Annotated in this window: 72 protein-coding genes, 1 tRNA gene and 1 pseudogene (1 of these 74 cut by a window edge); 48 read left to right on the top strand and 26 right to left on the bottom strand. The window is 53.7% G+C overall.

Going from position 1 to position 105,299, the window contains the following annotated elements; genetic code table 11:
• The 19 genes from VMF88_01290 to VMF88_01200 form a co-directional block, all read left to right on the top strand.
• Nucleotides 1-910, top strand: a 910-nt coding sequence (locus tag VMF88_01290) for a FlgD immunoglobulin-like domain containing protein (GenBank protein HTY09679.1), incomplete at its 5' end; no start/stop codon positions are given.
• 82 nt (nucleotides 911-992) lie between these two features.
• Nucleotides 993-3,671 carry a TonB-dependent receptor gene (locus tag VMF88_01285; protein HTY09678.1) on the top strand — a complete coding sequence of 893 codons (2,679 nt, stop codon included), beginning with the start codon at nucleotides 993-995 and terminating at the stop codon, nucleotides 3,669-3,671.
• Between the two features lie 51 nt (nucleotides 3,672-3,722).
• Complete coding sequence (locus VMF88_01280; protein ID HTY09677.1) at nucleotides 3,723-6,950, top strand: hypothetical protein; 3,228 nt, start codon at nucleotides 3,723-3,725, stop codon at nucleotides 6,948-6,950.
• Between the two features lie 20 nt (nucleotides 6,951-6,970).
• Nucleotides 6,971-8,002 (top strand): PorV/PorQ family protein, encoded by a 1,032-nt coding sequence (locus VMF88_01275; GenBank protein HTY09676.1) that lies wholly within the window; start codon nucleotides 6,971-6,973, stop codon nucleotides 8,000-8,002.
• 8 nt (nucleotides 8,003-8,010) lie between these two features.
• Nucleotides 8,011-9,618, top strand: a complete 1,608-nt coding sequence (locus VMF88_01270; protein ID HTY09675.1) for a hypothetical protein — start codon at nucleotides 8,011-8,013, stop codon at nucleotides 9,616-9,618.
• Nucleotides 9,619-9,624: 6 nt separating this feature from the next.
• Entirely contained in the window at nucleotides 9,625-10,938 is a 1,314-nt protein-coding gene (locus VMF88_01265) for an extracellular solute-binding protein (GenBank protein HTY09674.1), read from the top strand.
• The gene (locus VMF88_01260) at nucleotides 10,935-11,825 is read left to right on the top strand and encodes a sugar ABC transporter permease (protein ID HTY09673.1); all 891 of its coding nucleotides are present in this window, start codon (nucleotides 10,935-10,937) and stop codon (nucleotides 11,823-11,825) included. The genes VMF88_01265 and VMF88_01260 overlap by 4 nt, the downstream gene beginning before the upstream one ends.
• Nucleotides 11,822-12,634, top strand: a complete 813-nt coding sequence (locus VMF88_01255) for a carbohydrate ABC transporter permease (protein ID HTY09672.1) — start codon at nucleotides 11,822-11,824, stop codon at nucleotides 12,632-12,634. Before VMF88_01260 ends, VMF88_01255 begins: the two co-directional genes overlap by 4 nt.
• 7 nt (nucleotides 12,635-12,641) lie before the next feature.
• On the top strand, nucleotides 12,642-15,203 hold the full coding sequence (locus VMF88_01250) for an amylo-alpha-1,6-glucosidase (GenBank protein ID HTY09671.1): 2,562 nt from the start codon (nucleotides 12,642-12,644) through the stop codon (nucleotides 15,201-15,203).
• Between the two features lie 8 nt (nucleotides 15,204-15,211).
• Entirely contained in the window at nucleotides 15,212-16,228 is a 1,017-nt protein-coding gene (locus tag VMF88_01245; GenBank protein ID HTY09670.1) for a zinc-dependent alcohol dehydrogenase family protein, read from the top strand.
• Nucleotides 16,225-17,211, top strand: a complete 987-nt coding sequence (locus VMF88_01240) for a carbohydrate kinase (GenBank protein ID HTY09669.1) — start codon at nucleotides 16,225-16,227, stop codon at nucleotides 17,209-17,211. The genes VMF88_01245 and VMF88_01240 overlap by 4 nt, the downstream gene beginning before the upstream one ends.
• The gene (locus VMF88_01235) at nucleotides 17,208-18,596 is read left to right on the top strand and encodes a hypothetical protein (protein ID HTY09668.1); all 1,389 of its coding nucleotides are present in this window, start codon (nucleotides 17,208-17,210) and stop codon (nucleotides 18,594-18,596) included. The genes VMF88_01240 and VMF88_01235 overlap by 4 nt, the downstream gene beginning before the upstream one ends.
• Before the next feature lie 101 nt (nucleotides 18,597-18,697).
• Nucleotides 18,698-21,745: a LamG-like jellyroll fold domain-containing protein gene (locus tag VMF88_01230; GenBank protein ID HTY09667.1), complete on the top strand. Its 3,048-nt coding sequence runs from the start codon at nucleotides 18,698-18,700 to the stop codon at nucleotides 21,743-21,745.
• 10 nt (nucleotides 21,746-21,755) lie between these two features.
• Nucleotides 21,756-24,203 carry a glycoside hydrolase family 2 protein gene (locus VMF88_01225; protein ID HTY09666.1) on the top strand — a complete coding sequence of 816 codons (2,448 nt, stop codon included), beginning with the start codon at nucleotides 21,756-21,758 and terminating at the stop codon, nucleotides 24,201-24,203.
• Nucleotides 24,204-24,259: 56 nt separating this feature from the next.
• Nucleotides 24,260-25,744, top strand: a complete 1,485-nt coding sequence (locus VMF88_01220) for a glycoside hydrolase family 130 protein (protein HTY09665.1) — start codon at nucleotides 24,260-24,262, stop codon at nucleotides 25,742-25,744.
• Nucleotides 25,745-25,903: 159 nt separating this feature from the next.
• Nucleotides 25,904-26,887: a class I SAM-dependent methyltransferase gene (locus VMF88_01215; protein ID HTY09664.1), complete on the top strand. Its 984-nt coding sequence runs from the start codon at nucleotides 25,904-25,906 to the stop codon at nucleotides 26,885-26,887.
• A gap of 616 nt (nucleotides 26,888-27,503) precedes the next feature.
• Nucleotides 27,504-29,510 carry a TonB-dependent receptor gene (locus VMF88_01210; protein HTY09663.1) on the top strand — a complete coding sequence of 669 codons (2,007 nt, stop codon included), beginning with the start codon at nucleotides 27,504-27,506 and terminating at the stop codon, nucleotides 29,508-29,510.
• A 111-nt stretch (nucleotides 29,511-29,621) separates the two neighbouring features.
• Complete coding sequence (locus tag VMF88_01205) at nucleotides 29,622-29,909, top strand: YHS domain-containing protein (protein ID HTY09662.1); 288 nt, start codon at nucleotides 29,622-29,624, stop codon at nucleotides 29,907-29,909.
• A 353-nt stretch (nucleotides 29,910-30,262) separates the two neighbouring features.
• Nucleotides 30,263-30,994 carry a sulfite exporter TauE/SafE family protein gene (locus VMF88_01200; protein HTY09661.1) on the top strand — a complete coding sequence of 244 codons (732 nt, stop codon included), beginning with the start codon at nucleotides 30,263-30,265 and terminating at the stop codon, nucleotides 30,992-30,994.
• Nucleotides 30,995-31,006: 12 nt separating this feature from the next.
• On the opposite strand, the gene VMF88_01195 is transcribed toward VMF88_01200, so the two are convergent.
• Entirely contained in the window at nucleotides 31,007-33,010 is a 2,004-nt protein-coding gene (locus VMF88_01195; protein HTY09660.1) for an oligopeptide transporter, OPT family, read from the bottom strand.
• A gap of 58 nt (nucleotides 33,011-33,068) precedes the next feature.
• Entirely contained in the window at nucleotides 33,069-34,319 is a 1,251-nt protein-coding gene (gene pepT / locus VMF88_01190; protein ID HTY09659.1) for a peptidase T, read from the bottom strand.
• Between the two features lie 409 nt (nucleotides 34,320-34,728).
• Between pepT and gdhA the strand changes: the two genes are divergently transcribed.
• Together gdhA and VMF88_01180 are read left to right on the top strand one after the other, a co-directional pair.
• Nucleotides 34,729-36,090, top strand: coding sequence for an NADP-specific glutamate dehydrogenase (gene gdhA, locus VMF88_01185; protein ID HTY09658.1), 1,362 nt, complete (start codon nucleotides 34,729-34,731; stop codon nucleotides 36,088-36,090).
• 77 nt (nucleotides 36,091-36,167) lie between these two features.
• Nucleotides 36,168-39,146 (top strand): PEP/pyruvate-binding domain-containing protein, encoded by a 2,979-nt coding sequence (locus VMF88_01180; protein ID HTY09657.1) that lies wholly within the window; start codon nucleotides 36,168-36,170, stop codon nucleotides 39,144-39,146.
• A gap of 50 nt (nucleotides 39,147-39,196) precedes the next feature.
• Here the strand turns inward: VMF88_01180 and VMF88_01175 are convergent, their stop codons facing one another.
• The gene (locus VMF88_01175) at nucleotides 39,197-41,113 is read right to left on the bottom strand and encodes a hypothetical protein (GenBank protein HTY09656.1); all 1,917 of its coding nucleotides are present in this window, start codon (nucleotides 41,111-41,113) and stop codon (nucleotides 39,197-39,199) included.
• 449 nt (nucleotides 41,114-41,562) lie between these two features.
• On the opposite strand from VMF88_01175, the gene VMF88_01170 reads away from it, so the two are divergent.
• Genes VMF88_01170 through VMF88_01160 form a run of 3 tightly spaced genes read left to right on the top strand, consistent with a single transcriptional unit; the run spans nucleotide 41,563 to nucleotide 46,648 of the window.
• Nucleotides 41,563-43,971: a caspase family protein gene (locus VMF88_01170; protein ID HTY09655.1), complete on the top strand. Its 2,409-nt coding sequence runs from the start codon at nucleotides 41,563-41,565 to the stop codon at nucleotides 43,969-43,971.
• A 57-nt stretch (nucleotides 43,972-44,028) separates the two neighbouring features.
• Nucleotides 44,029-44,712, top strand: coding sequence for a DUF4384 domain-containing protein (locus tag VMF88_01165; GenBank protein ID HTY09654.1), 684 nt, complete (start codon nucleotides 44,029-44,031; stop codon nucleotides 44,710-44,712).
• Complete coding sequence (locus tag VMF88_01160; protein HTY09653.1) at nucleotides 44,699-46,648, top strand: adenylate/guanylate cyclase domain-containing protein; 1,950 nt, start codon at nucleotides 44,699-44,701, stop codon at nucleotides 46,646-46,648. Before VMF88_01165 ends, VMF88_01160 begins: the two co-directional genes overlap by 14 nt.
• 4 nt (nucleotides 46,649-46,652) lie before the next feature.
• Here the strand turns inward: VMF88_01160 and VMF88_01155 are convergent, their stop codons facing one another.
• Nucleotides 46,653-47,378, bottom strand: coding sequence for a DUF2279 domain-containing protein (locus VMF88_01155; GenBank protein HTY09652.1), 726 nt, complete (start codon nucleotides 47,376-47,378; stop codon nucleotides 46,653-46,655).
• A gap of 531 nt (nucleotides 47,379-47,909) precedes the next feature.
• Between VMF88_01155 and VMF88_01150 the strand changes: the two genes are divergently transcribed.
• The 21 genes from VMF88_01150 to VMF88_01050 all read left to right on the top strand — a co-directional run bounded on the left by VMF88_01150 (nucleotide 47,910) and on the right by VMF88_01050 (nucleotide 71,717).
• Nucleotides 47,910-48,569 (top strand): polysaccharide deacetylase family protein, encoded by a 660-nt coding sequence (locus VMF88_01150; protein ID HTY09651.1) that lies wholly within the window; start codon nucleotides 47,910-47,912, stop codon nucleotides 48,567-48,569.
• Between the two features lie 21 nt (nucleotides 48,570-48,590).
• On the top strand, nucleotides 48,591-49,805 hold the full coding sequence (locus tag VMF88_01145) for a glycosyltransferase family 4 protein (GenBank protein HTY09650.1): 1,215 nt from the start codon (nucleotides 48,591-48,593) through the stop codon (nucleotides 49,803-49,805).
• Between the two features lie 2 nt (nucleotides 49,806-49,807).
• The gene (locus tag VMF88_01140; protein HTY09649.1) at nucleotides 49,808-50,572 is read left to right on the top strand and encodes a WecB/TagA/CpsF family glycosyltransferase; all 765 of its coding nucleotides are present in this window, start codon (nucleotides 49,808-49,810) and stop codon (nucleotides 50,570-50,572) included.
• A 35-nt stretch (nucleotides 50,573-50,607) separates the two neighbouring features.
• The gene (locus VMF88_01135; GenBank protein ID HTY09648.1) at nucleotides 50,608-51,981 is read left to right on the top strand and encodes a sugar transferase; all 1,374 of its coding nucleotides are present in this window, start codon (nucleotides 50,608-50,610) and stop codon (nucleotides 51,979-51,981) included.
• Nucleotides 51,982-52,033: 52 nt separating this feature from the next.
• A complete protein-coding gene (locus VMF88_01130; GenBank protein ID HTY09647.1) occupies nucleotides 52,034-54,424 on the top strand; it encodes a polysaccharide biosynthesis tyrosine autokinase in 2,391 nt (796 codons plus the stop codon).
• Between the two features lie 188 nt (nucleotides 54,425-54,612).
• Nucleotides 54,613-55,119: an SLBB domain-containing protein gene (locus VMF88_01125; protein HTY09646.1), complete on the top strand. Its 507-nt coding sequence runs from the start codon at nucleotides 54,613-54,615 to the stop codon at nucleotides 55,117-55,119.
• 159 nt (nucleotides 55,120-55,278) lie between these two features.
• Nucleotides 55,279-56,100, top strand: coding sequence for an ABC transporter permease (locus tag VMF88_01120; protein ID HTY09645.1), 822 nt, complete (start codon nucleotides 55,279-55,281; stop codon nucleotides 56,098-56,100).
• Between the two features lie 10 nt (nucleotides 56,101-56,110).
• Complete coding sequence (locus tag VMF88_01115) at nucleotides 56,111-57,382, top strand: ABC transporter ATP-binding protein (GenBank protein ID HTY09644.1); 1,272 nt, start codon at nucleotides 56,111-56,113, stop codon at nucleotides 57,380-57,382.
• Nucleotides 57,383-57,440: 58 nt separating this feature from the next.
• The gene (locus tag VMF88_01110; GenBank protein HTY09643.1) at nucleotides 57,441-58,112 is read left to right on the top strand and encodes a methyltransferase domain-containing protein; all 672 of its coding nucleotides are present in this window, start codon (nucleotides 57,441-57,443) and stop codon (nucleotides 58,110-58,112) included.
• 18 nt (nucleotides 58,113-58,130) lie between these two features.
• Nucleotides 58,131-59,117, top strand: a complete 987-nt coding sequence (locus tag VMF88_01105; protein ID HTY09642.1) for a glycosyltransferase family 9 protein — start codon at nucleotides 58,131-58,133, stop codon at nucleotides 59,115-59,117.
• On the top strand, nucleotides 59,114-60,454 hold the full coding sequence (locus tag VMF88_01100) for a glycosyltransferase (protein ID HTY09641.1): 1,341 nt from the start codon (nucleotides 59,114-59,116) through the stop codon (nucleotides 60,452-60,454). Before VMF88_01105 ends, VMF88_01100 begins: the two co-directional genes overlap by 4 nt.
• A gap of 16 nt (nucleotides 60,455-60,470) precedes the next feature.
• Nucleotides 60,471-61,742 (top strand): glycosyltransferase family 9 protein, encoded by a 1,272-nt coding sequence (locus VMF88_01095; GenBank protein HTY09640.1) that lies wholly within the window; start codon nucleotides 60,471-60,473, stop codon nucleotides 61,740-61,742.
• Nucleotides 61,743-61,772: 30 nt separating this feature from the next.
• Nucleotides 61,773-62,624, top strand: a complete 852-nt coding sequence (locus VMF88_01090) for an FkbM family methyltransferase (protein HTY09639.1) — start codon at nucleotides 61,773-61,775, stop codon at nucleotides 62,622-62,624.
• Nucleotides 62,625-62,627: 3 nt separating this feature from the next.
• Nucleotides 62,628-63,815 (top strand): glycosyltransferase family 4 protein, encoded by a 1,188-nt coding sequence (locus tag VMF88_01085; protein HTY09638.1) that lies wholly within the window; start codon nucleotides 62,628-62,630, stop codon nucleotides 63,813-63,815.
• The gene (locus VMF88_01080) at nucleotides 63,812-64,786 is read left to right on the top strand and encodes a glycosyltransferase family A protein (protein HTY09637.1); all 975 of its coding nucleotides are present in this window, start codon (nucleotides 63,812-63,814) and stop codon (nucleotides 64,784-64,786) included. Before VMF88_01085 ends, VMF88_01080 begins: the two co-directional genes overlap by 4 nt.
• Nucleotides 64,787-66,169, top strand: a complete 1,383-nt coding sequence (locus VMF88_01075) for an O-antigen ligase family protein (protein HTY09636.1) — start codon at nucleotides 64,787-64,789, stop codon at nucleotides 66,167-66,169.
• Entirely contained in the window at nucleotides 66,166-67,395 is a 1,230-nt protein-coding gene (locus VMF88_01070) for a glycosyltransferase family 4 protein (protein HTY09635.1), read from the top strand. Before VMF88_01075 ends, VMF88_01070 begins: the two co-directional genes overlap by 4 nt.
• Nucleotides 67,396-67,466: 71 nt before the next feature.
• Nucleotides 67,467-69,779 carry a response regulator gene (locus VMF88_01065; protein ID HTY09634.1) on the top strand — a complete coding sequence of 771 codons (2,313 nt, stop codon included), beginning with the start codon at nucleotides 67,467-67,469 and terminating at the stop codon, nucleotides 69,777-69,779.
• Nucleotides 69,780-70,286 (top strand): hypothetical protein, encoded by a 507-nt coding sequence (locus VMF88_01060; GenBank protein HTY09633.1) that lies wholly within the window; start codon nucleotides 69,780-69,782, stop codon nucleotides 70,284-70,286.
• 91 nt (nucleotides 70,287-70,377) lie between these two features.
• Nucleotides 70,378-71,292 carry a sugar phosphate nucleotidyltransferase gene (locus tag VMF88_01055; protein ID HTY09632.1) on the top strand — a complete coding sequence of 305 codons (915 nt, stop codon included), beginning with the start codon at nucleotides 70,378-70,380 and terminating at the stop codon, nucleotides 71,290-71,292.
• 62 nt (nucleotides 71,293-71,354) lie between these two features.
• Nucleotides 71,355-71,717: a sulfite exporter TauE/SafE family protein gene (locus VMF88_01050; protein HTY09631.1), complete on the top strand. Its 363-nt coding sequence runs from the start codon at nucleotides 71,355-71,357 to the stop codon at nucleotides 71,715-71,717.
• A 52-nt stretch (nucleotides 71,718-71,769) separates the two neighbouring features.
• On the opposite strand, the gene VMF88_01045 is transcribed toward VMF88_01050, so the two are convergent.
• Genes VMF88_01045 through VMF88_01015 form a run of 7 tightly spaced genes read right to left on the bottom strand, consistent with a single transcriptional unit; the run spans nucleotide 71,770 to nucleotide 77,210 of the window.
• Nucleotides 71,770-72,786, bottom strand: a complete 1,017-nt coding sequence (locus tag VMF88_01045; protein ID HTY09630.1) for a zinc-dependent alcohol dehydrogenase family protein — start codon at nucleotides 72,784-72,786, stop codon at nucleotides 71,770-71,772.
• Between the two features lie 41 nt (nucleotides 72,787-72,827).
• Nucleotides 72,828-73,406 carry an NAD(P)H-binding protein gene (locus VMF88_01040; protein ID HTY09629.1) on the bottom strand — a complete coding sequence of 193 codons (579 nt, stop codon included), beginning with the start codon at nucleotides 73,404-73,406 and terminating at the stop codon, nucleotides 72,828-72,830.
• Between the two features lie 35 nt (nucleotides 73,407-73,441).
• On the bottom strand, nucleotides 73,442-74,293 hold the full coding sequence (locus VMF88_01035; protein HTY09628.1) for an aldo/keto reductase: 852 nt from the start codon (nucleotides 74,291-74,293) through the stop codon (nucleotides 73,442-73,444).
• A gap of 19 nt (nucleotides 74,294-74,312) precedes the next feature.
• The gene (locus tag VMF88_01030; protein HTY09627.1) at nucleotides 74,313-75,065 is read right to left on the bottom strand and encodes a carboxymuconolactone decarboxylase family protein; all 753 of its coding nucleotides are present in this window, start codon (nucleotides 75,063-75,065) and stop codon (nucleotides 74,313-74,315) included.
• Nucleotides 75,062-75,496: a cupin domain-containing protein gene (locus VMF88_01025; GenBank protein HTY09626.1), complete on the bottom strand. Its 435-nt coding sequence runs from the start codon at nucleotides 75,494-75,496 to the stop codon at nucleotides 75,062-75,064. Before VMF88_01025 ends, VMF88_01030 begins: the two co-directional genes overlap by 4 nt.
• A 16-nt stretch (nucleotides 75,497-75,512) precedes the next feature.
• Nucleotides 75,513-76,502 (bottom strand): aldo/keto reductase, encoded by a 990-nt coding sequence (locus VMF88_01020; GenBank protein ID HTY09625.1) that lies wholly within the window; start codon nucleotides 76,500-76,502, stop codon nucleotides 75,513-75,515.
• 27 nt (nucleotides 76,503-76,529) lie between these two features.
• A complete protein-coding gene (locus VMF88_01015) occupies nucleotides 76,530-77,210 on the bottom strand; it encodes a dihydrofolate reductase family protein (protein ID HTY09624.1) in 681 nt (226 codons plus the stop codon).
• Between the two features lie 166 nt (nucleotides 77,211-77,376).
• Between VMF88_01015 and VMF88_01010 the strand changes: the two genes are divergently transcribed.
• Entirely contained in the window at nucleotides 77,377-78,288 is a 912-nt protein-coding gene (locus tag VMF88_01010) for an AraC family transcriptional regulator (protein ID HTY09623.1), read from the top strand.
• 184 nt (nucleotides 78,289-78,472) lie between these two features.
• Here the strand turns inward: VMF88_01010 and VMF88_01005 are convergent, their stop codons facing one another.
• The 13 genes and pseudogenes from VMF88_01005 to VMF88_00945 all read right to left on the bottom strand — a co-directional run bounded on the left by VMF88_01005 (nucleotide 78,473) and on the right by VMF88_00945 (nucleotide 101,009).
• Nucleotides 78,473-79,996, bottom strand: a complete 1,524-nt coding sequence (locus VMF88_01005; protein HTY09622.1) for a hypothetical protein — start codon at nucleotides 79,994-79,996, stop codon at nucleotides 78,473-78,475.
• A gap of 180 nt (nucleotides 79,997-80,176) precedes the next feature.
• Nucleotides 80,177-80,650, bottom strand: coding sequence for a hypothetical protein (locus tag VMF88_01000; GenBank protein ID HTY09621.1), 474 nt, complete (start codon nucleotides 80,648-80,650; stop codon nucleotides 80,177-80,179).
• An 85-nt stretch (nucleotides 80,651-80,735) separates the two neighbouring features.
• A complete protein-coding gene (locus VMF88_00995) occupies nucleotides 80,736-82,286 on the bottom strand; it encodes a right-handed parallel beta-helix repeat-containing protein (GenBank protein HTY09620.1) in 1,551 nt (516 codons plus the stop codon).
• A 674-nt stretch (nucleotides 82,287-82,960) separates the two neighbouring features.
• Nucleotides 82,961-84,160 carry a carbohydrate kinase family protein gene (locus tag VMF88_00990; GenBank protein ID HTY09619.1) on the bottom strand — a complete coding sequence of 400 codons (1,200 nt, stop codon included), beginning with the start codon at nucleotides 84,158-84,160 and terminating at the stop codon, nucleotides 82,961-82,963.
• A 1-nt stretch (nucleotide 84,161) separates the two neighbouring features.
• Nucleotides 84,162-84,710 (bottom strand): D-lyxose/D-mannose family sugar isomerase, encoded by a 549-nt coding sequence (locus VMF88_00985; GenBank protein HTY09618.1) that lies wholly within the window; start codon nucleotides 84,708-84,710, stop codon nucleotides 84,162-84,164.
• Between the two features lie 112 nt (nucleotides 84,711-84,822).
• On the bottom strand, nucleotides 84,823-86,511 hold the full coding sequence (locus VMF88_00980; GenBank protein HTY09617.1) for a CocE/NonD family hydrolase: 1,689 nt from the start codon (nucleotides 86,509-86,511) through the stop codon (nucleotides 84,823-84,825).
• Nucleotides 86,512-86,697: 186 nt separating this feature from the next.
• Complete coding sequence (locus tag VMF88_00975; protein ID HTY09616.1) at nucleotides 86,698-88,935, bottom strand: GH92 family glycosyl hydrolase; 2,238 nt, start codon at nucleotides 88,933-88,935, stop codon at nucleotides 86,698-86,700.
• A 261-nt stretch (nucleotides 88,936-89,196) separates the two neighbouring features.
• The gene (locus tag VMF88_00970; protein ID HTY09615.1) at nucleotides 89,197-90,483 is read right to left on the bottom strand and encodes a zinc-binding dehydrogenase; all 1,287 of its coding nucleotides are present in this window, start codon (nucleotides 90,481-90,483) and stop codon (nucleotides 89,197-89,199) included.
• A gap of 174 nt (nucleotides 90,484-90,657) precedes the next feature.
• The gene (locus VMF88_00965; protein HTY09614.1) at nucleotides 90,658-93,120 is read right to left on the bottom strand and encodes a thiamine pyrophosphate-dependent enzyme; all 2,463 of its coding nucleotides are present in this window, start codon (nucleotides 93,118-93,120) and stop codon (nucleotides 90,658-90,660) included.
• Between the two features lie 276 nt (nucleotides 93,121-93,396).
• Nucleotides 93,397-94,713: a hypothetical protein gene (locus VMF88_00960; GenBank protein HTY09613.1), complete on the bottom strand. Its 1,317-nt coding sequence runs from the start codon at nucleotides 94,711-94,713 to the stop codon at nucleotides 93,397-93,399.
• A 117-nt stretch (nucleotides 94,714-94,830) separates the two neighbouring features.
• A complete protein-coding gene (locus VMF88_00955; protein HTY09612.1) occupies nucleotides 94,831-96,252 on the bottom strand; it encodes a sugar MFS transporter in 1,422 nt (473 codons plus the stop codon).
• Nucleotides 96,253-96,477: 225 nt separating this feature from the next.
• Nucleotides 96,478-99,237, bottom strand: a complete 2,760-nt coding sequence (locus VMF88_00950) for an SUMF1/EgtB/PvdO family nonheme iron enzyme (protein HTY09611.1) — start codon at nucleotides 99,235-99,237, stop codon at nucleotides 96,478-96,480.
• Between the two features lie 414 nt (nucleotides 99,238-99,651).
• Nucleotides 99,652-101,009, bottom strand: a pseudogene (locus tag VMF88_00945) (IS3 family transposase).
• A 135-nt stretch (nucleotides 101,010-101,144) separates the two neighbouring features.
• On the opposite strand from VMF88_00945, the gene VMF88_00940 reads away from it, so the two are divergent.
• Nucleotides 101,145-101,426, top strand: coding sequence for a hypothetical protein (locus VMF88_00940; protein ID HTY09610.1), 282 nt, complete (start codon nucleotides 101,145-101,147; stop codon nucleotides 101,424-101,426).
• Between the two features lie 253 nt (nucleotides 101,427-101,679).
• Here the strand turns inward: VMF88_00940 and VMF88_00935 are convergent.
• Nucleotides 101,680-101,754: transfer RNA gene (locus VMF88_00935), tRNA-Asn, on the bottom strand.
• A 594-nt stretch (nucleotides 101,755-102,348) separates the two neighbouring features.
• Between VMF88_00935 and VMF88_00930 the strand changes: the two genes are divergently transcribed.
• On the top strand, nucleotides 102,349-104,853 hold the full coding sequence (locus VMF88_00930; GenBank protein ID HTY09609.1) for an ATP-dependent Clp protease ATP-binding subunit: 2,505 nt from the start codon (nucleotides 102,349-102,351) through the stop codon (nucleotides 104,851-104,853).
• A gap of 70 nt (nucleotides 104,854-104,923) precedes the next feature.
• Here VMF88_00930 and VMF88_00925 read toward each other — a convergent pair whose 3' ends face one another.
• Nucleotides 104,924-105,299: the 3' portion of a DinB family protein gene (locus VMF88_00925; protein ID HTY09608.1), read on the bottom strand. The gene runs 119 nt beyond the window's last position; the window shows 376 of its 495 coding nt (coding positions 120-495); its start codon lies off the right edge, out of view; it ends in the stop codon at nucleotides 104,924-104,926.

Genomic DNA, 105,299 nt, shown 5'->3' with positions numbered 1-105,299 from the left:
TTTCATTCTGACGGGCCGGGCTGGAGCATGGGCAGGACAGGATTGGAACACGTCGGTCGGAGTACCGACCGGCTGGTATTACTGGCTGCCGCCGAACGGAGGGAATGACGGTCTATTGAACTCCGGTTTCGAGAACACCGTGGTAACGAACTCAACTGCACATTCCGGGACCCACTCCCTCATGTTCAACATGCCGGCCGGGCGTCAAGCTCACGACGGTTTTGTCGGAACGAAACTGATCCCGTTCGCCAATCTCGATGCCGGTACAATACATCCGGGCGACAGCGTGCGTGTCACCGTCTGGATCAAAGCAAGCGGTTTGCTCCCCGATTCCGCAGCGGCGCATCCGACAACGTGGGCGGTGGGAATTACGCCGCAGTGGTCGGCGATGTACGGCAACAACGACGGCTATAACACTTCCGGATCGGACTATCAGTTCGTATTCCCGGCCGTGACCTCGTTTGATTGGACCAAATACACGCTGGATCTTATCGTTCCGGCCGGAGTCGTTGCGCTGGAGACACGGTTGCACGTCTATTCGACGTTTGTCGGGACCGTGTATTTCGACGACCTCGATATTGAGAAGATCAGCACCACAACGGGTGTCAAGACTGCGGGAGGCAATACTCCTCACGTCTTTGACCTTTCCAATAACTATCCAAACCCGTTCAACCCGTCGACGAAAATAAACTACAGCATTCCGAAAGACGGCATGGTATCGCTGATTGTCTATAATGTTCTCGGACAGCAAGTGCGGACGCTGATCAGTGGTCCCATGACTGCCGGGCAATATTCAATTACGTGGGACGGCCGCAACAACGCAGGCTCGACGCTGAGCAGCGGCGTGTACTTCTACCGTCTCCAGGCCAATGATATGGCCATCGTGAAAAAAATGCTCCTCCTGAAGTAAGCGCTCAACAGGGCGGGGTATTTGTGAAGATGCCCCGCTCTCTAGTTTTTCGTTTTCCAAAACAAGGTCTTGCTGGAGTAGGATGAGAATATTCGCTACTACTGTTTCCCTCTTGTTGATCGTTGCTCTGGCGGCGTTCGGAGGCACGACCGGCAAGATTTCCGGGAAGGTCGTTGACGCTCAGACAAAAGAACTCCCGATCGGCGTCAACATCGTTATTGTAGGAACGACACTCGGCGCATCGTCGGATGTGAATGGGGAATACTTCATCATTAATATCCCTCCGGGAACGTACCAATTACGGGCATCGGCTGTCGGCTACGCGCCGCAAACCGTCGACAACGTTACCGTTTCTGCCGACCGCACCACGCAGATCAGCTTCGCCCTTGTGCCGCAGGGCGTTGAAATGAACGTGCAAGAGGTTGTCGCCGTGCGGCCGCTCGTCCAGAAGGATCTGACTTCGACGACCGCGACCGTTACGAGCGATGAGATCGCAGCCCTTCCGTTGGAGACCGTTTCGGATGCAGTGAACCTTCAGGCTGGCGTGGTTGACGGGCATTTCCGCGGCGGACGCAGCAACGAAGTGAAATACCTGATCGACGGCATGTCCGTCAATGACGTCTTTTCGGGAGATTTTGAGCTCGAGGCTGGCATCAACTCCGTGCAGGAAGTTCAGGTGCTCAGCGGCACGTTCAATGCCGAGTACGGCGAAGCCTTGTCAGGGGTTGTCAACGAGGTCACCAAGACGGCGCATGATAACTATGCGGGAACATTCTCGGCGTACACGGGCGACTATCTTACGACACGCACAGGCCTCTTCCAGAACATCGATCACATCTCCCCGGCGGATCTTCAGGACTATGAAGGTCTGCTGAGCGGCCCCATGCCGGGCATTGGCAATTTTATGAAATTCGTTCTCTCCGGCCGCTACTACTATAACGACGGCTGGCTCTACGGCAAAAGAGTGTTCAATCCGTCCGATTCTTCCAACTTCTCAGCCAACAATCCTGCGCAATGGTACATCGGGGCAACCGGCGACGGCAAGTACGTCTCGATGAATTATCAGAAACGCGCGAACCTACAGGGCAAATTTACATTTGATGTGGGGAGCGCAAAGGCCCTCACCCTGCAGGCAATCTATTTCGACAATCAGTACCGGGACTACGACCAGCAATTTCAGCTCGATCCCGACGGAGATTACACACAGTATCAAAAGAGCCTTCTGACCATCGCCAGCTATACGATTGTGTTCGGCAATTCGGCGTTCATGGACATCAATGCCTCGGGTTTTGATTCGGAATACAAAGAATACGTGTACGAGAATCCGCTCGATCCGCGTTATGTAAACCCGACACGGCTGATGGATGCCGGGGCAAATGCATTCCTGACAGGCGGCACGGAAAACTGGCACTTCTACCATCATACAAATACCTACACAGGGAAAGTTGATTTTACTTCACAGTTGACAAACGTCCATCAGTTGAAGGCGGGCATCGAGACGGATGTCCATTACTTGAACTATATAGATTATCAGATCCACGTCGACGCTTCGAGCGGATTTGTACCGGCGCTGCCGGCCCTAGGCTCTTTCGATTATAATAAATACGAGAACATGCCGTACCAGCTGGCCGCCTATGTTCAGGATAAGATTGAATTATCGTATCTTGTCGTGAACGTCGGCCTGCGGTTTGATTATTTCGAGCCGGACGGCAGCACGCTGAGGAATCCTAATGACATTGCAGAGCTTGACCCGCTCCAGTCCCCCTTTCCGGATTCGCTTGTGACGAAAGCTTCTCCGAAATATCAGCTCAGTCCGCGTGTTGGTATCTCCTATCCCATCACCGACCAGGGAGCGGTCCACTTTTCGTACGGCCATTTCTTCCAGATCCCGGCGTTCGAGTATCTCTATAAGAACCCCAACTTCCGCATCCCGCTGACCGGTAACTACCCGGATTACATCGGCGACGTCATCGGCAACGCCAATCTGCAGCCCCAGCGGACAACCATGTATGAGGTAGGTTTGCAGCAGGAACTCGCCCCCAACCTTGGCCTTACGGTCACGGGATATTACAAAGACATCCGCAACCTCCTGGGTCTTCAGCTCTTTCTCAAAAACAATTTTGTGCAGTTTGGAGAGTACATCAACACCGACTACGGCGCTGTCCAGGGTTTCACGATTTCGATCGACAGGCGATTGACGAACGGCTTCGGCGCCAACCTCGACTATACGTACCAGGTTGCCAAAGGAAACGCCTCGGACCCTGAGGACGACTATAACAAGGCGACGGCAAATCCTCCGATCTCGATCAATACGGTGCTTGTGCCGCTGAATTGGGACCGCCGCCACTCGCTTAACCTGACGCTCACGGCCGGGGACCCCCACGACCTGCTCGCCAGCTTCATAGTTCGGCTCGGTTCGGGGCTCCCGTACACTCCGGCGTTGGAGAACGAGCGGACCGGTCTGGAAAACAGCGGCAATATGCCGATGTTCTTCAACACGGATATGTACATCACAAAGTACTTCGACATGTTCAACCTTCCGCTCTCTCTCTTTTTGAAAATCTACAACCTTTTTGACACGCCAAATGAAAACAACGTCTATACCGACACAGGACGAGCAGGGTACACGCTTGCGCTAGTACAGGCGGAGAGGGCGGCACAGCCTGTTCGCGGCGACAATACCCTGCAGCAATTTTATTCGCGTCCCGATTTTTATTCCGCGCCGCGCCAGGTTGAAATCGGCGTGTCGTTAACATTCTAAACAATTATGGGCCACAGTCCGACAAACAAAGCCTCGAAAAAGATCTCTACGATGAGACTGATGATCGCTGCGCTTGTGTTCAGCGCCCTGAACTTTCATGCAGAAGCTCAGGAGCTCGTTGACACGTCCAAAGGAAACCACAACTGGACGAAGCTTGGACTCATGGACGGTAATCTCGTCGAGACGTGTTTCTACAATTTCGGGGAAGTGGCGGATTGGAAGAATGATCCTACCATGAGCGGCGTCTGGCCGAAGGGAACAAATCATACCTACATCGACGGTGTCGCGGTGGTGGTTCAGGCCGAGACCGTAGTGAACGGCGACACGATCCATCCTCTTGAGACAAATTACTACGAGTATACCCGCTACAACGTGTCAACCGGCGTCACGTACGGCTGGTGGCCGCTTCCGAACTACGCGAACCAGTACCAGTCAAGCCCCGCCCGCAGCGATGACCCCACGACCTGGCCTCCTCACTGGCCCGATCGTCCGAGCACGTGGGATGGAAGATGGAACGGTTTTTTCGGCAACGGCGTGCAGAATGCCGACCTCGAAACGTATTTTGTGATGGACGATAATGAAGACCGCCAATATCTCCTGACGAACCATTTTTATCCCGATGCGTCTGATTCAACCCGCGGCGGATTGGCGATGCAAGTGCATGCGCGGGGCTTTCAATGGTCGCAGGTGCTCGCCGAAGACGTCATCTTCTGGCTTTACACGATCACAAATGTAGGGACAACCGATTACGCAAAGACTGTTTTTGCGCAGTATGTCGACTGGGGCATCGGAGGCCACGACAATTCGTCGAACAATGCCGGGGATTACAATTTGGACCTGAATCTCTCGTATTCGTGGTCGACGGTGGCCCAGGGAAGTCCGGGAAACTGGAGTCCGATCGGCTATTCCGGATATGCGTTCCTCGAAAGCCCCGGCATTCCGGACGACCACATCGATAATGACAGGGACGGCCTCACCGACGAACGGCGGGACAACCTGGCAAAAGATTTCATTACTGACGTCAACAAGGACCCCTTCATCGTTAATGTTCAGCAAGACACCGCCCGCTTTCATGCATTTTACGGCTACTCCTGGCGGCCGCATTGGGACGCAGATGAAAATGCTAATTGGGTTTCCTATACCGATCTGAACCATAACGGGAAATGGGATCCGGGGGAGCCGCTGAACGATGATGTCGGCACCGACGGATTAGGACCACTCGACTCAGGGTATCCCGGCCCCGATCCTGACGGGACAGAAGGAAACGGCAGGCCGGACCCGGGCGAACCGGATTTTGGCGCGCTTGACAAAGACGAGTCGGACCAGATCGGCCTGACCGGCTTCATCATCGCTGCTGTCCATACCTACGACTTGAATAACGACGAGCGGAATTGGACAGCGTTTACTTCCGCGCCGCAGCCCCACGGAGGATCGCTCCTCGGCGTCAACCTCGGAAATTGGTTCTCGAGCTATTTCTTCCACATGAATGGCCGGAACACGTACAGCACGACGCTGGGCGCCCCGCAGCTGACCGGCGAGACGCAGACATTCTCGATGTCCCTCCTCTTCGGTTTGAACGCCGACGATCTTTTCCTGAAGAAGAAAACTGTTCAGTCGATCTATAACGCGAACTACCAGTTTGCAAAGCCGCCGAACAAGCCCACGATCAAAGCCGTTGCGGGGGACCATAAGGTGACGCTCTACTGGGATAACGCGGCCGAGCTGACATGGGACGCGTTCTATCAGAGATATAGTTTTGAAGGGTACCGAGTGTACCGGAGCACCGAGCCGAATTTTGTGGCAGATATGACCGTCACTGACGCCTACGGGACGCCGACCTACCGGGTTCCGATCGCGCAGTACGACCTTATTGACGGGATCAAAGGCCTGGCCGCGATCGGTATCAACGGCGCATACTTCAATCTTGGCGATGACTCCGGTCTGCAGCACTCGTTCGTCGACTCGACGGTCCAAAACGGACAGACATACTATTACGCAGTAACGGCGTACGATGCCGGCTACTCAACGACGAATATCGCCGGCCAATTAACGGGCATCCCGCCGTCTGAGACTACCGCGATCATAAAGGTCGATGTTAACGGCAATGTCAAAACAGACATCAATACAGCGGTCGTCACGCCGCACGCCCCCGCTTCCGGCTATGTTGCGCCGAATGTAAGAGTGAACATTGCCTCGGGACCAGGGACCGGGTCGCTGGGCGTCGGCATTCTTGACCCGGATTCGGTGGGAAATAATCACACGTACCGGCTTGAATTCTTTGACTCCACCGCCTTCCACACGAATCCCGATCCCTGGTACGTGCTTCTTGACAAGACAACCGGTGATACGGCCATCAAGCTGACCCAATTACTGACTGCTCAGCAGCAATCGCCTATCGTGAAGGGGATTGTTTTGAACATCACGAATAGTCCAAACGTCGCGATCGATCCGGCCAACACCAAGTGGGAACAAGGGAACAGCAACTACGTTGTCCTGACTGGGTTTGACTCGCGGTTCGCTCCGGCGTTCCAAGCCAGCCGGGTGTACTATCCCGCCGATTACGAGGTGACGTTCACCGCAAAAGGGCAAGGTGATCTTTCGTTCCCATCATCCAGTTTCAGCGGTCCGCAGCAGTCGAATATCATCATCAAGAACCTGACAGAGAACATCGATCACGTTCAATTCATCTTTGAAGATGTCAACAACAATCAGGTCTTCGACGCTGGCGACGCGATCTTCATCGTGTGCGGTGATTCTGCGGGGAAGCCCGCGACCGATTTCTCCAGCGCCAAGAAAGCCTGGTCGATGACGCTGGCGATGGACACGACAATTGCGGCATCGAAACAGCGGGCCCCTCAAGCAGGCGATGTCTACCGGATCTCCACCTTGAAGCCGTTCCGGACCGGCGAGTACTTCGAGTTTACGACAACGGCGCCGTCGCTCAACATCCAGCAAGCGAAATATGACATCAAAAAAGTCTCTGTGGTGCCGAATCCGTATGTGGGCGCAGCCTCGTGGGAGCCTCAAACGACGCAGGTCGGCCGAGGTCCGAGGCTCATCTATTTCATTCATCTGCCGAGCAAATGCACAATTCGCATCTACACCATGAGCGCGCAGCTTGTGCAGACGTTGTATCACAACAGCAACATTGATAACGGGCAGGAGCCGTGGAATCTCGTCTCACGCGACGGCATGGATATCGCGTTCGGCGTGTATGTGTTCCACGTCGATGCCCCCGGCGTCGGGTCGTTCATCGGCAAGTTTGCGGTTATGAAATAATGAAGCCGGAGTCCATTTTCATGAACAAACGTCTGCACATCATTCTCCTTGCCGCAATACTCCCGGTCGCGGTGTACGGGCAAAGCGCCGTCGACGTCTCGAAAACAGGGACGACGGCAGCAACGTTTCTGGAAATCTCCGTCGGCGCTCCGGCGATCGGCCTCGGGGGGGCATTCGTGAGCCTCTCCAACGACGCCACGGCCCTCTACTGGAACCCCGCGGGCATCGCCAAACTTACCGGCAGCGAAGCAGTTCTTTCGCATACCGATTGGATCGCGGATACAAAGTTCGATTTTGCCGGCATCGTCCTTCCTGTGGGGAGTTTCGGAACGCTCGGGTTCAGCCTCACCTCCCTGAGCATGGCCGATATGCCCGTGACCACGGTGGAAATGCCGGATGGCACAGGAGAGTATTTCAGCGCCGGTGATATTGCCGCCGGGCTCTCCTATGCCCGGCTGCTCAGCGACCGTTTTTCCGTCGGCTTCACCGCGAAGTTCATTCAGCAATCGATCTGGCACGAAACAGCCGACGCGTTCGCAGTGGATGTCGGGACGTTATTCAAGACGGATCTTTTTGGCGGTATGGTCATCGGAGCGACGTTGTCGAATTTTGGAACGCCGATGACGCTGGCGGGGAGCGATACGCGGCAATTTCTTCAGCTCGACGCAACAAAGCCGGGGACGAACAACCAGATCCCGGCAGACATTGAAATGAATTCATGGGACCTGCCGCTCCGGTTCCAGATCGGCGTCTCGACGAACGTTGTGGACAACGAGACCTATCGATGGACAGTTGCGGTCGATGCGATCCACCCGAACGATAATTACGAGAGCGTCGATGTCGGAACCGAATTTGCGCTGCGCGATTTCATTTTCATCCGCGCCGGATACCAGTCGCTCTTCCTGAGTCAGAGCGAAGGGGGGCTTTCACTCGGTCTGGGCGTTACCTCCAGCCTCGTTTCCAGCAGCTCATTGGTAAAGTTCGATTACGCGTATCGTGATTACGGACGGCTTGAAGGCGTGCACTCGTTCTCACTTGCCGTTCGATTTTAGGTGAACTTGTGAACACCAGAAGCTGTGAGCGGAAGGGACATATCTTTGCGCTGGCCAGCGCGCTTATCATCACCGCCTCTTCGTTCGCAACAGCCCAGCCCTCCTCAGACTTGCCGTCAAATTTCTATCTCGACCCGAAGTACAATTCGGTTGTTCTTGCCGACATAGGTCCGTGGAATGTTACCGCCCAGGAATTTCTTCTGAGCTATGAGTATGGTCCCGCGTTTACAAAGCGCTCCGCCGACTCGAAGAAACATTACCTCACCTATATGATCTATGAAAAGCTTCTCGCCCTGGATGGATATGCTCGCGGGCTGCAGTCCTCCCCCATTGTGAAAGAAATTCTTGACGAGGTCGAGGCCGACCTTGCGACCGAAGAGCTCTACAGGGACGACGTGCTGGGGAAGGTGAAGATTTCCGACGCGGACGTCGAGCGGGGCGTTTCGAAGGAGAATGTGCACCTCGGCCTCAAGTGGCTTTTCTCGCCGTCGAAGGAGGAAATATTCAGGGAAGCGAAACTTCTGCGCAGCGGCACACCGTTCGATTCCCTTTTTGCAGCGGAATGTCCCGATTCCGCTTCAATCGAAAACCGTTCGATGCAGTCGACGCGGTTCCGGCTTCAGATGAAGAACCCGGCGCTCGCCGCTGCGATCGACTCGCTTCGTGCGGGGACTCTGACTCCGCCGATCAGCGCTCCCGACGGATGGTACATCATTAATATTGTCGATGCCTGGAGCGATCCGATCGTCACCGAAACCGAGAACATGAAGCTCCATGAAGACGTCCGCCGCGCCCTGCTGCAGCATGTGTCGGATTCGCTGTCGGACCAGTATGTGCACCGCATGCTGCTCGGACAGGATCCCGTCATCGACAAGGAGGCGTTCGAGCTGGTGCAGGCATTTCTCGGGAAGAAATTTCTTCCTGCGGAAAAATATGCTTCCTGGGAATTGGGGAAAAAAGGCTCCGCGCTGGAACGCCGCCCGGACTCGATAGAGTTGTACAGACCGAACGTCCTCGTGAGAATGAAAACCGGCATGTTTCACGTCGGCGACTTCCTCGATTGGGAAAAGCCGAGAGACCCCTATATTCGGCTGGATTTGAAATCTCCCCGTGCGTTCGCTGCTTCGGTTGAAGATATTATCTGGCGGATGGTGCGCGACAGGATGCTGACTGCGGAGGCGTACCGGAGGGGTTTGCAGAAGCAGGAGAGCGTGGTCAAACAGACCCAATGGTGGAGGGAAAAGCTGGTCTACAAGGCGGAGAAGCTGGCAATCGACGACAGCATCAAAAGGGACGACAGCACGGTCATGGCCTACTATCACGAACACGAAAAGGACTATCGGGATGCGAAAGGAGACATCCGACCGTACGCCGAAGTGAAGGAGGACGCGGCACGCGATTCGTATCTGTACCAGGAGACAAGCCTGCTCCTTCATCGCATCCTGAAGCTCAAGCAGAAATACGCCGTGAAGATCAACGACGACGCGTTGAAGGATCTCCGGGTCGACGTCGAAAATTCACCGAGAGCGATCGATGTCTACACGGTGAAGAAGGGGGGGATATTTCCTCACACAGCATTCCCCTCCATCGATTATGAATGGCAGGCATGGGATTGACCGCCGATGAAGAGCTCGCTTCGAAATGGATCTGTTTGTTTTCTTCTGCTCGTCTGCTTTGCGGCATGTTCGGAGCGGCATGAGACCTCCTCGCCGCACAGCTCCGCCGTGATCACACTCACCTACTGGCCCGCCCCCAATCCTCAGGAGATCGAGCTTGCCGATTCGATCGTAAAAATGTGGAACCGCGCGCATCCTCTCATTCAGGTGCGGATGCAGCCCATTCCCGTCAGCCAGTCGACCGAAGAAGTTCTCCTCGCCGCCATCGCCGGAAAGACGACTCCGGACATCTGCTCGAATATCAATCCCGCGGCCATGAGGATGTACACGACGGCCGGCGGGTTGATCGCGCTTGATGGTTTTCCCGATTTTGATTCGGTCGCCCTGAGGCGCACGCCGGGGGATCTGCTCCGCACGTTCAGGAACGAAGACGGCCACTACTATCAGATACCGTGGAAAACGAACCCTGTGATGATGTACTACAACATCGACATGCTGAAGGCCGTCGGCGTCAATCAGGTTCCCCGGACCTATTCGGAGTACTATGCCGCCGCAAAGAGGGTGACGCGGTCGACGAAAGGTAACGGGCAGATCGATGTATGGATGGGGGAACGCGATATCCGCCCGATCTGGTGGGAACGGACCTTCGACGTCTATCCGTTCTATATCGCGGCATCGGGGGGAAAAACGCTGTTCGATCAGGATCGTGTCGCGTTTGAGAATCATACCGCCGATAGCGTGTTCGGATTTTTCCAGGAGTGCTACACGCAGGGATATTTTCCCCGGACTTTTTTCCAGGGGGGAGATCCGTTCCTCCTCGAGCGGAAGGCGACGCATTTTGCCGGCCCTTGGGAGATCGCGACCATCAGCAAGTTCGCCCCGGCTATGCATTACGATGTCGCCCCGCTCCCCGTGCCGGACGGTTTCACCGGCCCGGTGTATACGTCGGGAGACTATAAGAACATCGGGATCTTCAGCTCGAGCGAGCACCGGAAAGAATCGTGGGAATTCGTCAAGTTCCTGATCACCGCCGAGCACGACCTGATGATGCTCGACATCACGAACCAGGTTCCGGTCCGCGGAGATCTTTTGACGAACCCGTTGTTTAAGAACTATTTCGCCAAGAATCCGATCATGGTGAAATTTGCCCGGCAGGCGGTCTATACGCGCGGGATGGATTCCGTCGTTGACCTGAAGGAAATTTTCGACGCGATCTCGCAGGAGTATGAGATCTGCGCCGTCTACGGCCGGAAGTCTCCTGCCGAAGCGGTGCGCGATGCCGCGCAACGGTGCCGCGATATTATAGAGTGGAATCAATGAAGCGACGGTTAAACATCCTCGATGCTGTTCGCCACAGTGAGCGCAACGGTTACGCCTTCGTTCTGCCGTACGTGATCTTCTTCCTGTTGTTTGTCGCGTACCCGCTTGTCTTCTCTTTTATTTTGATCTTTCATCGGTGGAATATCGTCACGCCGATGCAGTGGATCGGTCTGAAGAATTTTCAGCACCTCGCGTCCGATCCGCAATTTTTCAAAGCGATGCTGAACACGTTCGTCTTTCTCCTCATCCACATTCCGCTGCAGATCGTGGCGGCGCTCGGGTTCGCCCTTCTGCTGCACACGAAGGGGATCTTCCGGGGATTCTTCCGGGCTGTGTATTTTCTCCCCGTGGTCGTTTCGGGCGTTGTCGTCACCATCCTCTGGCAGAACCTCTATTCATTCGATTCCGGGGTCCTGAATTCCATTCTGAACATTTTCGGCATCCCCAAAGTCCCCTGGCTCATCGACCCGGGGATCGCCATGCCGTCGATCGCGATCATGGCGACGTGGAAGAACGTCGGCATCTACATCGTCCTCTTTCTTGTCGGCCTGCAGAATATTCCGAAAGAGCTCTACGAGTCGGCGAGTTTGGACGGTGCGGATAAGGTGAAGCAGTTCTTCAAGATCACGCTGCCGATGCTGAACTCCACCATGGTGCTCATCGTGGCCCTCTCGACCATCGGCGGATTTTCTCTCTTCATCGAACCGTACGTGCTGACCGGCGGCGGACCGATGCAGAGCACGATGTCCGCCATGCTCTATATTTACAACCAGGCGTTCTATTTCGGACATATGGGATATGCGGCGGCCCTCGGTTTTGTTTTTGCACTCGTGATCCTCGCAGTGGTGCTGCTGCAGCGCAAAGTCGTGGAGGCGGACCCGACATGATGAAATCAGCCCTAAAATTCTTTTGCCTTTTGGCCGGCGCGGTTGTCTTTGCGTACCCGTTTCTCTGGATGCTCGCCGGTTCCTTCAAACCCGAGCTGGAGATCAACAACCTGTCGCTCTGGTCGCCGCGGGTGTCGGTGCACAGCTATGAACAGGTGCTGACGAAGATCCCGATCGCAAGGGCCTTTCTTAACAGCGTCATCGTCTCGCTCTCGACCACCGTTTCGGTGGTCCTCTTCGGGTCGATGGTCGGATATGCCCTGGCGCGCCTCCGCTTCTTCGGCAGCAAGCTGTTGTACGCGCTCATTCTTTTTACCATGATGATCCCGTTCCAGATCACCCTCATCCCCCAATACATTCTCATGGTGAAGCTCGGTTTGACCGATACATATGTCTCTCTGATCGCGCCGACGATGATGAGCGCGTTCAGCATCATCGTCTTCCGTCAGTTCTTCATGACGCTGCCGCAAGCCCTGATCGACGCGGCGCGCGTGGACGGCTGCTCGGAGCTGAGAATCCTGTTTCTGCTGATCTGGCCCCTTTCCCGCGCGGTGATTTTGACCGTGGCGATTCTCACGTTCATGGCGAGTTGGAACGATGTTCTCTGGCCCCTCATCGTCGTCCGGGAGCGAACCTTGATGACGATGCCGCAGCTCGTCACGATCTTCGTCATCGGCGGCGAGGCGGAGTCCCAGCTGGGGATGCAGCTTGCCGCCGCGACGCTGCTGGCCCTTCCGGTCGTCGTGGCGTATTCGTTCTTCCAGCGCTACTTCATCGAGAGCATGGCCTATACCGGCATCAAAGGATAGAACGATCATGGTTCGTAATAACTTGATTTTAGTTCTCCTCAGTGCACTTGCTTGCCCATTGTCGGCGCAGAGCACCGGCGATCCCCTTTCGTATTTCTTTGACCGCCATTACGGTCAGGTCGAAGTTGGGGGAAGGTATGCCGGCGCGGAGTTTCATGAGAGCCGCCCCATTCCTTCGCGGATCAGCTTTTATTATCCCGTTGCCAACAGCATCGACGTCAGCACCGATTACTGGAAGCGGGGCAATTCACTCCCGTTTGCGGTTGGAGTGCGGGTCGGCGATAAGGCCAAGCATTGGCTCGGCAAAGAACCGTGGGACTATACGCTCAGTCCACATAAAGTAAAGTTTCATCGGATCGACAGCGGACTGGATTATTCGCTTTCGTACGAGTTTTGCATGAACCAGCCGGCAATGGTTGTTTCGCTGACCGTCAAAAATATTTCCGGCAAAGAAATGCCGGTGGAAGTTTATGCGCATCTTCTTATGAGTCTTCGCACTTGCCAGACCTATGCGCGAAAGGATTCCGCGTGGACCGAGTATGACAGCGCATGTTCTGCGATCACCGCTGATTTCGACGATCCGCAAACAAAGCAGGCAAGCGTGTTCGTTGAGAACGCCGGCGTTCGTCCCGACGATTGGTCGTCCAATGCCTCCGCGATGGCGGCAACAGACAGCGCAACGTCGAACTGGATCGGCGACTCGGCTTCGAATTTAGGCCATATGCTGATGCCCTGGACGTCCCCCGGGAAGCCGATCGCGGCGTTTCTATACAAGAGGTTACTTGGGTCGAACGACTCACTGACGATTGTGCAGATCATCGGAAGCTGTCCGCGCGGAGAAGTGAAGAGCCGAACGAGTTTCCTCGCCGCGAATTGGAGACGTGAGACGTCGGAATACGACGCTTACATCACCGGCAAAGCAAAGGACGAATCGCATTTTGTCACCGGGGACCCCTGGCTCGATAGGTCGGCAATATGGGCGCGGGGACTCATCGCCTCCAATGCTCATTACATCGACGGCCACGTTGTTCCGATGCCCTGTCCGGCGGAATACAATTTTTTCTTTACTCACGACGTGCTGCTGACGGACCTCGGTGCGGTCAACTTCGACCTTCCTCGCGTGAAAAGAGATCTCCTCTATATCGCTTCGCTTGCGAAAGACACCGTTATTCCGCACGCGTACTATTGGCGCGATACCGGCTTCCAGACCGAATACTGCGCCCCCGACAACTGGAACCACCTCTGGTTCATTCTCGCCACGGCGAGCTATTACCGGCATTCGTTCGATTCGACGACGATTGCGGCGTTGTATCCCCTCATCGACAAAAGCGTGGAGCTCGTCCTGACCCAAAAAAAAGCAGATGGATTGATGTATGCCAAGCATCCCGACTGGTGGGATCTCGGCAATCGCGAAGGTCCCCGCTCGTACCTGACGATACTCACCATCCGCGCACTGAGGGATTTCGTGTACGTCAGCGCGGCGCTCGGGAAAAAGCAGGCGGGAGAATTGCTGGCGTTGGAGAAGAGCGCGGACCGGATGCAGAAAATGTTGAATGAAAAATTGTGGAGCGGGAAACAAGGATTTCTCACAAACTTCAACGGGACCGATACCGACAACCACTATTATGCCGGCTCGCTCCTGGCTCCCGTATTCAGTCTGCTGGACAAAGACAGATCGGACCGGCTTCTAACCTCTGCCGCCAAACAGCTTGCCGATCCAAAGATCGGTGTGCGCACGGTTGCCCCGGCCGACTTCCACACCGACTCGATGATCTCATATTTCAAGGAGGTTGGCGATGAAGCGGGCGCGCCCTTTGTCTACATCAACGGCGGTGTCTGGCCGCACACGACGGCATGGTACATCCTAGCCCTTCAGGCCTGCGGAAGAACCGATGAAGGACTCGAGTATTTGAGAAAGACCCTGACGCTCGACGGCATTGCCGAAAGTCCGATGGGCCAGCCGGCGATGTACGAATACCGGTATGCCGACGTTTCATCCCCCGAATTCGGCAGGATCGACAAGCCGTCCTTTCTTTGGGCCGGCGGATTTTACCTGAATGTCCTATACCGACTTTCCGGCATCGCCGAAAACGACTGGAATCTCTCCCTGGCAAAGCCGCGTCCGGCTCAACTCGATACCGTCTCTTTTTCACTTGCGTTTGGCGCGCAAAAAAATATTGTTATAGACGGGAAAGGGGAAACCCTTCATTCATGGAGAGGAGAAGAGGGGCGGATCGCATCTCTTGTTCTTCCTCTTAATGCCGTCGAATCAACGCGTCACACCATAGAATTCGGAGCGATCAGCACCCCGTATCTGGAGAGCGTCAACGCGATTCTCTATGCGGTCAGCTATTCCGAAAAAACGAAAGCGCTGCAATGTGTAGTTTCTTCATTTAAAGGACATTCGGTCGCTGCAAAGGTCATCGGCGTGAAGAAAGCCGTGAGAATTACAGTTGACGGGAAGCCCGTCAGCGCCGTCGTTCGTTCCCGGAACAGCGCCGGCGGTGAAATGCTCGTCGTCAATTTCATCGGTTCGGAAAAAAAGCAAACACTCAGAATTGTCTATTGATACTGAATATGAAAGTCGCCCTCTTTGAAAAGCCGCACTCGTTCGCTGTCCGTTCGACGCCGCTGCGAACGCTTCTCCCGAACGAGGTCCTCCTGAAAATTCAGGCGTGCGGCGTCTGCGGAACAGATGTTCATATAGTGGAGGGTACATCCCGCTCAACTCCGCCGGTCGTGCTCGGGCACGAGTTCACCGGAGTGGTCGAGGAGGTCGGTCTCGCGGTTCACGGGATAGCTCCTGGACAGCGCGCGGCCGTCGACCCGAACATTTCCTGCGGCGTCTGTTTTTATTGCCGCCGCGGGCTGGTCCATCTGTGCGATCATTTGAAAGCGCTCGGCGTTGACCGCGACGGCGGCATGGCGGAATACTGTTTTGTGCCCGAAAAACAGATTTATCTCCTCCCCAACGACATGCAGACGGAAGCAGCCGCATTTGTCGAACCGGTATCGTGCGCCATCCACGGCATCGACAAGGCTGGCATCAAAGCAGGGGACACGGTCGTCATCGTCGGCGGCGGAACGATCGGCCTGATCATGCTGCAGCTTGCGCAGAACGCCGGCGCGGGGCGTACGATCCTCGTCGAGCCGCTGGAACAGAAGCGGCAAATTGCCGCCGTGCTGAAAGCGGACACTATTTTCAACCCTGTGGAGGTCGATATTAAAGGCGCTATCATGGACATCACTCATGTCGGGGCGGACGTCGTCATTGAATGCGTCGGGAAACCCCAGACCGCTCAGCTTTCGCTGGAACTTGCCAGGCGCGGAGGGACGGTCGAGTTTTTCGGTGTTTGTCCGATCGGTGAAAAAATATCCGTCGAACCGAATCAGATCTACTTTAAGGAACTCACCGTGGTCGGGTCGTATGTCAACCCGAACACGTTTTCACGGTCGATCGCCCTTCTTCATGGGGGAAAGGTCCGGGTCGACGCGTTCCGCATCGATAAATTTCCCCTTGACGGTGTGCTTGAAGCGCTGGCGTTCCAACGGGAAGGGAAAACCCTCAAGAGTATCATCGAACCCAGCCGATGAAATCGCATTCAGAAGTGACATGTATCGGCGAAGCGCTGATCGATTTTGTCTCGACAAAAAAAGGAAGAACACTTTCCGACACGGAAGGATTTTTGAAGCTGGCCGGCGGCGCTCCGGCAAACGTTGCGGTCGGGCTTGCGAAGCTAGGGACCCGTTCCGCGTTTATCGGGAAAGTCGGTGACGATCCGTTCGGAAAATTCCTCCGTACCGAACTTGCCGGGTTCGGCGTTGAAACGTCCGGAGTAAGTTTTGATGCCGCGCATAAAACACGCCTGGCGTTTGTCTCGGTGACGGCATTGGGGGGACGCGACTTTGAATTCTGGGAAAAACAGCCGGCCGACGAGCAGCTCTTTCCCGGTGATGTGAACTTTGCAGCGGTGTCAAGGTCGAAGATCGTTGCCATCAGCTCTTTTTTGCTGCTGCACGAACCGGCGAGAACCTCCTTCTTCCGCATCGCCAAGCGAGTGCGCCGCGAAGGCTGCTTGCTCTCTTTCGACCCGAATTTGCGGCTGGCATTATGGAATTCACGCGCCGAGGCCCGCAAGGTTATTCTGAAGGCGGTCCGTCTATCGGATATTCTTCGGATGAACGGTGAAGAGGCGTCGTTCCTGTCCGGCATGCAGGAGGTCGAGTCGGCATCGGAGTTTTTTCTTTCGATGGGACCTGCGATCGTCGTCGTGACGCTGGGTGAAAAAGGATGTTTTTTCAGGACAGCAAACCATTCAGGATTCGTCAACGGCTTTCGCGTCAAGAACGCGGACACCACGGGCTGCGGCGACGGGTTTTATGCGGCGCTGCTGCACAGACTTGTTCGAACCGGGAAAAACATCGGCGAGCTATCGTTGAGCGAGCTTGCCTTGATATGCCGGACGGCGAATGCCGCCGGTGCGCTGACAGCCTCGAAGCAGGGAGCGATCCCCGCCCTTCCGGATGCCGCATCGTTGAAGAAATTTCTGAGGTCAACGTCCACTACGAAATCGTGAGAAGCTCTTTGAAAATATTCCTGCTCCTTGCAGCGTTTGTTTCTGTGGCGCAAGCACAGGAACAATCCTCGCTGGTGAATTTCGGGCATCTGAAGCATCTCACGGAGAAGATAGATTTCTACGGCGATACGGTCAGTATTGTCCACATCTATTCAAATTATCCCGACTTCAATTGGGTCGATGCAAAGGAATCCGGCCCGGAAGGGATTGCCTGCGTGGACGATGCAGCCCGCGCTGCCGTCGTCATGCTGCGGTACTATGAACTTCATCGCGACGCCTCTGCTCTGGAGGACGCCCGGTCGCTGTTGAAATTTGTATCGGCAATGGAAACGGATGACGGCGAGTTTTACAATTTCATTTTTGCCGACCACACGATCAACCGGACGGGAACGACAAGCATCAAATCATTCGGCTGGTGGGCTGCGCGGGGCGTCTGGAGCATGTCGATGGGGTACCGGATATTCAAAAATATCGACACGGCCTTTGCAGCAAAATTGAAGACAGGCGTCATGCGCGCGCTGCCGCATATCGATGCCCTCCTTAAAAATTACGGAAAGGAGAAGACGAAAGGAGGGTTTCGAATACCGGAATGGCTTGTCTATGAATCAGGTGCGGACGTCAGCTCGGAACTCCTTTTAGGTTTGGCGGAATGGTATCGCGCATCGGATGACCCAAAGGTGAAGGAATATATCGTAAGAATTGCCGACGGGCTGATGGTAATGCAGGACGGCGATCTTGATTCTTTTCCTTATGGACTGCACAGGTCGTGGGAAACGATGTGGCATATGTGGGGAAACGGCCAAACCGAGGCGCTTGCCTCGGCTGGCATGCTCTTGAATGACAGCACGATGATTCAGTCAGCACACCGGGAGGCTCACGGATTTTACAGCCGCCTGCTGATCAAGGGATTCATGAAGGAAATAGATGTCGCTCGTCCCGACAGTAATTTTCAACGCGAGCAGATCGCGTACGGTGTTCGCCCAATTACCGCCGGGCTTCTTCGTCTCTACGATGCGACGAAGAACGAAACCTATCTGACAATGGCCGGGCTGGCAGCTTCGTGGCTGTTCGGCAATAACGTTGCTCATCAGCAGATGTATGATCCGGCGAGCGGACGATGCGCCGACGGCATCAAGGAATCGTTGACGGTCAACAAGAACTCCGGAGCCGAATCGACGATAGAAGCACTGCATACGCTTATCGAGGTAGAGAATTATCCTGGGGCTGTGAAGTACTTACGCTATAAGAAGATCAAAGAGGAATCTCGCGATCATTACCTTGGAGCAACGTTCTCAAATGCAGAGGGGGATGAATTGACACTCGGCATCAACACACGCATAGGGGCCCTGATGCTCACAGAAGGAAAAGGAAAAATCGTCCAGTGACACGCAGGGTTAAAATTTTTGTCCAACTTGGCCTCTTGATGTTGATTGCAAGGCCAGGCGTGTCCAGTGCGCAGCAAATTTCTATCGGCAGGATCGATCAGATGCCGAATAAGCCGTCGCCGTATCTTATGAGAAATTGGAAACAGGTCGCCATCGGGTACGATTCGCTTGTGTTTAATCCGAACGTGACCGGAACCTATCTTCCGCTGGTGTCGGTGGGGCAGAATTTCAGCCTCGCAAGTTATGTCGGGCAGAATCCGTCCCAGACCAAAGAGGCGATCAATTGTCTCCCCGCCGTGCTCGGCGCAAGCCTCGTCGGCGTCGACAAGACAAATCAGTTCGGCATCAACTGGGTCTCCGAGTGCCAGAATTGGTTCAATCAAAATCCTCAGGAAGATGTTTATCTCAACAACCCGGGAGGATCGAGCGGAAGCGATTGGTGGTATGATGTCATGCCAAATATTTTTTTCTACCAGTTGTACAGCCTGTACCCGACGGTCGGAAATTTTCAGAATCAGTTTGTCACGGTTGCCAGCCGGTGGTTCGCCGCTCTTAATGCGATGGGGGGAAGCACGACGCCGTGGAGCCTTGCAAACCTGAACCATACCGCCTGGAACCTCTCGACCATGACGCCGACAAATTCAACGTGGGTCGAGCCGGAGGCGGGCGGATCGATCGCCTGGCTGCTGTATTCGGCGTACGTCCAGACAGGCAACACTCAGTTCAGGATCGGCGCGGAGCTTGCGATGGAATCGCTGCTTGCGTATCCGGTGAACCAGAATCCATCCTATGAACTGCAGCTTCCGTACGGCGCATACATCGCCGCGCGCATGAACGCCGAGCTGGGGACGACGTACGACATCGGGAAACTCGTCACGTGGTGCTTTTCTGACGGAAGCGACAACTCAAGGTTATGGGGGGTCACTGTCGGGAATTGGGGAGGCTATGACTGCGACGGGCTGATCGGAGAGACCGGATATGGCAGCGGCAACGGCTATCCGTTTACCATGAACACCTTCGAGCAGGTCGGCGCTCTTGTTCCTCTGGTCCGTTACGATGCCCGATTTGCAAGGATCATCGGCAAATGGGTCTTGAATGCTTCGAACGCCGCGCGTCTATTTTACACAAAATACCTGCCGGACAGCAATCAGGATGCAGGCGCTGCATGGTCGCACCAATACGATCCCAATTCCTACATCGCCCACGAATCGATGCACCAGCACAATCCGATCAACCCTGCCGTCACGCCATACGAAACGGGGGATGCCATCCAGAATGGCAATCCTACAAATTTTGCACTTTACGGATCTTCGCACGTCGGAATTTTCGGCGCCATCATCGACACGACCGACGTCCCGATGATCCTTAAACTTGATGTCTTGAAGACAGATTATTTTCACGCCCCTGCCTACCCGACGTATTTGTTGTTTAACCCGGATTCGGTGCAGCGTTCGGTGAGCTTCGACGCGGGGTCCGGAGAGCACGATCTGTACGACAATGTCTCTCACGCCTACATCCTGACGAGTGTTTCCGGAGTTGTGAGTCTGCCGATCGGCGCAAACAGCGCGGTCCTCGTCGTGAACCTCCCTGCTTCGGTCACGCCGACGTACGACCTCGACCGGATGCTTGTCAACGGCATTGTTGCCGATTACCATTCCGGGCATCCGGTCGCGAATTATCCGCCGAGGATCAAAAGCCTTTCGGCCGACACCGCCACCCTTTTACTGGGACGCTCGACAATGCTCTTCTGCACGGCGGTGGACCGGGACAGCGATGCGATTTCGTACTCGTGGAACGCGTCGGGCGGTTCAATCGCGGGGAGCGGCGCGCTGGTGACGTGGCATGCGCCGGACACCGTCGGGAAATATACCGTGCAATGCATTGTCAGCGATACGCACACGCAAACGCAGGCGACAGATACGCTCTCTGTTGTTCAGTTCATCAATCATCCGCCGGTCATTCAAAAAATGAACGCCGTCCCCGGAAAAATCAACCTTGGCGCAACGAGCACGATTCGCTGCATCGCAACCGACCCTGACAGCAACACGCTGACGTATCACTGGTCAGCAGCCAGCGGTGTCGTGAGCGGCGCCGGCTCTTCAGTATCGTGGCAGGCGCCGCAGAACGCAGGAAATTACTTCATCCTGTGCACCGTCGACGACGGCTATGGCGGGTCGGCTGAAGACAGCGTCGGCCTGGAAGTACGAGACTTCTCCAACTGGCAGACCGGCAGCCTGGTCGCGTATTATCCTTTCAGCGGAGACACAAAAGACGCGAGCGGCAATCACCATGATGGCACCGCAAGCGGCGGCTCGTTCACCTCCGACCGCTTCGGCCGCTCGGCCAGCGCATATTTTTTTGACGGCTCATCCTCATCGATCGATGTGCCGGACGATTCGGCCTTGAATTTTCAGAATGGGATCACCGTCAACTTCTGGATTACGCCCAGAGCGTTTTATTCTTCGCGCGAGCAGTATCCCATTTCTCACGGAAGCTGGCAAAACAGGTGGAAGTTCTCGATCTCCCCGAACAGCAACAAGATCCGATGGACGGTCCGAAATTCCCAGGGAACTCCCAAGGACCTCGATGCTGCGACGCCCCTCGCACTGGACAGTGTCTATAATGTGACTGGAACATACAACGGATCGGACATCGAAATTTATTTGAACGGCCAGCTCGACGCCTTCGGATCGTTCTCGGGAGCGATCAATTCGACATCGTACGACCTCGCGTTCGGTCAGGATTTTCCGGGGGACAACAATTACGATTTTAACGGAGTCCTGGACGACATCAGGATCTATAATTATATGCTCCCCGTGTCGCAAATTTCGTCATTGTATGATGTCAATGCCGGAGTCGGCCAGCCGGCGGGTGCCGTGCTTCCGACGCAATTCGCGCTCGGACAGAATTTCCCTAACCCGTTCAACCCTTCCACGACGATTCGATTTGCGATTCCTTCAACGGAATTTGTCACGTTAAAAATATTCGACCTGCTAGGAAGGGAAATCTCAACCTTAGTGCATGACAGGGTTTCTCCGGGCGAATATTCCGTTGCGTGGAATGCCGCCGGCCGTGCAAGCGGCGTTTACTACTACAAGTTGGAAACGGCAAGCGCCGTTCTTGTAAAGAAAATGATCTTATTGAGATGAGGTGTGTGAGTTGAAGATTATAGACCTGAACGGAGTGTGGCAGTTCAAAGCCATCGATAAGTATCGCGTGCTTCCCCGCAGCGTTGCGGATGCCGTTCAATGGATGGATGGTACTGTTCCCGGAACGGTCCATACCGACCTGCTGGCGAACGGAAAAATTCCCGACCCATTCTACCGGATGAATGAGGAACAGGTGCAATGGGTCGATTCGCAGCAATGGATGTACCGGCGCGAATTCGAAGTCGAAGAGGATTTTCTCCGCGAAAAACGGATCGATCTTGTCGCGGAAGGATTGGATACCTATGCGGATATCCGGATCAACGGCCGGCCCGCTGCGATCACGGCCGATATGTTCGTCGAGCACCGGTTTGATGTTAAAAAATATCTGCAGCGGGGAACCAACCGCATTGAGATCATTTTTGACTCCCCGGAGATCCGGGCGAAAGCTCTCGAGAAAAAATACGGCCCGCTCATGGCCGGCCACGAACCTCACCGGATGTATGCGCGCAAGGCGCAATATTCGTTCGGCTGGGACTGGGGTCCGCGGCTGGCGACATCGGGAATCTGGCGCGCCATCAGGCTTGAAAGTCATTCTGAAGGGCTGCTTCAATCCCCCTGCGTCAAAGCTATCGCCCTGACAAAGCGCGAAGCGTTGGTGGAGGTTTCGGTCGATGTGTCCCTTCTCTCGGCGGCGCGGATGGTGCTGCACACCGAGTTGTCGGATGAAGCCGCCGCTGCTGCCGACCGGCGCCCCGCAAAAAGAGGAAGGATGAAATTCCGGCTCCGCATAAAAAACCCGAAGCTCTGGTGGCCGAACGGTTACGGCGAACAGCCAATCTACCGGGCAGCTTTATGGCTTTCGATGAAGGACGAGGAAGTCGAACGTATCGAGGTTCCGTTTGCGCTCCGCACTGTCCGGCTGCTGCAGAAGCCCGATGATGAAGGGTCGACGTTCATCATCGAGATCAACGGCGAAAAAATCTATTGCAAAGGGGCGGATTGGATCCCGAGCGATTCGTTCATTCCGCGGATCGCAGACGGCACCTACGAGAAATTGCTCGGCATGGCGAAGGCCGCTCATATGAATATGCTACGCGTATGGGGGGGAGGCATTTATGAGCAGGAAATATTCTACCGCCTGTGCGACCGGTACGGATTGATGGTATGGCAGGATTTTATGTTCGCCTGCGCCGAGTATCCGGAACATCCCTGGTTCCTGAAGCAGGTCGCCGATGAAGCGGAGAAAGCGGTGAAACGATTGCGGAATCATCCAAGCATCGTTCTCTGGTGCGGCAACAACGAGTGCGAGTGGATATTCTGCCAGAGGCATCCCGGAACATCGCCGGATGCAATGGTCGGCGCGAAAATTTTCAAACAGCTTCTGCCGTCCGTATGCCGGGAGTTCGACGGAACACGTCCTTATTGGCGGAGCTCGCCGTTCGGGAAGGGATTCCCCAACGATGAATCGAACGGCAATCATCATCAATGGGAAATGTGGGCGCGCTGGAAGGACTTTAAGGAATACGAAAACGACAATGCACGGTTTGTGACGGAGTTCGGCTTCCAAGCTCCTCCGCATTATCGCACATTGGAACAGGTAACGGTTCTCTCAGACCGCACTCCGCTGAGCCCCGTTCTTGAGCATCACGATAAGCTTCCGGAAGGGACCGAGCGTTTGTACCGTTTCCAGGCGAGCCATGTCCACGTCGGAACGGACTTGGAAGATTTTATCTACAAGGGACAGATCGTGCAGGCCGAGGCGCTGAAAACCGCGGTGGAACACTGGCGGAGAAGAAAATTCAAAACGGCAGGCTCTCTCTTTTGGCAGTTGAACGATTGCTGGCCTGTGACCAGCTGGTCGGTCATCGACAGCGCGCTTCGGCCCAAGGCCGCCTACTACTTTGCAAAAAAATTCTCAGCACCGGTGCTGGTGAGCTTCCGGAGGATCGGGGCGAATATTGAAGTCTGGGGAACATCCGACCTGCTTGCCCAACAGGATGCCTCGCTGGAAATCACACTTCGCACCTTCAGCGGTGCCGTGGAGTGGACAAAAACATCGAAGGCGCGTCTCGGCCGCAATGCTTCAGTGCTGCTGATGAAGATCAACAGCGCTGATTGGTCTCACACCGACCCGGCGCAGTCGTACCTTCTGGCAAGTTTGAAACGCGGCGGCGCCGTGCTTTCCGAAAACAGATTCTTCTTCGTCGAGCCGAAACATATGCGTTTCCCAATGTCGAATGCCGAATTCCAAGTGACGAATGACAGCGAAGGTGCCTGTCTTGTCACCGTGACTTCGGAGCGGTTCAAAAAGAATCTCAGAATTGAAATCGAGAACGACGATGCCGAAATGGACGATAACTACTTCGACGTGGATGCCGGCGTGCCGAAAGTCGTCCGCGTCATCAGTCGTCTCCCCCAAAATTTAATTAAGGAAAGACTCAGATTTCGGGCGATGTGAAGCATGCGCGTCCAACGGTCTGAAAAACTATTTCACCAGAAAGAAGGTATTCACCTATGAAAAGGGAAGAATTGGAAGTGCGGCGCCAGCCCGCGCTTATTCAACCTGATGTCTCGCGGGTCATCATCAAACCGTTTGCCCCCGTCGGCCCGCTGAGTCCCGGATATGCCGCGCGCATGAAAGGGCTTGTCCGCCGTGTGGCCGACTTGACCGATGAGGAATCGCAGAACATCCTCAATAATGTTTTTGCCGAATTCCGCAGCCGCCACCGGAACATCGAAGAAACCTTCCATCTGGGCTACGAAAGGGTCAAAGGTTTTCTTCCCCCGCGGTGCGAACTCTCCGCGTCGCAGCGTCTGCTGCTCGGCTCGTACTTTGTGTGCGAATATTCGCTGGAAGCCGCCGCGCTCTTTAATCCTTCGATCGTTCCACATCCCGACCAGAACGGCGTACCGAGCGGAGCGCTTCGCTGCATCGTGAGCCTTCGGGCGACCGGAGAGGGGCACATCTCTTCCATTGAATTCCGTACCGGCATCATCAATAAAAAAGGAGAGCTTTCATTGGATGCCGCCGGAAAGATAGTAACGACGCCGGCGGTAAGCCCCGATCCTGTTTTTACCGCGTCGGATTTTTTCAGCAAGCTCCAGAACGGCGAACGCAAAAGCTCCTCGATGAAGGAGATCGTCAGCCCGCTGCCGGCAAAATTTACGCGCTCTCAGATTGAAGCGAGACTTGCCAGGTTCAAGAAACGCGGCGCAAAGCTTTCGGCGCCCCAGCGCCGGGCCATCGCTGCGCTCGAATCGCTCCTCGAGCTGAACTATGAGATCAATTTTTCAGAGCAGGTCCCGCTTTCCGAACGGGCGATTTTTCCGGTGTCGTCGTTTGAATCGAACGGAATCGAGGATGCCCGGTTCGTTCAATTCACCGACAACGACGGCAGGGCAACTTACTACGCCACCTACACGGCGTATGACGGCAAGACGATCATGCCGCTCCTCCTTGAAACGACCGATTTCATCCGCTTCCGGATCAACTCGCTGAGCGGCGACGCTGCTAAGAACAAAGGGATGGCCCTCTTCCCGAGGAAGATCAACGGCCGCTACGCCGCGGTGTCGAGGCACGATGCGGAAAATCTGTACATTGTTTTCTCGGACAATGTCTATCAATGGAATGCTCCCGCGCCGCTGATGCAGCCATCTCATCATTGGGAATTCACCCAGATCGGGAATTGCGGATCGCCCGTCGAAACGGAGAAAGGGTGGATTCTGCTGACGCACGGCGTCGGTCCGGTCAGAAAATATTGCATCGGCGCTGTTCTCCTCGACCCCCGCGATCCGTCCCGGGTGATCGGGAGGCTCCGCCAGCCGCTCATCGCACCGGATGCATCGGAGCGGGAAGGATACGTGCCGAATGTGGTCTATACGTGCGGGGCTATCGCGCACAACGGAAGGCTGATCATTCCCTATGCGATGTCGGACCGCGCCACCCGCATTGCAAGCGTTTCGATCGACGAGCTTCTGTCGAAGATGCAGCCGGCATAAGAAATTGGTGGAGGCAATGAGGTGCCTCGGCAATCTGCCGGGGCATTTTTTTTGGCAGGATGATCGGGCTCTCTTCGCGCGAGTGCGCTCCTAAGCTATTGGACATTGTTGCCCATGTCGGCGTATATTGTAACGCACCTCAAGAATGGAAACCGTCTTATGTTTAACAGTCTGATCAACCCTCACGATTTTGTCGTCCTCTACGAAAAGATCCGCAGAACCGGGTTCGGCGAAATCCTGTTCAAGCTTGTTGAGAAGGATGAAGAGAGAGTTCGGCGTTCCTGGTCCCACACATCAGGATCGACCTCAAACTGGTGGGATATTCCCGAAGTGCAGAGGCGCTGGAATTATTTGATCACCGGCTCTGCGGACAAAGATCATGTCGAATATATTTCGGAAAAATATCTGAACGGCGATCGTCCGCTCGCAGGCATCTCGCTCGGATGCGGCTCGGGAAACAGGGAGATCCGATGGGTCTCTGTCTGCAAAAATTTAAGACTTACGGGGATTGATGTCTCGAAGGAGAGGATCGAACAGGCAAGAATCAATGCGCAGAATGCCGGCGTTGGCTCGAAAACAAGCTTTGAAGTAGCAGATGTCCATGCGCTTGACCCGGGGGAAAAACGGTACGATGTTGTGATCGTCGAAGGAGCGCTGCATCACTTTCATGCAATCGGGAACGTACTCGACAAAATCCGGGTGTCGCTCAGAGACAACGGAATATTTATCGTGAACGAATACGTTGGTCCCGCTCGTTTTCAGTGGACGGACAAACAACTGGAAACAGCGAACCGCGTTTTAGGGACCATTCCGCATGAATACCGGAGGAAATATTTTGACGGCACGCTGAAAAAGAAAATTTACCGGCCGGGGAGACTCAGCATGTACCTGAACGACCCTTCCGAATCGGCAGAATCGAACCTCATCGAAAATTCGATTGCCGGCAGGTTCAGCGTATTGGAAAAAAAAGAATACGGCGGAACACTGCTCCAGCTGATCTTTAAGGACATCGCGCACAACTTCACCGACGGCAGCAACCGGACGAAGAAATTATTGGATTCGATCTTCGCCGTTGAAGATGACGGGTTGAAAAGGGGAGAGCTCAAGAGCGATTTTGTCCTTATGGTTTGCCGGAACAAATAACTGAAACTCTGATGTTTAAAGAATATAGTTGGCCGCTGTTTCCAGGGAGAATTTCCTGCTTGCAAATATTGGTATTTCCCTTATATTAGTAGAAGCCATTTTTTTCCCCGACACTTCTATTTTGCAGAGAATCGTCTGAACGATGATAAACGTCCTGCGACAATTTGTCGCCGCGGGCCTGACGCTTAGCGTTCTGGCTTCGAACGGTTTCTTGCTTGCACCTGTTTTTGGATCGCAGCACGGCCTTGAGAAAGGCATGGGGATGGCTCACCATTGCTGCTGCTGTTGCAACGAAACCGGGGGGGCATCGAGCTGTTGCTGTTGCATGCAGCATTCGAAAGGAAACGTCAGCGCCACGTGTTCTGTCTCCTCCGCGCCGTGTTCGGCTCCTACGGCAGCACTTTCCCCGAACGTTCTTGACCAGTGGATCGCCCCCTCATCTCCTTCCCGTTATGCCGTTTTATCCGCAGGGCGCGGGGAATATCTCGGTCTCAGCACATCTCCACTCCTCGGTATCGCGAATTCACTCTTTCACCCGCCGCAGTCGCACCTCTCGTAATCCGATTAATAATACTAAATCGATCTTTGACCTCCTTCGGATGAAGGAGGCGCATTGATGAATTTTAAATCAATCGAGAGGATTTCTATGCGATGGTATTTCGTATCCGCACTGTTGTGCGGGGTATTGATTGTCCCGACGGAGTCGAACGCTTCTGTTCCCGATTCCCTGAACAACCGCGTCGTTCAACTCCCCGAGGTCACGATCACTTCGAGCCCCGTTGAACGACAGGTGCCGGTAAGTTCAATTGCCGTTTCTCCCGTGGATATTCAACAAACGGTGGCGACCGATTCGTGGGATCTTCTCCGCCAAACGACAGGGCTTGAAGTTCACGAGCAGGGACAGGGACCCGGTTTTGCGTCCGATGCTTCGATCCGCGGATTCAGCTCCGACCACTCCACAGATATGGCATTATGGATCGACGGTGTTCCGATCAACGAACCCGTCAACGGGCATGCGGAAGGGTATGATGACTTTAATCTCCTGATGCCCGAGGCGGTGAGTTCGATGAATCTCATCAAAGGACCAACGAGCGCTCTCTATGGAAATTTTGCCATGTCAGGCATCCTGAATGTACGAACGCTGGAAAAAATGGACGGAACAACCGTGTGGCTCTCCGGAGGTTCGTACGGGAAATTGAACGGGACACTCCTTACCGGGTTTGACAATGGCGGAAACAGCGGCGTTTTCGGCGTTCGCGCGATCCATGAAGACGGCTGGAGACCCAATAGCGGCTATGATCTCGAGCAGGGGCATGCACGGTATGTGCAGGCGCTCTCACCCGCTGCAACGCTCGATGCGGGCGTTGAGTTGTACGCCACGAAATGGGATTCTCCCGGCTCACTCACCCAGGACCAATTCGATCAGCGCGACTATGATGTCGTTGCGAATTCTACCGATGGCGGGTTTAAGCGCCATGGGCAGGAACGCGTCAGCCTCCGCGTTTCGCCGGACTCCGTCATGTTTTGGCGCACGACGCTCTACGCGACGCAGGGACGATGGCAGCTGTATCTCACAACGCCCCCCGAAGGAGGAATTACGGAGGGGTCAGGAAGTCAGACGGAAGAGGAGGACACGCGGTACGGCTTTGGCGGCACGAGCGCCTTGACATGGGCGCTCCCCCACGCAGAGATAACGATGGGAGTCGAGGGGAAGTTCGATCATGCCCGCTATGAAAACTGGACCACGACGAACAGAGTCCGAGATTCCGCGCAAATTCTGCTCTCGGCCCGACAGGAAGCAGCCGCGCTCTTTGTGCAGTCCGAGGAGCGGGCGGACAGGTTTACGTTCACGGCGGGAGCGCGGTACGACGTCATCAATGCTCTTTCTGAGCCCGACAGCAGCGCATCGTTAAGCGACACGAAGGGTATATTCTCGCCAAAGTTGGGTGCGATGTATGCGTTGGCTGCCGATGTTTCGCTGTACGCAAACGTCTCGCGGGGATTCCGCTCCACGGACGGAACGATTGAAACTCCCTCGCTTCCGTTCATCACGGCATGGGCGTACGAAGCGGGAAGCAAATTCGATGAAGGACGCGTCAGCGGGAGCGTTGCCCTTTTCTTGATGGATGTCAGCAATGAACAGACGTTCAACCCGATCACCCTTGTCTCTACAAGCGGCGGAAGCAGCCGCAGGCAGGGAATTGAAGCGGACGTTGCTGCCCAGCTAACGAATGAAATTCGTCTGACAGCGGACTGGACCTTTAATGATGCCCGGTACAGGAACCTGATCTCAGATGACGGCGACTCTCTCTCCGGCGCCCGCGTCTACAATACTGCCAAATACATCGGCATCGCTGCCCTGGATATTGCACCGTATGCCAACTGGAATATTAAGCTGAGTTCGAACGTCGTCGGTCCCTACAGTCCGTTCGACGAACCCGGCGTCGTCCTGCCATCGTACGCTGTTTTCTCTTTGACCGTGGGAGTGCATGCAGGCAGCGCTCTTATTCAGGTAGGGGTAAAAAATCTGGCGGACAAAGCGTATCCTGAATTAGTTGCCGGCGGGTTTGTCGACCCCGGGCAGCCGAGGTCGGTATACGGCACAGTGAGATATTCGCTGTGAGTATTTTATGTGATGCCATGACCCGCCTTACGCGGGAGTCATGGCATCATCACGATACCCGTAAATCAATTTTTAACCAAAGAACAATTCACGAAAAAGGCTAAAGACAATATGAAGAAGATTCTTTTCGGGGGACTGGTCTTAGGAATATTATCGACAACAGCATGCAATCGGCAGAACAGAGCGTCCAGCTATCAAATTCCGGAAGTTTCTCACGATGAAAAGGGAGCGTTTAACAACGTCAAGGTCGATAACGCCAACGACCTTGTTTGCGGAATGACGCTGACCGCGGGCATCGGCGATACAGCACATTACAACGGAAAAGTATATGGCTTCTGTTCTAAAGAATGCAAGGATAAGTTTCTGGAAAAACCGGCGCAATACATCGCTGCGCAGTAATCATTAAACAACTCGGCGGCACCCTGAAAGCAGGCAGCCAAAACGGTTTCTTTGGCTGAGAATGATTTTGATTGCCGGCCTATGGCGAGGCTCCTTCGTCGCGGACATTATTCTCATTTTCTCGCTTGTTCCAAATCTCCGATTTGGAACAGAACAAACTCAGCGCTCGATGATTTCAAACGAAAGGCGAGTTACACACGCCTTTTCCAAACTGGGTTTGGGAGCGATAGAGGAAATTCTCGATCGGCAGCACAAACCGCGCTTTGAAATAGCTGCGACGATTGAGTATCTTGTTTCAGGAGATCAGACGTGCTTCAATTCAGAGTGCTCTTGATTCCTATAAATCTACTCTCATGAACCTTCTTCTTTCTTTTCTCACCGGGTTTTTCGGAAGCATGCATTGCGTCGGCATGTGCGGAGCGATCGTCGCGGCTTATTCCACGCAGGCGAATTTTGGCGTCCCGGCGCGGGGGAAGTGGAATCAGCTCCTCAAACATCTCTCCTACAATTTCGGACGGGTCTTATCGTATGTGCTCATCGGCGCGCTGCTCGGTATGATCGGCGGAGGGGTTTCAGGATTGAAGTCGGCGGGGGAATGGTTCTCGACCGCGGCCGGCGTGCTGCTCATTCTTTCGGGAATATGGATATCGCGGATTTTTCCGCGGACCGGGTTAACCCCGGAAGTTCCGTTCGGCCGTGAGAAAAAATCATTCCTGCTGAGTCTTTATACCAGAACGTACGGCGCGCTTTTAGCGTCCCCCGCTTTTGAGAGCAAATTCTATATCGGCTTGCTCACGCCTCTCCTCCCGTGCGGTCTTCTCTATTCTATGTTCCTGATGGCTGCCGCGTCGGGAAGCGCTCTCAACGGCGCTGTAACGATGGCGCTCTTTGGATGCGGCATTGTCCCGTCGCTCGTCATCGTCGGTTTTGTGTCGGCATTCTTCCGGTTTCGGCTGCGGATGGTAGGCGACAAACTTGCAGCGATCACAGTATTCCTGATGGGAATCATCATGGTGATGAGGGGCCTGGGCGTCCCGATGCCGTGGATGCCGATGGGGGGCGGACATCACCACATGGCAATGTAGGCGGTACGGATCCTATTCTTCTTTCGCTCTCATTGAATCCCACAATGCGTAGGAAAACAAGAGAGCGAACATGATCAAGCCCGTGATCTCCCCCGAATGTGAATCGGCCCAGGCGCTCATGTACCAGCTCGCGTAGCCGAAATTCCAGACTTCCTGGTCGAAGAATTTCAGGAACGCATTCAACACGCCGAAGAGCGACCCTCCCGCGATAAATCCGGAAGCGATCAGCGTTCCGCGCGAAAATCGGGCGTTGTTCAATTTTTCGTTCTTCGACCTCGTGGTCACCCACCACGCGATCAGTCCTCCGAACACGAGGGGCGTGTTCAGTTCCTGCGGGATGTACATCCCGAGCGCGAACGCCAGAGGCGGAATCCCTACCGTGACAAGGATGAGCGCAATCACCGCTCCGACTCCGTAGAGGACCCACGGCGCCGAGACGTTCGACATGAGCGGCTGGATGACCGCCGCCATCGCGTTCGCCTGCGGCGCGACCATCGCGTGTTCCCCTTTGAATCCGAACGATTTGTTGAGGACCAGGATCACTCCGCCGACGGTCGCCGATGAGACGAGAACGCCGAGAAATTTCCACGTCTCCTGCTTCTTCGGCGTCGAGCCGAGCCAGTAGCCGATCTTCAGATCCGTGATGAATCCCCCCGCCACCGAAAGCGCCGTGCAGACAACTCCGCCGATGATCAATGCGCTCACCATGCCCGCCGGGCCGGTCAATCCGATCTGCACCAGCACGAACGACGACAGAATCAGCGTCATGAGTGTCATGCCCGACACCGGGTTGGTTCCAACGATCGCCGTCGCGTTGGCCGCAACCGTCGTAAAGAGGAACGAGATGATCATGACGATCAGCAATCCGGCCACGGCATGGGTGAAGTTGAAGACGACGCCGCCGTAAAAAAAGACGAAGACAAGGAGGGCGGTCAGTAATATCAGGACCGCGACAAAAAGCATTTTGATGTCTGTCTGCCATCGAACCGTTGTTTCATCCTTGGCGGTTTTCGCATGGAAGATTTCGCGGTAGGCGAGAGAGAACGCTCCGGCGATGATTTTTGACGAACGGATAATGCCGATGATCCCCGCCATCGCGATGCCGCCGATCCCGATCTGCCGCACATAGTTGCGGAAGATCTCTTCCGCCGACATGTCGGCGATCAGTTTGGTCGCCGTCGCACCGAGGGGAACCGCAAGCCCATGGCCGACTTCATACACGAGAGGGACGAGCACAAACCACGAAAGGAACGAGCCCGCGGCGATGATCGCTGAGTACTTCAGGCCGACAATATACCCAAGGCCGAAGACCATCGCCGAGACGTCGATCTTCACGACCATCCTCACTTTGTTCGCCAGCACCTCGCCGAAATGGATCATCCTGGACGACACCACCTCCGACCACCATCCGAATGCGTTGAAGATGAAGTCGAAGATCCCGCCGATCAATCCGCTGACGACCAGCACCGCCGCTTGCGATCCCCCCTTTTCCCCCGCAACAAGAATTTCCGTCGTTGCCGTCGCTTCGGGGAACGGAAGCTTTCCGTGCATATCCTTCACAAAATATTTTCTGAAGGGGATGAGGAACAGAATTCCGAGGAAGCCGCCCGCTGCCGAAGCAAAAAATACTTGAAAAAAATTGGCCGGGAGGTCGAGGATATACAGCGCGGGGATCGTGAAGATCGCTCCCGCGACGATGACGCCGGAGCTTGCGCCGATGGATTGGATGATGACGTTCTGCCCGAGCGACCCTTTTCTTTTGAACGCTGCGGACAATCCGACCGCAAGGATGGCGATCGGAATCGCCGCCTCGAAGACCTGGCCGATCTTTAATCCGGAATACGCGGCTGCGGCCGAGAAGAGCACCGCCATCACCAATCCCCATCCGACCGACCAGGGGGTCACTTCGTCGTACGACTGGTCGGGGTTCATGATCGGGCGGTATTCTTCCCCCGGTTTCAATTCTTTGTATGCATTGTCCGGAAGCGTGTTCGAAGCCGAGGCGGGAGTTTCCATGAGAATTCCTTGAGAAAGTTAACTCAGATCAGACTAACTTGTGCCTTTGCGGCGGCATTCAGCTCTTTTCAACCCAAAGCTGTGCGAGATTGACAACCGTCTCGACGGCTTTTTCCATCCCGTAGACCGAAGCCCATTCGTTCTTGCAGTGATAATTTTGTCCGCCGGTAAAAATATTCGGCGTCGGCAGTCCCATTTCGGTCAAACGCGAACCGTCGGTGCCTCCCCGGATCGGCGCCCATATCGGCTTCAGGCCTGCCCGTTTCGTCGCCTCCTCGAGACAGTTGAGCAGCCGCGGGTCGTTTCCCAGGCCGTCTTTCATGTTGCGGTATTGTTCCACGATCGTCAACTCGATCTTCGCTTTCGGGTGGAGGGGTTGAACTTCGGCGATGATCTTCTCCAGCTTCTGTTTGAGGACCTTCAATCCCGGCGTGTTGAAATCGCGGAGGAGAATTTTCAACGTCGATTTCGATTCCTCGCCTTCGACGGTATGAGGATGAATGTACGGTTCGTACCCTTCGGTCGTCTCCGGCGCGATGTCTTTCGGCATCCGCGCGATGATGTCGGCCATGGTGCGGAGGGAGTTCACCATGATCCCTTTTGCCGAGCCGGGATGGATATTTCTCCCGTGCACGGTGATGACCGCCTGGTCTGCGCTGAAGGTCTCTTTGTTCAATTCGCCGGGGGTGTCGCCGTCGACGGTATAGGCAAACTTCGCGCCGAATTTTTTGATGTCGAAATATCTTGTCCCGGCGCCGATCTCTTCGTCGGGAGTAAAGCCGATACGGATGTCGCCGTGCAGGAGGGAAGGAGTATTGAGGAGCGTCTGCGCCGCCGTCATGATGATGGCGAGACCCGCCTTGTCGTCCGCTCCGAGGAGCGTCGTTCCGTCGCTCGTGACGACCTTTTTGCCGATGTTGTGGCGAAGTTCCGGGTTCTCCGACTCTTTGATGATGACGTTCTTATCCCCCGGCAGCACGATGTCTCCTCCTTTATAATCGACAACCTGCGGTTTTACGTTTGCGCCGCTTTCCGACGGCGAGGTGTCGACATGGGAGATCAATCCTATGACGGGAACTTTGCCGTGCGCTTTATGCGATGACGGCAGGTTCGACGGCAGTGTCGCCGTCACGTAGCCGTATTTATCGATCGATGCGTCTTTGAGTCCGAGCTCTTTTGATTCTTTGAGAAGGAGATTGAGAAGATCGAACTGCTTCGATGTGCTTGGATATGAATCTGAGTCATCCTTCGACTGCGTGTCGATCTTCACGTACCGGAGAAGCCGGTCAAGAACAGTTTCGTTCACCATACGGTCCTCAATATTTTTTGTGCCGTGCCTTAACGCGTTTTCAATGAGAACGAAGATAGCAAGTTTGAGGGAAAAAAGCAGGTGAAATGTTGCGCTGTAAAAGTTCCCGAAGGCTTGAATTATTTGAACGACGGCAGGATTTCCTATCGCTATTTAGACTCAATCCAAAGTTAATATTTCTGTTTTTGCGGATTGCATTTTTAAGAAAAGCCGGTTCCGGAAAATTTCAAAGTGGTGTTTAAACGTCAAAATCGTAACCCCCAGCACGGCATAGTTTTTGCTCGTTAGAGGGGCATGAAGTTGTTACCCACATCGAAGAGTTCTCTTCTGCACCCCACATCCCAAGTTTGAACCAGCGTCACCATTCTTCAAAATTTTTACGAAATAAATTTTACCCCCGGAGGTTTGTATGTCAGAGTACGTTAAGGCCTTAATGGCTGATGTCAAAGCAAAGAATCCCAGCGAGCCGGAATTTCATCAAGCGGTCCAGGAAGTTCTCGATTCCCTCAGCATCGTGCTGGAGAAGCATCCCGAATACCGCAACGCGAAGATCCTCGAAAGAATTATCGAGCCGGAGCGGGTCATCATGTTCCGCGTTCCATGGACCGACGACCGCGGAACGATCCATGTCAACCGCGGCTACCGTATCGAGATGAACAGCGCGATCGGTCCCTATAAAGGGGGCCTTCGTTTCCATCCATCTGTGACGCTCGGCATCCTGAAATTCCTTGCGTTCGAGCAGGTGTTCAAAAATAGTTTGACGACGCTCCCGATGGGGGGCGGAAAAGGGGGTTCGGATTTCGACCCCAAAGGGAAGAGCGACAACGAGGTGATGCATTTCTGCCAGAGCTTTATGACGGAACTGTCGCGCCACATCGGACCGGATACGGATGTTCCGGCGGGCGATATCGGCGTCGGCGGACGGGAGATCGGATTCCTGTTCGGACAGTACAAGAGACTGCGCAATGAATTCACCGGCGTCCTGACCGGCAAAGGTCTGAACTGGGGGGGCTCGCTCATCCGCCCAGAAGCGACCGGCTACGGCGCCGTGTACTTTGCATCCGAGATGCTGGCGACCAAGGGACAAACGCTCGAAGGGAAAAAATGCCTTGTCTCCGGCAGCGGCAACGTCGCACAGTATACGATCGAAAAGATCAACCAGCTCGGCGGAAAAGCAGTGACCCTGTCGGATTCCAACGGCTACGTGTATGACGAGGAAGGCATTTCAAAGGAGAAGCTCGCGTTCGTGATGGATCTGAAGAACGTACGGCGCGGAAGGATCAAAGAGTACGCGGACAAATATAAGAGCGCCGTCTTTACAGCCGTCGATCCCAAGGCGAATCACAATCCGCTCTGGAATCACAAAGCCGACTGTGCGTTCCCCAGCGCGACACAGAACGAGATCAACGCAGTTGATGCACAGAATCTTTTAAAGAACAAGGTCTATGTCGTCGCCGAAGGAGCGAATATGCCGACGACGCTCGACGGCGTGAAGTTGTTCCTCGATGCCGGCATTCTCTACGGTCCCGCGAAAGCGGCGAACGCTGGCGGCGTTGCCGTTTCCGGATTGGAGATGGCACAGAACAGCATGCGCGTACCGTGGACCCGCGAAGAGGTCGACAACCGGCTGCATCTGATCATGAAGAGCATCCACAAGACGTGCGTCGACATGGCCAACCGATTCGGGACGCCCGGAAATTACGTCAACGGCGCCAACATCGGCGGATTCCTGAAGGTCGCCGATTCAATGATCGACCAGGGACTTGTCTGAACCATCTCCCGCAAAAAGCAGGCGAGCATTCCACTCGCCTGCTTTTATTTTTGGTATTTCCTTCTTAACATACTCCCATGCAAACGTACGAACCGCTCTGGGTTGATCACGGCTACAGCTCGCCTGTCCAGGGCTTCCAGAACCTGGCCCGCTTCAGGGTGCGCGATATTCTGCTCGTCTCGAGTTTGTACGACTCGTATCTGTTCGAGGAAGACGGCAGACTGTACGAGTTGATCCGCAACGAATACCAGGGGTTGAACCTGAGCCACTCGCCCGAACTGACGCGCGTCTCAAGCGGACACGATGCGCTTGCGCTGGCGAAAGAAGAAAACCGATTCGATATGATCATCACCACGCTCCATATCGAGGATATGCACGCGGCCGCATTCGCGCGGATGGTGCATGAGGCGGGGCTGAACATTCCGATCGTGGTGCTGGCATACGACAATCGGGAGCTGACGGAACTCTTCGCGCACCATGACACCTCCGTGTTCGACAGGGTCTTCATCTGGCAGGGGGATTTTCGCATCATCGTCGCGATGATCAAGTACGTCGAAGACCGGCTGAACGTCGAGAACGATACGGCTGCTGCGGGTGTTCAGTCGATCATTCTCATAGAAGACAACGTCCGTTTCTACTCCTCCTACCTTCCGCTGATCTATACGGAAACGCTGAAGCAATCCCTGCGGCTCATTTCCGAGGGGATCAACCTCACCGATAAGTTCCTGAGGATGCGCGCACGGCCAAAGATCCTCCTCTGCACCACGTACGAAGAGGCCTGGGAGTACTACCGGAAATACCAGGACTATATTTTGGGCGTCATTTCCGACATCGACTTTTTCCGGGATGGGAAGCAGGATCCGCAGGCCGGGATCGAGTTCGTTAAGAACGTCAAAATCGAGCACCCGGACATTCCGATCCTCCTTCAATCGAACATGCCGGAGAACGAGAAACAGGCGCGGCTGGTCGGCGCCTCCTTTTTGTTGAAGGATTCCCCGACGCTTCTTGAAGATCTGCGGCAATTCATGGTCCAGTATTTCAGCTTTGGCGACTTCGTCTTCCGGACGCCGGAGGGGACGGAGGTTGGCCGCGCGCGGGATCTGAAAACGCTCGAGGAACAGCTTCATGTCGTTCCCGAAGAGAGCATCCGCTACCACGGGGAGCGGAATCACTTTTCGAATTGGCTGAAGGCGAGGACGGAATTCTGGCTGGCGCACCGCCTTCGTCCGCGCAAGGTGTCGGACTATCCCTCGGTCGGAGCTCTTCGCGCCGACCTGATCTCGTCGCTCCACGATTACCGCCAGCTCCGCCAGCGCGGGAGCATCACCGATTTTACGAAAGAGACGTTCGACCCCGCGAACAGTTTTGCCCGCATCGGCAGCGGTTCGCTGGGAGGGAAGGCCCGCGGACTCGGGTTCGTCAATCTTCTCATCAACAGCCACGATGTGCGCGACCGATTCGACGGCGTGCGGATCTTCGTCCCCTCCTCGGTTGTCATCGCAACGGATGTCTTCGACCAGTTTCTTGACGACAACCGATTGAGGAATTTCGCCCTCAGCGCGACGGATGATACCGAATTGACACGGAGGTTTCTGGAGGCGAAAAAATTTCCCGAAGAGATCCTGAACAACCTGGCGGCGTTTCTCGACCTTGTGCATGAGCCGCTCGCGGTTCGCTCATCGAGCCTTCTGGAGGATTCGCAATACCATCCTTTCGCAGGGGTGTACGAGACGTACATGATCCCGAACAACGACCCCGACCCGCGCGTCCGTCTGAAAGAGCTTGTCAAAACGGTCAAACGCGTCTATGCATCGACGTTTTATCGTTCCGCGAAGGACTACATCAAGGTGACGTCGTACCGGCTGGAAGAAGAAAAAATGGCCGTGATCATTCAGAAGATGGTCGGCGTCGAGCACAACAATAAATTCTACCCGGATTTCTCGGGCGTCGGCAAGTCGTACAATTTTTATCCCCTCGCGCCCCAAACGCCGCAGGACGGGATCGCATCGCTTGCGCTCGGGCTCGGGAAGATCATTGCCGACGGCGGGAACGTCCTCCGATTTTGTCCCAAGCATCCGCTCCAGCTTCAGCAGCTCTCGTCGATCAAAGATACTGTGCGGAATAACCAGAACGAATTTTTTGGCCTCGTCCTGAATGCTCACGAGGATGCGATCGTCGTGACGCATGACATGCTGGTGAAAAAATTCGACCTTCAGATCGCCGAGTATGACGGCACCCTGAACGCGATCGGCTCGACATACTCGCACGAAAATAATTCGATCACCGACGGCATCTCGCGGCAGGGAACCCGCCTGGTGACATTCGCCCCGGTGCTGAAAGGACAGCTTTTCCCGCTCCCGAGCATTCTCGAGCTTCTCCTCGACATGGGGAGCTGGGGAATGGGATCGCCGGTGGAGATCGAATTCGCGGTCAATCTTTCCGTACCGACAGGCAAGCCGAAGGAGTTCGGCCTGCTCCAGATGCGGCCGCTCGTCATTAGCCGCGAGTTGGAGGAATTGAACGTCGAAGAAGTGGACCCGGGAGGACTCATCTGTCAGAGTCTTCAGGTGCTGGGGAACGGCATCATCAAGGACATCCGCGACATTGTCGTCGTGGACATCAACAAGTTCGACCGGGCAAAGACGCGGGAAGCCGGCTGGGAAGTCGGACGGATGAACATGAAACTGGTCTCCGAGAACACGCCGTACCTTCTCATCGGCGTCGGTCGATGGGGGACGCTTGACCCGTGGCTCGGCATTCCGGTGACGTGGGACCAGATCTCGGGCGCGCGGGCGATCGTCGAAGCCAACATGAAGGACTTCAACGTTGCGCCGTCGCAAGGCTCGCACTTTTTCCAGAATCTCACATCATTCATGGTCGGATATTTTACGGTCAATCCGCACGTCGAACAGGGGTTTATCGATTGGGAATGGCTCGGCGCCCAGCCTGCCGTTGAAGAGATGACGTACGTCCGGCACATTCGCTGTGATACGCCGGTCACGGTCAAGATGAACGGTCACAAGAATAAGGGGATCATTCTCAAGCCGGAAGCGTGATCCGGACGCATTGCCTGCCGGGGAGAATGAGGAGGAAGGGGGCTGCCGCTTTAGAACTTTTTCTGCAATTCGTCCAGCCTTTTCAAGTTCTCGGTCGCCGTTTGGTTTTCCGGGTCGATGCCGATCGCCCGGAGGTAGTAATCTCTCGCCTTGGCGTACGACTTCATGTTCTGGTAGGCAATGCCCGCCTGAATGTTCGCATCGGTGCTTTTCGGATTCAGCTCCAGCGCGCGCTCATACTGCTTGATCGCGTCGTCGAAGAGCGCCGCGCCGTTGTAGGCGATGCCGAGATAATAGTGGATGTCGTAGAAATCGTTGCCGCGCGCTAACGCCTGCGTCAGCAGGTCGATCATCGGCTTGAAGTTCGAGTTCTTGAAGTAGTTCGTGTAGAGGAAACGGTACGCGGAATAATAGAGCGTATCGGTCGAAACGGCCTTCTGGAAAAAATTATTCGCTTTGTAGCTGTCGCCGATGCGGTCGTACAATTTGCCGAGCGCGAACGCGGCGGGGGCGTAGTCGTCGGCGATGAGCATTGCATCTTTGTAATGCTCTGCGGCTCCGTCGGAATTCCCCTTTTCTTCCGCCGCCTCTCCGTCTTTCATGTGCGTCAGAACTTCGCCCGGGATCTTCTTCTCTTTCGTGTCGATAAGGATCCGCAGTTCGTCCATCCGGTTCGTCAGATCATGGTCGTAGGACGTTTTCATGACCTGGAAAATTTCTTTCTTGGCCTCGGAGAAATTCGAAGCGTAATAGTCGTAGACCGCCGCAAGCACGGAATAGTACGGCAGAGGGAATTGCGTCGAATCCTTGGAGAGATTGGCAAGGAACTCGCGCGGGAAGAGGAGCGATTTGGCTTTCCAGTGGTCGTCGGCGAGACGGACGAACGTCTCGTACGATTCTTCGAGATTGAATTTCTTCAGCCGGGCGGAAAGTTCGTCGGGAATCGAAAAAACCAGATTGGGCGCCGTCGAGTCCGCAAAGTCGATGGACGCGAAGGCATCGGCAAGCGCCTCGACGATGTACTTGTACTTGAAATCGATCCTCCCCCCCGACGAACCCGCGATGATCCAGCGGACGTTAAGATCGTCGAGCGCCTGGTGCAGAGAATCGAGCGCTGAGCGCGAATGCAGGATCGCCGTTTTTGCCTTGTCCATCAGCGGAACGATGGGGGCGTCCGATGGTGCGATGCCGAGGGAAGCGTCGGCGAGTGAATCGGCGACAAACTGAAATTTCGGAAGGGCGTCGCTGTTTGCGGCGATCTTTTGTTTCAGGTCCCCGCCCCCGGTCATTGCTTTCGCAAGACCGCCGGCATTGTCATCAAAATATTTTGTAAATGCTTCGAGACGTTTATCGCGCGAGGCGGCATACGACGGGAAAATCGCAAGTCCCTGATCGGCAAGGACAACGTTGAAATCCGCTATCGCATCCTTGTAGAGACCGGCGCTTAGCGCTTTATCCCCCAGGTCGAAAAACTTGGTGACCTTGGAGTATCCCGCCCAGTATTCCTGCGGCACCGCCACATCCACCTTTGCCACTCCGTTGTCGAGGGGAAATTCGAACGAGAACGGTTTGTTGAGAGCGAACGTCTTTTGAAACCCGATCAGGACGATGGTGCTGTCGCCGTTGGCAATGATGTTGTCGGTGAAACCCGGATGGACCCGTAAGGAATCCTGAAGGATCGAAAGCTTGAGGAGGTCTTCTTTCACAAAATCGGCGTCGATCTTCCAGCTTCCTTCGTTCTGGAGCAGAAAATAAAAATAGGTTCCGTTGTTGACGTTCTCGCATGTCAGCGCCGTCTCACTTTTTTTCGTCGAGAGGGTGAGACGCACAAACCGCGGTCCCCCCATGTTGAACAAGCCGGACTTCTCGGCCACTTTCAATTTTATCGACAAGGGGTTTTGCTGAGCGGCGGCCGTTGAGAGGATAAGGAGGAACAACAGAGAAGGAGCAAGGCAGAATTTCTTCATAGCATTCGCGGAAAACGCTTCAAATTCATCAATGGACAGACTGCGCAAAAAGACGAATTGAATATATAAAACGATGCGACGAGAGTCAATCGGTATGGCGGCGGGTCTCTTGCGTTGATCGGTACAGAAGGAGAATATTTCCCCCCGATTCCGTCAAAAAGGGGCGGGACGCGACCTCTCTGTTGCCCCCCGAAGATATCCTTTAGGGGAAGGAGGAGAGTCGCAGCGGAGTTGAAGGGTTACATCGTCCCTCGTTTCCATCAATCCACCCCTCTAATCAAAGAACTCCACTACCATCGGTTTCCCAGGCTCCCGGCGGCAGTGTGACCTCCAGCCTTGACAAAGAGGGGACTTTTTCCCATACTTGGGCGGATAATGCTCCATCTCCGCAACCCCAGACCAATGAGTGTTCGCACTCGCTCGGACGTTTTCCTCGTGAAAAGGCTTTTATGAATCGAAGGGTTTGGCTCCTTGTCTTGTTCACGGGACTCTTGTTCTTTCCGAGGCAATTGTCCGCGCAGGAGCTTTACGTCGAGCCCCTCAAACACGCCTCCGTGCTCAAGAACACCATCACGTCGGTAAAGCTTTCCCCGGACGAAAGTCTTCTCGCCGTGGCCGGGTTCGATAAATCCATCCAGCTTGTCGACCCCGTGTCGCTTCGGATAAGATCTGCTCTGTCGGGGCATGACCCCAGGATTACGACGCTCGCATTTACCGCGGACAGAAAGTATCTGATCTCTGCAGGGATCAGCGGAGCACTCTCCTACTGGAATCTTGCAGACAGCACGTTGTTCAAAGAAGTTCCGGCCCACCGCCAGGGGCTGGGAGTCCGCTCGATCGATGCCGATGCGGCGGGAATGATTGTGAGCGGCGGAGGGGACGGGGAGATAAAACTCTGGACGACAGCCTCCGACGATCCGTTGAATTCGCTCCCCAACAGTTCTGACGAGAGTGAAGTTCTCAGCGTTGCCTTCAACCCCGCGGGGAACCGCGTTGCCGCTGCCAATGCCGACGGCCTTGTCCGGATATTCGATCCTCAATCAAATGCCCTCGTTGCGACGCTCGCAGAAATTAAGACCATGACGACAGCGGTCGCATTCAGCCCGAACGGAAAATATCTCGCCGCGGCCGGCGCGGATTCCACGGTACGGGTCTGGGATGCTCAGACTTTTTCGCTCCTCCAGACATTTCACTGGAACTCGAAAACGATCACCTCGGTCGCATTCGATCCGAATAACGTGTGGATCGCCGCGACGGGAAACGGAATTACGATCTGGGACGTCACCACCGGCGCGCTGCGAAAAAGTTTTCCGGAAAGCGGCACGGTCTATACGGCGGCACTTTTTATGCCCGACAGCTCAACGCTCCTTGCCGCAACAACGGCCGGTTCGCTGGAAACTTTTTCCGTGCTGGCCCAGAAACCGGACAGAGAGCCTCCGGCCGTAGTGTTCCAAAAGCCGGTTCAGAAAGAGACTGATTCCTATAAAGTCTACGCCTCGGAGATTGAAGTTGCCGGCATTGCGAGTGATGAGAGCGGTGTGCGCGGGGCGACGGTTGCCGGTCAACCCGCCGCACTGACGGAATTGACCGCCGACGAACGAACTCAATTCGCCGTCAAACTTCCCTCAAAAAGATTTTCTGCGACGGCGCCGCTGGCAAATATCGGCATGAACGATATTGTGGTCACTGCGACGGATATCCACGGGAATGTTGCGACGAAAAAGATCCGCGTGCAGCGGCTCGCAAAAGATTCGGCGCTTGAAGTGATCAGCCCGAAGGGAAATATGGAGACCGACCAGGCGTCGGAGAACCTGCAGTTCAGGGTATGGTTCGACTACTCGAGGTATTCGGTCACGCTCAACACCATCGAAATTGCGAACAAAGAGAACATCCCGCGCAAGCCGCTGGGAGTGCTTCAAACCGAGCCGATCCCCCTTTCGTCGGGTTTCAATCAGGTTCAGTTCACCGTTTACGGAAGATCGGGGGAAAGAATATCGAGGGTCATCGATATTAACCGCCGCATTTTGTCGGCAACGGCAAGCGCCGAGCCCGACAAACCGCAGCGAAGCGCTTCGGGGCAGCCGCAGCAATGGGCCGTGGTGATCGGCATTTCGGAATACTCGAACCCGTTGATCAAAAACCTCAGCTACGCCGACCGCGATGCGCGCGATTTTGCGGAGTTTCTGAAGATGCCCGCGGGAGGAGGCTTCGAACCTGAGAGAATGAAAATCCTCCTCAACAAAGATGCGACGCTGCAGAACGTCAAGCAGGCGCTGTACAATTTTCTCCGTCAGACGATCGACAAGGATCTGGTGATCATCTATTTTGCCGGGCACGGCGCTCCGGAGCCGGCAAACCCGAACAACAATTATCTCCTGACATACGACAGCGACCCGAATTCTCTCGAGACGACCGCGTTTCCGATGTGGGATGTCAACACGGCGCTGACGCGGTATATCCCGTCGAAGCGGGTCATCGTGTTCTCCGACGCATGCCACAGCGGCGGCATCAGCTCCGACCTTGCGACGCGGGGGGTGTCGCTGAGCGGGACGAACCTCATCAACCAGTACCTCTCAGACCTCTCGAAGTCAAAAGAAGGGACGATCGTTTTCACAGCGAGCCAGGCCGGAGAAGTGTCGCAGGAGCTGGACAAATTCGGGCACGGAGTGTTCACCTATTACCTCCTTCAGGGGATGAAAGGCGATGCCGACATCAACAACGATTACACCGTGACGATCGGGGAGTTGATGGACTACGTCGAAGCGAACGTGATGCGCCAGACGAAAGGGAACCAGCATCCGACCCGCAATCAAGGCGACTACGACAAAGACATGACCATCTCGCTGGTTCCTCATTAACACTGGTCTCGCGCACCTGGCAAATTCCACATCCACGAAGGACACGAAGGAATGATTATGAATACTCTGGTACGATTGTGCACGATGCTTCTTTTTTATGGCGTGATATCACCGCTCGTTGCGCAGGACGCCGGCGCGGATAACAACATTCAGTACAACTGGGCGTTCGTCGCCAGGGCAGGAGAAGCGGGGAGCCGCCGCCTCGGTGTCGTCACGAGAGACACGTCGATGAAAACGGGGGACGAGTTCAAACTCTACGTCAACCTGGTCAAGCCTTCGTACGTGTACGTGATCCACAAAAGCTCGACCAACGAACTGTCGTTGCTCTTCCCGTATGACAGCGCTATGTTCCTGAAGGACTACAAGACCGACAAGAATTACTATATTCCCAAAGGGAGAGACTGGTTCAAGCTCGATAAGAACGGGGGGACCGAAACATTCTATGTGCTGGCCTCGTCCGAGCGCCTGACGGAGCTGGAAAACGACCTGCAAGCGTATTTCGCGGCGGCTGCCGACAAGAAAAGCGATGCGATGACGGTTGTCATGAACGAAATCAAAGACATCAAAAAGCACTTCCGTACGTTCGCAACGATCGCCGAGCGGCCGATCAGCATCGCCGGCAACGTCCGCGGGGAGAAGAAGAACATCATCGACCCCGACCGCGTCGACATTTCGCAATTTGCCACGGAAATTCTGGCGAACAATTTTTTCAGCAAGACCGTATCCATTGACCACAAGTAAGAAGCGCAGAGTTGCCGGCGCCGGTTTCCTGATCGCGGCATCGTTCTGCGTTTCGCATTTTCTATTCTGGATCTTCCCCGGCGTCTTCCATTCCTGGGACCATCAGACCGTGGACCGGCTTTTCCCCGTCCGGACCGCGCTCCATCCCCCCGCGTACGACTCATCGATCCTGCATGTCGATATCGCCAACTCGACGATAAAGAAGCTGAGCTACTACTTTCCGCGGCGGTACTACGGCGACGTGCTCAATGTCCTGAACCGGATGAACTGCTCGGCCGTGGCCTACGATATCATTTTTGCCCAGAAGGTCCAACCGCTCGACGACAGCGTTCTGCTGGAATCGACACGCCGGTTCGGCCGCGCCTATTTTCCCGTGGCATTCGGTTTGGACGACACGACCGTCAACACAGCGACGGCGTTCCCTGACGTCATCCGTTTTCTCGATTCGACGGCATGGACGCTCGAGGCGAAAGACGCGGGCGATTTTTACAGAGCCGGGGCGACGCTCCTGACATGGAGCGACCTTGCCGCCGCGGCGCGCGGCATCGGGTTTATCAGCGTCGAGCCGGATGACGACGGCGTTTTCCGCCGGGTCCCGCTCCTCATCCGCTACAAAGAAAAGTTCTATCCGAGCATGGCGATGCGGCTCGTGTGCGATTATCTTCATGTTCCCCCCGACAAGATCACCGTTGCCGGAGGAACATCGATCACGCTTCATGCCGCCCAGCTTCCCGGCGGAACGAAGCGCGACATCATAATTCCGATCGACTCACGCGGCAACATGCTGATCAATTGGATCGGCGGCTGGTCGGCGATGAGGCATTTGAGCTTTGCGCAGGTGTTGAACATCGCGGACGACAACGACGAAGTGGAGGCATACGGCGAGCAATACGGAGGTTCCATCGCTCTTGTCGGCGACGTGTCCACCGGCGCATCGGATATCGGCCCGACGCCGTTCGAGCAGAACTTCCCGCTGGTCGGGCTTCATGCCAACGTTCTCAATACGATTCTGACCGAGAATTTTCTGGAAGAACTTCCCGCCGTTCCGATGTTTTTGCTGGAGGTCCTCTTCGCGGCGGCGATCTTCGTGTTTGCGACCCGGTTTCCGTCCGTTCGTTTTTCGGTGGCGGTCACCGGGCTTCTTGCCGCCTACCTTGTCTTCGCGGCGGGGATCTTCATTTACGGCAACGTCATCGTTTCCTTCATTCGTCCCTTCATAAGCGGCCTTTTTTCCGCTTCATCCGTCGTCGTCTACTGGTACATGACGGAGGAAAAAGAGAAGCAGAAACTCCGCTCAAAATTCGAACAGTATTTTCCCCCATCGGTCGTCCGTCAGATGGTGGACGCTCCCGATTCGCTGAGCACGCTGCCGAAGCGAAAAGAGATCACGATCATGTTCAGCGACATCAAGAGCTTCACAACGTACTCGTCAACGATGACCCCCGAAGAGATCAGCACAACGCTCAACGAATACTTCGAGGCAATGACCGACATCGTGTTCAAGTACGGCGGGACGGTCGACAAATTCATCGGGGACGGGCTGATGGTGTTTTACGGAGCTCCCGAGCCGCAGCCGGACCATGCGCTCCGCTGCGTGAAGGCGGCGATCGAGATGCAGCTGAAATGCCGCGAGCTGAAACGCCGATGGGAGCCGGCGGGAAGGCTTCCGCTCCGTATCCGCATCGGCATCAATACCGGCGAAGTGGTCGTTGGCGATCTCGGTTCGGCACGAAGGATGGAATATACTGTGCTCGGATCCGATGTCAACCTCGCGCAGCGGCTGGAATCGAACGCTCCTGTTGAAGGGATCATGATCTCGGAGGCGACGTACCGGCACGTCAAGGGTCAAGTACCGATCCGCCCGCTTGAGCCGATCAAGGTGAAGGGGCTCGATACGCCGGTGGCGGTGTATGAGGTGCCGGTCGGGGAAGCGTAGCCGCTTAAAAATACAATCCGTACCAGATTGCAGACGGGCTCACTCGGACGGCGGGCATGGGGAGGTGGATATAGTTCAGTATCTCCCACAAGTTTTTGAGGAACGGCGAATCTCCGGGAAGTTTGCGGAGGTCAAGGTCGAGTGCGATGATCGATTCATGGTACGCATGCGGCGTGTTCAACCCGCGGACAGTGTAGCCGGCCGCGAGTCCGAGGATCGGCGGCCAATATTCCCGAACCCCTTCCGGCAGCAGATCGTGTACCGTTACCCCCATCCAGAATTTTTGCCCCTCATGGTCCTCTAAAAAACTCGGGAGCTCCTGCTGCTGTGCCACGACGGAATTTCCCGACGCGACGTACGAAGCTTTCGGCGTGAAATTTTTCAGCCAGGGAATGTAATATTGCGCCGCCGGATACCCGGCGCCGAGAATATTCGCCGCCTCGTCCACCCGGTCGAATCCAAGATAGTTGACGTGGCCGTCCTCGATCTTCATGAAAGTGAAGAAGGCGATTGATGTCGCCGCGCCGTACAGGGCCGCATCGCCTTCGTCATAACCGGACCACGACAAACCTTTCGCAGCGATGATGCTTCCGAGTCCGCTTCCGTAAAAGTGAAGCAGCTTATCCTGGTTGCGTGCATAGGTGAAGTCCTCACGAAAGAAAAACGAGGTATAATGATCCTTCCACAACGGTTCGTAACGAGCGAGGTAGACCGCAGTTCCGCTTGCCACGACAGCGCTCGAAAAAAGGGAAAGCCGGGGAACACTTACGCAGGATGAATCGAGGGGGATGATCCTTGTTACCTTAACCTGCCCAATGGCGGGAAAGAACAGGCAAACCAATACAACGGCCGTGTTGAGGCATATCCGACTGATCTGTCTCCCCCCTCGCTCGCCCACAGGAACCTCCAAGGACAATCTAGCAAAAATATCAGATTGGTCAAACCCGCACAGGCGGAAAGCCCGCAGGCGCCGGCTTGGTCATAACTTTATATATCGGCAAAAAAGGGGAGTTCTGGAGATAACGATGTCTGGAAATAGTTTTGTAAAAATCAACAAGAGACCTTTGATAATATTGTTAGATAGTGTATATTTCAACGAATAATGTTGTCGTGTAAGGCTCAGGTAAACCGGGGGACAATTTTTGGGGCCTGCGTGCTACTTTGTTGCATGTATCATCGCATAGAAGCTGACAAATTATCCAATTCCCGGCCTGTTCTTGAGAGACATTTCGAGCACATCCGGCAAAGCTTTCAAGTCGTTGTGCCGGGTGAAGCTTTGGCTGCCGACCTCGTAAACCTCTGCATGGTTTTTGACGATGCGAGCTACAGCTTTTACTGTTATGTCCTTCCGTTAATACAAAAGTTCGGAATTCGAGTAGTTCTCGCTGTCGCGCCGAAATTTATAGTTGAATCAGGCGGGCATATCCCCCCTTCCCGCCGCCTTGGCGTACCGACAGATCAAATGATGAACGATGAGCGATTTGCTGAGGATGCTCCTTTTTGTTCGTGGCAGGAACTCTCGGAAATTTGTTCAAGCGGCTTGGTGACGATAGCGTCCCACTCCTATTCTCATCCCAACCTCCTTCAATCCCCAAACGTCCAGGATGAGATTCTTCGGTCAAAGACCGCGTTGGAGAAAAATCTCAACCGCAGCGTCGATTCCTTTGTTTATCCCTACGGACAATTCAACACTCCGATCAGGGAGCAGGTTCGGGCCCGTTACAGATTCAGCTTTGCCGTCGGCGCCGGGGATAATGTGTCGTGGGATGGAGTCGGCGGGGTCTTGTTCAGGACGCCGGCTGACGATTTGCGGGACCCCGTTTCGATCTTCAGCAAATGGAATCTGAAGAAGTATGAAATTTTACGTTCCAGACTGTTTGTCAAGAAATGGCTGATGGACCGCAGATCATCGATTGCCTGAGATTCGGACCTTATCAACGCAGTGAAAATTCTTCTCGTCCACAATTTTTATGGATCTTCCGCGCCGAGCGGCGAGAACACTGCGTATGCCGCAGAAGCGGATCTTCTACGGAACCGCGGACATGCCGTCGTCGAGTTCAACCGGCACAGCGATGAGATCCTTCGGTACGGCATCGCCGGATCTGTGCGCGGAGCGGCGGGCGTAGTCTGGAATCCATTCAGCCTGGGCGCGTTGAAGAGGTTGTTGCGTGAGACGTCACCGGACGTCGTTCATGTGCACAATACGTTTCCTCTCCTCTCGCCGTCCATTTTTTACGCGTCGCAGCCGTCGAACGTCCCGACAGTCATGACGATGCACAACTATCGCATAGGCTGTTCCGCCGCGACCGCGCTTCGCGACGACCGGCCGTGTACGCTCTGTCTGGACAGGAAAAGTGTTTTGCCGGCGATTCGCTACGGATGCTATCGCGACAGCCGGCTGGCAACGCTACCTGTGTCAGCGATGATCGCTTATCACAATGCGAGAGATACGTGGCGGCGCAACGTCGATGCGTTCATCACGCTGACCGGATTTCAGAAGGAAAAGATGGCTCGCTTCGGAATTCCGGAGGAGTCGCTTCACGTGAAGCCCCATTTTCTCGAACATCCTCCTCGACCGATCCCGTGGAACGAACGGACTGGGAACGCAGTGTTCGTCGGGCGGCTGTACGCGGCTAAAGGGATCCATGTTTTGGTGGATGCCTGGATGCGGATGGGGACGTCGGGGCCGCGCCTTGACATCATCGGGGACGGGCCGATGAGGGAAACGTTAGAGCGCTCGGTCCGCACAAGCGGAGCGGCTCGATCGGTGTCGTTTCTCGGCAATGTCCCGCATGACGATGCGTTGAAGAGGATCGCGCAGGCGAAATTATTGGTCGTACCGTCAATTTGTTTTGAAGGATTTCCGATGGTCATTCAGGAAGCCTTTGCGCTCGGGGTTCCGGTTGCCGCTTCGGACATCGGCTCGCTGCCGTACCTTATCACCGAGAACATCAACGGCCGGCTGTTTCCCCCGGGAAATGCAGAAGCACTACTCTCGTGCGTGACGAAATTGCTCAATGACGATGCGGCATTGCAGCTTCTCGGCGCCGGCGCGAAGCGCGATTTTGACGCACACTATACTGCGGAAGAAAATTATTCGCTCCTCATGGCCGTGTACGCCGCTGCGGCGGAGCATCGGAAGGCTAAGGGAAATTGACCATGCTTCAGTTTCACCGCGAAACGATCTGGAACGTCGATGTTCAAACCGCTCACACCGAGGAGGTTCTCGCGGCGATCGACGACGGAATTTCGGCAGGGGCGAAAGGGAGGACGCTCTATTGCGCGAACCCCCACTCGCTCGTGGCTGCGCAGAAGGACGCGGAATTTCTCAATGCGCTTCGCTCGGCCGACTTTCTCATCCCCGACGGCGCCGGCATTGTGTTTGCATCGAAATTGCTGGGGGGGACGATCACGCGAAGAGTGACGGGCTACGATATTTTTTCGGGATTGGCGGAACGATGGGAAAAAGAGGGGGGGAAGTCATTTTATTTTCTCGGCTCGTCGGAGGATGTCCTCGGAAAAATCGCAGCGCGGATGGCAAGCGAATATCCTCACGTGCGGATCGCCGGGACGTTCGCGCCGCCGTTCAAGGCAAAATTTTCCGCCGATGAAAACGCCCGCATGATCGACGAGGTCAACGGCGCAGCGCCGACGGCGCTGTGGGTCGGCATGACAGCGCCGAAACAGGAAAAGTGGATCGAAGAACATCGCAGACGCCTCGAGGTCCCGTTCATCGGCGCGATCGGCGCAGCGTTCGATTTCTTTGCCGGAACCAGAAAGAGGGCGTCGGCTCCGCTCCAGGATGCCGGCCTGGAATGGCTTCCCCGTCTTCTCCGAGAGCCGCGCAGAATGTGGAAGCGCAACTTTGTCTCGACCCCGGTGTTTCTCTACAATGTTCTTTTGCAAAAAGCAGGAATGCTATGAAGCGCCCGATGATGGGCTTACGGTACCGATAAGGCATGCTTAGGTCAAAGACCATATTCAAGTTGACGTTGATGCTGATAGACGGAGCGACGCTCTTCGGGATTTTCTTTATCCTCAGCCTCCTGCGCACCGACGTGGAGTTTGTGACGGAGTACTGGTACCGCGCGATCCTGCCGGTGATCATCACGTGGCTCGTGCTCGACGCGATCGGCGCGTATAATCCGGACAGCGACATGCGCGGCCTCTCCTTCACCAGCCAGTACATCCTTGCCATGGTGATTATCATGGTGCTGACGATCGTCGTGGTGTACATCTTCAGCTATAAGCCGTCGCTGCAATTCAGCCGCAGCGTTCTGCCGACGACCTATCTGTCCTTCCTTGTCATCTCACTGTCGGTCCGCAGGGGGATCAATTCGCGCCTCGCGGAACTTCGGCGGAAGCGGTTTTATCTTGTGCTCGGCACAGACGAGACGGCTCAGGAATTGTACAGGATGTACGCCGAAACGCCGAAGGATCAGGAGCTCCGCTTTGCCGACCTCAGCGGGAAAAAGGTCGGCCTCGCAATCGCAGGAGACGGTTCGCCGGTGATCGAAGGGGATGTTCTCAATAAACTCCGCACGATGACCGACGACTGCGACGGCATTATCCTGACCGAAGACCGGTCATCGCTGAACAACGCGATCTTCCGTGAACTGGTCTCGCTGCACTTCCGGAATATTCCGCTCATTCCGAGCAGAATGTTTCTTGAGGAAAATTTCAGAAAAGTCCCTCTTTTCGTCCTCAACAAATGGTGGCTGTTCGAAGGCGATCTGCTGCTGGTGCGCAACCTGTGGTACAACCGGATGAAGCAGCTGCTCGACATCGCGATCGCCTTTGTCGGCTTTTTTCTTCTTCTTCCGGTGATGATCCTCATCGGGATTATGATACGGATCGAGAGCCGCGGTCCGATTATTTTCCGGCAGACCCGCATCGGAAGGAACGAGTCGCCGTTCACCATCTACAAATTCCGGTCCATGTATCACGGAGCCGCGACCGGCGATAAATACGTCCGCGAACACGATTCCCGCGTGACAAAGGTGGGAAAGATCCTCCGGCTGACGCGGCTCGACGAATTGCCGCAATTGTGGAACGTGTTGAAGGGGGAAATGAGCATCATCGGCCCCCGCGCGGAATGGTTCGAAGTTGCGCGTGAATATGAACAGAAAATTGAGTATTATCATTTTCGGCACCTTGTAAAGCCGGGGATCACCGGGTGGGCCCAGGTGAATTATTCGTACGGCGAAAACATCGACGATACGATCACCAAACTGCAGTACGACCTGTATTATATCTCGCACTATTCGCTGTTGCTGGACGTCGATATTATGCTGAAAACAATCCATATCATGCTCTTCGGCAAAGGGAGGTAGCGGTACCCCCTGAAGCCGGACTGAAACGCGTATTCGTGCAATCATTTTTCCTATGGCAGCCAAAACAACAAACAATCGTCAGGGAACGTCGCCGCCGGCGCTCGAATTGAGCCTGCGCGATTATATCGAGATCCTCGAACGGTGGAAGTATGTCATCATGGGGATCACGCTCGCCTTTTTCATCGGCGCCGTTCTCTACACCTATCTCGGCGCCTTTATTTATGAAGGGGTGGCGATCGTCCAGGTGAGCAACAAGGCGAAGAGCGACATGGCGCTCGGCTCTATCGATCTCTCGGACCTGGGCGGGACGACCCGCAACCTGATGAAGGAGATCGGCATCCTCAAGTCCCGGGTGATCGAGGAGGACGTGCTGGCTCTGCTGAAGAAAAATCCTGTCGCGACGCTGGGAGGGACCGATACGCTCGAGGTCCTCAAACGGTCGGATGACGAGCCTTCGTTCGGGCCGTTCGCCCACAACGAGGATATTTTCAGCCGCCTCGACGATGCCGTTTCGTTCGACCCTGATAAAGCTTCCGACGTCATCTTCATCAGCGCGCTCAGCACGAACCCGAAGGAAGCCGCGATCATCGCGAACGCGTACGCGGAAGCGTACTACCAGAATAACCTCAACAACAGCCGGAAGCAATTGCGGTCGACGCGCGAGTTTCTCGAGAGGACGCTCCAGGCGAAGAAAGTGGCGCTTGATTCCGTGGAGGACGATCTGCGGCGCTATATCGAGAAGCATGGCTCGATCGATGAAGAAACTCAATCCGTTGTGAAGACGATCTCCGACCTGGAGGCCCAGCGCGACGAGGTCGAGATCGAAATTGAAACCGCGCGGAGCACAGTATCGACGTACGAGCGGCGTCTCGCCGAGGTGAAGGCGACGCTTCCCAAAAATGAAGAGGACGAGATCGACACCGACAGCAAGCGCATCATGGATATGGTGGCCAGCATCGAGATCCAGAAGCTCCTCGAACAGATCAATTCGCTCGAGCAGGAACGGGAGCTCATCAAAGAACAGAACTCGGCAACGCAGGACCAGTCACTGGTTGCCAGCCGCATCGCCGATATCAACGGCCAGATCGCCTCGCTCAACAAAAGAATCTCCGACAAGATCGGCACCGGTTCGAACAAACCGAGGAGGGCCGCCGAAAGCCGGGAACTGGCGAAAGACCTATCGGAGAAGTTGATCGACGCGCAGATGCACCTGCAATCGCTGGAGGTCCGCCGCAAAGCTTTGGTGAACGGCATCAACCAGAGCGAGGCGCGCTTCCAGAATATCCCGAAGATCAACATCGACTATGCCCGCCTTCAGCGGACGAAGATGACGCTGGAAAAGGTCTATGTGGCCGTTGAGGAAAAATATCAATCCGCCCTGATCGCGGAGCAGTCGGAGTTCGGGTACGTCGACATCCTTCAGCGCGCGCTTCCGCCGCAAACGCATCTCTATCCCAACATCCCCAAGAACCTCGGCTTCGGGTTTTTCATCGGGCTGGTGATCGGCATCAGCTCCGCATTTTTCATCAATTATTTTGACGACCGCATCCACAAGCCGGAAGACATCAAGCGGCGCGGGCTGAGCGTGCTGACCGTGATTCCAGCGATGGACGAGAAGACGCTCAACCTGGTGACCCGGGTAGAAACGCTCGACGGGACCGTGGACGGCGAGCGGGGAACGATCCGCAGGGTTGTGGGGGAGGGGGAGAAAGAGACCGCCTCCGACGGTCTGGTCATCGATCCGCATCTGATCACCGCCATAAATCCGTATTCGCGCATCGCAGATTCGTACCGGCGTCTTCGGACCAGCGTTCAGTATTGGAAAAAAGAGACTCCCGTCAAGAGCATCCTGATGTCCAGCGGCGCGCCGCAGGAAGGGAAATCGCTGACGACGGCGAACCTCGCGGTCGTCTTCGCCCAGACGCGGAAAAAAGTGCTCCTCGTCGACGTCGACCTGCGGAGGCCGACGATCCACGAACTGTTCAATCTGAACCTTGAACCGGGATTGACCGAAGTCCTCTTCGGCGAGGTCGATGTCAACGCGGCGATCCGCCATACGTTCATCGAGAACCTCGACATCCTCACCTGCGGAGCCATTCCGCTGAACCCGACCGAGCTGATCGGCTCTTCCACGATGAAGAACCTGAAGGCGGAGCTCGACAAGATGTACGACATTGTGTTGTACGATTCGCCGCCGATCCTTCTCTTCACAGACTCTGAATTGCTCGTTGCGATGGTCGATGCGGTCATCTTTGTCGTGAAGACGAATTCGACGACGTTCGACAGTCTCGAGCATTCCGTGGACATCATCGAAGGCATCAGGCTGAACCTTGCCGGCATCGTCGTCAATCAGTACGAGCTGAACCGCCTGCACCGAGGGTACTACCATCTGCACGGCGATTACTACTATCAGCAGAAATATACTCCCAAAGAAAAAACGTAATTGGCATTCGAGATTGTCTGGAAGTATCTCGCGAACCAATCACACAACCTGGGTGAAAGCAATCCAACGGAGTTCGCGTCATTCTGAACGGAGCGAAGCGGAGTGAAGGATCCATGACAGAGGCGCCGTTCGTGACTCCTTTTTCAGATGTATCAGCCTGAATAACAATCATTTTTGAGACGACTTCTATGACAAGAGTATTGGCGGTATTCATTCTGATGGCGGCGATTCCGGTGTGCGCTCAGGTCCCGACGGAAACGGAGCTTAACAGTTCGAAACTGGCGAGCCAGAGCAGGCCGGGGTATTTTTATTACGCCAAGCCGTATGAAGTGACGATGACCGTTAATTTGTGGGGAGAAGTTCCGCAGCAGGGGGTCTACGTGATTCCGACGAACACCGACATTGTGCAGCTGATTTCCTTTGCCGGCGGACCGAAGGAGCGTTCAAACCTGGACGAAGTGCTTTTGTACCGATCGACGGGAAGAAAAGATACAAAGACCCGCCAGCTGGTGACGATCAACCTGCGCGATATTCTCGAGGGAAAGTCCCCGACGGTTCCTCTCAGCCCCGGCGATATGATCGTCGTAAAGAGGATCCCCGATTCGCTGACGTGGCAGGACGTGCTGATCATTCTCAACACGACCGCGACCCTTGGGGTGCTGGGCGTCAGCATCTATTCCGTCACGCACAAATGAGCGGCGTTTGCGGGCCGGTGCCTGTTCGGCCTGAAGGACGGCTTTTTTGTTCGTCGTGCCGCAGCGAGGATACCATTGCTCATCCATCCTCTGCACCCTGAAAAAACAACAGCATACTGAGCGGCGGAAGAACCGAAATGAACAGCGAGGAATTTCCGAATGCCTTTTGAGATCGTCATCGAGCCGACACAGGGATTGTCCGCGCTCCGGTTTCGGGAGATATGGGAATTCCGGGAACTCTTCTATTTTCTTGTCTGGCGCGACATCAAGATCCGCTATAAGCAGACGTTTCTCGGGGCCGCATGGGCGCTGGTGCGCCCGCTGATGGGGATGGTGGTATTCACGGTCCTCTTCAACAAACTTGTCGGTTTTTCCGTGCAGGGCGTTCCCTACCTTCTCTTCACCTTCTGCGGCGTTGTTGCGTGGAATTTTTTTTCCGAAGGGGTTTCGGGAGCAAGCCAGAGCCTTCTCGCCAACTCGAACCTCATCTCCAAGGTGTACTTTCCGCGGGTCATCATTCCCGCCGCGGCGATCCTGTCGGGACTCGTCGATTTCTCGATCGCGTTCGTTCTCGCTCTTGTGCTGATGGTCTACTTTCAGTTTGTTCCGACGGCGGCGATCTTCTTCCTGCCGTTCTTCGTTCTCCTGACGATCGTCACTTCACTCGGCATCGGTTTCTGGTTCTCCTCGATCTCTGTTCAGTACCGGGACATCGGCCACGCTCTTCCCTATATTATCCAGGTGATGTTCTGGATCACGCCGGTCGGGTACGCTGCGGACAAAATTCCGTCGTCGTACCAGACGTTGTACTGGTTGAACCCCATTGTCTGTGTCATCGAAGGATTTCGCTGGTCCATGCTCCACACCGGAACGATGCCGGTGCATTTGGTTCTCCTGTCGGCGTGCGTCGCCCTTGCGCTGCTCGTCACCGGCTTGATGAACTTTTTGCGGATGGAAAGAAAGTTCGCCGATATCATCTAAGAATTCCCGTATGCCCGCTATTATCACGGTCGAACATCTCTCAAAACGCTACCGCATCGGAGCGCTCCGGCGGCATAACTCGTTTCGGGATCTGTTCGACGAAAAGCTCCGCATGCTCTTCAGCCGCGCCGAACGGGAGGCTGCCGCAAAAGAGAATGCCATATGGGCGCTGAAGGATGTTTCGTTCGAGCTGAACGAGGGAGAGGTGCTCGGCATCATCGGAAGGAACGGTGCGGGAAAAAGTACGATGCTGAAGCTCCTCGCGCGGATCACCGAGCCGACCGAGGGAAAGATCAGGATGCGGGGAAGAGTTGCCTCCCTTCTCGAAGTCGGTACCGGCTTCAGCCCGGAGCTGACGGGACGGGAAAATATTTATCTCAACGGCGCGATCCTCGGCATGCGCAAATCGGAGATCGACAGGAAGTTCGACGAGATCGTCGATTTCTCGGAGATCGGAAGGTTCATCGATACGCCGGTCAAGCGTTATTCCTCCGGCATGTTCATGCGTCTGGCGTTTGCCGTGGCGGCTCATCTTGAGCCGGAGATCCTGATCGTCGACGAGGTGCTTGCGGTCGGCGACGCACAGTTCCAGGAAAAATGCCTGCGAAAGATGGAAGACATCGGGAAAAGCAGCGGAAGGACGGTCCTTTTCGTCAGCCACAATATCGGCGCGATCACGAACCTCTGCACGCGCGTTGTCCATCTGCACCAGGGAAGGATCGTTCATTTTGGCGAAACGAATGCCGTGGTCGCCGAGTACCTGCATTCGGACGTGAACGTCGGCGCCGAAAAAACGCTGGCCGATCCGGCGTCCATCCTGTCGCGGCACAGAGAATTCGGCTTCACCAAGGTCGGTCTGAAAGACCATCTGAATAATTTTTCTTCGGAGCTGGACGTCCGTTTTCCGATGACCGTCGCGATCGAATACTTCGCCGCGGCTCCCCTCCACAACGTCGAGATTTCCGTGCGGATTTTTGCCTACGACGGCCGCCCGGTTTTCACGAGCCATCAGTCGGATTCGCAGCCGGAGGTGCTGGTGCAGCGGCTGCAGGGAACGTACGGGGCGGCCGTGACGATCCCCGGAACGATGCTCGTCCCCGGCGATTATTACATTTCTATCGAAGCGCACATCCCGACGGTAACCGTTCTCGAAAAGTACGACCATATTATAAAATTCCATGTCAATGAAACGGGGTCGAAGCTTTCCCGTTATCAGCCTCATCAATACATGCAGGGCGTGATCATCGCCGACTTTCCATGGAATGAAAGCCGCGTGCAATGACTCACGGGGCCTGGCGCTGTTGTGGGTTTCCGCGGACGAGCATTGAGGAGATTCGATCATGAATCAGACGCTGAAGAAGATCATACGATGGGCGCTCAAGCCGGTGCAGCCGTACGGCAGGCGGCTTTTCGGAGCGCCGGCAGTGTTATTGGAGGAGATGCCGGACAGCCCGGAGTTGTTCAGACACTATCGGATGCTTCTTGAGACCGGCCACGTCCGCGTTCCGGGGGGATGGAAGATCGGCGCGGATTTTTATCCCGACTATATCACGGTCGGCGGGAATTCTCTTGCGATCCAGCGGGTAGCGCTGAAGTATTGCAAGGGGAAGGGGATCGACGTCGGGGCGAATTACTGGCCCTTGCCGGGGAGCACGCCGATCGATATCGAGCGCGGGCCGGGCATTGCCAACGTCATCGAGGACATCGCGCCGAACTCGCAGGATTACGTGTTCAGCTCGCATTGCCTTGAGCATATCGACGAGTGGCAGAAGGCGCTTGACGTGTGGGTCTCGAAGATCCGTCCCGGCGGAATAATTTTTCTCTACCTTCCGCACCCATCGTGCAAATTATGGCACAAGTCGAACCCGTTCATGGCTGAGGTTCACAAGTGGGTGCCCGACCCGGACACCGTCGCCCGGGCGCTTGAAGCACGCGGGTTATCGACCGTTGCCCGAGACGACGGGCCGGACCATTTTTACAGCTTTTTTGTGTGTGCACAACGAGCCGTGTAACAAGCGTGTCATTGACTGATGGCGTTGACGTTAAGAAATTTCCCTTCCAAACTTCGTCATGCAGCCTCCATTGAATTGCAGGCGGCTCGAAATATCCTCACCCATGGTTTTCCCGATGTCATGCTGCAATTTCTTGGGGGCATCGGCGATGAATTGCTGCTGACCGCCGTCGCACACGAGTTAAAAAAGAGGACCCCTTCGCTCAAGATCTGGCAGGTGTCGCATTCGGAGCCGCTGCTGTTCAACAACCCGGACTACCAGCGCACGTTCAATTTTGACGATTGGCAGCTTCGCTATGCGTTCTTGCTGAAACGGCAGCGGGTTCAGCTTTCGTATTCCGTGGAGGTTATCCCCGCCGAGCTTGAAATCCCCCCCGACGAACATATCATCGCCCGCTTGTGCCGCAAAGCAGGAGTTCGGGGGGATGTGGCGCTTCGTCCGTACATCGTTTTGACGGATGAGGAAAAAAAACGGGGAAAGATCGCCGACCGGTTCATCGTCGTCCAAAATGTCGGACAGTCGACGCATGAGACCTTCATGAACAATAAGAAATGGTACCCGGAACGGATGCAGGAGGTCGTCAACATTTTGAGAGAAAAATACCCCGGGCAGTCTATCGTCCTTCTCGGCGGCAGCTCCGATATCGGCCTGGACAACGTGGTCGATTTGAGGGGCAAAACCACGGTGAGGGAGTCCGCGGCTGTACTTGCCAACGCCGAATGCTTCATCGGCACGTCGGGCTTTCTCAAGCATCTCGCCCGCGCCGTCGATGTGCGCTCGGTGATCATTTACGGCGGGCGTGAACATTCACATCAGACCGGATATATCTGCAACGAAAATCTGGACAGCTTCGTGGAATGCTCTCCCTGCTGGCGGTGGAACACGTGCGACTACGACAAAAAGTGCATGCAGATGATCTCGGTGCAGAATGTCGTCGGCGCTTTCGAACGTCTCCTCGAGAAAAGAAATCGTCCGCTTGAAGTTGAAACGCTGACCATCCAATGAAGAAAAGGATACTATTTACGGCCTCCCGTTTTTTCCCGTACGCGTACGGCGGCGGCGAGGTCTATATCGCTTCAGTGGCGTCGGAACTGCGAAAAAGAGGATGGGATGTTCGCATCGCAACATTAGGCGTCCGGCAGCAGAAGCAGCGGCCGTTCGCTGTCGAACATTCCGTGCACAACGGCATCCCCGTTGATGCGTTGTGCCTGCACGAAGAGGCGTTGACCGAGCTGGAAAAATATTCTGAGACGAGCGAGCATCATCGCGCGTTCGTCCGCGCCGTCATGAGTGATTTCCAACCGGCGCTTGTGCATGTGAACGGACTGACCCTGCCGGCGTTGGAGGTCGCAAAGGAACTCGGGATCCCTTCCGTGGTCACGGTACACCATTCCGGCGTTGTATGTCCGGCGGGGGACTTGATCCGCCCGGACGGATCGCAGTGCCAATACGCCGAGGCTCCGGGAGTATGCATTCCGTGCACGAGCCTGCGGCGGCAGCCCGAGTGGTATACCGGCGGGATCATCGGAAAGATTCCATCATGGCTGTACGAATCATTCGGGAAGCGGACGGAACATTCACGCGATGTTCCTTTTGCGTTGAGAGTGATCCGGTATCCGTGGCTGGTCGACAGGCAAATTCTTCATCAGAAGAAAATATGGGAACTGACCCGGCACGTTGTGGTCCCTTCCCAAGCGATGAAACAACTTCTCCTGCGCAACAGCGTCGACGAAAACATCATACACGTTCTTCCGCACGGCGTCAACATTCCAAAACGGAAGGCACGCAGCGACAAGACGAAGCTGCCGGTGAAATTCGGTTTTATCGGACAAATTGCATATGCCAAGGGGGTGCACCTTATTTTTCAGGCGCTGGCCGGCCTTGACGATGCCGCGAAATATGAATTTCATGTTTTTGGCGAAGCGAGGAGTCCGGAGGAGAAGAGATACTTTCACGCCGTGATGGAAAAATATCCCCGGGTTTCGGTAAAGAATCACGGGTACATTCCTCACGAACGGATCCATGAAGCGTATGAGCAGATCGATGCGGTGATCGTTCCGTCGCTGGCGCACGAGGCATTCTGTCTTGTCGTTCATGAAGCGTTCGGTGCGCTGAAGCCGGCCATCGTCGCCCGCGCCGGGGCCATGCCCGAGCTGGTGAGGGACGGGAAAAACGGGTTCATCTTTGAGAGAAACGACACTGCCTCTCTCTTAAGGATCGTCAAAGCGGTCATTGAATCCCCCAAGATCATCGAAACAATGAAAAAACAGATCCCCGCCGTACAGTCGTTTTCGGCGTACGCACGGGAAATTCAGAAAATCTACCAAACAGCTCTCCACTAAGCGCAGCCGGACAACGATGTCTTCAAGTGCATTAAAGAAGGAAATGTTCCGCAAGGTGTTTGCAGCATCGTCGCTTGATGAGGTGCGCAAAATTGAGAAAAGCGTCACGACGTTTACTCTGAAGAGCTTTTTTCTCCGGACATATATCATCGTCTCTACGCTCCTTTTCAACGCGTTTCTGCGTTTGTTCAGATTCTTTTGGTTTTCGCCGGGTATCCCGCATCCTGGCGACGTTCATGCGATCGTCGTTTACGTACAGGGAATGCTCGGAGACACGGCGGTTCATCTTCCGGCTGTTGCCTTCCTGAAGAATAGATTTCCCGGCGCGAGGCTGACGGTTGTCAGCAACAGCGAAGGATTCCCGATAGCGATGCTTTTGGGATCGTTGCCCTACATCGACGAGCGCATCGACATCGGCGATCACCCCGTGGTGCGGAAGGGGGCGTCGCTGAATTTTTCCGATGAACGGCTTCGCGGGATCCGCTGCGACCTCTTTGTAAACTTTTCCCCGTACGGCAACAGAGGGGTTCCCGGCTTTTTGCTCCGCGAGATGATCTTCGCCCGCAAGCTTCGCGCGAAATGGGTTTACGGGTTTTCGCTCAGCTCGATCGGAAGAAGAGGGGCGCTGAATCCGGTCCAGCACTATTTCGTCAAAAATGAGCCGCGCAGGTCCTTTGAAATACTGTCGGCTTTCGGAATATCGCATGGTGCGGTCGACGGCGCATTGCCTGTCGATGTTGATTCCAAAGCATCGATTGAAAAGAAATTGGCTGCAGAATTCCGCTCGCCCAAAAAAATCGCCCTTGTCAACCCCGGCGCGAAGTATGCGGTGAACCGGTGGAGCGCATCCCGGTTTGGCGAGATTTCCCGATGGCTCGCCGAGGAGCTCGGTTACACGGTGATCCTCAATGTCTCGAAAAATGAGATGCCGCTTGGCAGGGAGGTTGTGTCTGCTTCACATGGACGGGCGAAGATGTTCTCAGACGTTCCGTCCATCCCGGAATTGATCGAGTTACTGAGGAAGTCCTCGCTGTGCGTGACCACCTTCACCGGGACGATGCATCTTGCCGCGCTGCTTCATGTGCCGACCGTGGCTGTGTTCCCGACCAGGTTCAGTGTGACGCATTGGTTTCCGTTGAACGACGCCGCTGAGGTCCTGTTCAATTTTAATGAGCGCTCGTATTCTTTCGACGATATGAACGATGCCGACGGAAACCTCGACGCGATCACCGTTCGGGATGTTCAGCGATCGGTCATGAATGTTCTTGACAAAACTCGCAGGATTTAGATATTTCTTTTCTTTATGATCGAGTGAACAATGCTCTGGTTTACCGCCGCAAAATTCTATGTCAAAATATACGGCTTCATCCGCGACCGTTTCGGCGTGACGCTGCGCGGAATGGGCTTTGTCCTGCGCCGGATCCGCACTGATCGTGTTCTGGACGTGGCGGGAAGGAAGCTCTTTTTCAACCATACCGTTGCGACCTGCTACAACCGGCTCGTGAACGGAGAATTTAACGAGCCTGAAACTCATCTGTTCCTGCAGCGCATATTTCAGTCGACTCCCGATCAATTGATGTTCGTCGATGTCGGAGCCAACATCGGGGAGATGATCGTCGACGTGGCGCGCTACCCGAACGCCGTCCGGTTGATCGGTGTTGAGCCGAATGCCGAATGCGCCAGAGCATGCCGAGAGAGCGCCGCCCTGAACGGCGACCGCCACGTCGAGGTCGTTCAAAAAGTATTGAATGCCGACGGCGCTCCGGTCCGGATGTTCGCCGATGCGACCCCCCTCGCTTCTTCCATCGTGGACAAAGGAGATCGGAAGGAGCACATTGTCGACGCGACGACGCTCGACAGGGAGCTGATGAAATACAAAGAGCCCGCGGTGATCCTGATCGATGTTGAAGGGGCGGAGACGCTCGTGCTCGAAGGGGGAAAGGAGTATATTGAACGATCTCATCCTTTGATTATTTTTGAGTACAATCAGGTGAGCAAAAAATTTTTTTCGCTCGACGATGTCCGTGCAAAGCTGGGAACCGCCTACTCGGTCTTCCGCCTTAGGGGGGACGGGAAACTGGACGGATCGTTCGACGAAACCTGGAATTGCGTTGCGGTGCCGTCCGGCTCCGTTTTTTCAGAACCCTGTCGATCACTCATTGTGGAATAAGCATTGGCCGTTTCACCTTCAAAACAACAGCATGTCCTTGTGGCGACGCCGGTTCTCCTCTCCGGCGGGACCGAACTGCAGATGCTTTCGATGGTCCGGATCCTTGTCAGGGAAGGATACCGTGTTTCGGTCTGCTGTTACTATGAATCCGATCCTGCGATCCTGGCAGAATTCCAATCCGCCGGGGCAGAGGTTGATCTGCTGGGCTTGAACCGCACGACCGGGAAATCGACGGCCCGAGAAATTGTTGTCCTTTACCGCGCCCTTAGAAAGGTATTCAAAGCTCATCCCGATTCGATCGTCCATGTTCAGTATGTTGCGCCGGGATTGATTCCGGTCCTGGCGGCAAAAGTCTCGGGCATAAAAACAATTTTCGCAACGATCCATTACCCGCGGCATAGACTGGGAAGGAAGGAGGCTCTTCTTGTGCGATTGGCGGCCCGCATGTGTACGCTTTTTATCTGTAACTCATCGGCCACCGAGCGTTCCTGGTTCGGTTCGGCCGGCATATTTTCTGAGAGCGTGAAAACGGAACGCCGGCACTGCACAATTTTTAACGGAGTCGACGAAAAAGCGATCGGACGTTTAAGCTCGTCCGTCAATAAGACCGCCGCGAAGAAAAAGCTGGGCGTCGGGCGTGAAAAAATAGTCGGCGTGGTCGGACGGCTTCGCAGTGAAAAGGGGCATGAATTCCTTTTTCGGACGATGGCGCAGGTCCTTACCGCGTATCCATCGGTCCGGCTGCTGGTCGCCGGGGACGGGCCTGAGAGGGATCTCTTAACGGCGCTTGCCAAGGAACTCGGAATCGAAAAGAATATTGTTTGGACAGGAACAAAAACACAGAAAGAAATATTTTCTCTGTATGGCATCTTCGATCTTGTTGTCGTCCCCTCTCAGTTTGAAGGATTCAGTCTGACGGCGGCCGAGGCTATGGCTGCGGAGATCCCGGTCGTGGCGAGCGATGTTGGCGGTCTTCGGGATGTCGTCGATGATCAAGAAACGGGGCTGCTGGTTCCGTACAACGACACGGAGCGTCTTCAACGCGCGATCCTTCAATTGCTGCGCGATGAAGAATTGTCGGACAACATGGGAGCGGCCGGACGGAAAAAAGTCAAACGGCAATTTTCTATGGAACAATACCAAAGATCGCTTCTGGCGGCGTACCGCGTCTCTTCACAGAACGGACAATGAACACCAGGGCAGCCATATCGGTCGTCGTTCCTCTTTACAATAATGCAAAGGATGTCGAACGCGCGATCCGTTCTCTTCAAAGCCAGTCGATGTCTGAATTTGAAGTTGTTGTCGTCAACGACGGTTCTACCGACGGCGGAGATGCGGTCGTCCGGGGGATGAACGATGCGCGCATTCGGGTGATCAATCAGGAGAATAAAGGGGTTTCTGCGGCGCGCAACAGGGGAGTCGCTGAAAGCAATGGAGAGCTGATCGCATTTCTCGACGCGGACGACGAATGGAAACCCGATTTTCTTGAGACCGTGGTCAGATTGCAGGGACAATTCCAGCAGTGCTCGGTCTTTGCGACCCACTATCTCTATAAAGATACCGGCGGTGCGGAGCGGTCCCCCATTCTGCGGAAGATGCCGTCGGGTCCATGGGAAGGCGTCCTGCAAAATTATTTTGAAGCAGCAGCACACTCAGACCCTCCGATCTGGTCGTCGGCGATCGCGGTGAAAAAAAGTGCAATCCTTTCTGTCGGGGGATTTCCGGAAGCTATCGGCATCGGGGAAGATCTGTTGACATGGGCGCGCCTGGCGGCGAAGTGTTCCATCGCTTATTCGAAAAAACAATGTGCCGTTTTTCGGCTTCGCGCTCCGCTCACCGGTCATCCGACACGAACGCCGGAAATTCCAGACAAGGTCGGCCAGAAATTGGCCGAATTGCTGCCGGCAATTGAGCCGGAGAAACGCAGAAGTTTTCTTCGGTATCTTTCCATGTGGCACAGAATGAGGGCGTCGATGTTTTTGCAGCTGCAGGACCGGGCCAACACGTTTGTCGAGCTGCGAGCCATGGCGCACTATTCGGCTGCGGATCCCCGGCTCCCTTTTTATTTCGCGGCGGCCGCTGCGCCAAAGATAATGAGGAATTTTGTCCTGCAAATCTTTACATTTATTCGGAGCCTGCTTCGAACGATGAGGGTACGTTAAATGATGGAAGATGAGTTTGCCGACGAGCATGCGGTAGAGGAGGAGGGCGAAGAAGAGCAGCCTGTTACCTGGAAAGAGGCGATCCGCCATTCCAAGCTGCCGATCCTGGTCTGGCTTGTCTTTATTACGACCTTTTTTGCCTGCACCTTTGGCGGAGCGGGATTCCTCGGCTATTCCGTCGCCGGCTACGCATGGATCATTTGTTTCGCCTTTGCGGTGATGGTCATTCCGGCAAACTTCGACAGAATAAGTTTTCCGCTGTCGATCTGGCTGCCGTGGATGCTCTTTGTGGCTATCAGCGGATACATGTCCGATTACACTAACCTGCAGCGCTCCGCGCTCCTTCTCTGCCCGATCGTGGTCGGCGTGGCATCGTCCACAGCCCGCGTCGATGAGAAACAGATCATCAATTTCTCCCTGCTCGTCAAAGTTTTTTCACTCGCCGTTCTCGTGCTTGCGTTTTTCCTGACAGGACTTCTCATCACCGGTCAGCTCCCCAGCGCAACGGCGTTAGCTCCTCAGGCGATCACGGCGACCGTTTTGGCGGCGTTCTTCGCTTCAGGATATTCATTTGGAAGAGTCAAGGATCTGTTTTGGTGGTCGGCGATCGCGCTGATGCCGGTGGTCGCGCTGACGAGGATGGCGATCTTCGCCACCGGCTTGTCGCTCCCGGCGACGTTTTCGCCGATGAAGCTTCAGACGAGAGCAATTTTGATCGTCGTCGTGGCGCTGCTTGGACTTGCCCTCTTTTACTCTCCGCGCGTTCAGGAAAAGATGTTCATGAAAGGCGAGGGGACGCTGTCGGATATCACCGATCCGAACAATCTTGCGACAAGCGGCCGCCGTTATATGGCCGGAGTTCTCCTGACTGAAATTTCGCAAAAGCCGATCTGGGGGCACGGCGCAAACGCTTCCGAGGACCTGATCCTCAAGTTGACCGAAGGGAGGCTTACCCATCCCCACGACGATTGGCTGAGGTTTCTCTATGATTATGGAGCCGTCGGCACCGCGTTGTTCTTGTTCACTCTGATCATTCAAGTCCGTCATTTGCTGAAAAAAGCCCGGCATAGCGAGGGGGAGATCCGGGTGTTGTTTTTTGCCGCCGCATCGACGTTTCTCCCCTTTGTTCTGATGATGTTTACCGACAATATTGTTTTGTACGCGGCGTTCTACGGAAATCTTCAATTTACGATATTGGGGCTGGCGTATTCCGCGGAAAAGCGATCGCGCCTCGAAAGAGTTTCATACGAAGGCGAGGAGTTCTACCGCCGCTTCAGGAGAACTTCCCGCTCATTGGCGTACCGCGAAGATGGAGAGACCAAGGAGGATGCCCCCGCCGCTCAGGATCCCAGCGGCAATGAGCCCCAAGGCGGTGAACATTGACGGGAGCGGGGTTTCCGGCGAAACACATCGTCATCATGTGGACGAATTTCTTGCCGTACCATGTCGCGAGAATTCGCCATTTGCGAAAACGGCTCGACGCCATCGGCTGGAGTCTGACGGCAATTGAAGTGGCTTCGAAAGACGCGCTCTATCCTTTTCCGGAAGAGGCGGCGAAACGGGAGAATGATTACCTGTGCCTCTTTTCCGGGGAATCGTACCGTGAGCTGTCGCCGTACATCATTCACCGCAGGGCAGTTCGCGCCCTCGAGAATCTCAAACCGGATGTTGTCATCGCCCCGTCCACCCCGTTTCCCTCGGGCATGGCTTCAACAAAGTACTGCCTTGACCATGATAAGATCTCGGTCATGATGGATGATGCATGGGAATACTCGGACAAGCGCGGAGCGATCGTGTCGGTCATAAAGAGGATCATTCATGAAAATGTCGACGCGGCATTTATTCCCGCCCCAAGCCATGCCTCGTACTACCGGGCGATGGGATTTCCGCAGGAGAGAATTTTTTACGGAGTCGATGTTGTCGACAATGATTTTTTTGCGGCGGGAGCTGAGGCTGCACGGAGGGAGGCGGACGCGCTGCGCCGGACGCTTACCCTTCCTTCGAAATATTTCATCTTCGTGGGAAGGTTCATTGCCCGAAAGGGGATCGCGACGCTCCTCGAAGCATACCGGAATTATGCGGTGCGTGCCGGGCAGGATGCATGGGGGCTCGTTCTTGTCGGCGAAGGGGATGAACGGAGCCGCCACGAAAACGCGATGAGAGAATACTCCGGCGTGAGGTTTGTCGGCAGCCAGTTTGGCGCGCAGCTCTGCCGGTTTTACGGTCTCGCGAGCGCCTTCATCCTTCCCAGCGTCGTTGAAACATGGGGACTGGTGGCCAATGAAGCGCTTGCATCCGGCTTGCCGCTGATCATCAGCAACGGCTGCGGTGCGGGGAAAGCCTTGGTCGATGAGGGGGTCAACGGGTGGACGTTTCCTGCCGGAGACAGCGATGCGCTTTCGAGCCGGATGTCGGAGCTGGCCGCCATGCCGGCGGACCGGCTGGAGTCGATGGGGCGAAAATCTCAAGAACGCATCGCGCACTGGTCGCTCGATACTTTTGCCGACGGCGTCATCGCGTCGGCATCGGTTGCGCGCCGAGCGCCGGCCGGATTTTTGTCAGATTTTCTGACGAGATTTTGGAATGGAAGAATAAGCTTTTATCCGTAGGAATTCATTCACGCGGGAAGGCAGGGAGGTTGAATATGGAAAAGAGGAGATCATCGTCGCGGCGAAGGAGAATGATGTTGTACCCGGCGGTATTATTTCTTTTGTTTGCCGCGGCATTCGCGTGGCTCTTTTACCTTCTGGAAGGTGAGGAAGCCGGCTTCGAACATGAAAAAGTACAGCACCGTTTGGATATTCTCTGCGCGGCGTTTCAGACCGCGCTTCAGGAGAACGAGAAGTTCTTCGTTTCTGCGACGCAGAGGAGTTCTGGATCGGCAGGCCTTCGCCGGCAATGCGAGATCTATTCTTCCGCCCACCCCGAGATCGTTTCCATCCAAAGCGGCAACAATGAAACCGGTATTCGATGGAGCATCCCGCAGGATTCGTCGGCGGAATTGCTCGCGCAGGCGGTTCGCGGAACGCCGCTCTTTTCGTTTGCCGATTCTTCGACGCCTATTCTTTACACAAAGCCGTTTCGATGCAACACTCATTATTTCATCGAAGCCCGGTACCCCGTGCCGCAGCGAGACGCCGCAGCCGAAACGTGCTATGTCTTTTATTCGGCGGAGAAACTTCTCGGCGACGTGCTTCGGCGTCATCCGATGGAGAATGCTGAGATCGCGGTTTTTTCGGGATGGGGAGAACAGATCGCTTCGACCGGCTATTCGAACGCGGAATCGCAGATCCGTCTGCAGCAGGGGGTCGCAGGGTACGGCAGGCTGTTGACCGTCGATATTGCTGAGCCGGCATACACCTTCTGGACCGCCGGTACCCTTGCCGCCGCTGGAGGGTGCGCCGTGCTGACCGTCGCTGTTTTTGTGATAACGTACTTCCTTCTCCGCGACCTTGATTCGCTGCACAGAGTTCAGCACTCCCTTCGCAGCAGCGAGGAGCGGTTCCGCGCGATCTTCGAGAACTCCGTTGACGCCATGCGCCTGGTCGACCGGTACGGCAGGACCGTGATGGTGAATACCGCGTACAGCGACCTGGTGAGGACTTCGAAGGACGATCTTCTTCGTGAATATGCCGCCGGCGACGATAACCTCGAGGAACGCTATGCCGCTAATTCTGCCTATCGCGATCAATTCGACGCGGGCACGCTCAAACTGCCGGCCTTCCAGACGGTGAAGCGGAAAGGAGGAGAAGAAATCCCTGCCGAGGTCAGGCATTCGTTCATCAACATCGGACGGGGGAAAAAATTGCTGTTGAGTATTTTCCGGGATGTCAGCGAGAAAAAGAGATACGAACTGGAAGCGCAGCAGGTGCAAAAAATGGACGCACTCGGCGAATTCGCCGTCGGCATCGGGAACAATTTGAAGAATATTTTCGGCATCGTGATGAACTCGGCCGAGATGATGTACAAGGAGACGTTCGGCAACGCTCAGATGGAACAGTACATCGGGATGATCCTCCGGGAGTCGCGGCGGGCGTCGGAACTTGCCGACGACCTTCTCGTCTTTGCCCGCTCGAAAAGCGCCGAGCAGAGGCCGGTTCCGGTTGAAAGACTCATACACCAGGCGGAAAAAATTCTTCAACATTCGCTCGCCCCCGCTGTGACAGTCGGAGTTTCAACGGACGACAGCGGCGCGGTCGTCAGCGGCGACATTCATCAGCTGCATCAGGCTATCGTCAACCTCGCGATGACCGCCGAACGACGGATGACGGGGGGCGGCGCCATTCTCCTCCGGACCTCCATCGCCGACCCGGCTGACGTGAAAAAGCGCATCCATTTTTCGGAAGGAAAAGAATACGTTATCATCGCCGTCGCCGACAACGGAAAAGAGCTAGACGAGTACAGCCAGCGGAGAATTTTCGAGCCGTATTTCAACGCGCGCGCGACGGACCAGGCGGCAGGGCTCAGGCTCTCGGTGGCGTACGGCATTGTTCAGCAGCATGGGGGGTTTATCGACGTCCGGAGCGAAGCGGGGAAGGGGACGACGATTTCGATGTACCTCCCTGTCGCAGAGCATCGCCAGGCCGGCGGCGGACACGAAGTGCCCGGAGTCATCCAGGGGGGAAGCGAATGCCTCCTTATTGTCGACGACGAGGAATCGTTCCGCCAGCTGTATGAACACGGGCTCGTCTCATTCGGGTACAGGGTGCTGACGGCGCAGGATGGGGAAGAGGCGCTCTCGGTCTACGACAAACATCGGGCTGAAATCGACCTGGTCATCAGCGACCTTTCGATGCCGAGAATGAACGGCGAGGATCTGTTCAGAAAGCTGTTTGCGCAGAACCCGTCCATCAAAGGAATTCTGGCAACCGGCGCAATTGACCTTAAAGCAAAAAAAGAGTTTCTTGCATTGGGGGTTCGCGATATCATCATGAAGCCGTTTCTGCTCGACGAGCTGATGGCTTCAGTCAGAAAGGTGCTGGACAATCGGTAAATGAATATTCTTTTCGTTTGTACTGCCAATATCTGCCGCAGCGCAATGAGCGCGGCCATCCTGAAAAAAATGGTCGCGGAGAAGGGCCTTCAGCATTCCATCCTTGTCGATTCCGCCGGAACCGAGGCGCTCATCGAATCCCCTTCAGAGGAGACGACCATCGATGTCTGCCGGCGTCATGGCATCGATATTGCGATGCACAGGGCGCAGCAGATCACCCACGTCATGGTCCGCGACGCGTCGGTCATCCTGTGCATGGCGGAGCCGCACAGAAGAATCATCAGAGGAATTTTCCCGCAGTGGGAGAGAAAAATACTCCTCCTGAAGGAATTCGGTCTTGAGGAGGCTCCCGGACAGCCATCTGTCGAGGATCCGACCGGAAAGGCGAAGAAAAAGTACGAAAAGTGCTTTCTCGAGCTTGAAGCCGAAATCACGAGGATTTTTCCCCTTCTGCAGGAGCTCTCGGAGAGCGAGAAACTCCATCGGCAGCCGAAGCAGAGCCCCTAAGTACCCGGAATTTTTTTGCGGCAGAACGCCCCCCCCGCTTGCACAATGTGAAAACGATTTTGTATATTTGCGGTACATCAGCGAGGGCAGTATGCCGCGTCGCAACGATCATGTTTGGGGAATTATCCTCGCCGCCGGCGATGGAAGAAGACTGAAACAATACATCCGCTCGCGTTTTAATTCCGACTGTCCGAAACAATTTTGCGCATTCACCGGCACGCGCTCGATGCTCGCGCATACGATCGCCAGAGCGCAGCTCTGGATCCCCCCCGAGCGGATCATGGTGACGCTCAACAGTAAGCAGACCCCGTTCGCGGGGAATGATGTGGCCGGACTTGAAGAGCAGAACATCATCCTCCAGCCGTCGAATAAAGAGACGACAGCCAGCATTCTTCTTCCGCTGCTCCACGTTCTCCGCCGGGACCCCGACGCGCGTGTTGTCATCTTTCCGTCCGACCATTTTATCATCGAAGAAGAAAGATTCATGGACAATGTTGCTGCGGCCGCGGAGTTTGTGGAAAACCATTCGAAGTATCTCCTCCTCCTCGGGGTCGAGCTGCGGGAACACCTGACCGACTACGGATGGATTGAATCAAGCATGAAGATTTCGGATATTGACGGGTACGAGGTCTTCCGCGTGAAGCGTTTTTTGGAAAAGCCGAACAGCGAAAAGCTGAGCTCGGTGCAGCTCGAGCATTGCTTGCTCAACACGATGGTGTTCGTTGGAGCGGGGGCGACGATGATGAGGAAGTTCCGGCTGCTGACGCCTGCCGTCTTCCAGGCGTTCAAGAAGATCGATGCAGATCTGCTCTCTCCGCACGAAGCGGCAACGGTGTCGAAGGTGTATGCGGACCTTCCGTCCGTCGATTTCTCCGGGACGATCCTCGAGCACGACGCGCACGGCCTCGCCGTTCTCCGCGTCAACAACGTCTATTGGAGCGACTGGGGGAATGCCGAAAGGATCCGTGCGGACCTCGCCCATTTAAGCGACGGCAGCGAGCTGTAGGTTCAGATGTTTGATCGTTAACAAATCAATCAAGGCAACGGATATTATAGAAAGGTATGTCCATGGCAATCAACGCAGGCTATCTTCTTCTCGGTCTTCTGGCGGGTGTGCTCAGCGGGTTTATCGGCATTGGAGGAGGAGTGTTGATCGTCCCGGCTCTCGTCTTCATTTTCGGATTCTCGCAGCATCAGGCGCAGGGGACGACGCTGGCGCTGCTCGTTCCGCCGGTCGGCATCCTTGCGGCGTGGACGTACTACAAACAGGGGTTTGTTGACCTCCGCGTTGCGGCGATCATTGTTGCGGGCTTCATCGTCGGTAGCTGGGTGGGCGCCCGGTATGCGACCCAAATCTCCAACGAAGCCCTCGGCAAGGGATTCGGCGTCGTGCTGATCGTGATCGGCGTGAAGATGGTCATGGGAAAATAATCTCACCGCGATAATCTTTTGATCACATCATGACGTGGGGGTTCTCCTTGAATCAAGGTCTCAACATCGCTTTGATTGCGCGCCGTTCGTCCATGGCGCGGTAGCCTTCTGCCACCCGTTCGAGTGGAAGGGTCAGATCGAACACCTTGCCCGGATTGATTTTCCTATTCCACACCAACTCTATCAACTCGGGAAGGTAATGGCGCACGGGCGCGGGACCGCCGAAAAGGCGGACGTGCTTAAAAAACAATTCTTCCCCCTTTAGTTCGACTCCATGCGGCACGCCGACATAGCCGACAGTTCCGCCCGGGCGGGTAGAATGGATGGCCTGCGTCATGGACTCCGCGGTGCCCACGCACTCCAGCACTGCGTCAGCGCCGACCCCGTTCGTCAGCTGCTTGATTCTTGCAACGCCCTCGTCGCCGCGTTCGGTCACGATGTCGGTTGCTCCGAACTCACTGGCCAGCTTCTGGCGGGACTGGTGGCGGCTCATCGCGATGATCCGCCCGGCCCCCATTTGCTTTGCTGCGAGAACGCCGAGCAATCCGACGGCTCCGTCGCCTACGACAGCGACTGTAGTTCCCGGCTTCACGTTTGCTGCCTTGGCCGCGAACCAACCGGTGCCCATCACATCGGAGAGAGCCAGCAAGCTCGGGATCAGTTCGGGCGAAGGAATTTCCGGCGTTGCCACGAGTGTCCCGTCTGCAAGCGGCACGCGCAACAATGGCGCCTGCGCTCCGCCGACGAGTTCTTTGTGCTGGCAGGAGGAGTGATAGCCTGCCTTGCAATGGGGACAGGTGTTGTCTGAAGCAAAAAACGAACCGATGACGAACTGGCCGGGTTTGACCGAGTTGACTGATTTGCCGACCTCCTCGACGATGCCGCAGTACTCGTGCCCCATCGGCGTCGGCTGAGTGACTGGATTGATGCCGCGGTAGGGCCAGAGGTCTGACCCGCACACGCAGGCGGCGGATATTCTGATGATGGCATCGGTCGGATGCGTTATCCTCGGCGTGTCACGTTCTTCGAAACGCACGTCGCGTGGACCGTATAAGACTGCAGCTTTCATGATTCTTTCTCTTTTCTTTTTTTTCGGTTGGATGATGAAGCTTACGAATTCGGTTTGTTCACACCGAGACTTTCGCGGCGATATTTTTCCGGCGACTGGATGATTGATGCGATGAAGGCGGCCAGGCTTTTTTGCGAAATCACCGATCCCTTTTCCGGCTCGCCTTTTCTCGTCGTTTCATAATCGACTTCATCTGCATCGGTAAACCAGGTCGGTCTCAGAATAGTATATTCATGGCCGGACGCTTCTATGACATCGGCAGCTTTTCGGTAAGGCTTCAATACGGGCCTCAAAGGAACATCATAGATCCCTATTGAGCTGATAAAGATGAGTCTCTTGACCCCTTTTTCGCCCATTGCCTTCACGATATTTTTCGCCATAGCTTCCAGGTCGCCCGAAAGATTTGCATAGACGATATCTTGTCCTGTGAGAGCCTCTTGCAATTGATCGTAGTCCAGAACATTGCCTTCAACAATGCGGCATTTAGAAATGTTTTGGTTTCCTAATCTGCTCTTGTTACGCAGAAACAGTGTCAGTTTGATGTCATCCTCTTTTACCAGGATATCAATGACACGCCTGGCGATGTTTCCACTGGCGCCTAGAATGATCACATTTCTTATTCTCAATGATTTGTCCTCTTGGATCATCAACGAATTTAGATATCGAGCTTTCTGCTCGCGAACCATTTTATGATCTCCGGGTCACGATGATCGAAGAAGAGGCTTTTCTTCGTGTCGAGGGATACGATCAGATCCATATCTTCAGAGCTCAGCTCAAAATCGAATACGTTGAAATTCTCTATCATTCTTTCCTTGCGAACCGATTTAGGGATAACGACGACGCTTCTTTGTATCAACCACCGCAGCACGATCTGAGCGACTGATCTCTTATACTTCCCGGCCAAAGAAACCAATAATTCATTCTGAAAAAGATTGTTTCTCCCTTCAGCAAACGGTCCCCAGGATTCGATCTGGACCCCGTTCGCCTTCAAAAATCCGGCAGTTTCCGTTTGTTGATTGAACGGATGCGTTTCAATCTGATTTACAGCCGGGACAACTTTGTTGAAGACTATCAGATCCATGACCCGGTCCGGCTGGAAGTTGCTGACACCGATGGCCCGGACCCTCCCCTCCCGATACAATTCTTCCATTGCCCGCCACGAGCCGTGAACGTCTCCGTAGGGCTGATGAATCAGGTACAGATCCAAATACTCTGACTGCAGGTTCTTCAACGACTTCTCAAAAGCCTTCTTTGTGTTTTCGTACCCGGTCTGCTCGATCCAGAGTTTGGTGGTAATGAAGAGTTCGTCCCTTGCTACGCCGCTTCTTTTGATCCCCTTGCCGACCTCCGTTTCGTTTCCGTACGAAGCGGCGGTGTCGATCAAACGGTAGCCGGTGCGTATCGCTTCATAGACAGCTTCTTCGCATTCACCGGCCTTCGTCACCTGAAATACGCCAAACCCTAAGATGGGCATTTCCAGACCGTTGTTTAGCTGAACTTTTTGCATACTGTTCCTCGTGATTCATTTACTCCGGCTCGACCTCATTCAAACATCGTATCGCATTCAATGCCCTCGGGTATCCTATGTAAGGTAATAATTGTGTAACAACACTCAGCAGGATCTCTTTTCCGTTGCCAATATTCATGTTCCCCTGGATGTGTCCTTTCACCTGAGGCTCGGCTCCCCCCAATGAAACGAGCATGGCAAACGTGAGCAGTTCGCGTGTTTTGAGGTCCAGACCTCTTCTCGTGTAGTAATCGCCAAAACAATTTGCCGATAAGAATTTTTGAATATGGAGCTGATTCTTGGGCGAATCGCGGTACATTTTTTCTGTCGTATCGCCGAAGATCCGGTTCCGTAGTGCTAATCCCTTCTCGTGTCGTGTTTCTGGTGAAGTGGTCGATTGCCCCTCCAACGGCAGTTGTATTCCCTTCCCCTTTATCAAGTCGTTTGTCGCATGAATGAAATCCAGAACCTTTGCAATGCCTACGTACGGCACCGACTGGTAGAGAATTTCCTTGATCTCGACGGGCATTACTCCAACATTCAGAGCGGCGCCGAGCATCACTTTGTACTCGCTTAAAGCCTGACTTGCGATAGTCGATGCCAGGATCATCATCACCCTTGTCCTTGTCTCCAATCCTCCGCAGCTAGTAACTTCGTCGAAAGCGAAGTTGTCAAAGATCTCGATCAGTTCCGGGTCGGTTTGTTGGAGCGTCGATCGATGGTTAGGGAACAGTTCTTCATGGTTTTTGATCGCAGTTTTTGTCAGATTCATTTTTTTGGCTTAGATCGTGAAGGTTGAACGCTGTAATATTCTTCATCGCTCACGGGTGACAACCATTCCACGGCGCCGTTCTTGGAGTTGTTGGTGACGACCAGGTGTGTGAAATTGCTGTCGTGCGCAGCGCCGTGCCAGTGTTCGACGTGAGATGGGATGACGACGATATCGCCTCTCTTCAGCAAACGTGCCGGTTTCCCCTTTTCCTGATAGTAGCCTTTGCCGTCGGTCACGAGCAGGATTTGTCCTGCGGGGTGTTTGTGCCAGTTGTTTCGGCAGCCCGGCTCAAAGACGACGTTGCCTATCGCATAGCTTCCCGTCTCATCCCGCGGAACCAGGATATTCACCCATGCGGTTCCGGTGAAATAGTCAGCCGATGCTTTTTCACCTTTGGGAAAAATTGCGTTTTGATTTTCTAGAGTATTCATAACGACCCTTTGATGGTTATAGTCCTGTTCTTTTTTCCAGTGCTTCCGGATAACGCTCACCGACTATTTTGATTTGTTCAAGCGTCGCCGTAATGTCGCTCAAGTCTGCCGAAGTCAACATGATACTTGCTGCTCCGATATTTTCTTCCAAACGGGTCAGTTTCGTCGTTCCCGGGATCGGGACGATCCAGGGTTTCCGTGCAAGAAGCCATGCAAGTGCGATCTGCGCAGGTGTTGCTTTCTTCTGCTTGGCAATGTTTGCGAGCAGGTCGACCATTGCTTGATTCGCTTTTCGATTCTCGGGTGTAAAGCGGGGGACGATGTTGCGGAAGTCTGATTTGTCAAAGGTCGTTTTCTCGTCGATCTTCCCGGTCAGGAACCCTTTTCCAAGCGGGCTGAATGGAACGAACCCGATCCCAAGTTCCTCGAGCGTCGGCAGCAATTCCTCCTCAGGACGTCTCCACCAGAGCGAGTACTCGCTCTGAACCGCGGTCACGGGTTGTACTGCGTGCGCTTTCCGAATCGTCTTCACCCCGGCCTCCGACATTCCGAAGTGTTTCACTTTTCCTTCCCGAATGAGATCTTTCACCGTGCCGGCGACGTCTTCGATCGGCGTGTCCGTGTCGACGCGGTGTTGGTAGAAGAGATCGATCGCGTCGACCTTCAGCCGTTTGAGCGAAGCTTCGGCAACCTGTCTGATGTGAGCCGGCTGGCTATCCTGGCCCAGGTTCTCTCCCTTCGGTCCGTATTTGAAACCGAATTTGGTGGCGATCACCACATCTTTGCGAAACGGGGCGAGGGCCTCGCCGACAAGCTCTTCGTTTGTGAACGGGCCGTACGCTTCCGCAGTGTCGAAGAATGTGACGCCCTGTTCGACGGCAGCCCGTATCAGTGAGATCATCTCCTTTTTATCCGGTACCGGACCATAGGCAAAGCTCATTCCCATGCATCCGAGTCCGAGGGCCGAGACCTCCAGACCGCTTTTTCCCAATTTTCTTTTTTTCATGATTCTGCCTCTATAATAGAATAGTTGTTATGAGATCGTTTGATATCGCAGCCAAAGCGTGCCCCCTTTACGTTTGGCCGCTGAGAGTAATCGCAGCGCTGTACCGTGTCTGCGCTTTGGATTCATCCCGTCGAAGACGGTCGGGATCTCCCGGCGCCCGTCGATGCCCGGGACCAGGAGCAGGCTTAACTCATCGATCAAGCCCGCATCGAGGAATGCGCCGTTGATGTTCCCGCCTCCTTCAAGCAGAAGACGCTTGATGCCGAAATGTTCATGCAGAAGCTGAACAGCTTTGGCCAGATCGACGGAAGACCTGCCCGTCACGATGTACGAAATCTTCCGGCCGCGCAGCATGGTGAGATAATCCAGCGGCGCACGCTCGCTGACGATGCACACGAGATGATCGCCATCAATATCATTGGAGGACCAGCGAAGCTTGCCGGTTGTGTCCACGGCAACGGCGTAGCTCTTTGCACGTGTGGCAACGAACACAGGTTGAGGGCCCGATGGTTTTCGGGACCGGGAAACAAACGGCCTCTTGTCGGCAAAATGGAGCTGCATCGTGGTTCTGCCGCAGATCCAGGCATCGCCTTTGAGCTCAGCTCCCGTGGTTTCATATTCTCCTCTAGCGATGACACGGTCGAGAATTTTTCCGTCGATCCTGCCATCGATCGAGGAGAGCATGTGGCAGATGATTCTTGGTCTCATACCGAAACTCCTTCGTCTCTTGGTTTTCCTCTCAAATCCTTTGGCAATATAGAGGACCGTTGGGTGAACAACTATCCTATTACTGTTGAATGATTGCCTAATCCTCCAAACCTATAGAGAATTGTGCTAACTCTCATTATATTGGGATCAACGTATGGAGCGAAAAATGAAAAGTCAAAGTTCCAACACGGCAAAAACCCTGCTCGAGCTTGCGATGAAATACTGCAGCCGTGAAGGGAGTCACCCCACCATTCTTCCGGGGTTTAAGGTTGTCAGAAGAGACAGAACATCGGAGGCTGTTCCCGGCAGATATGAGACACTCGTGTGTCTGGTTCTTCAGGGGGAAAAAAAGGTGTGGAGCGGGAGGAGGGTATTCCGGTATGATCCCGAAAATTACCTGGTCAGTTGTGTCGATGTGCCGGCTACTTTTCAAGTGACCAAAGCATCGCCCGAGCAGCCCTACATCGGCCTCACGCTTGAGTTACAGCCTTCCATCGTCTATGAAATACTCCACGACTCAACGCTTCTCGATGTCAAAGAGGAAGGTTCTGAGGGGGGATTTTTTGTAGAACGGGTAACGCCGGAACTCGCAGATGCCTTCGCACGATTATTGAAAACGCTTTCGAATAAAAACGACGTCAATGTTCTTGCCCCGTCGATCGTTCGGGAAATCCATTACCGTTTGATGAATTCCCGGTATGGAACGAAGATCCGGCAACTAGGGGTCGTCGGGAGCAAGACGCAAAGGATCGGCAAGGTCGTCGAGCACCTGCAAAGAGATTATGCAGAGCCGTTGAGTGTGGCCAGTTTAGCACGCATGGCAAACATGAGCCCGTCGGCATTTCATCTGCATTTCCGTCAGGTGACCAATATGAGTCCGCTGCAGTATCAGAAACAGATCAGGCTGCAGGAAGCCCGCAGGATCCTGAGCCTTGAATCAACGGACGCGGCGAGTGTTGCGTTCAAGGTGGGATATGAAAGTCCGTCGCAGTTCAGCCGGGAATACCGCCGGCTCTTCGGACAGCCGCCGATGCGTGATTTGGATCGACTCCGGATGACGGTGCCATCTCAGGATTAAGATGCACAATGGAAGAAAATAAAAAACCGGATAGCGAACAAAATTTGCTCATCCGGTTTCATCGATTCAAGTATCGAAAAGATCAGCGCCGAGCTTGCGATGTTCCGTTCAACGGGCAAGAGGGGAGAATGAGCGGGCAGGATCGCGGACCGGAGACTAGACAAACAACCCCTCGCATGCCGTCCTAGAGATCGCTGGCACCAACGACGTCTGAATACGCGGTCTCTCCAGCTTCATTCACAGCTTTGATACGATAATAGTACGGCACACCTTTATTCCTGGTTACATCGCGATAGAGCACCAACGGTTCCGATGCTTCGACACTCGGTTCAAACGCCGCGACATCTTCCACCACGGAATCGTACAATCCCGTAACGAGAATTTTCCAAGGTCCTGAAGGGCTCTCGGACCGTTCGATCGTATAGTACCGCGCTCCTGCCGAACCTCTCCATGTGAAACCATGATTCTTCACGATCAACACCGGAGCCGGATACGGCGGTTCAATGTCGGCCGGTGGGATGCCGCGAATTTTGTATGCTCTGAGTCTGAGGAGGTCGAGCATCCCGGTTTCGTCGTAGTGAAATCCGTCAGCGAATCCGGGGACGTGAAATGAGTTTACCTTCGTTCCCCCTTCATTGTGGTAGTACCAGCCCCCGTCGCGCCGGTGGCTTCTGATGCTCCACAAAAGCCCCCCTGAAATCCCCGAATTGCAGATCGTATCCATAAGGCTCGTCAGGTTTTCAGTGCTTCCGAGTCCGAATTCGTCGACAACGAGCGGCTTTTTTCCCCTGCATTCTTCCCTGGAATTATGCGCGATCGGCCCCAATACCCATGGCTGATTTCCCATTCTGTTCCAGTATTCGTACAGGTGGTCGCTGATGATATCGATATTTGAGTCGGCAATGAGCGCTTTCCGGTCGCAGCCGCCGGCTTCGATGATCAGATGGTTGGAGTCGATCCCTTTTATATATGCGGCCATCTCGAGACTCCAATGCAGAATTACCGGGCTCCAATCGTCGTAATTCAGTTTGCGATCCCCCGCGTAACTTCCGAATTCATTCCCCAATTGCCAGGCAAGAACTGCGGGGTCGTTCTTATAGAGTTTTCCGTTGACCGTATTCCTCCTATTGAGGACAAAACTGAGAAGGTGTTTGAAGTCGGCTTTCACATTGTCATCCGTCCAGAAAGATCCTTGCGGCTTGCCGGACAATGCAGAGAACTCGTCGACGCCGCGGATTCCGTGGAACGATTGCGACGCGATGAACGGGATGATCAGCCGGATATTGTATTCAGACGCCAGCGCGATAACCTTGTCCAGGCACCGGAATGCTTCTTCGTTATACGTCCGTCGTGCCGGAACATAGACCGGCAGACCGCTGTCGGCGGGCGAAGCGATCGAAAGCGTAAACGTCCGGGTCACGAGTCCGCCGACGCGCTCTATGCCGCTGAAGAGATCGCGGATCTCAAACTCATCGGGGAAACGATTGGTCATGTCCGATCTCAGCTGGGATTCATTCTGCTGCATATTTGGTGCAGCCAGGCCGAAAAACCGGGACTCGTGATCTCCGTCCATAAGCTTATCTCCGCTCCGAACGATGAAGTATCTGAACTCTTTGACCGGAGGGGATTCTTTTTCTATCCGCTCTGCGCAACCGCTCAGTACGATGCAAACAATGAACGCCGAGTAAACGCTGTGTGATAGATTCATACGAGTATCTCAGTCCTGATAATTCCGGCGGCGGCCGATATGCCGCCCCTGGAAAAGAAATTGAGCGATGCAAACCATGCAAAGGTAATCCACCGCGCACGACAGGCGGCTTTTCCCCGACGATGAGCGTCAGGTCAAAAACTCCGGTTGCGTGACGGGCTTCCTTGCGAAGAAATTCTTCTATTCAATCTTCTTCCAAACCTCTTCTATCAGAAGGTCCTCGTTCTTTTTGCCGTCTTTATAGTGGATGTAGTGTCCCGAAGTATACCAGAGATTCCCTTCGAGCTTGTACTTCCAATCGATGGAAGAACCCAGGTTCTGCGGGTCATAGAAAAATTCGGTCGTCTCCGTGTACGTGTCTCCGTTGACTTTGTACGTTCCGGCCCCGGCGACATCGTGAAATGCGACGGCAGAGTCGTGAGCCGTTCCCTTCGCCAGGAGTTCTTTGACCATTTTAGTATCTTGCTTGACCCAGGCGAAATGGCTTGCCGTGATAAGTCGTATCCTTCTTCCCGACAAGACTTTTTCCTGGCCGTCAATTTTTTGGGAAGTCAGCTCCCATGCCCCTTGCAGTTTGGTGTTTTCCTGTGCATATGCTGCAAGAAACGGAACGGAAAATAATATCACGAAGATGATTCGATGTAGAGATTTCATTTGATATTCCTCTGAGTATGAGACGTTTGAATTATGGTGAGTTGGAAGTCGGCGGTGTTCCTGTCGGGTTTTGGTCGAAAAAAACTCATTTAGCGTTCAAAAGCATTTCCGCCATCAAAGCGAGATCTTTGTTGATGGTCCACCGAAGCAGCCTGTCGGGGAACCAATTCAAATCGCCGACAGGATAGCCGTCAAGGCCCGCTCCCAGCAACGTTCGATCGCTGAACGCGAAATCCTCCCTCGTCGGATAATTACCGTGGGATGAATTGTTATAGACGACGGTCATGTTTCTTGCCGCCGCCGGATCTTTCAGATCGTCGGGATCATATCCCCAGAAGACGTCATTCTTTGGCGAAGGCGAGTACATGTCGTTAAGGAACGCGAGGATCAGTGGCAGATTGTCGGGCATTTGTTTGAAGCCGGGATCGATCCCATCGACAGACCCATGATTGATCATATGGGGATGCCATGACCACATCAATTGTGTGCGTGCGTTTGCTACAGGTTCAGGAAGGATCTTCCCGGCTTCAGTCGGGATCATTGCATTGTATCTCCGGTAGAACGGGTAGAAGCCGGTTGTGTCAAAGTAACTTGCATTATTGCAATAAACGACGACCCTGCTGAGTTCCCGCGGATCTGTAGGCTCGAGTGTGTGGTCGTCTGCGATTTGGACGGCGTCGCTCCCGTAGCGCTTTATCGCCTCGGCTTGGGTTATCCTCCGGCCCCCCGCTTTAAGAGTATCTATGTTAATCGTTTGGCCGTACAGCAGCGTGTCGGGATCCTGGAATCGGCGGTCTATCATCCTCTCGCCCGTGAAATGGCAATTGACCAGAAGATTGTTTGCGATATACGCCCTGCTGTAATAACTTTCCAGCCAGCAAAACTTCGCGCAATTTACGACGGTGTTATGATCGCACAGATAATAATTAAGCCCGATTCCCTGCGACTGAATCAGTCCGAAGCCGACGTTTTCGAGCGTGTTGTTGATCTCCACGAGGGTATCTGCCGGCGAAGTATAATAGATAACCCGCCCCGCCCACCACTCGTCCTTGTAAATTGCGTTGTGGAACAGTGTGTTGGTAAGATAAACGTTTGTCCATCTTCCGCTCACGTGAATTGCCGGACCTTCCTGCCACTCGAAGATGCAGCGGTCGATCCGGACATGAGAGCTGTCTTTCTCTTCGTTAATCGGTTCCCAAAGCTGGGCTCCGGAGGCGATCCACGAGAGAAACCATACGTTGGATATCGTCAGATCTCCGCGGCCGTCTATGATCAAATCTGTGACCCGGTCGTTGTAAAGATACCGTAATGAATCGGGGGCGAGCTGGATCACCGCCGGACCAGGGTCATTTCCGGAAAGGGGAGAAGGCTGGCCGGCGATCCGCAAATGGTAGCCTTTGTTGGCGATCGTTGTTCTGTTCACGTATCGTTCCCCTCTCATCAGGAGATACACCCGATTCACATCGGCTCGTCCTCCGTCCGAGAGCGTATCCCCAAGAATCGTTTTTGCGAGAACGTCGATGCCGGTATTCCGGATCAGGAGTGTATCGGAATGCTGGGCCGACACCAGAGAAGGAAGTGCTCCGATGACAAAGAGAAGGAGAGTGAGGTTCTTGCTCATAAGATTGCTTTCCATGGATATTCGATTAGTGCCTGCGTTTGGCGGTGAGCGCGACTGTTTTTGACGGCACAATTTACCACCGGGTGATCACTGATGCAACGAATATTTTTACGGTACACGGCCAATTTTGTCTCGAAGAGACACCGTGTCGGATTGTGGGATAAAGGCCGACCCAATTTCGACGGCGAAAGAAATAGCAAATACCAACCTGAACTGCGGCAGCAGGGCGAGGCCGGCAGATTGAGGAAATTTTGGTTATCCGGACAAGTCGCGGTCGTAATTAACAACAGTGTTGCAAACGAATTTATGTTATTGGCATTGCCGAGATCGAATCGTTCTTATAGAAGACGGAATCAAAAGGCCTGCTGCGATTTGATCCTCGAGAAGACGGGAGGCTTACATGGACTGGGAAAAAGAGAAGGCACCCGAAAATCAAGTTTCGGGTGCCTTCATCGGGTGGCTCCGCGCGAGACACGAGGACTCTATGTCCTATATGATGGGTTCAGATTGATTTTGTAAATGTTCATTGAAGATTTTCTCAAAAAGTATTGCGGGTCTCGTTTGAGTGTTTCCCCCGTTGCACGGACGAGAGAAGAATCCCTCAGGGGGAACGTGAACGCTGCGGTGCGAACAGCAGCGACGTGAGGCTATCCCGGGAGTGAATTCGGCCGAGCGCAGTGAACCGCCGTTCATCCCCGGCCGTCGCGAGGGCCGCGCCAGAGTTTTTCTTTCCGGTCATATGTCCACGCGGCCGAACCGACCGTCAGCGTGTTCTTCTTCGTGCGCCCATTGATTTTTTTCGTCGTCTCGCTCCAACTGACAAGCCCGCTCAGCGTATCGAAGGTTCGCAAGTTTTGTGCGCCGCACATGGAAGCGTAGCTGAGGCAGGCTTCGAGTGATTTCCCTTTGAGGAAGGCTGCAAGAAATCCGGCGATGGCTGAATCTCCGGCTCCGGCGGCTGAAACGAATTTTTCCGGACGGTAACTCGGCATCCATACTTCCCGGTTCGCCCAGCTCTTCGAGGAAAGTCCGTTGACCTTTTTCAACCTCTCGCCGGAGGCCGTGGACACGTAGATCCCTCTGCTTCCACACTTCAGCCCCACGATCCCCCCGCCGTATTCGAGAAACTTCGAAGAGAGCTGCGCCAAGTGTCCGGCGGTGAAGAATTCGATCAGCTCCTTCCCGCGCGCTGCCTGACGCAGACGGAAAAATTCCTTCTTGTCAAGCATGAACTGGGCCTCCTCAACGCTCGGAAGAAAGATGTCCACGTAGGGGAGGACCTTCTTCAGAATGACGGTCCAGTCCACGCGGCCCGAAGGACTGGCGGGGTCGGGGAGAGCGAAATCGAGCGACGTCACAAGTCCCATCCGGCTCACCCGCCTGTAGATCCTGAGCAGCTCGTCTCCGCCGTCCTCGTACATCCGTCTCATCAGAGGGGGGTATCCGAGATGGAAAAGCCTGGCCTGCCGAACCGTGTCGAAGTCGATGTCGTCGTAGCAGAAGCTGTCGTTCGCTCCGGGATTGTGCAGAAAGATGCGATCGGTGCCGGGGAGTGCGATAACGATGGAGTAAGAGGACGAATCACCGTGGGAGATCCTAAGCCTCGTCTCTGCTCCGGGCGCCCTGCGCTTCAGGAAGTCCATGATCGCCCGGCCGATGAAATCATTCCCGACTTTCGCCATCAGGGCGACCCTGGCCCCGAGAATATCCATCGCGATGCCTGTGTTCGAGACCGGCCCCCCCGTGCAAACGGTCATGGCTCCGATGTTGGTGAGTTTCCCCGGTATAAAAACCCGTGCGAGCGAGGAGCCCTTCGCGTCCAGGAATTCCGGAAACATGTCAAGACAGAGGTGGCCGGCAATGACGGCATCGAGCTTCCGAGATTTCACGCTAATGCTCCTTTACTTTTGTCATCCGTTGAATTTCAGGGTCGGTGAAGATATCCGCCTCGTCGATGCTCCTCGTTGAAAATTCCGAGACGATCGCCCCCTTATTCCCCGCTTGGAACCAATGACGCGTGCCGGGGAGTAACGTGTACTGGTCCCCCGGATTCAGTGCGACCTCATGCCAGACGGTATAGTTTTGTTCTCTCCCTTTCGGCGTCTTCGCCTTTGGATGAGGTGTCCGCTGGCCCGGGACGTAGAGATAAACTTTTCCCCACCGGCATCGAAATGTCTCTTCTTTCCCGATTTCGTCTCCAACGGGCGGATGGTAATGTTCCGGACAGGTCTGATGCGGAAAGAGAATGAGCTCCTTTGCGCAGACTCTCTCAGTATTCACATAGACGATCAGTTCCAACCCTGTTTCGGCAATTTTTCCCAAACCAAAATCAGCCACCTCTATGCTTTCTCGTTCCTTTTTAGTAGTCACGATGCCGGCTTTTTTAAGAACCCTGACGGCTTTTTGGCGTGCTTCGTGCAGCTGCTTTTCTGTGATCATAAAGTACCTCGTTGCTGGTTGAATGCCGTCGACAATCAAAGAAATTTTGTCGCTGATATGTCGAGGCTGAAATTGTTGCGAACATACCGCCGGATGTTTTCAGGTTTTTGTTCTAAGGCATCACCGGAAGTACCAGCGCCGACGCATGTTCGCGGTCGTGATACACGACGTTTTTGGCTTTTTGAATTTGCGTTGACGAGCTTCCAATGTCAGCGCCGGTATTGAGGTTCCGGTCAAATCGGGGGAAATTGCTGCTCGAGATTTCCACTCGCAGCTTGTGTCCGGCGAGGAACACGTTTGAGGTTGACCAAAGGTCAATCGTCAGTTTATAGATCTCACCCGGATTCATCAGCGTTGCCTTTTCTGTGGAGTTCCGGTAGCGCGCCCGGAGAATTCCTTCGGTGAGATTTTTCGCATAACCGTCGGGGGACACATCGATCAACTTGCCCGTGAAGTCTGTATCGAACGCCGAAGAGCTTGCATAAATTTCGAGCGTGATCGGGCCTGTCACTTCCACATCCTCCTTGAAGGCAGGAGTCGAGTACACCAGCACATCTCCCCGGCTTTCCACCGAGCGTTGGTCGAAAGGACCAGGAGGGAAATGAAAGTCGCCAAGCGTCGGGCCGCCTGTTGTCGGCACCGGGTCGGTCGGATCGTAAACGTAGCTATCTGGATTTTCAGCAAGAGGAACTTTGGCGCTCAAAGTACCATCACCGTTCAAGGAATTGGCTTTCCCGTCGGAATGCAGGAAATAGCGAGCGGGTTTGGCGCGTGATACCGGCCAATCATCTTCGTCTCTCCAGATATTCTTCCCCATGACAAAGATCCTAACGGGCTTTTCACCCCCGAGACCGTTGTCAATGCCTTTTAACCAGTAGTCGTACCAGCGAAGACCAAGTTCCCAAATGTCGAGAACCGAATTGTTCCCGAAGTCGACTTCGCCGACTTTAGGCCCAGCCCCGGCGTGTCCGCCAACTATCATGACCAGTCTTTGACCTTTTCTTGCGACCTCGCTGCCCCCCTGGCTTTTTATCCCAATATAGTTCCGCAGCGACCCGTCCTGAAATATATCGTACCATGCACCAATATTCAGGGCCGGAACCTGAATCTGTTTGAAGTGTTCTTCGATCGAACACCCTTTCCAGTAGTCATCGTAGTTTGGATGTTCAAGCCATTCATAGTAGTAGTCGGCCAGCCCTGCAGAGGAGCCTACGTCCAACATTGGGTAATCGATCAGGGGACGTTTCATGTCCCAATGCGATGGTATAGCATCCTTTCCCACGCGACGTTCAAGCGTGTTGATCGACAGCGCGGTTGACCAAGCCTGGTTTAGCAATTGCGTAAAGGCTCCCCCCTGATAAACCCAGTGCGCATGATAATTGGAGGCGGTCACATATGGCATAATACAGACGAGATGAGGAGGCGCGGCGATGGCAGCGAGCATCTGCGTAGCGCCTACGTAAGAACCACCCCACATCCCTACCTTACCGTTAGAGTAGGGGAGCGTCGCTGCCCATTCGATGCAGTCGTAGCCGTCGTTTGATTCATGGATCATCGGATACCAATCGCCGTCCGATGCCCATCGACCGCGGACATCCTGGACGACAAAAATGTATCCTTGAGCGGCCACCTTCGGTCCGAATCCTGTCTCGGCCCGTTTGTCGTACGGGGTCCGCTCGACGATAACGGGAAACTTGCCTTCTTTGTTGGGCCGGTAAATTTCGGCGCGGAGGGTCACACTATCGCGCGTTTTCATCGGGACGTTGTATTCCGTGATGACTTCCTGGGCGTATGCTGTCATAATGAATAGCGCTGACAGCAAAATGAGGGGACTCAGACTGAATGTTGGACGATGCGAACGCATGGAGCACCTTCATCCTTTCTTTTTAGCGGGAGAAAAATATTCGGCGCTGTGAGCCGTATTCCTGAAAGAATTTTTTATGATGATTTCAAATGAAACCGCCTCCGCAATTCCCCGAGGGACATTTCACTCCCGGCCCGGAACATAATTCATCCCCGAAGGAGGAGCATCTTCCTCGCGGTTTCCCCAATGGACATTTGGCTGATTTCCCATTACTAATTCGAGGGTTCCTCCATGGAGCAATTCATTGTGGGTGAACCAGGGCTTCCCCCGAGGAACTCCGTTGAGTGCGGCACTTTGAATATATTTGTTCTCCGCGGAATTGTGTTTTGCGATCACAACAAAGGTCTTGCCGTTAGGCAAGTGTATACTGATTCGATTAAAAACAGGGCTCCCGATATTGTATATTGGAATTCCCGAGGTCACGGGATAGAATCCCATCATCGAAAAAACTACGAATGACGACATGCCGCCGCCGTCCTCGTCCCCCGGATATCCAAAAACATTATCTGTAAACCAGGTGTCAATCAGCATGCGGATGCGTTTTTGGGTTTTCCATGGAGCGCCGAGATAGTTGTAAATATACGGGATGTGAAAGCTGGGTTCATTTCCCATGACAAACTGGCCGACTAAACCGGATGCATCGGGCTGCGTGTACCAGAATTTAAATTTAGGCAATCCCAAATCCTCCCTGAACAGCTGGTCGAGTTTTGCCTCAGCTTGTTGCCGCCCTCCCATAAGCTCGAATAAACCGCTGAGGTCATGCTTTACCTGCCAGTTGAACGTATACGCATTGTTTTCAGTAAAATATTCTCTTCCTGCAAGCTTCGGGTCGACCGGGTCTATCCAATCCCCTTCGGCATCCTTTGGCCATACGAATCCTTTCTCGGCACGGTACACGTTTTTATAGAAAGCGGCTCTGCGCAAAAATAAATCGCGATCTTCAGGATGGCCACTCAAAGGCGCAAGCTGTGCGATGCACCAATCATCGTAGCTGTTCTCGAGTGTGACTGAAACAGACTGCCGTTTCTCCCAGTCATTGTGGACCTCTTTCACTGTCTCCATTTCCCCCGGCCGTAATCCCGGCATATAGCCGTTTTTTGTGTAGAAGGAATCGAGCGAAGTTGCCGGGCCGTTGTTCCATGGCAAAAGAGTCGCTTCAAGGGAATTTTTTTTCAACCCTTCATATGCTTTCTTCAGATCGAAGTTTGTCAGTCCTTTGAACCATGCATCCGCCATCCAGGCGGCGGCATGATTTCCTGTCATCGCAGGCCAATCTCCGAAGACCAGCGCGAACGAGGGCATCCATCCGCTCTGCTCGTACATAGCGACATACGATTTTATTTTGTACGTCTCCATTTCGGGATTCAGGATGACGTAGAGCGGTTCCAGCGCGTTGTACATATCCCAAATCCAATTGTCGACATAAAACGGTTCGTTCGATTCATGAACATTGTGATCGAAAGCGCTGTAGTACTTTCCGTATTCATTGATGTCAACCATCCGTTCATAGCAGCGATAGAGCGCACTATAAAACACGCGTTTTTGCGCAACAGTCCCCCCCTGAACGTTGATTTGGGAAAGAGTTTTGCGCCAAACCTCCAATGCATTATTCTTTACCGCGTTAAAATTCCATCGGGGAATTTCCTTCAGGAGGTTTTGTTTTGCCTGTTCGACGCTTATGTATGATACACCGTAACGAAATGAAACGGTTTGCGGCTTTTTCCCGAAATCGATGATCAGCATTTTTTTGTCGGATGGGACGCGATATTTGATTTCCTTTATCTCTTTGTCCGATTCAGCATAAAAATATGCTTTCATTCCTGAGAAACTTTCCGTGCCGGTCAACGTCCTTTTTCCCGCTGTCTCAATCTCCCCTTCGCTGTTTATCACGCTTAGCCGAAGATAATGGCCTTCGCTGCGATGAAAAGTAAACCGGAAATATCCGCTCTTTGCACCGGGAGTGAATTCAACGGCGTCCCCGGTCTCTAAGAACGATGTCCTGTAGTAGTACGGGCTGGTAATTTCCTGGCCGTACATGGAACGGCGATTCCAGATCGTCTCGTCCGCAGTTCCGCTGAGAGGCATGACGGCAAACACTGATGACAACCGGTGCGAAGTCACGGTGAGAGGGAAGAAACTGATTTGGTCGTCCAATTGGTCTTTCCGCATCGGAAAAGTTCTCAGCATGCTGTTCGGCAAATGCACTGTAGGCCGCGTGGGTTCCAGAATAATCCCGACGCCTCCGATAGTCGGATCGACAAATGAAAGATGAGACCGTTGACCCTGGGCAAATGCAGAAGAAACTATGCAGAGCAATCCAACGACAGCTTTTGCGGTATTCATCATTTTGGTGTTTGTCATGGTAATTAGTTCCCGAAATTTCACAAAGAGGCAAAATCTCTTCATAGGTCGGCTCTGATAGGGCTTGAATGCAAGTACTGCCGCAATGCTACAAATGTTGCGCTCCTGTCGGAACTTGACTGACGGCTGCGGTTCCAATGAAGCTCATAGATTTTGAGTCCCGGAGGGGCAACATAGTTGTAGTGTGAATTACTGGCGTCCAGCTGAAGCTCCATAGGAGCGACATAAGAATCGCATTGAGAGTGGCCTGCGTAAATTTAGTTACGCACCATTATTAGTCTGTGGAATAATCGGTTTTGCGTAAGCGAGCAGGTACTCTTCGGCTTCCTTGGACCAAATTCCTTTTGTTTCCTTAATGATCAGCGAAAGGTCTCTAAAGAAGGGATCTGATTTGCCTTTTGTTTCAAAGTCTTCCAAGGCGATTAACGGCAAGGAAATGCCGGTGTATATCAATTTTTTTCCCCCCGGAATATTTGGCAAATTCAGTATTGAGTCTGCCACTGAGTCTAAACCGCCAATGTGAGTGATCATGATTGCCGGATTAATAATTCCTCTGCCGATCAAGTTTAATGCGTCAAGCATGTCATCTGTCGTAGAGCCGGCCGAGCCAATCACATGATGACCATGGTAATGGACATTATAAAAATTGAATTGGGCCGTAAAACGTTGATCGGTAGGACCGGTAAAAAAATTTACGCAGCCGTCTAATCCCAGAATATTAGAGGCTTGTTCCACAACAGCTGCGCTTGGTACCATCACCAGCACGTCATCGTAACCCTTGTTATCCGACAACCTCATTAACTCTTTGTCAACGTTTTCATTTTTACCATTTACATAAAATACCCTAACGCCCATCCTGGCAACTTCATTCGGTGGGAACAAGAGTGCAGCTCGTTCGAGTTTGGCTCGATTAACATCAGTCAACACAATAAGTCCGGGCCTTTGTTCGGTGTGCAAGAGTACATCAAGAAATTCGAGCCCCATGGGACCAGCACCGCCCAATATGGCAACCTTTCCGTCCTTCTTTATCCCCATTTCGTGTTTGTATTGTTGAGGCTTGATATGATACTGAGATTTCAGCGCCCCGAGGATGCATGCCACCGGTTCAGAAAGAGATGCTTTGAAAAATGAATCTCCAGAGTAGGGGATAAGGCAATTCATCCCTATCACCTCAGAGGGAATAATAATTTTCGTAGCGTCTCCTCCGACGTATTGAAAGGAGTAACCGACAGCTTCATTTTCCCGCCCGGGAAAATTTACTGCAGGCTGGATGCTATACTTCATCCCTTCTTTGTACTTATCTTTCAGCTTTTCCCCGACTTTTAGAATTGTGCCACACTGTTCATGCCCAACAATGATCGGCTTCTCTGCTATATCCTTAGTGACTCTTTTATGGTCTGCGCCTTGAATAACCGCTTTATAGTCCGACATACATATACTGTTGGTAACGACGCTAGCAAGAACTTCACTGTCGTTCATCTCTGGAAGCTCAAATTGCTCGAGCCTCAGATCGCTTTTGCCATACAGCCGCAACGCAGTAGTCTTCATAAGAGATCTTTGTGTTTTTAGAGCCTCGAAAATATTTATACAAAGAATTTATGTGACATTGTCATGCTGATCCCCCCGTTCCAGAGCGGAAGAACCATCTATGTTGATTTAGTTGGATGGATTCTTCATTGCGCTCCGTTCAGAATGACCATGGAAATGTTTTGTGAGATGCTTCTAGATGCCTTTCCTGTCCCGCCTTAGCATTTCTTCTACACTCTGAGTCGTTGTTACTTTGTGCCCGGGCAGCGGGTATATGCGTTCGTGGATCGCATCGATGAGCCATTCCTTTTGAGGGAAAAACATTTCCTCCAGTTCCGCACCCGGCGTAATCCAGTTTCTTGACCCGACAACGACGGGCGGTGCGTCGAGATAGTCGAACGCAGCCTCCGTGACCCGGCTCGCCATGGTTGTCAAGAATGATCCCCGCTCAACCGCGTCGGAAGTCAGCAGAATTTTTCCGGTCTTTTTCACTGACTCAATAATCTTGTCGTAGTCGAGGGGATTGACGAAGCGGGCGTCAATTATTTCAGCTTCAAATTTATGTTCTCTTTCGAGAACATCCGCGGCATCCATCGCTGTGTACAACGCCGAACCAATCGTAACTATCGTAATATCTTTTCCCGTCCTCCGGATCGCAGGTTCACCTTCCTCGATTTCATAGTAGCCGGCCGGCACTCCGCTCTTGATGAACATTTCCCCAATATCATAAAGTCTTTGGCTTTCGAAAAATATAACCGGGTCGCTCCCGCTTAACGCTAGATTGAGCATTCCCTTCGCATCATACGGAGTCGCGGGGAACATCACCTTCAGTCCCGGTATATGCGCCACGATCGCCGTCCAATCCTGTGAATGTTGAGCGCCGTATTTACTTCCGACAGAGATACGTAAAACAAAGGGCATCTTCAATACACCGGCAGACATTGCTTGCCACTTCGACATCTGATTGAAAACTTCGTCCCCGGCCCGGCCCAAAAAGTCGCAGTACATCAGCTCAGCCAGCACCCTTCCGCCGCACATTGCATAGCCCGTGGCTGAGCCGACGATCGCTCCTTCGGAAATTGGGGTGTTGAACAACCGATGATAGGGAAGGGCCTCGGTTAATCCGCGGTATACTGCAAACGCACCTCCCCAGTCCCTGTTCTCTTCTCCGTATATGACCAGCGTTGGATCTGTGTACGCTCTGTGGAGTACTGCTTCAAAAAGGCCGTCTCTGTATGAATAGATATTTGATTTGGGCAGCGGCTTGCCATTTTTATCGAGCCCATATCTCTCTTTTTTTGATATTGATTTGACTCGCGGATTGTCTTCGAGAGCTATCAGAACTTCGGGCTGTCTGTCGTCGAACTTTTCAACTTTCTCATTTGAAAACATCAACTCGCCTATGATGTCTGACCGAAAACCAATTCGTGGAGAAATTTTAGGGTCGACGGCTAATTTCATGATAGTCTTTATGCGTTCAACCGCCGATTCTTGCATCGGCGCAAATTCATCCTTGGCGATTATCGTATTTTTGGTTAAATAATCGGCGTATTCAATGATCGGATCGTGTTTCAACCACAATTCTAGTTCTTCTTTCGATCTGTACGATGATGCATCGGAAGGGGAATGACCTGAAAAACGGTATGTCGTCGTATCGAGTAAGACCGGACCTTTCCCCATTTCCAATATCTTCCTTTTTCTTTCGATAGAATCCGCGACTGCCAAAGGATTGCTCCCGTCGACCCGTTCACCATGCATCACCTCCGGATTTACTCCAGCGCCAATTCTTGCCAAGACACCAAAGCCCATCGTCTCGCCGCTTGTTTGTCCCCCCATCGCATAAAAATTATTAATAAAATTGAAAATAATCGGCGGTGCGCCGCCAACATTTTTATCCCATAACGTATTGTATTGATCCATTGCCGCAAGCATCATCGCTTCCCATGTCGGTCCTGTTGCCGAAGCCCCGTCTCCAATGTTGGCAATAACGATTCCGGTTTTGCGATTGATGCGTTTATAGAGCGCAGCGCCGACAGCAATATCGGAAGACCCTCCAACGATGGCATTGTTCGGCATACTCCCAAAGGGAGCGAAGAAAGCGTGCATGGAACCGCCGAGGCCCATATTGAAACCATTTTCTTTCGCAAATATTTCAGACATAGTTCCATACAGGACATAATCGACCGCTAGTTCTTTAATATTCCTGTTGCGGAGAGGCTCAAGAGCTTTTAATATTCTCCCGTTCATGTACGAGCCCATGATGGTCTCCAGTTCAGCATCGCCAAGTTGATGAATTGCGGAGAAACACTTGCTGAGAATTTCGCCATGGCTTCTATGGGAACCGAAGACAAAATCGTCTTTGGTGAGATTTAAAGACTGCCCTACAGCGGCGGCTTCTTGACCCGTTGATAAATGTGCAGGTCCTTTGTGCGTATACGGGATCCCCTGGTACAATCCTTCAATCTTAATCGTGCTCAGGCAGGTCTCAAATTGACGGATTAACAACATATCGGTCAAGATATGCCTTAGAGTTTCTTTCCCGTATTTTTCGATTTCACGTCTGGTGTCGGTTTTATACTGATTCAGCACTATGTCTTTTGATTGTAGTATGCCATATTGCCTGACTTGTTCAGGGCTAACTACGATATTTCTAGGCACAATGTACTCCTGATGTTTATTTTGTGAAAAATATCTAAAAGCTGTCTCACAAATGAATTTAGGCTGACCCTTCTCCCGAAGGGAAGGCTTCGCCACACGCGTCCCCTTTGGGACAGGGTGAACAAAAGCCGGTTCATCCACTCCCCAAAGGACCCCTACGGGGAGTAAGCGAACAAAGTGAGCGCGTCGTCAACGACCCTGCGGGTCGCAGACCCGTTGTGAAGGACGAAGTGATATGTTTTTGAGATGGCTTTTAATTAATTCAGTAATGGACGGCTATAAACTCATCGTGATCTTATTTTTGCTTATGAATTCTTCCATGAATTCAGCCAGCACAGAACAAACAAGATTCAAACTCTCTTCTTCATCACCGTTCATTGGCTTGTTCCGCCAGATGTTCTTGAGGATCGATCGAACATTTTTATCGTCTAATTCCTCGATGCGCTGAGGGTATGAGCCTCCGATATCTATCCTGTTGTTAATGATGTAACAGATACCGCCTAAAACCGCCTTTGCGAAAATCCTCGGTACTACGTTTTGTTTAAGAGCCTCTCTAATAGCACCAAAGAATCGGTCATCATATCCTAGTTTTCTGACAGGGTCCCGGCATATTCTTTGAACTTCATCGCGCAAATATGGGCTCGTCATTCTTTCGAGCAGATCTGTCCCATAACAGTGAAACCCCTCTTCAGTGAAAAGCGGGTCATCAAATCCCTTATACTTCTTCAATAAGAAAGCACCGCTCTCCTTTTCGAAAGCATCCATGCCGTACTGGTAAAGACGGGAGTTGTTTCTTATTTCGTTCATAAAAGTATAGCCGGCAAGCGAAGCAAAGAACCCCAAGGTCGAATGCACTGCGTTGTGTCCAAACAGCTTCGCTTCTTCAAACGGAAGCAAATCATTCTTTTCCTGGAAGACTTCAATCCCTTTTTTATAATTGGACAACTCAATTTTTGATATAATGATGTCGTGAAATTCTTCCACCAGGATCGCGGCTTTGCTGTGTGGAGTCATCCAATCGAGATTCAATTCTGCAACCGTTCTTTCGTCGAAAATTACTCCACCCATTTTTCCGATCACGGTGTTGATTGTCTGAAATTGCTGTAGTCTGCTTTTGCCGGCATAATGCTCCATTCTTTCGCGGAGTATTTCTGCCGCATAATTATTATTTTCTGCTGTATAAATTATCCGGGGAAGATCAGGGTTGATATTCTCGGCAAGCAGTCGAGCGACAGAATGTTCTCCTCGATCATAAAAGTCAACGCTGGGAAGAGCTGTTGCCATTTCATCGGCTTCATAAATAGCCGAAGCAATCGAATCCGAATCGTTCGGATCATTCGGATCATAAATTTCAATATCCGTAACGATGGTTTTATAGATACCATTTCTGGTCGCCGTGTTCACTGCGATCTTGTTATCCCATTTTTTCACAGCGGCGACGATCTCGCGGTTTACTTCAAGGATCACAAATCGGTTAAAATTATTCGACTTGAATGCTTCATACAGTGTTAAGCCGGACTGCACAGCGCCGAGTCCAAACCCCAAAAATGTTTTCTTTCTTTCGCCCTGCATCATCAGGAATATTTCTTCCATCAATTACTTTGTTCGTCGGGCATTCGGAAAGACGCGTTGCGCGTCTCCGCTATAAATGTTGTCTATCTCTTAATTTGGTAATATCATGCACGAGATGTTCCATGCCATTCGACCATATTATGCTGCCGAAGGGTGACGATTCCGTCCGGCTCGGTAGCCGATCAATCCGTAGAAGGCGACGTACGAATAAGCGATCAACGGCACGATATATGAAATTTGGAGCCCGCCTAAGTCCGCAATGTGACCCTGAAGGGGCGGAAGGAGCGCGCCCCCTAAAATCGCCATCACCAGCAAGGACGAGACCTGGCTTTTTAACATCCCGGTACCCTCCAGTGCAAGAGAGAATGTATTCGACCATCCGATTGATGAGAACAATCCTACACCCACAACACACCACATCGCTGCCTTTCCACCAAAGGCAATTGCGGACAGAAGGAGCAGAACAATAGTTGTCGAGAAGATCGCTAGCGTGCGTCCTGCCATCGCTTTGCCGAATTGAAACAAGAGCCAGCAGAGGATAAGAAGCGGAAGATAGTATCTGACGATGCTCCATCCGCTAAGAAGGCCAAGAATAACGAAAGCGCCCGCCGGTATGCCGAGCAAAAGGATTTTCTTGCTCCTCGCCTTCATATCGCTCAATTCAACGGCACCCATGAATCTTCCGATCAGCATTCCCCCCCAGAACAACGATACATATTTGCTGGCCTCGACAGCGGTCAAACCGGCGATGTTCGGTTGTCCGAGAAAATTTATGATAGAACTGCCGACAGAAACTTCGCCCCCCACGTACATGAATATTGCGACAATCCCAAGCACCACATGAGGAAACTTCAGTGCGCCCGCACCCCGATCGATTTTCCCTTCTCCTATGTGAGGCAAGTGGACAAAGAAAAAAACAGCGGCCAAAATCAAGAATGCAATACTAAACGCAAGATATGGAACTTTCACAGAATCGGCTCCCTGCACGCCGGCGTGATTGAAGTATTGAAAGATCAAATAACCGCCGATCAACGGACCGATGGTTGTACCGACCGAATTAAACCCTTGAGCGAGATTCAACCGGCTTGAAGCAGTACGCTCGGGACCAAGGATGGTTACGTAGGGATTAGCTGCAATTTGCAGCATGGCAAAACCGAGGCCCACGACGAACAGCGCGACAAGAAATAAAGGGTAAGAAGGGATCGTAGCGGCAGGCCAGAAGATCGCACTTCCAAAAGCCGAAATCAGCAGGCTGATAACGATACCGTTTTTGTATCCGATTTTCGCGATCGGATCTCCAGCCACGACAGAGGTTGTAAAATAGAGCAGTGATCCGACAAAATACGCGCCGAAAAAAGCAAATTGAACAAGCATCGCCCTGAAATAATTCAACGTGAATGCTTCTTTGAATCGCGGAATGAGAATGTCGTTCCATGCCGTCATGAAACCCCACATGAAAAACAATGTGGTCATGATAGCAAACGGACCGCGGTACATTCCATGTTCCGATTTCTGCGAAGTGTCCGAAGTCTGGTCGATTGATCTGCCGGTAGCTGTCATAAAATCGTTCCTTTTGAGAAATTTGGTATCTGATGTTGCGCAATGTTTGAAGGGCTTGCAATAAAGGCACTAAGACTCTTTGAAGAAAGCTTCATTCTGTAATATCCATTGATAAAAAACAGTCGTATTGGTTCGTGACTTTGGGCCTTCTGCCAAAAGCATCCTTCGGCGTGGCCATGCTGATGATGTGTTGCGCAACATGGGTGAGGAATTGTCTGTTCCGATTCACTTGTCTATTTCTGTTATGGAATTTCCGTCCAGAGAAACCTGCCGGATATTTTTTCTTGACACAGTGATGTTGCGAACGACCCTTTCTCTTGTGTGATTGAGGATGAACATCTTCGGGCCGACGATGGCGGTGAACACGCGGTCTATTTTTCCGTCGGGGATAGCTATACCGTGATCGTTAAGGAATCTCGTCATCGGATCGAAAAGAAGGATTTGATATTGTTCACACGACCCTTCCTGTGGTTCTTCTCCCGGTTTTATTTCACGGACGGGGGCGACTTTTGTGACTCTGGTGAGTTTGTGCCGAATATATAATGTGGCTCCGTTTCCGACCTTCTTTTCTCCGCTGTTGGGGTTGAACAAGCGGGGAAAATAATTCTCACCATCCTCAAGCGAACACAGGGAATCCGTATTGCTGGCGATCAACAAGCCGCCGTTCTCGACCCATGACAAAACTTTTTCCAGCGATTGTTTCCTGAACCAGTGCGCATCATAAACCATCATCCATTTTGCACGCTGCAATATATTATCCCCGATCAGCCGATCATCGGCAAAAAGGATGTCGGAGTAGTCGCGGAGCATGGAAACAAAGGGAACCAAATTTTGCATGAATTCGATATTTCCCATAACGAGATCAAGGTCGGGATAAAGTAAAGCTCCTTCCTTGTTGGGAGCCTCTGTTTTAATCAGAGAGACATATTTCAGGAAAAGATCCATCTTGTCTTCCCTGTCATTGATATTACCGGCATAGGTCATAAACTCGTCGACACCCGCAGTTGCCGCGTTATAGATTCGGGAGACCACGCCAAGGTCTAAAATTCCTCCAGCAGGTTCGAATCCAAACTGGTTGCCGTAGAGATGCGAGGCCGTCGTTACCCAATTGGTCAATGTGAAGTTCAATCCATAATCGGTAGCTTCGTTGGTAATTCGTATTCCGCCGTGATACTTAGCCGCCACCTTACATTGGTCGGCAAAATTGGAACCTTGGCTTGAATTCGCATCGCCGCCCGTACAGAGGTACACCGGAATCTCCGGAAAGTATTTCCTGCCCAGCTGCATCCACACATCGGCATGGTGTGTCATTGACGCCCGATACCAGTCGATGAAGTCAACCCACCTTTTTCGATCTTGCAGTGTCTTCAACGTAACATCTCCCTTGTAGGTGAGTTCATCGATACGAAACCCCTCAACAGGATCCGTATGCACCGGGGGCATTGTTACTGACGCGAAAGACTGAAACGATGTCCCCCATGATCCATTCAGCGCGGCAAGATCATTGTTGAATTTTCTCCGCATGTGTGTAATGAAATCGGCCCTGGCATATTGATCATTGCACCAATACCCCGCGTGTGAATGATAGAGCCCGGCTATCCTGAGAGGCCAATCTCCGTGCCAGACAGGATAAATTGCTTCGCCGAAATCTCCGCTGATGCCAAGAAGAACTCCTTCGAGTGTTCCTGAATTTCCATACTGCTCGGCAACCCGCGCAAGGAAGCGGTCGACGTAACGGTAAAAACTCGTATCCCAAATGGTGCTTACCTTGCTCTCAATATTGTGTTCAAGACAGCGCATTCCGACAAAGTTTTTGCTGTTTCTGTACCAGTCCGGAAGTGAGTACGCCGGACCGGCGATGATGAATGCGGTCCATTGTAATCCGGCTTTTTTCACAATCTCTACTTGTTTGTCCCATGCCGAAAAATCCCATTGATTCTCTCCCTTCTTTTCCACCGACTCCCAGGTCAGATAGAATTCTACGCTCGAGAAGCCCGCATTCTTAAAACGCCGGGCATCTTCCGGTGATATTTCGTCGGATTCGCCGAGGCAAAGGCGCAAACCGGCCGGCGTTAGTACCCGAGGAGTATCCAATTTTTGCTTCCAGGCATCCGGCGCAGTGTTTTGTTTTTTCTTTTCTGCTGGAAAGGTTTTCGCTGTCGCTGCACTGTCGGTTTCAACGTCTTTCACGCAGCGGAAACCGATTGAAAAAAATCGAGTGCCCGAAGGTTGAAGCCGGCGTCGCGAAACGCGAAGATCGAAGGCATCAGAATAATAACATCCGCCGCGAACAACTTTGCTTCCTCCCCAGCCGTCTTCGAATTGTACCGTGTCGCGCACAGTATCGTCATAACGGAAAAACCAATCGGTCGTCCATTGATAAACATTGCCGGCCATGTCATACAAACCGTACCCGTTGGGCGGGAATGAACCCACCGGGGCAGTATATTTCCACGGCGTAGCGATGCGGAAATTACGCCATTCAAAATTCGAATTGCGGTCGGCAAATTTCGCCCTGGAGGCATCGGGTACCGCATTGCCCCACGGATAGAGCGGCTGGTCCAATCCTCCGCACGCGGCGTATTCCCATTCTGTTTCTGTCGGGATTCGCTTTCCGGCCCACGAAGCGTATGCTTTTGCTTGATCGAGGCTGACGTTTACAACGGGATATTCCGGGTAATCGAGAAAATAGTCCGGCATTTCTTCCCAGCGGGGGTTTTCGGGATATTCTGTTTTCGTCGAGTCGCAGTATGCTTTGAACTCACGGTTCGTGACCAGTTGCAGGTCCATGTAGAAACTTGACACTGTCACGGAATGGACGGGAGCTTCTTCGCTGTATCCCCGCGCGGAACCCATTCGGAAGGTACCCCCAGGAACAAGGACCATTTTTTTTCCGTCGCGGGCGATGACAACTTTTTCGGAGCCCGATTCGCTTTGAAAAGAAATCATCAACAGAGTGATGAGGAGGGAGGAGAGGATTTTCATTGCAACACCTTTGTTGTATACTTCTAGAAAAGTTAGCGACCGGCATGCCCCCCCAACAAAGTTGACACAATATACAAGGTTGGAATCAATTAAGAAAGAAGGCAAAAGACGGACGGCGTTAAAGGATATGAGTACTCAATCGATAAAAGATGCACAGGATGTTGTTGCTTCGGTGCCATATCTTGGATTCCATGCAGAAGATGCTCACGCGATTCGTTTGAGTCTATGCTACCGGTTTCACAAAAGTGCCTGCAGATTGGTCGGCTGGGAACACGAGAGAGTGCCGATATTACAGCCGGGCTTTCTATTCTTGACTCTCCGATAGATTCACGTTACCTTTTCGCAGCAAGCCTAACCGGGGGAACGGGGAGAATTGTATGTCGTCAGAGCGTTTTGGTCAGAAAGCGCGTTTTGTTAAGAGATACTTTGAGCGATTGGTTGTGAAAGATTATGCCGTTTTCGTGCCCTCAGTGTTTGCTGCTTAAGTTGTTGCCTTCGTGTGACGATCTCCTGATGCCTGCCGTAATACACATCCTCTGGCGTGACATTGTCCAATGACTCGTGGTAACGTTCGTTGTTGTAGTGTCCGATGAAGCGAGCGATCTCCTGTTTGAGTTCCCACGGGAGATACTATTTCTGCAAGTTGATCTCGTTCTTCATTGATCGGTGATACCGTTCGATCTTCCCCTGCGTCATCGGATGATACGGCGCACCTTGTGTCGGTGTCATTCCTTTGGTCTGGAGATATTCTTTGAGCTCTTGTGAGACATACGCCGGTCCGTTGTCCGAGAGAAGCCTTGGGCGGTGTTTGACGGAGATCTGGTGGATCCCGGTTTTCTCCACGGCAATATCCAACAAGTCCTTCACGTCTGTTGTGGCCATTGTCGTGTAGAGCTTCCAGGCAATGATACACCGGGAGTAGTCATCAATGATGCTCGCCAGGTAATACCATCCCCACCCGACAGCACGGAAGTATGTGAAGTCCGTCTGCCACAGTTCATGGACCCTGGAAGTCGGATGGTGAAAGCTGTCCGATGCTGCCATGACGATGTAACTCGGACTGGGCACCAGATCGTAGGCTTTCAAAACCCGGTAGACGCTCGATTCTGATATAAAATAGCCCTCTGTATCGGTGATAAAGCATGCCAGCTGCCGTGGTGAGTGTTCCGGGTGCTCCAAAGCTATGGCCACGATCTGTTCTTTCTCCTGATCCGGGGTTCTGTTCCAGAACCGTCTTGGATGAGGCGCCTTCACCGCCAAGCCATCATACTCTTCTTCCAGGTAACGCCGATACCATTCATAGAAGCTGCTCCGATTAACCTGCAGCTCCTCCAATGTCTGCTTCGCTGACAACTCTGAGTCTTCCACCATCCGAATGATTTCCATCTTCTCCGCCTGGCTGTATCTCATTGCTCCTCGGAGCCGGACTCCAAACCACTCAAACTTTTTTTAAAACAACGGTTCTTCAACGACAGCTCTGCCACCAGCTGTTTGAGTTGATCGTTTTCCTTCTTCAGATCCCCAACCTCGGTGCTTGTGGCTTCACGCACCGTGTCACCCTGAAGACGTTTCTTACCTGCCTCCAAAAACTCTTTGCTCCACTTGTAATAAATATTCGGATTGAGGCCTTCTTTCCGGCAAAGATCGGCAATGCTTGCCTCTCCTCGTAAGCCTTCCAACACAATTCTGATCTTTTCTTCGCTGGAGTATTTCTTGCGGGTCCGTCGCTTAATCTCCCGGACGATACTTCCGGGGCTGATCGATTGGTTCATGCTGCTGCCTCCTCTTGAAAAGATGGTCTGAATATACTCAAATATAAGTGCTCTAAAGCAGCACATCATACAAAGGATCATTGCCCAAGTCGTGATCTTCCGGCAGATGAGCTTGAAAGAACGATTTTAGAGACGATGCGGCAAGTGGTTAAGGATGAGGAATTACTTAAATCGGTAACGAGACAAATGCAGGGTAATTCAAAGGATGAAAATGAAGGACTGAATAAGGAAATCCAACAACTAAGAAAAAATGATGACCAGATTACAAAGCGGCTTGCCAATCTGGTGGAGCAATTAAGTGCCAATGCGAAGCTGAAGGAATCAGAGACAATTACCAATGCAATCAGCGACCTGGAAGAACAGAGATTTGAGCTAAGGGACCTAATCGTCAGAAAGAAAAGGCGTTGGAAAGAGTGAAAACAGGGAAGGTAGATCCCGCGGTATTGAAGCAGATGCTGAGTGAGTATGTCGAGCTGTACCAGACTTATACACCCGAACAAAAAAGACGGATAAACCACTTAATCTTCGGTGGGATCGTTTCAAATTTCAAGCGAGATGAAGTATCGGGAGGTCTTGAAATTCTAATACGGGGGGATGGTACAATTCGAAAAACATGGGAGGAGTTTAAAAAAGAAAACCAGGTGACGACAGTTCCCACACCTGGTTCTCTTGGCTCCGCGAGTAGGGCTCGAACCTACAACCCTGCGGTTAACAGCCGCATGCTCTACCATTGAGCTATCGCGGAATGGAGCGAAATTTTTATTCTTGTGAACTCTGCGATGGCCGCACGTTGAGAGCCGTCACCGAAGGGGGCGGCTCGAAATCCCGCCGTTGTTTGGCGGGACTCTACCATTGAGCTATCGCGGAATGGAGCGAAATTTTTATTCTTGTGAACTCTGCGATGGCCGCATGTTGAGAGCCGACACCGAAGGTGAGGCTCGAAATCCCGCCGTTGTTTGGCGGGACTCTACCATTGAGCTATCGCGGAATGGAGCGAAATTTTATTCTTATGAACTCTGCGATGGCCGCATGTTGAGAGCCGACACCGAAGGTGAGGCTCGAAATCCCGCCGTTGTAAGGCGGGACTCTACCATTGAGCTATCGCGGAATGGAGTAAAAAATTTCTTCGGATAAAATATATCCAAAACGGCGCGGAAAGTCAAGGCGAGATTTGCTTGAATTCGCCAAAATTGGATAAATTTTCGGTATTGGCTCGGTTTCTTGACACCCCCTCTATTTTTATTTATATTGACTCCAGGGATTGCCTATGAAACCTCTTCACACGCTCGCGTGTTTAATAGTCGTGAAGGGGGAATTCCACAATTTTGAAGGAAAGTAAATGGAAGGAAATTTTTCCAATCGCGTTCAAGATGTCATCCGATTAAGCCGCGAAGAAGCCCTGCGTCTCGGGCATGATTATATCGGCACGGAGCATTTACTGCTCGGCATAATCAGAGAGGGAGAAGGAATTGCGGTGAAAATTCTCCGCAACCTCGGATGCGATCTTTATAAGCTGAAAAAAGCGATCGAAGATACAGTTCGGACGTCCGGCGGAACGCTGACCATCGGCAATATTCCGCTGACGAAACAGGCAGAGAAAGTCCTGAAAATAACGTATCTCGAAGCGAAACTGTATAAATCGGACGTTATCGGTACGGAGCATCTCCTCCTGTCGCTCCTGCGCGACGACGATAATATCGCCGCACAGATCATGCACCAGTTCAACGTCCACTACGACGTTGTGCGGAACGAGCTCGACAATATCATCAGCGGCAAGCCGTCCGCGCCTCCGCAGGCGCACCAGGCTTCCGAGAAGAAGCAGGATAAATCCAAGACGCCGGTACTCGACAATTTCGGACGCGACCTGACAAAGCTGGCGGTCGAGTCGAAGCTCGACCCGGTGGTCGGACGAGAAAAGGAAATTGAGCGCGTGGCGCAGGTCTTGAGCCGCCGCAAAAAGAACAATCCGGTGCTCATCGGAGAACCTGGCGTCGGAAAAACCGCCATCGCCGAAGGACTTGCAAACCGGATCGTGCAGAAGAAAGTTTCGCGCGTCCTCCACGACAAACGCGTCGTCACCCTCGACCTTGCGGCCCTCGTCGCCGGGACGAAATACCGCGGCCAGTTCGAAGAGCGGATGAAAGCGGTGATGAACGAACTCGAGAAAGCGAAAGATGTCATCCTGTTCATCGACGAACTTCACACGATCGTCGGCGCCGGAGGAGCTTCCGGTTCGCTCGACGCATCGAACATGTTCAAACCGGCCTTGTCCCGCGGAGAGCTGCAGTGCATCGGCGCGACGACGCTGGATGAGTACCGTCAGTACATCGAGAAGGACGGCGCCCTTGACCGACGATTCCAGAAGATCATGGTCGACCCGACGACGGTGGATGAAACGATCCAGATCTTGAAAAACATCAAGCACAAATACGAAGAGCATCACGGCGTCAGGTATTCCGAACAGGCGATCGTCTCCGCGGTCAAGCTGAGCGACCGGTATATCACCGACAGGAATCTTCCCGACAAGGCGATCGACGTCATGGACGAAGCCGGAGCGCGCGTGCATCTCGCCAATATCGTGGTGCCGAAAGAGATCCTTCACCTCGAAGAAGAGATCGAGAAGATCAAGCAGTCGAAGAACCAGGTGGTGAAGAATCAGAACTTCGAAGAAGCCGCGCGGCTGCGCGATCTGGAGAAGAAACTTCTGAGCGATCTTGAGATCGCCAAACGCGAATGGGAATTGAAGGCGCAGGACACGGTCTACCAGGTGAGTGAAGAAAATGTCTCCGACGTCGTCGCGATGATGACCGGCATCCCGGTCAATAAGATCGCTGAATCGGAATCGGAGAAGCTACTGAAAATGGACACCGTTCTCCGCTCGCAGATCATCGGACAGGATGAAGCGCTGACACAATTGACGAAGGCGATCCGCCGTACGCGTGCAGGGCTGAAAGACCCGCGTCGTCCGATCGGTTCGTTCATCTTCCTCGGACCGACCGGCGTCGGCAAGACCGAAATGGCGAAAGCCCTTGCCCGGTATCTGTTCGATTCGGAGGATGCGTTGATCCGCATCGACATGAGCGAATACATGGAGAAGTTCTCCGTTTCCCGTCTCGTCGGAGCCCCTCCGGGATATGTCGGGTACGAAGAAGGGGGACAGTTGACGGAAAAGGTCCGCCGCAAACCGTACGCCGTCGTCCTCCTCGACGAGATCGAAAAAGCGCATCCGGATGTCTTCAACATTCTGCTCCAGGTGCTCGACGACGGAATTTTGACCGACAGCCTCGGGCGGCGGGTCGATTTCAAGAACACGATCCTGATCATGACGTCGAACATCGGCGCCCGCGACATCAAGGCGAGCGGCGGTTTCGGGTTCGGCGACAATACCGTCCAGGACAAATACAAGGCGATGAAGAACGTGATCGAGGAAGCGCTGAAGCGCGTCTTCAATCCGGAATTCCTCAACCGCGTCGACGACACGATCGTTTTCCACTCGCTGGAAAAATCGCACATCATGCAGATCATCGACATCGCGACCAAGGACCTGTTCAAACGGATGAGTTCCATGAACATCACGATCGAGCTCAACAAGCCGGCGAAAGAGTTCCTGGCCGAAAAGGGATTCGACCCGGCATTCGGCGCCCGTCCGCTCCGCCGCGCGCTGCAGAAATATGTCGAGGACCCCGTTTCGGAAGAGATCCTGAAAGGGAAGTTCGGCGACGGAAGCAAGATCAAGGTGAAGTTCAACAAGAAGACCGAACAGCTGAAGTTCGTCGACGCGAACAAGAACCGGAAGAAGGACGAGCCGACGAAGGAAGAGGAAAAACCGGCAGACGTCTCGTAATGTTGTAGTCGTTATCGACAAAAAAGCCCGTCGAGCAATGCTGGACGGGCTTTTTGTTTTTCTCTTCGGGTCACTTTTTTTGACGGTAGAAAGCGATCAGGTCGGTATTCGCCGGAGTGCCGCCGAGCTGGCGGATCATTGAGGTGATCTGGCCGCGATGGTATGTGCCGTGATTGACGAGATGTTGGAGCGACTGCCAGACGATATTGTTGACCGGTTCACCTTTGAAGTTTAGAAACGACAGCGACTCCGCCAGGCGTTCCTCGGTCAATGAGCCGACGTACGCAAGCATCCCTTTTTCCACTTCCCCCCATTTGGTCTTCAGATCGCCGAGCTTCGGAAGGTCCGCCGCCGTCAGCATTTTCGGGTTCGGCACGTTCACGAAACGCTGCAGCCAGACATTCTCCGCCCCGCAGATGTGAACGAGCGTGCCGTGGAGCGAGCCG

The organism is Bacteroidota bacterium, from assembly GCA_035506275.1.
In the GTDB taxonomy this organism is placed as follows: Bacteria; Bacteroidota; Ignavibacteria; order UBA10030; family UBA8401; genus JAGVPT01.
This window is presented reverse-complemented; position numbering and strand designations above follow the sequence as displayed.

Excerpts from the sequence above, each read along its gene's own strand:
- VMF88_01285 (HTY09678.1), top strand. The coding sequence starts at position 993 with ATGAGAATATTCGCTACTACTGTTTCCCTCTTGTTGATCGTTGCTCTG.
- VMF88_01280 (HTY09677.1), top strand. The coding sequence starts at position 3,723 with ATGAGACTGATGATCGCTGCGCTTGTGTTCAGCGCCCTGAACTTTCAT.
- VMF88_01275 (HTY09676.1), top strand. The coding sequence starts at position 6,971 with ATGAACAAACGTCTGCACATCATTCTCCTTGCCGCAATACTCCCGGTC.
- VMF88_01265 (HTY09674.1), top strand. The coding sequence starts at position 9,625 with ATGAAGAGCTCGCTTCGAAATGGATCTGTTTGTTTTCTTCTGCTCGTC.
- VMF88_01260 (HTY09673.1), top strand. The coding sequence starts at position 10,935 with ATGAAGCGACGGTTAAACATCCTCGATGCTGTTCGCCACAGTGAGCGC.
- VMF88_01255 (HTY09672.1), top strand. The coding sequence starts at position 11,822 with ATGATGAAATCAGCCCTAAAATTCTTTTGCCTTTTGGCCGGCGCGGTT.
- VMF88_01250 (HTY09671.1), top strand. The coding sequence starts at position 12,642 with ATGGTTCGTAATAACTTGATTTTAGTTCTCCTCAGTGCACTTGCTTGC.
- VMF88_01245 (HTY09670.1), top strand. The coding sequence starts at position 15,212 with ATGAAAGTCGCCCTCTTTGAAAAGCCGCACTCGTTCGCTGTCCGTTCG.
- VMF88_01240 (HTY09669.1), top strand. The coding sequence starts at position 16,225 with ATGAAATCGCATTCAGAAGTGACATGTATCGGCGAAGCGCTGATCGAT.
- VMF88_01230 (HTY09667.1), top strand. The coding sequence starts at position 18,698 with ATGCCGAATAAGCCGTCGCCGTATCTTATGAGAAATTGGAAACAGGTC.
- VMF88_01220 (HTY09665.1), top strand. The coding sequence starts at position 24,260 with ATGAAAAGGGAAGAATTGGAAGTGCGGCGCCAGCCCGCGCTTATTCAA.
- VMF88_01215 (HTY09664.1), top strand. The coding sequence starts at position 25,904 with ATGTTTAACAGTCTGATCAACCCTCACGATTTTGTCGTCCTCTACGAA.
- VMF88_01210 (HTY09663.1), top strand. The coding sequence starts at position 27,504 with ATGAATTTTAAATCAATCGAGAGGATTTCTATGCGATGGTATTTCGTA.
- VMF88_01205 (HTY09662.1), top strand. The coding sequence starts at position 29,622 with ATGAAGAAGATTCTTTTCGGGGGACTGGTCTTAGGAATATTATCGACA.
- VMF88_01200 (HTY09661.1), top strand. The coding sequence starts at position 30,263 with ATGAACCTTCTTCTTTCTTTTCTCACCGGGTTTTTCGGAAGCATGCAT.
- VMF88_01195 (HTY09660.1), bottom strand. The coding sequence starts at position 33,010 with ATGGAAACTCCCGCCTCGGCTTCGAACACGCTTCCGGACAATGCATAC.
- pepT (HTY09659.1), bottom strand. The coding sequence starts at position 34,319 with ATGGTGAACGAAACTGTTCTTGACCGGCTTCTCCGGTACGTGAAGATC.
- gdhA (HTY09658.1), top strand. The coding sequence starts at position 34,729 with ATGTCAGAGTACGTTAAGGCCTTAATGGCTGATGTCAAAGCAAAGAAT.
- VMF88_01180 (HTY09657.1), top strand. The coding sequence starts at position 36,168 with ATGCAAACGTACGAACCGCTCTGGGTTGATCACGGCTACAGCTCGCCT.
- VMF88_01175 (HTY09656.1), bottom strand. The coding sequence starts at position 41,113 with ATGAAGAAATTCTGCCTTGCTCCTTCTCTGTTGTTCCTCCTTATCCTC.
- VMF88_01170 (HTY09655.1), top strand. The coding sequence starts at position 41,563 with ATGAATCGAAGGGTTTGGCTCCTTGTCTTGTTCACGGGACTCTTGTTC.
- VMF88_01165 (HTY09654.1), top strand. The coding sequence starts at position 44,029 with ATGAATACTCTGGTACGATTGTGCACGATGCTTCTTTTTTATGGCGTG.
- VMF88_01140 (HTY09649.1), top strand. The coding sequence starts at position 49,808 with ATGCTTCAGTTTCACCGCGAAACGATCTGGAACGTCGATGTTCAAACC.
- VMF88_01135 (HTY09648.1), top strand. The coding sequence starts at position 50,608 with ATGCTTAGGTCAAAGACCATATTCAAGTTGACGTTGATGCTGATAGAC.
- VMF88_01130 (HTY09647.1), top strand. The coding sequence starts at position 52,034 with ATGGCAGCCAAAACAACAAACAATCGTCAGGGAACGTCGCCGCCGGCG.
- VMF88_01125 (HTY09646.1), top strand. The coding sequence starts at position 54,613 with ATGACAAGAGTATTGGCGGTATTCATTCTGATGGCGGCGATTCCGGTG.
- VMF88_01120 (HTY09645.1), top strand. The coding sequence starts at position 55,279 with ATGCCTTTTGAGATCGTCATCGAGCCGACACAGGGATTGTCCGCGCTC.
- VMF88_01115 (HTY09644.1), top strand. The coding sequence starts at position 56,111 with ATGCCCGCTATTATCACGGTCGAACATCTCTCAAAACGCTACCGCATC.
- VMF88_01110 (HTY09643.1), top strand. The coding sequence starts at position 57,441 with ATGAATCAGACGCTGAAGAAGATCATACGATGGGCGCTCAAGCCGGTG.
- VMF88_01105 (HTY09642.1), top strand. The coding sequence starts at position 58,131 with ATGGCGTTGACGTTAAGAAATTTCCCTTCCAAACTTCGTCATGCAGCC.
- VMF88_01100 (HTY09641.1), top strand. The coding sequence starts at position 59,114 with ATGAAGAAAAGGATACTATTTACGGCCTCCCGTTTTTTCCCGTACGCG.
- VMF88_01095 (HTY09640.1), top strand. The coding sequence starts at position 60,471 with ATGTCTTCAAGTGCATTAAAGAAGGAAATGTTCCGCAAGGTGTTTGCA.
- VMF88_01090 (HTY09639.1), top strand. The coding sequence starts at position 61,773 with ATGCTCTGGTTTACCGCCGCAAAATTCTATGTCAAAATATACGGCTTC.
- VMF88_01080 (HTY09637.1), top strand. The coding sequence starts at position 63,812 with ATGAACACCAGGGCAGCCATATCGGTCGTCGTTCCTCTTTACAATAAT.
- VMF88_01075 (HTY09636.1), top strand. The coding sequence starts at position 64,787 with ATGATGGAAGATGAGTTTGCCGACGAGCATGCGGTAGAGGAGGAGGGC.
- VMF88_01065 (HTY09634.1), top strand. The coding sequence starts at position 67,467 with ATGATGTTGTACCCGGCGGTATTATTTCTTTTGTTTGCCGCGGCATTC.
- VMF88_01060 (HTY09633.1), top strand. The coding sequence starts at position 69,780 with ATGAATATTCTTTTCGTTTGTACTGCCAATATCTGCCGCAGCGCAATG.
- VMF88_01055 (HTY09632.1), top strand. The coding sequence starts at position 70,378 with ATGCCGCGTCGCAACGATCATGTTTGGGGAATTATCCTCGCCGCCGGC.
- VMF88_01050 (HTY09631.1), top strand. The coding sequence starts at position 71,355 with ATGGCAATCAACGCAGGCTATCTTCTTCTCGGTCTTCTGGCGGGTGTG.
- VMF88_01045 (HTY09630.1), bottom strand. The coding sequence starts at position 72,786 with ATGAAAGCTGCAGTCTTATACGGTCCACGCGACGTGCGTTTCGAAGAA.
- VMF88_01035 (HTY09628.1), bottom strand. The coding sequence starts at position 74,293 with ATGCAAAAAGTTCAGCTAAACAACGGTCTGGAAATGCCCATCTTAGGG.
- VMF88_01030 (HTY09627.1), bottom strand. The coding sequence starts at position 75,065 with ATGAATCTGACAAAAACTGCGATCAAAAACCATGAAGAACTGTTCCCT.
- VMF88_01025 (HTY09626.1), bottom strand. The coding sequence starts at position 75,496 with ATGAATACTCTAGAAAATCAAAACGCAATTTTTCCCAAAGGTGAAAAA.
- VMF88_01020 (HTY09625.1), bottom strand. The coding sequence starts at position 76,502 with ATGAAAAAAAGAAAATTGGGAAAAAGCGGTCTGGAGGTCTCGGCCCTC.
- VMF88_01015 (HTY09624.1), bottom strand. The coding sequence starts at position 77,210 with ATGAGACCAAGAATCATCTGCCACATGCTCTCCTCGATCGATGGCAGG.
- VMF88_01010 (HTY09623.1), top strand. The coding sequence starts at position 77,377 with ATGAAAAGTCAAAGTTCCAACACGGCAAAAACCCTGCTCGAGCTTGCG.
- VMF88_01005 (HTY09622.1), bottom strand. The coding sequence starts at position 79,996 with ATGAATCTATCACACAGCGTTTACTCGGCGTTCATTGTTTGCATCGTA.
- VMF88_01000 (HTY09621.1), bottom strand. The coding sequence starts at position 80,650 with ATGAAATCTCTACATCGAATCATCTTCGTGATATTATTTTCCGTTCCG.
- VMF88_00995 (HTY09620.1), bottom strand. The coding sequence starts at position 82,286 with ATGGAAAGCAATCTTATGAGCAAGAACCTCACTCTCCTTCTCTTTGTC.
- VMF88_00985 (HTY09618.1), bottom strand. The coding sequence starts at position 84,710 with ATGATCACAGAAAAGCAGCTGCACGAAGCACGCCAAAAAGCCGTCAGG.
- VMF88_00980 (HTY09617.1), bottom strand. The coding sequence starts at position 86,511 with ATGACAGCATACGCCCAGGAAGTCATCACGGAATACAACGTCCCGATG.
- VMF88_00975 (HTY09616.1), bottom strand. The coding sequence starts at position 88,935 with ATGACAAACACCAAAATGATGAATACCGCAAAAGCTGTCGTTGGATTG.
- VMF88_00970 (HTY09615.1), bottom strand. The coding sequence starts at position 90,483 with ATGAAGACTACTGCGTTGCGGCTGTATGGCAAAAGCGATCTGAGGCTC.
- VMF88_00960 (HTY09613.1), bottom strand. The coding sequence starts at position 94,713 with ATGGAAGAAATATTCCTGATGATGCAGGGCGAAAGAAAGAAAACATTT.
- VMF88_00955 (HTY09612.1), bottom strand. The coding sequence starts at position 96,252 with ATGACAGCTACCGGCAGATCAATCGACCAGACTTCGGACACTTCGCAG.
- VMF88_00950 (HTY09611.1), bottom strand. The coding sequence starts at position 99,237 with ATGAAAATCCTCTCCTCCCTCCTCATCACTCTGTTGATGATTTCTTTT.
- VMF88_00940 (HTY09610.1), top strand. The coding sequence starts at position 101,145 with ATGCGGCAAGTGGTTAAGGATGAGGAATTACTTAAATCGGTAACGAGA.
- VMF88_00930 (HTY09609.1), top strand. The coding sequence starts at position 102,349 with ATGGAAGGAAATTTTTCCAATCGCGTTCAAGATGTCATCCGATTAAGC.